The sequence below is a fragment of the Streptomyces albipurpureus genome (assembly GCF_023701525.1).
GTDB lineage: Bacteria > Actinomycetota > Actinomycetes > Streptomycetales > Streptomycetaceae > Streptomyces > Streptomyces albipurpureus.
On record NZ_JAMQAW010000070.1, the window covers coordinates 1 to 115,343 of the forward strand.

At 68.7% G+C, this 115,343-nt stretch carries 80 protein-coding genes and 2 pseudogenes (1 of these 82 running past the window's edge); 37 read left to right on the forward strand and 45 right to left on the reverse strand.

What is annotated here, in order from left to right:
- Window positions 1–1,621 precede the first annotated feature (1,621 nt).
- Entirely contained in the window at window positions 1,622–2,221 is a 600-nt protein-coding gene (locus tag NBG84_RS34330; RefSeq protein WP_425608753.1) for a GTP-binding protein, read from the reverse strand.
- A 233-nt stretch (window positions 2,222–2,454) separates the two neighbouring features.
- On the opposite strand from NBG84_RS34330, the gene NBG84_RS34335 reads away from it, so the two are divergent.
- On the forward strand, window positions 2,455–5,271 hold the full coding sequence (locus tag NBG84_RS34335) for an FAD-binding and (Fe-S)-binding domain-containing protein (protein ID WP_250923600.1): 2,817 nt from the start codon (window positions 2,455–2,457) through the stop codon (window positions 5,269–5,271).
- A gap of 16 nt (window positions 5,272–5,287) precedes the next feature.
- Here the strand turns inward: NBG84_RS34335 and NBG84_RS34340 are convergent, their stop codons facing one another.
- From NBG84_RS34340 to NBG84_RS34350, 3 genes are all read right to left on the reverse strand, one after another.
- Window positions 5,288–5,485 carry a hypothetical protein gene (locus NBG84_RS34340; RefSeq protein WP_250923601.1) on the reverse strand — a complete coding sequence of 66 codons (198 nt, stop codon included), beginning with the start codon at window positions 5,483–5,485 and terminating at the stop codon, window positions 5,288–5,290.
- Entirely contained in the window at window positions 5,482–5,787 is a 306-nt protein-coding gene (locus NBG84_RS34345; protein ID WP_250923602.1) for a hypothetical protein, read from the reverse strand. The genes NBG84_RS34340 and NBG84_RS34345 overlap by 4 nt, the downstream gene beginning before the upstream one ends.
- A 607-nt stretch (window positions 5,788–6,394) precedes the next feature.
- Complete coding sequence (locus NBG84_RS34350; protein ID WP_250923603.1) at window positions 6,395–7,252, reverse strand: LysR family transcriptional regulator; 858 nt, start codon at window positions 7,250–7,252, stop codon at window positions 6,395–6,397.
- A 129-nt stretch (window positions 7,253–7,381) separates the two neighbouring features.
- Here NBG84_RS34350 and NBG84_RS34355 point away from each other — a divergent pair, with 129 nt between their 5' ends.
- The 4 genes from NBG84_RS34355 (at window position 7,382) to NBG84_RS34370 (ending at window position 13,127) form a co-directional block, all read left to right on the forward strand.
- Window positions 7,382–8,341, forward strand: coding sequence for an EamA family transporter (locus NBG84_RS34355; RefSeq protein ID WP_425608754.1), 960 nt, complete (start codon window positions 7,382–7,384; stop codon window positions 8,339–8,341).
- Window positions 8,342–8,497: 156 nt separating this feature from the next.
- Window positions 8,498–10,072, forward strand: coding sequence for an AMP-binding protein (locus NBG84_RS34360; RefSeq protein ID WP_250923604.1), 1,575 nt, complete (start codon window positions 8,498–8,500; stop codon window positions 10,070–10,072).
- 157 nt (window positions 10,073–10,229) lie between these two features.
- Window positions 10,230–10,889, forward strand: coding sequence for a pyridoxamine 5'-phosphate oxidase (gene pdxH / locus NBG84_RS34365; RefSeq protein ID WP_250923679.1), 660 nt, complete (start codon window positions 10,230–10,232; stop codon window positions 10,887–10,889).
- A 756-nt stretch (window positions 10,890–11,645) separates the two neighbouring features.
- Complete coding sequence (locus NBG84_RS34370; protein ID WP_250923605.1) at window positions 11,646–13,127, forward strand: PAS domain-containing protein; 1,482 nt, start codon at window positions 11,646–11,648, stop codon at window positions 13,125–13,127.
- A gap of 388 nt (window positions 13,128–13,515) precedes the next feature.
- On the opposite strand, the gene NBG84_RS34375 is transcribed toward NBG84_RS34370, so the two are convergent.
- The gene (locus tag NBG84_RS34375; protein WP_250923606.1) at window positions 13,516–14,271 is read right to left on the reverse strand and encodes an SIS domain-containing protein; all 756 of its coding nucleotides are present in this window, start codon (window positions 14,269–14,271) and stop codon (window positions 13,516–13,518) included.
- A gap of 233 nt (window positions 14,272–14,504) precedes the next feature.
- Between NBG84_RS34375 and NBG84_RS34380 the strand changes: the two genes are divergently transcribed.
- The 3 genes from NBG84_RS34380 (at window position 14,505) to NBG84_RS34390 (ending at window position 17,780) form a co-directional block, all read left to right on the forward strand.
- Window positions 14,505–15,197, forward strand: coding sequence for an iron-dependent transcriptional repressor DtxR (locus tag NBG84_RS34380; RefSeq protein ID WP_250923607.1), 693 nt, complete (start codon window positions 14,505–14,507; stop codon window positions 15,195–15,197).
- A 1,051-nt stretch (window positions 15,198–16,248) separates the two neighbouring features.
- Entirely contained in the window at window positions 16,249–17,136 is an 888-nt protein-coding gene (locus NBG84_RS34385) for an alpha/beta fold hydrolase (RefSeq protein WP_250923608.1), read from the forward strand.
- Window positions 17,136–17,780, forward strand: a complete 645-nt coding sequence (locus NBG84_RS34390; protein ID WP_250923609.1) for a hypothetical protein — start codon at window positions 17,136–17,138, stop codon at window positions 17,778–17,780. The genes NBG84_RS34385 and NBG84_RS34390 overlap by 1 nt, the downstream gene beginning before the upstream one ends.
- A gap of 12 nt (window positions 17,781–17,792) precedes the next feature.
- On the opposite strand, the gene NBG84_RS34395 is transcribed toward NBG84_RS34390, so the two are convergent.
- The 4 genes from NBG84_RS34395 to NBG84_RS34410 form a co-directional block, all read right to left on the reverse strand.
- Window positions 17,793–18,230 carry a subtilase-type protease inhibitor gene (locus NBG84_RS34395; protein ID WP_250923610.1) on the reverse strand — a complete coding sequence of 146 codons (438 nt, stop codon included), beginning with the start codon at window positions 18,228–18,230 and terminating at the stop codon, window positions 17,793–17,795.
- Between the two features lie 386 nt (window positions 18,231–18,616).
- A complete protein-coding gene (locus NBG84_RS34400) occupies window positions 18,617–20,317 on the reverse strand; it encodes a transporter (protein ID WP_425608749.1) in 1,701 nt (566 codons plus the stop codon).
- A complete protein-coding gene (locus NBG84_RS34405) occupies window positions 20,314–21,138 on the reverse strand; it encodes an ABC transporter ATP-binding protein (RefSeq protein WP_250923611.1) in 825 nt (274 codons plus the stop codon). Before NBG84_RS34405 ends, NBG84_RS34400 begins: the two co-directional genes overlap by 4 nt.
- A gap of 84 nt (window positions 21,139–21,222) precedes the next feature.
- Complete coding sequence (locus tag NBG84_RS34410; RefSeq protein WP_250923612.1) at window positions 21,223–21,888, reverse strand: bifunctional DNA primase/polymerase; 666 nt, start codon at window positions 21,886–21,888, stop codon at window positions 21,223–21,225.
- Window positions 21,889–22,209: 321 nt separating this feature from the next.
- On the opposite strand from NBG84_RS34410, the gene NBG84_RS34415 reads away from it, so the two are divergent.
- The 4 genes from NBG84_RS34415 to purU all read left to right on the forward strand — a co-directional run bounded on the left by NBG84_RS34415 (window position 22,210) and on the right by purU (window position 27,475).
- Window positions 22,210–23,592 carry an NsdA family TPR-like regulatory protein gene (locus NBG84_RS34415; RefSeq protein ID WP_250923613.1) on the forward strand — a complete coding sequence of 461 codons (1,383 nt, stop codon included), beginning with the start codon at window positions 22,210–22,212 and terminating at the stop codon, window positions 23,590–23,592.
- Window positions 23,593–24,294: 702 nt separating this feature from the next.
- Window positions 24,295–25,548, forward strand: a complete 1,254-nt coding sequence (locus NBG84_RS34420; RefSeq protein ID WP_308312148.1) for a hypothetical protein — start codon at window positions 24,295–24,297, stop codon at window positions 25,546–25,548.
- A 583-nt stretch (window positions 25,549–26,131) separates the two neighbouring features.
- Window positions 26,132–26,578: an SCO4402 family protein gene (locus tag NBG84_RS34425; RefSeq protein ID WP_425608756.1), complete on the forward strand. Its 447-nt coding sequence runs from the start codon at window positions 26,132–26,134 to the stop codon at window positions 26,576–26,578.
- Between the two features lie 45 nt (window positions 26,579–26,623).
- Window positions 26,624–27,475, forward strand: coding sequence for a formyltetrahydrofolate deformylase (purU, locus tag NBG84_RS34430; protein ID WP_250923616.1), 852 nt, complete (start codon window positions 26,624–26,626; stop codon window positions 27,473–27,475).
- Between the two features lie 173 nt (window positions 27,476–27,648).
- On the opposite strand, the gene NBG84_RS34435 is transcribed toward purU, so the two are convergent.
- Complete coding sequence (locus tag NBG84_RS34435; RefSeq protein WP_250923617.1) at window positions 27,649–29,007, reverse strand: zf-HC2 domain-containing protein; 1,359 nt, start codon at window positions 29,005–29,007, stop codon at window positions 27,649–27,651.
- A 65-nt stretch (window positions 29,008–29,072) separates the two neighbouring features.
- The gene (locus NBG84_RS34440) at window positions 29,073–29,651 is read right to left on the reverse strand and encodes a sigma-70 family RNA polymerase sigma factor (RefSeq protein WP_250923618.1); all 579 of its coding nucleotides are present in this window, start codon (window positions 29,649–29,651) and stop codon (window positions 29,073–29,075) included.
- A 365-nt stretch (window positions 29,652–30,016) separates the two neighbouring features.
- Between NBG84_RS34440 and NBG84_RS34445 the strand changes: the two are divergent.
- The 3 genes and pseudogenes from NBG84_RS34445 to NBG84_RS34455 all read left to right on the forward strand — a co-directional run.
- A pseudogene (locus NBG84_RS34445) lies at window positions 30,017–30,388 on the forward strand (STAS domain-containing protein); the annotation flags it as partial.
- A gap of 183 nt (window positions 30,389–30,571) precedes the next feature.
- Window positions 30,572–31,087 carry an EF-hand domain-containing protein gene (locus NBG84_RS34450; protein WP_250923619.1) on the forward strand — a complete coding sequence of 172 codons (516 nt, stop codon included), beginning with the start codon at window positions 30,572–30,574 and terminating at the stop codon, window positions 31,085–31,087.
- 966 nt (window positions 31,088–32,053) lie between these two features.
- The gene (locus NBG84_RS34455) at window positions 32,054–32,512 is read left to right on the forward strand and encodes an ATP-binding protein (RefSeq protein ID WP_250923620.1); all 459 of its coding nucleotides are present in this window, start codon (window positions 32,054–32,056) and stop codon (window positions 32,510–32,512) included.
- A gap of 185 nt (window positions 32,513–32,697) precedes the next feature.
- Here NBG84_RS34455 and NBG84_RS34460 read toward each other — a convergent pair whose 3' ends face one another.
- Window positions 32,698–33,681 carry a GlxA family transcriptional regulator gene (locus NBG84_RS34460; protein ID WP_250923621.1) on the reverse strand — a complete coding sequence of 328 codons (984 nt, stop codon included), beginning with the start codon at window positions 33,679–33,681 and terminating at the stop codon, window positions 32,698–32,700.
- A gap of 78 nt (window positions 33,682–33,759) precedes the next feature.
- Between NBG84_RS34460 and NBG84_RS34465 the strand changes: the two genes are divergently transcribed.
- A complete protein-coding gene (locus tag NBG84_RS34465; RefSeq protein ID WP_425608750.1) occupies window positions 33,760–35,121 on the forward strand; it encodes an MFS transporter in 1,362 nt (453 codons plus the stop codon).
- Between the two features lie 29 nt (window positions 35,122–35,150).
- Here NBG84_RS34465 and NBG84_RS34470 read toward each other — a convergent pair whose 3' ends face one another.
- The 4 genes from NBG84_RS34470 to NBG84_RS34485 all read right to left on the reverse strand — a co-directional run bounded on the left by NBG84_RS34470 (window position 35,151) and on the right by NBG84_RS34485 (window position 41,267).
- Window positions 35,151–36,491, reverse strand: coding sequence for a cytochrome P450 (locus NBG84_RS34470; RefSeq protein ID WP_308312149.1), 1,341 nt, complete (start codon window positions 36,489–36,491; stop codon window positions 35,151–35,153).
- Between the two features lie 281 nt (window positions 36,492–36,772).
- Window positions 36,773–38,131, reverse strand: a complete 1,359-nt coding sequence (locus NBG84_RS34475; protein WP_250923682.1) for a cytochrome P450 — start codon at window positions 38,129–38,131, stop codon at window positions 36,773–36,775.
- Window positions 38,132–38,723: 592 nt separating this feature from the next.
- Window positions 38,724–39,881 carry a flavin-containing monooxygenase gene (locus tag NBG84_RS34480; protein ID WP_250923623.1) on the reverse strand — a complete coding sequence of 386 codons (1,158 nt, stop codon included), beginning with the start codon at window positions 39,879–39,881 and terminating at the stop codon, window positions 38,724–38,726.
- Between the two features lie 705 nt (window positions 39,882–40,586).
- The gene (locus tag NBG84_RS34485) at window positions 40,587–41,267 is read right to left on the reverse strand and encodes a pyridoxine/pyridoxamine 5'-phosphate oxidase (RefSeq protein WP_250923624.1); all 681 of its coding nucleotides are present in this window, start codon (window positions 41,265–41,267) and stop codon (window positions 40,587–40,589) included.
- A gap of 81 nt (window positions 41,268–41,348) precedes the next feature.
- Here NBG84_RS34485 and NBG84_RS34490 point away from each other — a divergent pair, with 81 nt between their 5' ends.
- A complete protein-coding gene (locus NBG84_RS34490; RefSeq protein WP_250923625.1) occupies window positions 41,349–41,933 on the forward strand; it encodes a TetR/AcrR family transcriptional regulator in 585 nt (194 codons plus the stop codon).
- A 304-nt stretch (window positions 41,934–42,237) separates the two neighbouring features.
- Here the strand turns inward: NBG84_RS34490 and afsK are convergent, their stop codons facing one another.
- The gene (gene afsK, locus NBG84_RS34495; RefSeq protein WP_250923626.1) at window positions 42,238–44,625 is read right to left on the reverse strand and encodes a protein serine/threonine kinase AfsK; all 2,388 of its coding nucleotides are present in this window, start codon (window positions 44,623–44,625) and stop codon (window positions 42,238–42,240) included.
- Window positions 44,626–45,171: 546 nt separating this feature from the next.
- Between afsK and NBG84_RS34500 the strand changes: the two genes are divergently transcribed.
- Window positions 45,172–45,819, forward strand: coding sequence for a TetR family transcriptional regulator (locus NBG84_RS34500; RefSeq protein ID WP_250923627.1), 648 nt, complete (start codon window positions 45,172–45,174; stop codon window positions 45,817–45,819).
- A gap of 268 nt (window positions 45,820–46,087) precedes the next feature.
- On the opposite strand, the pseudogene NBG84_RS34505 reads toward NBG84_RS34500, so the two are convergent.
- From NBG84_RS34505 to NBG84_RS34515, 3 genes and pseudogenes are all read right to left on the reverse strand, one after another.
- A pseudogene (locus tag NBG84_RS34505) lies at window positions 46,088–46,770 on the reverse strand (L,D-transpeptidase).
- Window positions 46,771–47,081: 311 nt separating this feature from the next.
- Window positions 47,082–50,582 (reverse strand): SpaA isopeptide-forming pilin-related protein, encoded by a 3,501-nt coding sequence (locus NBG84_RS34510; RefSeq protein WP_250923628.1) that lies wholly within the window; start codon window positions 50,580–50,582, stop codon window positions 47,082–47,084.
- Window positions 50,583–50,917: 335 nt separating this feature from the next.
- The gene (locus tag NBG84_RS34515; RefSeq protein ID WP_250923629.1) at window positions 50,918–51,877 is read right to left on the reverse strand and encodes an AraC family transcriptional regulator; all 960 of its coding nucleotides are present in this window, start codon (window positions 51,875–51,877) and stop codon (window positions 50,918–50,920) included.
- 155 nt (window positions 51,878–52,032) lie between these two features.
- Between NBG84_RS34515 and NBG84_RS34520 the strand changes: the two genes are divergently transcribed.
- Window positions 52,033–52,875: an NmrA family NAD(P)-binding protein gene (locus NBG84_RS34520; protein WP_250923630.1), complete on the forward strand. Its 843-nt coding sequence runs from the start codon at window positions 52,033–52,035 to the stop codon at window positions 52,873–52,875.
- 475 nt (window positions 52,876–53,350) lie between these two features.
- On the opposite strand, the gene NBG84_RS34525 is transcribed toward NBG84_RS34520, so the two are convergent.
- Window positions 53,351–53,539 (reverse strand): hypothetical protein, encoded by a 189-nt coding sequence (locus NBG84_RS34525; RefSeq protein WP_250923631.1) that lies wholly within the window; start codon window positions 53,537–53,539, stop codon window positions 53,351–53,353.
- A gap of 919 nt (window positions 53,540–54,458) precedes the next feature.
- Here NBG84_RS34525 and NBG84_RS34530 point away from each other — a divergent pair.
- The 3 genes from NBG84_RS34530 (at window position 54,459) to NBG84_RS34540 (ending at window position 57,342) form a co-directional block, all read left to right on the forward strand.
- A complete protein-coding gene (locus NBG84_RS34530) occupies window positions 54,459–54,731 on the forward strand; it encodes an SH3 domain-containing protein (RefSeq protein ID WP_250923632.1) in 273 nt (90 codons plus the stop codon).
- A 257-nt stretch (window positions 54,732–54,988) separates the two neighbouring features.
- Complete coding sequence (locus NBG84_RS34535; protein ID WP_250923633.1) at window positions 54,989–55,690, forward strand: response regulator transcription factor; 702 nt, start codon at window positions 54,989–54,991, stop codon at window positions 55,688–55,690.
- Window positions 55,687–57,342, forward strand: a complete 1,656-nt coding sequence (locus NBG84_RS34540) for a sensor histidine kinase (protein WP_250923634.1) — start codon at window positions 55,687–55,689, stop codon at window positions 57,340–57,342. The genes NBG84_RS34535 and NBG84_RS34540 overlap by 4 nt, the downstream gene beginning before the upstream one ends.
- Window positions 57,343–57,384: 42 nt before the next feature.
- Here the strand turns inward: NBG84_RS34540 and NBG84_RS34545 are convergent, their stop codons facing one another.
- The 4 genes from NBG84_RS34545 to NBG84_RS34560 all read right to left on the reverse strand — a co-directional run bounded on the left by NBG84_RS34545 (window position 57,385) and on the right by NBG84_RS34560 (window position 61,444).
- Window positions 57,385–58,596 (reverse strand): ABC transporter permease, encoded by a 1,212-nt coding sequence (locus NBG84_RS34545; RefSeq protein ID WP_250923635.1) that lies wholly within the window; start codon window positions 58,594–58,596, stop codon window positions 57,385–57,387.
- Entirely contained in the window at window positions 58,593–59,285 is a 693-nt protein-coding gene (locus NBG84_RS34550; RefSeq protein ID WP_250923683.1) for an ABC transporter ATP-binding protein, read from the reverse strand. The genes NBG84_RS34545 and NBG84_RS34550 overlap by 4 nt, the downstream gene beginning before the upstream one ends.
- Window positions 59,286–59,350: 65 nt before the next feature.
- Window positions 59,351–60,829: a peptidoglycan-binding protein gene (locus tag NBG84_RS34555; RefSeq protein WP_250923636.1), complete on the reverse strand. Its 1,479-nt coding sequence runs from the start codon at window positions 60,827–60,829 to the stop codon at window positions 59,351–59,353.
- Between the two features lie 21 nt (window positions 60,830–60,850).
- The gene (locus NBG84_RS34560) at window positions 60,851–61,444 is read right to left on the reverse strand and encodes a hypothetical protein (RefSeq protein ID WP_250923637.1); all 594 of its coding nucleotides are present in this window, start codon (window positions 61,442–61,444) and stop codon (window positions 60,851–60,853) included.
- A gap of 235 nt (window positions 61,445–61,679) precedes the next feature.
- On the opposite strand from NBG84_RS34560, the gene NBG84_RS34565 reads away from it, so the two are divergent.
- Window positions 61,680–62,300 (forward strand): hypothetical protein, encoded by a 621-nt coding sequence (locus NBG84_RS34565; RefSeq protein WP_250923638.1) that lies wholly within the window; start codon window positions 61,680–61,682, stop codon window positions 62,298–62,300.
- 152 nt (window positions 62,301–62,452) lie between these two features.
- On the opposite strand, the gene NBG84_RS34570 is transcribed toward NBG84_RS34565, so the two are convergent.
- The 8 genes from NBG84_RS34570 to NBG84_RS34605 all read right to left on the reverse strand — a co-directional run bounded on the left by NBG84_RS34570 (window position 62,453) and on the right by NBG84_RS34605 (window position 72,167).
- Complete coding sequence (locus NBG84_RS34570) at window positions 62,453–63,688, reverse strand: cytochrome P450 (RefSeq protein WP_250923639.1); 1,236 nt, start codon at window positions 63,686–63,688, stop codon at window positions 62,453–62,455.
- Between the two features lie 2 nt (window positions 63,689–63,690).
- On the reverse strand, window positions 63,691–64,335 hold the full coding sequence (locus NBG84_RS34575) for a GTP-binding protein (RefSeq protein WP_250923640.1): 645 nt from the start codon (window positions 64,333–64,335) through the stop codon (window positions 63,691–63,693).
- Entirely contained in the window at window positions 64,310–64,549 is a 240-nt protein-coding gene (locus NBG84_RS34580; RefSeq protein ID WP_425608751.1) for a DUF742 domain-containing protein, read from the reverse strand. Before NBG84_RS34580 ends, NBG84_RS34575 begins: the two co-directional genes overlap by 26 nt.
- A 455-nt stretch (window positions 64,550–65,004) precedes the next feature.
- A complete protein-coding gene (locus NBG84_RS34585) occupies window positions 65,005–65,436 on the reverse strand; it encodes a roadblock/LC7 domain-containing protein (RefSeq protein ID WP_250923641.1) in 432 nt (143 codons plus the stop codon).
- Window positions 65,433–67,049, reverse strand: a complete 1,617-nt coding sequence (locus NBG84_RS34590) for an ATP-binding protein (RefSeq protein ID WP_250923642.1) — start codon at window positions 67,047–67,049, stop codon at window positions 65,433–65,435. Before NBG84_RS34590 ends, NBG84_RS34585 begins: the two co-directional genes overlap by 4 nt.
- 373 nt (window positions 67,050–67,422) lie before the next feature.
- Window positions 67,423–67,887 carry a hypothetical protein gene (locus NBG84_RS34595; RefSeq protein ID WP_250923643.1) on the reverse strand — a complete coding sequence of 155 codons (465 nt, stop codon included), beginning with the start codon at window positions 67,885–67,887 and terminating at the stop codon, window positions 67,423–67,425.
- Window positions 67,888–68,260: 373 nt separating this feature from the next.
- Window positions 68,261–71,203 carry an SARP-family global regulator AfsR gene (gene afsR / locus NBG84_RS34600; RefSeq protein WP_250923644.1) on the reverse strand — a complete coding sequence of 981 codons (2,943 nt, stop codon included), beginning with the start codon at window positions 71,201–71,203 and terminating at the stop codon, window positions 68,261–68,263.
- Window positions 71,204–71,369: 166 nt separating this feature from the next.
- On the reverse strand, window positions 71,370–72,167 hold the full coding sequence (locus tag NBG84_RS34605; protein ID WP_250923645.1) for a polysaccharide deacetylase family protein: 798 nt from the start codon (window positions 72,165–72,167) through the stop codon (window positions 71,370–71,372).
- Between the two features lie 262 nt (window positions 72,168–72,429).
- Between NBG84_RS34605 and NBG84_RS34610 the strand changes: the two genes are divergently transcribed.
- The gene (locus tag NBG84_RS34610; protein WP_250923646.1) at window positions 72,430–73,272 is read left to right on the forward strand and encodes an SMI1/KNR4 family protein; all 843 of its coding nucleotides are present in this window, start codon (window positions 72,430–72,432) and stop codon (window positions 73,270–73,272) included.
- Between the two features lie 167 nt (window positions 73,273–73,439).
- On the opposite strand, the gene NBG84_RS34615 is transcribed toward NBG84_RS34610, so the two are convergent.
- Both NBG84_RS34615 and NBG84_RS34620 read right to left on the reverse strand, forming a co-directional pair.
- Complete coding sequence (locus tag NBG84_RS34615; protein WP_250923647.1) at window positions 73,440–74,018, reverse strand: ATP-binding protein; 579 nt, start codon at window positions 74,016–74,018, stop codon at window positions 73,440–73,442.
- 119 nt (window positions 74,019–74,137) lie between these two features.
- Complete coding sequence (locus NBG84_RS34620; RefSeq protein ID WP_250923648.1) at window positions 74,138–74,857, reverse strand: GntR family transcriptional regulator; 720 nt, start codon at window positions 74,855–74,857, stop codon at window positions 74,138–74,140.
- A 745-nt stretch (window positions 74,858–75,602) separates the two neighbouring features.
- Between NBG84_RS34620 and NBG84_RS34625 the strand changes: the two genes are divergently transcribed.
- Together NBG84_RS34625 and NBG84_RS34630 are read left to right on the forward strand one after the other, a co-directional pair.
- Complete coding sequence (locus NBG84_RS34625) at window positions 75,603–76,247, forward strand: pentapeptide repeat-containing protein (protein ID WP_250923649.1); 645 nt, start codon at window positions 75,603–75,605, stop codon at window positions 76,245–76,247.
- A 363-nt stretch (window positions 76,248–76,610) separates the two neighbouring features.
- Window positions 76,611–78,179 (forward strand): APC family permease, encoded by a 1,569-nt coding sequence (locus tag NBG84_RS34630; RefSeq protein ID WP_250923650.1) that lies wholly within the window; start codon window positions 76,611–76,613, stop codon window positions 78,177–78,179.
- Between the two features lie 46 nt (window positions 78,180–78,225).
- Here NBG84_RS34630 and NBG84_RS34635 read toward each other — a convergent pair whose 3' ends face one another.
- Entirely contained in the window at window positions 78,226–78,552 is a 327-nt protein-coding gene (locus NBG84_RS34635) for a hypothetical protein (RefSeq protein WP_250923651.1), read from the reverse strand.
- 284 nt (window positions 78,553–78,836) lie between these two features.
- Between NBG84_RS34635 and NBG84_RS34640 the strand changes: the two genes are divergently transcribed.
- The 4 genes from NBG84_RS34640 to NBG84_RS34660 all read left to right on the forward strand — a co-directional run bounded on the left by NBG84_RS34640 (window position 78,837) and on the right by NBG84_RS34660 (window position 89,707).
- Window positions 78,837–81,419: a bifunctional FO biosynthesis protein CofGH gene (locus NBG84_RS34640; protein WP_250923652.1), complete on the forward strand. Its 2,583-nt coding sequence runs from the start codon at window positions 78,837–78,839 to the stop codon at window positions 81,417–81,419.
- A gap of 86 nt (window positions 81,420–81,505) precedes the next feature.
- The gene (locus NBG84_RS34645) at window positions 81,506–84,634 is read left to right on the forward strand and encodes a tetratricopeptide repeat protein (RefSeq protein WP_308312150.1); all 3,129 of its coding nucleotides are present in this window, start codon (window positions 81,506–81,508) and stop codon (window positions 84,632–84,634) included.
- Between the two features lie 1,232 nt (window positions 84,635–85,866).
- Window positions 85,867–86,982: an ADP-ribosylglycohydrolase family protein gene (locus tag NBG84_RS34655; RefSeq protein ID WP_250923653.1), complete on the forward strand. Its 1,116-nt coding sequence runs from the start codon at window positions 85,867–85,869 to the stop codon at window positions 86,980–86,982.
- A 112-nt stretch (window positions 86,983–87,094) separates the two neighbouring features.
- Complete coding sequence (locus NBG84_RS34660) at window positions 87,095–89,707, forward strand: NACHT domain-containing protein (protein WP_250923654.1); 2,613 nt, start codon at window positions 87,095–87,097, stop codon at window positions 89,705–89,707.
- Between the two features lie 316 nt (window positions 89,708–90,023).
- On the opposite strand, the gene NBG84_RS34665 is transcribed toward NBG84_RS34660, so the two are convergent.
- From NBG84_RS34665 to NBG84_RS34675, 3 genes are all read right to left on the reverse strand, one after another.
- Window positions 90,024–90,233, reverse strand: coding sequence for a DUF397 domain-containing protein (locus tag NBG84_RS34665; protein WP_250923655.1), 210 nt, complete (start codon window positions 90,231–90,233; stop codon window positions 90,024–90,026).
- A gap of 289 nt (window positions 90,234–90,522) precedes the next feature.
- Window positions 90,523–91,380 (reverse strand): helix-turn-helix domain-containing protein, encoded by an 858-nt coding sequence (locus NBG84_RS34670; RefSeq protein ID WP_250923656.1) that lies wholly within the window; start codon window positions 91,378–91,380, stop codon window positions 90,523–90,525.
- Window positions 91,381–91,839: 459 nt separating this feature from the next.
- The gene (locus NBG84_RS34675) at window positions 91,840–92,565 is read right to left on the reverse strand and encodes a GOLPH3/VPS74 family protein (protein WP_250923657.1); all 726 of its coding nucleotides are present in this window, start codon (window positions 92,563–92,565) and stop codon (window positions 91,840–91,842) included.
- A 233-nt stretch (window positions 92,566–92,798) separates the two neighbouring features.
- On the opposite strand from NBG84_RS34675, the gene NBG84_RS34680 reads away from it, so the two are divergent.
- A complete protein-coding gene (locus tag NBG84_RS34680; protein ID WP_250923658.1) occupies window positions 92,799–95,609 on the forward strand; it encodes a D-alanyl-D-alanine carboxypeptidase family protein in 2,811 nt (936 codons plus the stop codon).
- A 140-nt stretch (window positions 95,610–95,749) separates the two neighbouring features.
- Entirely contained in the window at window positions 95,750–97,624 is a 1,875-nt protein-coding gene (locus NBG84_RS34685) for an MFS transporter (protein WP_425608752.1), read from the forward strand.
- Window positions 97,625–97,761: 137 nt separating this feature from the next.
- Here the strand turns inward: NBG84_RS34685 and NBG84_RS34690 are convergent, their stop codons facing one another.
- The 4 genes from NBG84_RS34690 to NBG84_RS34705 form a co-directional block, all read right to left on the reverse strand.
- Window positions 97,762–100,119: an FtsX-like permease family protein gene (locus NBG84_RS34690; RefSeq protein ID WP_250923659.1), complete on the reverse strand. Its 2,358-nt coding sequence runs from the start codon at window positions 100,117–100,119 to the stop codon at window positions 97,762–97,764.
- The gene (locus tag NBG84_RS34695; RefSeq protein WP_250923660.1) at window positions 100,116–100,817 is read right to left on the reverse strand and encodes an ABC transporter ATP-binding protein; all 702 of its coding nucleotides are present in this window, start codon (window positions 100,815–100,817) and stop codon (window positions 100,116–100,118) included. Before NBG84_RS34695 ends, NBG84_RS34690 begins: the two co-directional genes overlap by 4 nt.
- Window positions 100,814–101,338 carry a PadR family transcriptional regulator gene (locus NBG84_RS34700; protein ID WP_250923661.1) on the reverse strand — a complete coding sequence of 175 codons (525 nt, stop codon included), beginning with the start codon at window positions 101,336–101,338 and terminating at the stop codon, window positions 100,814–100,816. The genes NBG84_RS34695 and NBG84_RS34700 overlap by 4 nt, the downstream gene beginning before the upstream one ends.
- Before the next feature lie 879 nt (window positions 101,339–102,217).
- Window positions 102,218–102,433: a hypothetical protein gene (locus NBG84_RS34705; protein ID WP_250923662.1), complete on the reverse strand. Its 216-nt coding sequence runs from the start codon at window positions 102,431–102,433 to the stop codon at window positions 102,218–102,220.
- Between the two features lie 632 nt (window positions 102,434–103,065).
- Between NBG84_RS34705 and NBG84_RS34710 the strand changes: the two genes are divergently transcribed.
- A complete protein-coding gene (locus NBG84_RS34710) occupies window positions 103,066–103,452 on the forward strand; it encodes a DUF4234 domain-containing protein (protein WP_250923663.1) in 387 nt (128 codons plus the stop codon).
- Between the two features lie 498 nt (window positions 103,453–103,950).
- Here the strand turns inward: NBG84_RS34710 and NBG84_RS34715 are convergent, their stop codons facing one another.
- Entirely contained in the window at window positions 103,951–104,406 is a 456-nt protein-coding gene (locus NBG84_RS34715; RefSeq protein ID WP_250923686.1) for an NUDIX domain-containing protein, read from the reverse strand.
- Between the two features lie 2,210 nt (window positions 104,407–106,616).
- Between NBG84_RS34715 and NBG84_RS34720 the strand changes: the two genes are divergently transcribed.
- Window positions 106,617–109,274: an ATP-binding protein gene (locus NBG84_RS34720; RefSeq protein WP_250923664.1), complete on the forward strand. Its 2,658-nt coding sequence runs from the start codon at window positions 106,617–106,619 to the stop codon at window positions 109,272–109,274.
- A gap of 33 nt (window positions 109,275–109,307) precedes the next feature.
- On the opposite strand, the gene NBG84_RS34725 is transcribed toward NBG84_RS34720, so the two are convergent.
- Complete coding sequence (locus NBG84_RS34725; protein WP_308312151.1) at window positions 109,308–110,207, reverse strand: serine/threonine protein kinase; 900 nt, start codon at window positions 110,205–110,207, stop codon at window positions 109,308–109,310.
- Window positions 110,208–110,274: 67 nt separating this feature from the next.
- Between NBG84_RS34725 and NBG84_RS34730 the strand changes: the two genes are divergently transcribed.
- The 3 genes in view from NBG84_RS34730 to NBG84_RS34740 are tightly spaced (each overlapping or abutting the next) and all read left to right on the forward strand, a layout consistent with a single transcriptional unit that may run on beyond the window.
- Window positions 110,275–111,864, forward strand: coding sequence for a PD-(D/E)XK nuclease family protein (locus tag NBG84_RS34730; RefSeq protein ID WP_250923666.1), 1,590 nt, complete (start codon window positions 110,275–110,277; stop codon window positions 111,862–111,864).
- A complete protein-coding gene (locus NBG84_RS34735) occupies window positions 111,861–112,919 on the forward strand; it encodes a pPIWI_RE_Y domain-containing protein (protein WP_250923667.1) in 1,059 nt (352 codons plus the stop codon). Before NBG84_RS34730 ends, NBG84_RS34735 begins: the two co-directional genes overlap by 4 nt.
- A protein-coding gene (locus tag NBG84_RS34740) for a pPIWI_RE_Z domain-containing protein (RefSeq protein ID WP_250923668.1) crosses the window boundary here: on the forward strand, window positions 112,912–115,343 show its 5' portion. 1,135 nt of this gene lie beyond the right edge of the window; the window shows 2,432 of its 3,567 coding nt (coding positions 1–2,432); it begins with the start codon at window positions 112,912–112,914; the stop codon falls past the right edge of the window. The genes NBG84_RS34735 and NBG84_RS34740 overlap by 8 nt, the downstream gene beginning before the upstream one ends.

Consider the following 115,343-nt stretch of genomic DNA (forward strand, 5'->3'; position numbering starts at 1 on the left):
CGAAACCCACACCACACCAACCCACCCTGACCAGCTAACCAACCACCCCCACACAACGGGGGAACCTCAGGTTTCTCGGGCCGAGGGGTCTTGTTCTGTGGTGGTTGGGGGGTGCTATCGGGGGTGACTCCTCAGCGTCGACGGCCTGAAGCACCTTTGATCCGGCATGCGGGTCTTGCCGTCGATCGCTTCCGGGGACACCCCCTGCGCGCCCCCAAGCCCAAGCCCGGTTCTCCTTGCCCCGGGGCACTCGTCCCGTGATGGCACCCGAGCCGGGCCACTCCGCCCTCGCGAAGCGCGATTCCAGGGAATCCATCTCGGGACCACCCCCGCGCGTGCGGGGACCACACGCCCCAGACGAGGGCGGGCGTCCCCCAACCAGGGACCACCCCCGCGCGTGCGGGGACCACGCGCCGAGGTTCCATTTCGGGGTGCGAGTCGGCGGACCACCCCCGCGCGTGCGGGGACCACCGGGCGTTCCCCAAGCGGATGGGGTGGGCACTGGGACCACCCCCGCGCGTGCGGGGACCACACTTCCTGACCTGGGGCGATTCTAGCGATCATGGACAGTTTCATTTAGTTGGAATCAAAGGAGACCGACCCCTTTGCCCCGCCCTCCAGTATGGCGAAACCTGCCTCCCCCAGGGCCCTGTCCCCACCCAGAAGCGTGAGAGAAGGGGCGCCCCAGCGGGTAGCGGAGCGATGGGCAGCATGAGGCTCCTGTTCTTCCCAGGACCAGGGGGTGACTGCACTGGGGCGAAACTGAGGCTGGTTCCCTGTCCACCTAGTCGGCGGGCCGATCCGCAGACCGAACGGGTGTGTCAGCTGCCAGACCGCACAGGAGTCCGATACTCACCGGAGTCCGTGCCGCATGGCTGATCTCGATGAGCAGCATGACGGTGGGCGATTCAGCTCACACACTGCCTCTGGCCTTTGCCTCATGGGGATGAAGCACCATGACGCAGAGGGAGGGCCGGGCTCTGCACCGCGAGTTCCTCAGCCGTGATCAGACTCAACCTCCAGTTGGTGACCGCTCCGGAGCGTCACCTACCCACCCAGGTCATAGCCGAGTAGCCGCCTCGGGTCCCTCCGAGGGGCAGGGACCTGGGGGCGAGGGGATGCAGGTGTCGGATGGGGGCGCGCAGGGGGTGTCCCCGGAAGCGATCGACGGCAAGACCCGCATGCCGGATCAAAGAAGCTTCGGGCCGTCGACGCTGAGGAGTCACCCCCGATAGCACCCCCCAACCACCACAGGACAAGACCCCTCAGGCCGGGGAAACCCAAGACCTCGACCACCAGCAGCCCAGGTCAAAACAAGCAGCCCGCCGCCAGGCGCCCTCAGCCTGTCCGGCGTTTGAGGACGGAACCCTCCACCTCCGGTGAGGACACCGAGTGCGGGCGCGTCCAGCCCAAGTGCCCGAGACGCTGGGCTACGCCAACCTCCACCAGGGCGGGCCTCCCGCCAAGGGGCAACCTCAGCCCGTCCGGCGCTTGAGGACGGAACCCTCCACCCCCGGTGGGGACACCGAGTGCGGGCGCGTCCAGCCCAAGCGCCCAAGACCCCGGAGCACAAGCGCACCCACCCCAAGCGCCCAAGCCCCCGGACCCCAGACCCAACCCCTCAGTGCTTCTGGCGGACCGACAGCGCATGCAGATGCTCCACCAGCGCGATCAGGACGAACTTGCTCGATGAGTGGTCTCGGGCATCGAACTCCACCAGGGGTACATCGGGCCCCAGGGCCAGTGCTCCTCGGATGTGTTCGTCGCTGTGGAGGGGGCCGCCGAAGTCGTTGACCGCGACGATGAAGGGCATCCCGTGGTGTTCCAGTCGGTCCAGGGCGTACCAGGCGTCGGTGAGGCGGCGGGTGTCCACCAGGAGGACCGCGCCCATGGTGCCGGACAGCAGTCGTTCCCACAGGAACCAGAACCGCTCCTGTCCGGGGGCTCCGAAGAGGTAGAGCGTGCTGCGGTCGCCGATGGTGATGCGGCCGAAGTCGAAGGCCACGGTGGTGGCGCTCTTCGAGCTGATTCTGGTGGTGTCTTCAAGCTGTCGACCCGCGCGGCTCATCACCTCCTCCGTGTGCAGAGGACGGATCTCGCTCACTGAGCGGACCATCGTCGTCTTGCCCACCCCGAAGCCGCCGACCACGACGACCTTCAGGGCGTGCTCTGCCGCGCCGGGGAGTTCCAGGCCTAGTTCTGCGGGGTGGACCGCTCGCATGGCGCGGGTCATCGCTTCTGGGCGGTGCCGGTCATCGAGTGTTTGCCTTCCGAGGGGTGGCGGGGGCATAACTGGAGCCGCTTGTTCCTGATCAAGTGAAGGTCACTATAGGAGGGTTGACGATCACTTTGGTGTCTTCCCCCGGGCTTTGCCAAGAGCTCTACGGACGCAATGGTCTCAACCGGCATGTTTCCTTACCGTACGGCAGAACTGATCCGGGCATCCTGAGACACATGGCCGAACAGCGATACATGCCCGACCCCACCAGTACCACCGAGCTGGCGCGGGAACTGCGTACGGCTGTCCGGGGTGAGGTGGACTTCACTTCGGCCGCCCGTGCTCTGATGACCATGGACGCCTCCAACTACCGCAGAGTCCCGGTGGGCGTGGTTTCCCCCCGGGACGCGGACGATGTGGCCGCCGCCCTGGAAGTCTGTCGCCGCTTCCGGGTCCCGGTGGTGCCACGCGGCGGAGGTACGTCAATCGCCGGGCAGGCCACCGGTGTTGGGGTCGTGCTCGACTTCAGCCGGCATATGAACGCCCTCCTGGACGTGGACGCCGACGGGCGTACGGCGGTGGTACAGCCAGGACTCGTACTGGACGCCCTGTGCGACGCTGTGCGCCCCCTGGGGCTCACCTTCGGCCCGGACCCCTCCACCCACTCCCGCTGCACGCTGGGCGGCATGATCGGCAACAACTCCTGCGGCGCGCACTCGGTCGCTTGGGGAACGACCGCAGACAATGTCCGAGAAGTATCGGTCCTCACCTATGCCGGTACCGCACATCGCCTCCGTCGGGGTGGAGTGGACGCACCCGCTGGAGTGCGTCAGTTGGTGGACACCCATCTGGCGCTTCTGCGCACCGGCTACCCGACTGGCCTCCCTCGCCGTATTTCGGGATACGCCCTGGATGCCTTGCTGCCCGAGAACGGTAGCGATACCGCACGGGCGTACTGCGGCAGCGAGGGCACTCTCGGGGTGCTCACGGAGGCGACCGTACGGCTGGTGGAGGCGCCCGCTGCCCGGGCCCTGGCCGTCCTGGGCTACCCCGACGAGGGTGCGGCGGCCGACGCGGCGGCCGGTCTGCTCACCTACGGCCCGCTGACCGTCGAAGGCATGGCCGAAGACCTGGTGCCCGACGCCAGGGGACTGCCACGAGGTGCGGCCTGGCTGTTCGTGGAGGTCGGTGGCGATACGGCCGGTGAGGCGGCCGCCCGCGCCCAGGTCGTGGTGCGGGGCGCGGACGCCCTCGACGGGACGGTGGTGATGGACCCCGCGGGGATGCGCGCCCTGTGGCGCGTCCGCGAGGACGCGGCGGGGACGGCGACCCGTACCCCCGACGGTGCCGAGGCCTGGCCCGGCTGGGAGGACTGCGCGGTTCCGCCGGCCCGTCTGGGGGCCTATCTGCGGGAGTTCCGGGCGCTGCTCGCGAGCCATGGTCTACGCGGCACCCCGTACGGCCACTTCGGCGAGGGCTGTGTACACGTCCGGATCGACTTCGATCTGCTGAGCGCTCAGGGGGTGGGGGAGTACCGGCGGTTCTCCGAGGAGTTGGCAGGGCTCGTGGTGGCGCACGGCGGCTCACTCTCCGGCGAACACGGCGACGGCCAGGCGCGCGCCGAGTTGCTGCCCAGGATGTACGGGGACGAACTCGTCTCGCTCTTTGGTCAGTTCAAGGACCTTTGGGACCCGGACGGCGGCATGAACCCGGGAATGCTGGTCCGCCCCGACCCGCTGGACGCCAATCTCCGGTTCGCCGTACTGCCGAAGACCCCGGTCGAGACGGTCTTCGCCTATCCGGCGGACCGGGGCGACTTCGCCGGCGCCGTGCGCCGCTGTGTCGGTGTCGCCAAATGCCGTACGTCGGCGCCCTCCGGGGCCTCGGTGATGTGCCCCTCCTTCCGGGTGACCGGAGAAGAGGCCCACTCCACCCGCGGCCGGGCCCGGCTCCTGCACGAGATGCTGGCGGGCGAGGTCGTGCGGGACGGCTGGCGCTCACCGGAGGTGCGTGACGCACTCGATCTCTGTCTCTCCTGCAAGGGGTGTCGCAGCGACTGCCCGGTGGGGGTGGACATGGCCACCTACAAGGCGGAGTTTCTCCACCACCACTACCAGGGCCGGATGCGCCCCCGGTCCCACTACGCGCTGGGTCGACTGCCCGAGTGGCTGCGGCTGGCCGCGCCCCTGGCCCGCCCGTTGAACGTACTGGCGCGGGTGGGCCCGCTGGCGGCGGTCGCCAAACGATTGGCTGGCATTGCCCCCGAGCGGAGCCTGCCGACCCTCGCGCCCAAGCGATTTCGGCGCGGCGTCCGCGAACAGGAGCCATGGGGAAATCCGGGGACGGTCCTCTGGCCGGACACCTTCACCGAGTATCTGCACCCGTCAGCGGGCCAGGCGGCGCTCAGGGTGCTCTTCGCGGCGGGACTGCCGGCGCTGGTCCCGGCGGGTCGGATCTGCTGCGGTCTGACGTATGTCTCCACGGGGCAACTGGATCGGGCCCGCGAGGTCATGGGCAGCACCCTGGACACGGTCGGACCGCTACTCGACCTCGGTGTCCCCGTGACCGTTCTGGAGCCGAGTTGTGCGGCCACGCTCCGCACCGATCTCCCGGAACTGCTGCCGGACGATCCACGAGCCGGGCGATTGGCGTCAGCGGTTCGCACCTTCGCCCAGACCCTGGAGGAGTACGCCCCCACCTGGGCGCCACCGGTACTCGACCGTGATGTCGTCGGCCAGACCCACTGCCACCAACACGCGGTCCTCGGCGACGCGGCGGAACGCCGGCTGAGGGAGCGGGCGGGGCTGCGCGGCGAACTCAGCGGCGGGTGTTGCGGACTCGCCGGCAACTTCGGCTTCGAGCGGGGCCATTACGACGTATCCGCAGCCTGCGCGGAAGAACAACTGCTCCCCTCGGTCCACACCGCGGGACCTACCGCCGAACTGCTCGCTGACGGCTACTCCTGCCGTACGCAGCTGGCCCAGCTCGCCGGGGTGCGGGCAAGGCATCTGGCGGAGGTCCTTGCGGAGGGCCTGGAATCCGAGGAGAGCTGAGAGAGGACAACAACGGCTATGCGGCGGTCCGATGATGCTCATCCGGGGCGGGTCCGGGGGTGAGGAAAGGCGCACACTGAGGGCAGGCGTACAGCACTATCTCGCCTGCCTGCGCCCAACGGACGGGCACCGCGGCGATGGTGGCGCGTCCACACTCGACACAGTCGGCGCGGAACACGGTCGGGGCGTCAGCGGTGAGGGCGTCGAGCGTCATACGGACGCTCCTCTGGTGGTGATGGGGAGGTCAAGCCCCATCGCGGCGTACAGAAGCCGTCGCCGTGGCCGCACCTGGCGCAGTTCCAGTGTGTCATCGGCGGGGGCGTAGGGCCTGACGAGCCGGGAGTCCTCACCCCGCAACGGGCAGTGGCGCTCGATGACATGGACGGGGGTGGGGGTTGCCCAGGGTTGGGCCCATGGGTCGCTCGGGGGTGGGGTGTAGTCGGCAACGAGCTCGCCCCTACCCCCTCTTAAGAGACGCTCTGCCCACTGCAGAAGGCGGGCGATCAGTTCACACATGTGGGGGTCAGCTCCTCGAAATGCTGTCGTCGCTGTCGTCGGCCTCATCCATGGTGGCGTCGGGAACGCACCGGGGACAGGGCGTCCGCTTCTGCCCGCGCATGCCCCAGTGCGGTCTGGAGCGCATCCGTTCCGGGGTCACGGAGGTCACGGCCGTGTTCGCCTCGGTCAGGGGGAACACCTGTTGTACGTTCCGTCGTCGGGGAGGGTTTCCCGTTCACGACAGGGCAATCCGGCAGTACGAGCGCGGCCTCGGTGGGCGACCGTCCGCCCAGGCGGTTCGGACGTCCCCAATCTTTGGGGGCATCGAGCTGTTGCACCAGGTCATAGTGCAGCCCGGTCGGGTGATCTTCCAGACCGCGTCGGGGAAGGACGCGGGCCGCTCCTCGCCGCGGATCACCGGCGTCGGGAGGTGGAGCACGGTGGGTGCGGTGAGTTGCCTGGATATGGGGGCCTGTGCCCACCGCGCTCGTCGGCGTTCAGCGGACTCGTCGGGGCCGCGGCGAGGTCACTCCGGTCCGTTGGGCGTGCGCGGGAAATCCAGGGTGACCCCTGGCGCGGAGTTGACAGAGCCCCCGACCTCTCAGGCCATGAGGCCCCGCGGTGTCTAGTCCTGGCGGGTGAGTTCCCTCGCCATGTCCCGTAGGGCCGGCAGCGCCGGGTGCTGGGGACCCACCCGGTGAGCCAGCAGAACCGGGACCGGGGGAGCGTCCGGGAGCGGTCGGTAGGTGACCCCCGGATGGGGGTGCATCTCCGCCGTGGAGACCACCGAAACCCCCGCGCCCCGCCCTGCCGCGATGGCCGCCAGCCAGTCATCCGTGTTGGTCACCGTGACCGCCGAAACCGGGCGCTCCTCTTCGGGCCACAGCGCCAGTGTGGTGATCCCCGAAACCGGATTCACCAGCACCGGCCCGGCCGCCAGATCGGACAGCGTCAGCTCGTCCTTGACCGCCAGCGGCCCATCCGATGTGACCGCGGCCACCCTCGGCTCCATGAACAGCAACTCGGTCACCAGGCCGGGAGTCTCCACCTGGCCCCGCAGCACGGCCGCGTCCACCTCACCGCGGGCGAGCCCCGCCGTACGGTCGTCGATGCGCAGCAGTTCCAGCGGGGTCTGCGGCTGCTCGCGCTCCCAGCGGCGTAGCAGCGGGGTCGTGAAGGGGCCCAGGGCGGACCAGGCATGACCGAGGCGCAGGGGCCAGCGGCGCAGCCGGGTGGGGTCCAGGGCCTCATCGAAGGCGGCCACGGCGGCCGCCGCCTTGTCGCGGAAGATCCTGCCCTCCGCGGTGAGCGCCAGATGGTGAGTGGAACGGTCCACCAGTCTCGTACCGAGGTGTTTCTCCACGGCGGCGAGCGTCCGGGAAACCGCGGGTTGGGTCAGATGCAGTCGGGCGGCCGCCCTCGTCACACTGCCTTCCTCGGCGATGGCGAGGAAGGAGCGGAGATGGCGCAGCTCGATGCTCATGCGCCCGGAGCATAACCGCAGCCCAGTCAGCATTTCACGGGACGTGCGCAAGGCCGTAGCGTCAGGGTGGGTCGGCTTTTGGCCAGGCCATGGAATGAGTGAGCGGCCGGGAGGTCATCGGTGGACGAAATCCGAAGCGCGGTCGCCGCCGAGGGACCGGAGGTCGCGGCGGCGTTGAACCCAGCTGCCCCCACTGAGCTGGGAAGCGCTGGTGGTGGCGATCAGGTCGGCCGGTCCGGGCGCGGGTCGCTGGGGCCCGTCGGACTGGTCGTCGCCGGTGCGCTGTCGGTGCAGTTCGGAGCAGCGGTCGCGGTACTGCTGATGCCTCAGGCCGGCGCGTTCGGCGTGGTCACCCTGCGTCTTGTGCTGGCAGCGCTGGTGCTTCTCATCATCTGCCGTCCCAAGTTCCGCGGTCACTCGCGCGCCGACTGGGGCACGGTCGTCGCCTTCGGCGTCGCCATGGCCGCCATGAACATCCTCTTCTACCAGTCCATCGACCGGATTCCGCTGGGCGCCGCGGTCACCCTGGAGGTGCTGGGCCCGCTCACCCTCTCGGTGATCGTGTCCCGCCGGCCGATCAACTTCGTCTGGGCGGGACTCGCGCTCGTCGGCGTCCTCCTCCTCAGCGGGGGCGGCTTCGACCGGCTCGATCCCGTCGGCGCGCTGCTCGCCGTGGCAGCGGGCGGTATGTGGGCCGCGTACATAGTCTTCAGCGCACGCACCGGACGGCGCTTTCCGCAGGCTGATGGGCTGGCCCTGGCCCTGGGAGTCGGCGCGCTGCTGAGTCTGCCACTGGGTCTGATCGAGTCCGGGAGCAAACTGATCGACCCCTCGATCCTGCTGCTCGGGCTCGGGGTCGCCCTGTTGTCGTCGGTACTGCCCTACACCCTGGAACTACTCGCACTCCGCCGACTGCCCGCGCCCACGTTCGCCGTATTGATGAGCCTGGAGCCGGCGGTCGCGGCGACGGCCGGTTTCCTGGTGCTGAACCAGGCGCTCGCCGTCACCGACGCGCTCGCCATCACGCTGGTCATCGTTGCCAGCATCGGAGCGGTACGCAGCCAGGTGCGCCGTCGGCAGCCGAGCTGAGGACTGGCCGGATTGTCAGATCCGGCCAGGTATTCACATCAGCCATCCGCCTCTCGTCTCCATCTCGACCATCCCCAGGTCTCCCCAAGCGTCACCGCAGCCGCGATTCTGGCCCTCCAGCCTGTCTGCACGGCGATGCACAGCGAGGGGGCTCCCATGGTGTTCCGCAGCCAGTACGCCGACGTCCAGCCCGTCAGCCAACCCATCCACGACGCGGTACTCGGCCGGGCCGCCGAGTACGCAACGGCGCCCGCGCTGATCGACGCCGGGAACGGCACCACCATCAGCTACGCCGAACTGGACCATCACCACCGTCGGATCGCCGCGGGGCTGGCCGATGCCGGTGTGCGCAAGGGCGATGTCGTAGCCCTGCACAGCCCCAACACCATCGCCTACCCGGGACTCTTCTTCGGGGCCACCCGCGCGGGCGCGATCGTCACCACCGTCCATCCGCTGGCCACCGCCGAAGAGCTCGCCAAACAGCTGCGCGACGCGTGCGCCCGCTGGATCATCACCATCCCGGCCCTGCTGGAGGTCGCCCGCCGATCGGCGGAACTGGTCCCGGGGATCGACGAGATATTCGTCAGCGAACGCGCCCCGGGCCACCGCAGCACCCGCGATCTGCTGCGGTCGACCGCACCCGAACCCCGGATCGACTTCGATCCGGCCAACGACATCGCAGCCCTGCCGTACTCCTCCGGCACCACCGGCCTGCCCAAGGGCGTGCTGCTCAGCCACCGCTCCATCGCCACCAATCTCGCGCAGCTCCACCCGCTGCTGCCGGTGGGTCCCGGGGACCGCGTTCTGGCGGTGCTGCCCTTCTTCCATGTCTACGGCCTCACCGCCCTGCTGAACGGGCCGCTCCAGCAGGGCGCGACCGTCGTCGTCCTGCCCCGGTTCGAACTCGACGGCTTCCTCGGCGCGATCGAGCGACACCGGGTCACCCGGCTGTATGTGGCGCCGCCGATGGTGCGGGCGCTCGCCAAGCACCCGGCGATAGAGCGGTATGACCTCTCCTCGCTGGAACACATCATCTGCGCCGCAGCCCCCCTCGACGCGGCGCTTGCCCTCGCCTGCTCCGATCGCCTCGGGCTGCCGCCGATCTCTCAGGCGTACGGCATGACCGAGCTCTCGCCCGGCTGCCATGCCGTCCCCATCGGAGCCGAGAACCCACCGCCGGGGACCGTCGGCAAGCTGCTGCCGTCCACGGAGATGCGGATCGTCGCCCTCGACGACCGGACGCGGCCGGCCGGCCCCGGTGCGGAGGGGGAGATCGCGATCCGCGGTCCACAGGTGATGAAGGGGTATCTGGGCCAACCCGAGGCGACCGCGGAGATGATCGACAAGGACGGCTGGCTGTACACCGGCGATGTCGGCCGGGTGGATGAGGACGGCTGGCTGTTCGTCGTCGACCGGGTGAAGGAGTTGATCAAGTACAAGGGCTACCAGGTCGCCCCCGCTGAACTGGAAGCGCTGTTGCTGACCCATGACTCGATCGTGGACGCGGCGGTCATCGGGGTCCGGGAGGAGGACGGCACGGAGATCCCCGCGGCCTATGTCGTCCGCCGCCAGCCCACGGGCGGACTCACGGCGGACGCGGTGATGCGCTACGTCGCCGAGCGGGTGGCCCCGTACAAGAAGATCCGTAGAGTCACTTTCGTCGCCGGGGTCCCCCGGGCGCCCTCGGGAAAGATCCTGCGGCGGGAGCTGAGGGAGCGGGAAGGCGAGTGAGGACGGCCACTCACGGGGAATGCGGCCCGGCACTCGGTGCCGGGGGATCGAGGCGCTGCGGCAGGATGGGTGGGTGACTGATCCCGCCGCTGCCCCGGACCCCGCCTCTGACGCACGCTCGTCGAGCGAACTGGAGCCCGTTCCCGACCCCGCCGTGATGCGCGAGCAGTACCGCTCGACTCCGCTGCTGGAGTCCGACCTCGCGCCCACGCCGATGGACCAGTTCGCGCGCTGGTTCGGCGAGGCGACCGCGGCAGCCCTCCAGGAGCCCAACGCCATGGTCGTCGCCACCGCCACGCCCGATGGCCGCCCCTCGTCGCGCACGGTGCTGCTGAAGCGGTACGACTCCCGAGGCTTTGTCTTCTTCACCAACTACGCCTCCCGAAAAGGCCGTGAGATCACCGCGAACCCCTACGTTTCGCTTCTCTTTCCCTGGCATCCGATCGCCCGCCAGATCGTCATCACCGGCACGGCCTCCCGAATCGGCCGCGATGAGACGGTGGCGTACTTCCGCACCCGGCCGCACGGCTCCCAGCTGGGTGCCTGGGCGAGCGAGCAGTCGTCGGTGATCGGCTCAAGGGATGAGCTGATCGGACGGTACGAGCAACTGGCGAGCCGCTACCCGGAGGGGGAGCAAGTGCCCGCTCCGCCGGAGTGGGGCGGCATTCGAGTGGTGCCTGAGACAGCCGAGTTCTGGCAGGGGCATGAGAACCGGCTGCATGACCGGCTGCGGTACGCGCGGGCGGAGGGCGACGCCGGAGACCTGGGTGGGGATGGCGGGGACAAGGCGTGGCGGGTGGAGCGTCTCTCTCCCTGAAGTGACTCTCCCGCTGGAGCGTGAAGGGCCTGCCTTCCCGAGGCGGCTGTCTCCCCCGGGGCGGGTCGCCAGGGGAGAGGGGTCGGTACGGAATCGGCTCCTCGGTGTCTTTCGCGATCCGTACTCCGATGGTGCCGCTGCCCGTACCCATACCGATGCCGGTGACGTCGAAGACGCCGGATTTCTCGGAGATGTCGAAGGCGGCGGAGGCGTTGGAGGTGGAAAAGCCAGCGCGGACACCGCAGAAAACACCGAAACCGCGGCTGCCTGTCCCAGGGCCCCGTCCGAACCGGAAACCAGCCAGCGAAAAGGCGCCGAAGAAACTCGGCGGAAATGTCGGGGCGTCGGCGACGGCAACGGCAGGTAAGGGAAAACGGGTGTGCGAGAACCGAATGGCGCACCGGCCGGGCCACGCAGAAACCCGCGGGCTCTGGTCCCTCCTTGCGGAGGAGCCGGCCGGACGTTACCGGCGAGCCCGCGGGTCGGTGACTGCGTTGGATTGCGGCAGGAGGCCTGCCGACTGCACAGAGTGCGACGGCGGGCCTTAGCCCGCAGTCACCTCACGCGTCCGGTATGCGTACATCTTCCGAACCACCTCCTTATCTTGTGTGCTCCACAGCCTAGGAACCCCGGGCGGTCGGTTCAACCGAATAAATGCGCGCTGCTTTCTCGGAACCCCGTGTGTCCTGGGTCACGTTCGAGTTGAATGGTCTGACGTGCATCAACTCGCGCGGACGCGTCCTTCAGGGGGCCGGTATGAGTGCATCGAAGAGTGAGACGAGTGAGGCAGCCGAACCGCTCGGCCCCCGGGCCCGGAGCGGGACGGCACAGGACGACGCCGTCAGCGAGCCGTGTTCGGAGTTGCTTGCCGCCCTTCTCGACGGCATGGACGCCGCGCTCTGTGCCTTTGCCGCGGACGGCACGATCACCCACTGGAACCGCGAGGCCGAGCGCATCCTCGGCTGGTCGCCCGATGAGGCGGTTGGCCGGCGGGGGTTCAACGGATGGGCCGTACGCAGGGCCGATGCCGACGAGGTGGAGCGGCGGCTGATGGCCGCGATGGAGTCACCGGGCCGCCAGGTCGATGAGTTCGCGCTGCTGCGCAAGGACGGCGGGCGGGTTCTGGTGCGCACCCAACTGGCCCGGGTGCTCGGCGCGGACGGCCGGCCCGCGGGGGTGTACTGCGCCTTCAGCGAGGTTCATGCGCAGATCGATTTGGAGCGTTCCATCGCTCTGAGCGAGGCGCTGTTCGCCGACGCCTCCTGGGGCGTCGTTCTGGTCGATGTCGACCTGCGGCCCACCACCGTCAACCGCTATGCGGAACGGGCGTTGGCGGCCGGGGGCGGTTCACCGCTGGGTCGACCGCTCGGCGAGATGATCGTCGAGGGTGTCGAGCAGTTGGAGTCCTCGCTCCACCATGTGCTCGCGGAGGGCGCCCAGCGTGGTCTGAGCGAGCTATGGGTGACGCTGGCGGAAGGCGCTGAGCACCCCAGGGAATCCGCTGGTTCCGGCGTGGTCCCCGGCTCGGGCGGATCCCCCGGTCCCGGTGTTCCCCCCGGTTTCGACGGCAGGCGTCGGCGGTGTTGGCGCAGTGGCTTCCTCCGGCTGGGCTCGCCGCTCGCGGAGGAGCCGGTACCGCTGGGCGTGGCCTGGCTGTTCCACGATGTGACGGAGGCTCGACTGGCCGACCAGGAAGCCGACCGGTTGCGCTTTCGCGCGGGTCAGCTCCATCGGGCGGGCCGGGCGGCGGCGGAATCCGAGGATCCGACGGCTGCCGCCATGACCTATCTGGACTTCGCGCTGGCGGGTTTCGCCGATCACGCGGTGGTCGATCTGCTGGAGCCCGGGGACGGCGGGCGGCTGATCCGGTCGGCGTCGACGCCGACCGGTGCCCCGGGACCCTGTCTGCCGGTGACGGGTGGGGGAGTTCCGGTGCACTACCCACCTGGCCATCCGGCGCTGCAGGCGGCGGACCGCAACGGTTCGGTACGGGCGAGCGTGCCGGGCGCGGCCTCCGCGGCGGAGCGGGCGAAATGGCCCCGGGACCGGCGCTGGCCGCGGGACATGGCGCATGCGCTCTGCACGGTGCTCCGGAGCAGGGGCCGGACGCTGGGCGTGATCACCTTTCTGCGCGGTCCCTCCCGGCCCGCGTTCGAACGGCCGGACGCCGTATACGCCGAGAGCATGTCGTCCCTGACCGCGACGGCACTGGACCTGGCGGCCGTGACGGCCCGCTAGCACTCCCCCAGCGGCCGATGGCGCCCCTGCCCCTCCTTGCTACGGGGAAGCGGGCCATCAGCCCCGTACGGGGCGGTGAGTGGGCGCTCTGGCGGCTGCACGGCTACGGCAGGGCCGCGTACACGGCCCGGAGGCGTTCCGGGCCGGGCGGCGACCCCGCCCGGGCCCACCGAGTCCGAGCCCCCAGCGGTACGGGCGCCGGAACCGCCGACGGGTGGATCGGGCCGGCGAGACACCCATGGGGGCGCCAGGGCACCTACCGAAGGGGCCGTGGACAGGGGGTGTCCACGGCGAACCCCACCGCGGACACGCCGCTGGCCCCGTCGGATCGCGGGGCCAGCTTGGCTCCTCGCGGCCGGAGCGAGGACACCGCGGGTGGAGCGAGGAGCTAGCGGCGGTAGAAGATCCGGTCGGCGTACTCCGTCATCACCCGGGTGTTCCACTCATGGCCGCCGTCCACATTCCCCGACCGCAGCAGCGGCGGCTCGATCCCGCGCTCCACCAGTTGCTCGGCCGCGGCCGCCATCATCGCCTGCATCAGCGCACTGGTCACCACGGTCGAGGCCGGGGCGAAAGGCGCCTCGATCCCGTCGTGGGTCAGTTCGGCGTCCCCGACAGCGATCTTCGAATCGAGGACGATGTCGCAGTGGTCCTTGAGGAAGGTGCCCGACGCGTTCCTGGCACTGGTGGCCTCGGCGTACGCCACCGACGTCACGCCGATGACCTTGATCCCCAGCGCCTGGGCCTTCAGCGCCATCTCGACGGGCAGGGTGTTCCGTCCCGAGAGGGAGATGACCACCAGCAGGTCGCCGCTCTTCAGCGGGCCGGTGTCAAGCACCGAACCGGCGAGCCCCTCCACCCGTTCCAGAGCCGAACCGAGGGTCGCGGGCATGACGTCCACCCCCACCACACCGGGAACGGCGAGCAGATTCATCAGGGCGAAGCCGCCCGCGCGATAGACGACATCCTGGGCGGCGAGCGAAGAGTGGCCCGCGCCGAAGGCGAACAACCGCCCTCCGGAGGTTACGGTGTCTGCTATCGCCGCCCCCGCGGCGGCGATGTTCTCCGCCTCCTCGTCCCGTACGCGTTGCAGCAGACCGATCGAAGCGTCGAAGAACCGACCGGCCAGCTTGCTCTCGCTCATCGCCGAGCCCTTTCGGGGTGTGTGGGAACGCTATGCGAAACACGCGTACCCGGGTACGTATGGAACATGGAGCGGGCCGGGAATATCCCGTGCCGCGGATCACGTTGAGGTCTGAACCATTGCCCTGTCAATACGGCCTGAGGTAGCGGCTTTCTCCGGCGCGGCACGGTTGTCGGTGTGATGCGTAAGAATTGAGTCGGGGCCGCAGCGCACGATTTCATCGAGGGGCACGTATGTCCGGACTGATCGACACCACGGAGATGTATCTCCGCACCATCCTCGAGCTGGAAGAGGAAGGTGTGGTTCCTATGCGCGCGCGTATCGCGGAGCGGCTTGACCAGAGCGGTCCCACAGTGAGCCAGACCGTTGCCCGTATGGAGCGGGACGGCTTGGTGACGGTGGCGGGAGACCGTCATCTGGAGCTGACCGAGGAGGGCAGGCGACTGGCGACGCGCGTGATGCGCAAGCACCGGTTGGCCGAATGCCTGCTCGTGGACGTCATCGGGCTGGAGTGGGAGCAGGTGCACGCCGAGGCCTGCCGCTGGGAGCACGTCATGAGCGAGGCGGTGGAGCGGCGGGTGCTGGAGCTGCTGCGCCACCCCACCGAATCCCCCTACGGCAATCCGATTCCCGGCCTTGAAGAGCTGGGCGAGAAGGCGGAGGCCCATCCCTTCCTGGACGACAACATGGTCTCGCTGGCCGAGCTCGACCCCGGGGTCGAGGGGAAGACCGTGGTCGTCCGCAGGATCGGTGAGCCGATCCAGACCGACGCCCAGCTGATGTACACACTCCGGCGGGCCGGCGTACAGCCCGGTTCGGTGGTCAGCGTGACGGAATCGGCCGGCGGGGTCCTGGTCGGCAGCAGCGGTGAGGCGGCGGAGCTGGAGGCCGATGTGGCCTCGCACGTCTTTGTGGCCAAGCAGTAGGACGCGGGGAACGGGACCCTGCTGAGGGTCCCGCCCCGCGTATCCGGTGCGCCGGGGGGCGTGCGTCCCAACGTGCCCATCGGCATCACTGAAAACGTTTTCCGCCCGGAATGGCAACGCCCGGGCGAATCGCGTGCCAGGCTGAGCTTGAGGCATATGACCCCAGGCCGGGGAGGGATCAGGGTGATGCGCCCGTCGTACGCCCCGCGTACCGAACAGCGCAGTCGGCAAGTCCTCACCCCCCGGAGCCGGTCTACGCGTGTCCCGCGCCTGCGGAACCGCGCTCGCGAGCGCCATGAGCGCTCCGAAGTCTCCGCACCCATCACCCCGTGGTCCGAAGTCTCTGAGCGCCTCCTCCTACTCGGAGAGCGCTCTACTTTCCGTTGCCCCCGCGGTCGTATCGATGGTCGAGGACGTTCTGTACGCCAGCTCGGGCACTGTCCTGAGCGGCCTCGGCGGTCCGGACGACTCGATCGGTCCGAGTTGCCCGAGCGAGTGATGGGCAGGGGCGGCCTGCCGGACGGCGTCCGACGGTTGCCGATGGGCGGCGGAATCGACTGGCGGGTGCATATCAGCCCATGGGCCGGACATTTTCTTGACGAACGCCCGGCATGTCGGGCCGGTGCCAGGACGCGGGGGGAGTGGGCGGGCACCCAGGAAACGGAGCGGCGGATAGGTGCTGAGGGGTCGAGATGGCGCTCTGGGGTGGGGTCGCTGAGACGGTCGGAGGCCCGGGTGTGGTCGAAGTGGCGGGTCGGGCAGGGGAATTCCTGTACAAGGGAGAGCCCCGGCGCCCAAGGGCGCCGGGGCCTGTCCTCCCCTGTGTTGACCCGGAGCCCCGAGCTCCCAGGGTCAATCCCCTCGGACCGTCTTCCCCGAGCGGCCCGCCTCCCGCAGAAGATCTCCCCTCGGCGGCGGCAGTCAATCCTGGAGGGTGGTCACTCGAACGAGGGGTGTTACACGTCAGAACCGTGTTTTCGAATGTGAGTTCGATAAGCTGCGGGTGGGCAGCCGAGCAGGACACCAGGGGACAGAAGGGGGTGCCGGGCACATGGTGCGGCGCATCGACGTGACCGGAGCCGACGGAGTACGGCTGGCTGCATGGGAGTACGCGGACCCGCCGAAGGGGGGTGGCGATGCTCAGGGTGGCGATGAGCCCGAGCCCGCGCCAGGCGTTCTCCTGCTGCACGGACTGATGGGACGGGCCTCCCACTGGGCCTCCACCGCACGCTGGCTCACCGAGCGCCATCGGGCGATCGCGCTCGACCAGCGGGGCCACGGGCGGAGCGACAAGCCGGCGGAAGGGCCCTACACCCGCGAGGCGTACGCGGCTGACGCCGAGGCCGCGATCGAGCAACTGGGCCTCGCCCCGGTGGTGCTGATCGGCCATGCGATGGGCGCGCTCACCGCGTGGCAGGTGGCGACAAGGCGTCCTGACCTGGTCAGAGCCCTGATCATCTGCGATATGCGGGCATCGGCCCTGGGCGCCGCCTCACAGCGGGAATGGGATGAGTGGTTCCGTGCCTGGCCCGTGCCCTTCGCGACACTCGCTGATGTGCGCAAGTGGTTCGGTGAGGACGATCCGACCATGGAGCAGCCGAGTGCCTCCCGGGGCGAGTTCTACGCGGAGGTGATGGCCGAACGGGCGGACGGTTGGCGTCCGGTGTTCTCCCGACGGCAGATGCTCAAGTCGCGCGAGGCATGGGTCCATGACGCGCACTGGGAGGATCTCGCCCTGGTGGAGTGCCCCACGCTGGTGGTCCGGGGCGTGGACGGCAAGCTGGGCAGGGCGGAGGCGCAGGAAATGGTCCGGGTGCTCCCGCGGGGGAAGTACGCGGAGGTCCCGGATGCCGGCCATCTGATCCACTACGACCAGCCGGAGGGGTGGCGGGAGGCGATCGAGCCCTTCCTCGACGGTGTCCGTGCACAGGAGGGCTGATGGCGCGTTACCGGTACGTGGGCCCGGCCGGCATCCTGGCCGCTGTCCACCCCCGGAGCGCGGGCGAGGCGATCCGTACCGCGGCCGACTGTGAGCGGTGGATCAATCACCGGTCGGAGGCGGAGCTCAGCGAGCCGTTCACCTGTGTCGTCGATCCAGCCGGCTGGCCGCGGCTCGCACCACGCCGCAGCGAGCATGTCGCCTGTGCCGGGGGCGGCCCGGTCCTGGGCGCGGGCGAGATCGCCTTCACCCGCCGCGACAGTCGCCGGACGTTCCCGCCGCCCCGGCCGCGTCACATCGAGCGGGCCGATCGCGTTCACCACCGGGTCCCGGTCCCAGCGGCCCCGGCCGAGGCGGGCTCAGCCGGGGCGGGCTCGGCCGGGGCGGTCGGGGCTGGTGTGGTCTGGGCTGGTGTGGTCAGGGAGATCAGCAATCAGTCAACCGGCTGCTGCCCCGATCCCCGGTCCTGGGCCGCGATCGCCGAGGCGCTGGACCGGATCGGGATCGGCCGCCCGGAGGGCTTCACCCACGAGATCACCTTCCGGCGCTGCGCTGGGTGCCGGGAGACCAACATCGTGCGGGAGGGCGACTTCGTCTGTGTGTTCTGTGGGGAGGCGCTGCCCGCTTCCCGGAACATCGGCTGAGCCGGGGTTCGATCAGAACGCGAAGATCGACCCTCCACCGAGGCTCGCCACCATCTCGCAGCCGTTGTTGTACGTCGCCGACCAGGCGATCCGCTGGCCTCGCCACACCCCGTGGGCGGCGGCCGTGACCGGGTCCCACTGGCGGGTACAGGTGGTGTACGCAAGGGCCGACGGCAGCTCCGTGAACTCCCCGTCCACCGAATCCAGCTCACCGCAGGCGGCGACGGAGGCCGGATGGGTGCCGCCGGCCGTAGGCGCGCAGCTCAGGGTGACGGCGCGTTCGACTGTGGCGGTCGCGGTCGATGTGCCCTTGGCGATGGTGAGCACCAGCGCGGAGGGGGCGTAGAGGCCGCTGGCGCTCGTGGGCTGCGTGGCCGAGGCCGTGCTGGTGGCCGCCCCGCTCAGCAGCACAGCGGCGGTCACGGCGATCATGCCGCGCGTTCGACGCATGGATGAAGCTCCTTCACTTCCGAGGGTGATTGCGCTGGGGAGTCTCTCGTATGCGAAGGGTGATGGCATGTTCATCGGCGGAAGATCACCCGTTTCCAGCCGCGCCCGGCTGGCAGAGGCTGGTCTCAGGGGTCGGTGAGGCATTCCATCGCCGGGTCGGTCGCTCCGGGGGTCGACCAGTAGGTGCCCGGCGTCGGGATGGCCCCGGGGGATGGTCCTGGGGTGGGGGAGGGCCGGAGCCTCGGCGTGGGATACGGCCCCGCCTCGGGGACTCCTCCGGTCGGCCTGAGGCCCGTCCCCGAGCGCGGGTTCCGCGGCGGAAAGGGCCCGTGGTCGAGCGGTTCGCTCGACCACGGGCCCTGGACTGGTCCTCGTACGCGAGGGGGTCAGCCCTTGCTGACCGCTGTCAGGATCTCCGGCAGCCGACTGGCCATCCCCGGCGCAGCCAGCCGGACCCCTGCCCAGCCGATCAACAGCCCGTAGGTGGCACCGGCTGGCAGCAGCAGCCAGAGGTCCCCGTGCCGGTCCGTCGTGTGGAGCCAGATCGTCGCGACGATCATCGGAGCGCAGAGCACCGCCGCGACCAGCATTCCGCCGAAGATCGAGATCCAGGCGATGCCCCCCTGCCCGGGCGCGGCGTTCTTGTACGCGCTGTCCTGCGGGATCGAGTAGGGGAAGCGAACCGAGGCCACCGCGCCCGTGGCCAGCAAGGCGCCCAGGATGGCGATGGAGAGCCCCAGCGCCGAGGGCAGCGTCTCCCAGTCGTCCAGGACCGCCGCCACGACCACGGTGACCAGGACGGTGTACGGAAGGGTGACCACCAGCAGGGCCAGCGCCCGCGCCCAGAGCTCCGCGTAGGCGTCCTTGGCGGTGGAGATGGTCTGCGCCACCATCCAGAAGGCCGAGGTGTCCTGCCCGAACTGGTTGTACATCTGGACGCCCAGCATCCCCGCCGCGAAACAGGCGAGATAGACCGACCCGGTGCCTTGCAGCGCATTGAGCAGCGGCACGATCAGACCGATCGCAAGCGCCGACACCCAGGCCATCTTGGTCTTGGGGTCCCGCCACACATAGCGCAGGCTGCGCTGCATCACCGCGCCCGTACGGCTCTCGGGCAGCAGTCGGTGCATTCCGGCCGACGCGCCCTCGCGTGACGAGGTCGAGGCCGCCGCCAGGGTGGAACCGTCGGGTGTGGTCATCAGGGCGTTCAGGCTGCGCGCCCAGGACCAGAGCAGGGCGTGGAGCGCCGCGACGCTCAGGGCGAGCTGGGCGAGGGCGACACCGTAGGAACCATCGCTGGCGGAGTCGATCGCGCCGATCGCCGAAGCGGGCGGGACCCACCGTACGACGTCGGCCACCGGCTCCAGCGCCGACAGTCCGCCCGCGTTGCTCAGGCTCTGGGCGCCGAAGTTCACCAGTTGGAGGCCGATGGCGATCACCAGTCCGCTGAGCACGGCGAGATCGCGGCCCCTGCGTGAGGTCAGCAGCCGGATGTTGCCGGCCGCGACGGCTCGGGCCAGGGCCACACACACCAGCAGGGCCAGCGGTAGCGCGATCACCGAGAGCGCGAGGGCGAAGCCGCCGTGTGCGAGCGCGAGAACCGCGCCGAGCACCAGACAGAGCGAGAACAGTGGACCGATGCCCACCATCGACGCGGTGAGCAGGGCGAAGACCAGGGGGCGCGGGCGCAGCGGCAGCATCACCAGCCGGGTCGGGTCCAGGGTCTCGTCACCGCTGGGGAAGAACAGCGGCATCACCGCCCAGCCGAGCGCCAGCACCGCCGTCAGCAGCACGGCCACCGTCATGGCGTGCTCGTTGCCCCGGAGCAGCACCAGTCCCAGGAGCTGGCCGGTCGCGATCAGTAGGGCGAAGACCAGCGAGATGACGAAGACGGTGGTGCGCGCCGAGGACTGACGCAGTCCATTGCGCAGCAGCGACAGCTTGAGCCGTACGAAGATGCCGGCCAGCCGTCGAGCACTCACCTCGGCCGTAGGCCGTCCACCGCCGGTGGACTCGGAGGGGGCGGTCAGCGCCGACTGCGGGGGGATGGCCGCTTCTGGCGACGGTGGGTTCTGTGCCCCGCTCACCGCGCACCGCCCCCGCCGAGCCAGTCCAGGGACTCCCCGGTGTCCCGGTTGTTCGCTCCGACCAGTTCCAAGAACGCGTGCTGAAGGCTCGGCGCGCCGCCGCGTACGTCGGCGAGCGGGCCCTGGGCCCGGATCTGGCCCGCGGCCATCACCGCGACCCAGTCGCAGAGCGACTCCACGAGTTCCATCACATGGCTGGAGAAGACGACGGTCGCCCCGGAGGCCGTGTACCGCTCAAGGACCGCGCGGATGGTCTGGGCGGAGACGGGGTCGACGCCCTCGAACGGCTCGTCGAGGAAGAGCACTTCGGGGTTGTGCAGCAGGGCCGCGGCCAGACCGATCTTCTTACGCATGCCGGTGGAGTAGTCGACGACCAGTTTGTGCTGGGCGCCGGCCAGATCGAGTACGTCCAGGAGCTGGGTGGCCCGCTTGTCCACCTCTGCCCCGGGGAGACCGCGTAGCCGCCCGCTGTAGGCCAACAGCTCCCGCCCGGACAGTCGTTCGAAGAGCCGTAGCCCCTCCGGCAGCACGCCGATCCTCGCCTTGACGGCGATGGGGTCGCGCCAGACATCGTGTCCCGCGACCTCGATGCGCCCCTGGTCGGGGCGGAGCAGCCCGGTGATCATCGAGAGTGTGGTGGTCTTTCCGGCGCCGTTGGGCCCGACCAGTCCGATGAACTTCCCTGCGGGCAGCGTGAGATCGATGCCGGATACGGCGATCTGCTGCCCGAACCGCTTCCACAGGCCCTCGACGCGAACAGCGGACGGTGCTGTGTGTGCTCCGTCCGCCTCCACGGCTCCCATCGCCCGGTCGTCCGGCATGGTGCCCGCCTTTCGGTGTCCCGTTTCTTCTACGCGTCGTATTTATGTTCGCGTCCGTACGGGTCCACCTTATGTAAGCGTCAGCTAAGCCCCACGGGTGCGGGCGGCAACGGCCTCCCGTCCGCAGGCATAGGCCAGCGGACTGATCAGCTCTTCCGCATCCGGCAGCCAGCGGTTCGCGGGCGTGGGGCGACGGGCCCACTGCACCGCGCCCTGTGCGCCGACCCGAGTCGGCGGTGCCGCCACGTAGTGGCCCTCGCCCCGGCCGATCAGGTCGATGGACGTCGGTGCCCAGCCGAGACCGCGTACCAGGTCGGGCACCTTCTGCGCGCCGCCCGGCAGGACGAAGAAGAGCATCCGGCGGTCGGGGGTGCACGTCACCGGGCCGAGCGGCAGGTCCATCCGCTCCAGCCTGGCCAGCGCCAAGAAGCCGGCCGACTCGGGAAGGTCGAGGGCGTCGAAGGTGCGGCCGGTGGGGAGCAGGATCGAAGCCTTGGGGTTCATGCCCCACATCCGGCGCGCGGCGGTCGCGCTTCCCGTGGCCTGGCTCGCCCAGTCCGGGCGAGCCGCGTGCGCCCCGGGCGCCGCGCAATCGGACTGTTCGCAGGAGCAGCGCACTCTGCCGTCGTCCGACTCCAGCCAGGTACCGGGAAACACGTCCCAGTGCCGCTCTTCCGCGTATCGCACGGCATGGTCCAGCAGCTGTTCACCTCTCTGCTGGGGGATCTGTACGGCCTCTGCAACTCCCATGGTCTCTTCCACGCACCACTCAACTTCCGCTGTCACCTAGGGTTACGGGCGTCCTACGGGACGCCCAAGATCATGATCCCGCATACGGGGCGCATGGATGCACGGACGGGGGCGCGCGTGCGGACCGGCCACCGGGGCGGGTACCCACTGATACATAGGGGGGCGACACGCCGTCTCTGGCCGCGCCAGAAGCATAGTCGGCGTCTTCCGGAAATCCGCCGGGACTTCTGGAAAAAACAGACCAAGCCGCGGAAGTCTGCATTCTCCGTAAATCAGCCGGGCAGTGATCCCTCTGTGGATCGTGGCCTCAGGGGGTTACTCATGGCAGCCAGGCCTCTCGTCGCCCGACAGCCGAACGAACGGCTGCAGGCGCTCATTCAGGAAGCCGGGTGTTCCAACGCCGGGCTCGCTCGCCGCGTCAACATGGTCGGCGCGGAGCGCGGACTCGACCTTCGCTACGACAAGACATCAGTCGCCCGCTGGCTGCGGGGACAGCAGCCGCGCGGACGTGCACCCGGCGTCATCGCCGAGGCACTTGGGCGCAAACTGGGACGTACGGTCACGATCGATGAGATCGGTATGGCCAATGGGAAGAACCTCGCATCCGGAGTCGGCTTACAGTTCTCGCCGACCGTCCTCGGTGCTATCGAGCAGGTATGCGAACTGTGGCGCAGCGATGTGGGCCGCCGTGACTTCCTCTCCGGGGCCACGGTGGCGGCTTCCGCACTCGTGGAGCCGAGCCGCGACTGGCTGATCACCGGGGCGGACAGCCAAGTGGCGCGTACCGCGGGCGCTCGCGTCGGCCCATCGGACGTCGAAGCGGTACGCGCGATGACGCTCGCCCTCACCGAACTCGACCACCGCTTCGGCAGCGGACATGTCCGCCCGGTCGTCGTTCACTACCTCAACTCCGTTGTCTCCGGCTTACTTTCGGGCTCCTACCGGGACGCGGTCGGCCGGGAGTTGTTCGGCGCGGTCGCCCGACTGACCGAACTCGCCGGCTATATGGCAGTGGACACCGGCCAACCCGGGCTGGCCCAGCGGTACTACATCCAGGCACTACGTCTGGCGCAGGCCGCTGGGGACCGTGGATACGGCGGCTATGTCCTGGCCGCTTCCATGAGCCATCTCGCGGCCCAGTTGGGCAATCCGCGCGAGATCGCCCAACTGGCGCGCGCCGCCCAGGAAGGCGCTCGCGGGCGGGTGACTCCACGGGCCGAGGCGATGTTCCTCGCCGCCGAGGCGCGCGGGCACGCGCTGCTGGGTGACGCGCACACCTGCCATACGGTGGCGGGCAGGGCCCTCGCCGCTCTGGAGCGAGCCGAACCGGAGGATGGGGACGACCCTGGTTGGATCTCCCATTTCGACCGCGCCTATCTGGCAGACGAACTCGCCCACTGCTACCGGGATTTGGGTCAAGCGGAGGCTGCCGAGCACCATGCCGCGCAGTCCCTTGAGGGCCATCCGGAGTCTCGGGCGCGGCGCCGGGCCATCGGTCTTGTCCTCCTGGCGACGGCCCAGGTGCAGCAGCGTGAGGTGGAGCAGGCCTGCCATACGGGCACCCAGGCGGTGGAACTGCTGGGGCAGTTGCGCTCCACTCGGGGCGCGGAGTATCTGGAAGATCTCCAGTTGCGGTTGCAGCCGTACGAGGACGAGCCGGCGGTCCGGGAGTTCGGGGCGCGATTGGAGTTGCAGGCGGCCTAGCGAAGGCTTCGTCTCGGCTGGGGCCGACAGGGCTGGTGGGGTCAATGAGACAGGTGGGGTAGGCGCTGCGGGCTGTGGGCGACGCCGCACCCAGGCGCGATGGGCCTGGGTGGGGCGGGTCCGGTTGTGACTGCGGTCACAGCCCGCTGGTCCTCAGGTGGCTTATGCAGGGTCGTTGCCCCGCTGCCGCACATGTGTGCGCAGGGCACCTGAGGGCACCCGGTAGCGTGACCCGACGGTTCCGTAGGCCCACAGGTAGGAGTCCTGGTGACACACAGCGGACAGGGTGAAGAGCGACATCCTGATACCCAGCCCGCGAGGGAAGGTGTCGTCCTGCCCGCCGACGGCTCCGGCCCTTGGACACCTGGGGAGACGGACGGCCGGACGGCCCCAGCGAGCGGGCAGCCCTGGGGAGAGCCCTGGGGTCCGCAGTATCAGCAGCCCCCCGCGCCGCAGTACCAAGCACCGGCCCGATCAGCCGAGTTGCCCCCGACACCGCGGTCGGGTGCCGAAGCGGAACATGGGCCGGGCGTCGGCGCGACCTCCTACGGGGGGCCAAGCGGCGGGGCTCCGTATGGAACGCGGTCCCAGCCGCTGCCGGACGAAGTGCCGCCCGGCGCCCTGCCCTATGGGGCGCCACCCGCCCAGCCGGCCTACCCGCACACTCCGAACGCCTTCGACGCGACGCAGTACATTCCGCCGGTGCAGCCCGCGGCCGGTGCGCCCGGTAGCGCGGACGCGACCGCGTATCTCCCGCCGGTGCAGCCGGCCCCGCAGGGCGCCGTAGCGCACTCCGGAGCGGGCGCCGGGGCTCCCGGTAGCTCGGATGCGACGCAGTACATTCCGCCGGTGCCCGCTGGGTCTTCGGGCGGTATGGACGCGACGCGGATGATCCCGCCGGTGCAGCCCGCGGCCGGTGCGCCCGGTAGCTCGGACGCGACCGCGTATCTCCCGCCGGTGCAGTCGGCCCCGCAGGGCGCCGACGCGACCGCCTACCTTCCGCCCGTCGCACCCGGCGCCCTTCCGCCGGAGGGTTTCGCGGCCCCGCAGGGTCCGGCGAACTCCGTGGGGCCCCAGGAGCCGGCCACCCAGTACCCGCCGCCCATCCCGGACGCTCCCACCAGCGCGCCCTACGGCATCCGGCCCGGTGCGCCAGGTGACCGCCCGCCGCCCGCCGAGTTCGACAACCTCTTCCGTACCAGCGCGGCCGTGGGTGCTGCCCAGCAACCGCCCCGGGCCCAAGGAGTGCCGCCCCAGACACCACCGCCGCCGAGCCGTCGTCGTCAGGGCGGCTCGGGGCCCCGCAGGGGCTCATCGTTCCCGGTGCCCGTGGTGGCCATCGCCGTGATCGTCGGCTGCGCGGTGCTGGGGCTCGGAGCGAGTGCGCTGATATTCGGCGGTGAAGACGACGGCAAGCCCGATCCCGGACCCGGTACGAACGCGGCTGCCACCTCGCCCACTCCGAGCACGGCCAACTCCCCGAAGGCCGCCGCCGCCGACCCCGCGGAACGTCAGGCCAAGGCGCTCGACACCCTGCTCGCCGACAGCAATGACAGTCGTGCCGTGGTGATCCAGTCGGTGGCCAACATCCGGGAGTGCAAGAACCTGGACCAGGCGGCCACCGATCTGCGCGGCGCGGCCGACCAGCGGCGCGGTCTGGTGGATCGGCTGCAGAAGCTCACGGTTGACCGGCTGCCGAAGCACGGCGAGTTGACCCAGTCGCTCACCAGCGCCTGGAAGGCGTCCGCCGCCGCGGACGATCACTACGCGGCCTGGGCGCAGCAGGTCAAGGGCAAGAACGGGTGCCGAGACGGTCAGGCGCGCGGCAGCAAGAGGGCGGGCCAGGGCAATCGGGCCAGCGGTGAGGCGACCAAGGCCAAGAAGGAGGCGGCCGGGCTCTGGAACCCGATCGCGGCTCGCCACGGCCTGACCGAACGCCGTAGCGAACAACTCTGATCACGGGCTGCTCTGGCTGCTCTGAGGATCCGGCCGCTCTGGTCATGGACAAGGCCGTGACCGGTCTCTGGCGCTGGACGGCCGCGTAGCTGCTGCTGGCCGCCCGCGGGGTGCGGCCCACCTCTACGGAGTCGGCTCACCGCCCCACCAGCAGTCGCCTCAGCGCCGTCTGAAGGCCGTTCTCCGGTTCGGCGGTCCGGGGAAGCCACGGCCGTCGACGGCGTCCTCCCGCATCCCTCAGGCATCCGCTCGTGCATCCGGTGCGGCGGGGGTGCGGGCCCGCCCGTGGCCACCCGTACCCGTACACCGCGATCGAGCGCGTGAGTGCGAGCTCCGGGGCGGCCGATGGGGGCCGTGCGGGAGGCGGAGAGGCGAGGGCATCGCCTACCGGTCATCAGCCGTCGGGTTTCCGCCATTCGGAGAACGACGGGACCGGGGCGCAAGAGGGCCGATGACGGTCAGGTGAGGGGCTGGGGAGGGGCTGGGGAGGGCGTGTGCGGCTCGAATGCCGGGGGACCGTACGATCGAGGGTGTGCAGCAAGGTTCGGTCCCCCCTTCCCGTCGCGGCCGTCGCTCCTCCACCATGGGCGGTATGCCGCTCAATGACATGCCCTGGTGGCGCTGGCGTACCAATGTGCGCTCGGCGCTGCATATGCTCTCGGACCCCGTCTTCCACCGGGAGGCCTGGCTGATAGGCCAGGAGGGGTACGGCGATGTGACCGATGCCGTCTACCGGCTCGTCGAAGACACCTGGCTCGACAACTGGTCCGCCGACAAATACATCGGCACGATCTTCCGTGATGCGAATGAAGCCGCGCTGGTCGATGCCGCCGTGTTGCGGGTGCTTCGGGTGATGCACCAGGTTGGTGCGGATGCCCATGTGTCCGCGTATATGGAGCACCACGGCTGGCCGGAAGCCGTGCACGCCTGCCGTGAGGCTCATGTGCAGCTGGCGACCAACGACGGTGATGAGCCGGATGTGCCGCCGCGGTCACTGGATGTGCTGCGGATCATGACTCGTTCCGCTTAACGGACGGAATCCGGTGTCGGGCCGTCGGTATGGCACCCTACGAGGATGACCGACCAGTACGTCCTGACGCTCTCCTGCCCGGACAAAAAGGGCATTGTGCATGCCGTGTCGAGCTATCTCTTCATCACTGGCTGCAATATCGAGGACAGCCAGCAGTTCGGGGACCAGGACACGGGTCTGTTCTTCATGCGGGTCCACTTCTCCGCCGAGGCCCCGGTGACCGTGGAGAAACTGCGCGCCAGCTTTGCCGCCGTCGGCGACTCCTTCCAGATGGACTGGCAGATCCATCTCGCCGATGAGCCGATGCGGATCATCCTCATGGTGAGCAAATTCGGCCACTGCCTCAATGATCTCCTCTTCCGGGCCCGGATCGGCGCCCTACCGGTCGAGATCGCGGCCGTGGTCTCCAACCACGATGAGTTCGCCGAGCTGGTCGGCTCGTACGGCATCCCCTTCCAGCACATTCCGGTCACCAAGGAGAACAAGGCGGAGGCCGAGGCCCAGCTGCTGGAGCTGGTGCGGACGGAGAACGTCGAACTGGTGGTGCTCGCCCGCTATATGCAGGTGCTCTCGGATGATCTCTGCAAGCAGCTCAACGGCCGGATCATCAACATTCACCACTCCTTCCTGCCGAGCTTCAAGGGCGCCAAGCCCTACCACCAGGCGCATGCGCGGGGAGTGAAGCTGATCGGTGCGACGGCCCACTATGTGACCGCCGACCTCGATGAGGGCCCGATCATCGAGCAGGAGGTCGAGCGGGTGGGCCATGGGGTGACCCCGGAGCAGCTGGTGGCGGTGGGCCGGGACGTGGAGTGCCAGGCGCTGGCCCGGGCCGTGAAGTGGCACGCCGAGCACCGGATTCTGTTGAACGGCCGTCGTACGGTCGTCTTCGCCTGAGCCGTACGATCATCACCGGCTCGGCCGCGGGGGACCGCGACTCAGGGCGGTGGTCAAGGGCCGGCTTCGGACGGGGCGCCATACGCCCGGCCCGGCTCAGTGGTCCGCGCGGCTCCCGGGTGTGGCTGCAGGGCGGGCCTGGCGGCCGGGGAGGGATCGCCTGACGTCCACCGTCAGAGCCTGCCCAGCGACGCGGCGGCGAACAGGACCTCGTTGATCGCCTCGCGGTCGCCGTCCTGACCGGCCGCTGCCTCCTTCGGCGACACATGGCCGGCGACCAGTTTGCAGAATTCCACTCCATCCAGAGCCACTTGCGCCACCGAGTGATCGGGTGAACCCACGGCGGCGGGCGAGTCGAGCGCGATGTACCAGTCGCCACCGCCCGCACCCTCCACCTCCAGGTGCAGCGAACGGCCCGGAGATCCCGCCGCAACCAGATGCTTCGCCGGCGAGGCCAGACCGTGTCGGCGCCGGTTCGCCAGCACCGCGGGTAGCTGTCGAGCCGCGAGGTCGATCATCTGGCGGAGATGGGACCCGCGCGGTGGCGCGTAGGGATAGGCCACCGCGCCCGCGATGTCATCGGCGTGCAACCAGCACTCGAAGGCGCGGTCCAGGAGGGAGTCGCGGAGCGGGAGCGAGAACTCCCCGTAGGAGACCGAGAGCTCAGAGACCCCGCGGCCCGCGAAGGAAACGGTACGGACCAGGGCGTGGCTCTGGTCCCGCCAGGGGCCGTGCACCTCGTCCGTGGCCAGTTGGGACTCGGCCCGCCAGAATCTCTCGGTGCGCTCGGTGGGAGAGATCGGCGCGTTCGGCCCGAGTGGATCATCGAGGCCCAAGGCCATGGCCACCAACCCGTCGACCGTCAGCAGATGGCCGATCACTCCGGCCACCGTCGTCTTGCGCTGAGCGGGGTCGATGCCGTCGAACCACCTGAGTCGTACCGGTGCGTTCCACTCGGACTCGCCGAAATCCCTGAGCAGGGCGTCGAGTCGCGCGGCCTCCGCGTCGTAGGGGGTGGCCCAATCCGGTACCGGAATGCGAGCGGGTCTACGGCCGAGGCAGTTCTCCAGCACCCGAAATCGCAGCAGTGGATCGAGATCGAGGTCACGGCCGGGGTGCAGCAGACCGACGGCGTCCCGCAACCGCAGCGCTTCCTCCGCACAGGGAGCGCACTCGCCGAGGTGGTCCTCGACGGCCGCGGTCTCATCCGGGGAACAGGCCGCCAGCGCCCAGGCACCGAGAAGGGATTTCAGGACGCTGTGGGACGGGGTCCCGGCGCCGCTGCCAGGTACTGGGGACATATCGGCCTCGGGCGGGATGGTGGCTCGGTCGGTGTGCTCGGGTGGCTCGGGACGCTCCGGCCGCGCGTGGGGGTCGGGAGGTTCTAATGCTTCGGGATGGCCCATGGGGCCAGCGGGCTCGGGCTGCCCGGGGTCCGGCCCAGGAGCCTGGGGTGGAGGTGTTCGACGCGGGTGCCGAGGCAGCGGATCGAGGTCGTCCGCGGCCCGCCGAGGGGCCGGGATGCGCGGCATGCCCTGTATTCCCTCCCGGTCCTGGGAACCCCCGGGCTCTCCCGGCCCCTCGCCGTGCGGGCCGTTCACAGCGAACGCCCGTAACCGGGCGGGGACGAGCCCTCCAACGGCCGGGTGTGCGCGGAGGACAGGAGTTGCAGCCCCAGCCGCAGCCGGCGCCGCGCTTCGTCCTCGGTCACTCCGAGGTCGGCCGCGGTCTGGCGGTAGTCGCGCCGCTGGAAGTACGCCAGTTCCAGCGCGGCGCGCAGCGGCGCGGGCATGGAACTGACGATGTAGTCGGCGCGGGCGGCGGCGGCCGCTCGGCGCACCTTCTGCTCCAGCTCATCGGCCGAGCTCTCGCCCGTGGCTATGGCCGCCGCCTCGGCCAGCCGCAGGCGGTGCAGGGCCTGGCTGTTGGTGAGTTTGGCCACCCAGGAGCGCAGGGAGCCCTGCTTGGGATCGTAGGCATCCGGATTCTCCCAGATGTAGCCGAAGACTTCACGGGTCACCAGATCAGCGGCGCCCTCGTCGTTGAGCACACGATGGGCCAACATATGCACGAGCGAGGCGAACTTGTCGTACAGCTCGCCCAGTGCCGCGGCCTCCCCACGGGCCAGCCGCTGCTGCATCTTGCGGTCCCAGCGCAGTGGTGTGTCCTTTGCCATACGGCCCCCAAAGCCTTCCCCTGTGCTCTGCTCCTGTGCCGGCCAGCGTCGGTGGAAACGCACGGTCGCCGCTCGACGGCCGGTGTCGTCCCCTTTCGAATGTAATGCGGGTGTCCCTGGAGCACGCCGCTTTGCCCCAAGTGCGCCCCTAAGAGAGGGGCGAGGTGGTAAAGAGCCTCCGGTCCTGCGAGAAACCTGCCACCCGTGAAGGGTTTTATGCCTGGCTGACGGGGAAGGCGGGCCAGAAGCGCGGATTCTGTATCGGGTTCCGTATCGGCTCCGCGCCGCGTTTCGTATCGAGGCCCGTTGCAAGTCCCCATAGCGGGTCCGACCGGGCACCAGGGCGCAGGCGGAGGTTGCTGGCAGTGACGCTGAAGGTGGACGAGGCCCGTCGAGGTGGATGGTCCGTGCTGCGCATCAGCGGCGAGTTGGATCTGGGCTCCTCGCACATGGTCCGTCAGCAGGTGCATGAGGCGGTGGCCGCGGGCCGTCGGCATGTGGTGCTGGACCTCTCGGAAGTGCGGTTCTGCGACTCCAGCGGCGTCGGGGTGCTGATCGCCGCTCGTCGGCTGCTGCACTCGTGCGGGGGCAGACTGCGGCTGGTGCTGCCGGTGCGCGGCCCGGTGGGCTCCGTTGAGCCCTCGCATGTGCATCGGGTGCTCGGCGCGCTGGGTGTGCGTCGGCTCTTCGATGTCCATGAGTCGACGCTGTCGGCGACGTCCCCGCCCGTGAAGCCGGCGGCCAAGACGCTGCCGGCCGGCGCTACGGGGGCCACGACGCCTTCCGCATCCAGTGGCGAAGCGGAGCCCCTCTCCGCCTGAGCTGGGAACTGAGCGGGGAGCGGCGCGCTCGAATATGAGCTCCGGTTAATTTGACGGGTACTTGCACCCTTCCGCCTTTCGGGGCCGTACTCTCCCCGCATGGACAGCGCAGAGTACGAGCGCAAGATCGCGTCTCGTTTCGCCGCCTTCGATCAGGACGGCAACGGCTTTATCGACCGCGAGGACTTCAGCGGGGCAGCCGCCAGGCTCCTCGCCGAGTTCTCCACGACCCCACGCTCCGACAAGGGCCAGGCCCTCTACAACGGCGCGGAGGCCTTCTGGCAGGGCATGGCGGGCATCGCTGACGTCGATGGCGACCAGCGGGTGAGCCGCCAGGAGTTCATCACCGGCGCGGTGAAGCGGCTGCGGGACAACCCGCAGCGCTTCGCGGAGATCGCCCGCCCGTTCCTCCGGGCGGTGATCACGGTCGCCGACGAGGATGGGGACGGAGTGACGCGCTCGGCGGCCGAGCGGGTGCTGAAGGTGCTGGGCGTGGACGCTTCCCTGGCGGAGGAGGTGGTGCGGGGGCTGGACTCCGACGGCGACGGCCGGATCACCGAGGAGGAGATCCTCTCCGCCTTCGCGGGCTACTACGTGACCCCAGAGCACCCCTGACCTCGGGGTAGGGCCTGAGGGTCAGCCGTACCGGCTCAGTGTCGCCTGGGCCGGTGCGGATCATCGACGCACATCGAAGGCGAACGCCTTCGCCGCCGGGTACGCGCCCGAACCGCTGCCGCGGCCAGGACTTGAGGGCCTTCCAGGCACCTCGTCCCGGGACCGCGCGGCCACGCGGCCACGCCTGAGCGGTTCTGGGAACCCGGTAGGGGGCGGCCCCTGCGTGCAGAGGCCCGAGTTTTCCCCCTCTCTCCCATCACGCCACGCCCGGCGGACCCTCCCCGCCGTCAAGCGTAGGGATGCCCGGCAGCTCATACGGACGGAGTTGGCGTCCTTCGGCGGTCCTGCCGCGGCGGGTTCCGCAGAGATGGCGACAACTGGCCGGGGCCGGGCCGCTGACGGTTCACGCCGCTCTCCGCGATGTCCGCGACCGCCTCCAACCGAACCGAAACCGGGGTTCACCCGCGGCCCGCGGCCCCGGCTGCTGCTGGAACGTGCCTGGGTAGGGGCTTGGACGCCACAGAAGTACAGGATTCAGGAGACGCGTGAGGCGGATCAACGGGGTGGCATGTACGCGATGAAGTGGTGACCGGTTGCGTACGAGGAGGATGACGGTCAGTGGTGCCATCGTGGCTTGGGTGACACTGCGTTGATATCGGGTTGTGTCCTTAGGCCTCCCGACACGGCCCATGAGGAGGGCTTGCCTCCGGTACGCTCCGTGAGATGCGAGTCGGATCGATTCTCCTGGACCACCAGGCCGCGAGCGTCTGTTCGACTCCCCGCAACGTGCGTCGCACAGTGTCCAGTACGGGTACTCCTTCCCGCTGGAATATGCCCGAAGCGCTTGTTGCGGTGACTGTACGTCAACCATGCTGTCTCGCAAGGGAGTCACTTTCAGTGACCTGGTCGAGGTCGATGACCCAGTCGAGGCGCGAGGCGTGTCCGCCGGTTCGGATGGTGTGAGCGGTGCAGGTGCTCCAGGTTCAGTTGGAGGTCGGACCAGATCCCGCGGAGGTGGGACGAGCGCGGAGATGGGCCAGGTCGCGGCTCGTGGGCTCCGGGATAGGGGCCGATGAGCCGCTGGCCGACACCTTGATCCTGTTGATTTCCGAGCTGGTCACCAATGCGGTGGTCCATACGGGCTGTCCCGCCGTGCTGCGGATGCTCTTTGGCGCCGGAGTGGCCGAGGCCGGGACCGTAAGGGTCGAAGTGGCCGACAACTGCGCCAGACCGCCCCGACCACGTCATGCCGAAGGTGATGACACCAACGGGCGTGGACTGGAACTGGTGGACGGGCTCGCGGATCGATGGGGCTGGAAGCCGGAGGGCTCCGGCAAATCCATCTGGTGCGAGGTCGACCGAGGGGTGCCGGAAGTCGCCTACGGGCGCGTGGTCGCCCGTAGGCTCGCCACGGCTCGGAGATAGCGCCTGGTTGTGCTGGCAGGTTGCCCCCGTCGGTACTGCTCGACGGGGGCGGCCCAGCACGTCATGGTGGGACTTCGGCGCACTGGATGTCCCGCAGGCGCTGGGGTGCGGCACCGGGTGGCCAAGGGCCGATGCCCAAGTCCTGGCTCGGCGGCCATCCGCGACCTACCGCGGTGCGCCGGGCTTCAGCAGGGTGAGCCGTGTGTGCGAAACGTACGGCGATAGACGGTCGGCGCCACACCCAGCGCCGACTGGAAGTGCTGCCGCAGCGATTGGGCCGTACCGAAGCCGCAGTCCCGTGCGACCAGGTCCACCGAGCGGTCGGTTGACTCCAGCAGCTGACGGGCGCGCTCCACTCGCTGCTGGGTGAGCCACTGGCCGGGGCTGACCCCCATCTCGGCCCGGAAGCGGCGGGTGAAGGTGCGTACGCTCATCAACTCCCGCTCCGCCAGGTCCCGCAGCTGAACCGGCTCGTGCAACCGCTCCAGTGCCCAGTCGCGGGCGGCTGAGGTGGTGGCCGTCTGGATCTCGGGTACGGGTCGAAGCACATACTGCGCCTGCCCGCCGTACCGATGCGGTGGTACCACGCTGCGGCGGGCCGTGTCATTGGCCACGGCTGAGCCATGGTCCCGCCGGACGAGATGGACGCAGAGATCGATACCGGCGGCCACCCCCGCCGAGGTCAGCACATCGCCGTCGTCCACGTACAGCACATCGGGGTCCACCTTCACGGCGGGAAAGAGCTGCTGGAACCGGTCCGTCCAGGCCCAGTGGGTGGTGGCGGGTCTGCCGTCGAGGAGGCCGGCGGCAGCGAGGAAGAAGCTGCCGGTGCAGATCGACGCGATACGGGCGCCGGGGCGAATGCGGGCGAAGAGCGCCGCGAGGTCGTCCGGGAGCCGGCCCTCACCGAAGAGGGTCGAGGGCTCATAGGCGGCGGGGACGATCACGGTGTCGGCGGTTTCCAACGCTTCCGGGCCCGTGGCCACATGGAGGTCGAAATCGGCCTGGGTGGGGACCCTGCCGGGGACGGGGGTGCAGGTGGTGACCTCGTAGAGCGTTTCACCGGTGGTGGAGAAGGCACGGCCGAATATTCGGTGCGGGATGCTCAGTTCGAACGGTATGGCCAACGGAAGCGCGAGGACGACCACGCGATGCGGTTTGAGTGCCATCCACCGTTCCGCCTCCCGCCCTGTCAGGGCCTCGTTCCATCGAATCCGTCCAACTCCCCACTGGCCCGATCCTAGCGAATGCTGTCCTTCGGGCCACTCGCTGTGGTTGATCTCCGTACGGATGCTGAGGGGGTGACCGCACCCCTGCCCCCATCGCCCCGAATCCACCGCGCCTGGTTCGTCGCCGCTGTCGCCTTTGTGACGATCATCGGCGCAGCCGGTTTCGCCTCGCTGCCCGGTCTGCTGATCGACCCTTTGCACGATGAGTTCGGCTGGTCGCGCGGGACCATCGGCTTCGCCGTCTCGGTCAACCTCGCGCTCTACGGGCTGACCGCTCCCTTCGCCGCGGCGCTGATGGACCGCTTCGGGATACGCCGGGTGGTCGCCGTCGCCCTCACCGTCATCGCCACCGGGGCCGCGCTGACGGTGGTGATGACGGCGGCCTGGCAACTGGTCCTCTACTGGGGCGTTCTCGTCGGTCTGGGCAGCGGCTCGATGGCATTGGCCTTCGCCGCGACCGTCACCAACCGCTGGTTCGTCAAACGGCGTGGTCTGGTCACCGGAATCCTCACCGCCGCCGGCGCCTCGGGGCAGTTGGTGTTCCTCCCGCTGCTGGCCTGGCTGGTGGAAGAGCACGGCTGGCGACCGGCGGCCATCACCGTCGCCCTCTCGGCGCTCGCCGTGGTCCCCTTCGTCTGGCTGCTGCTGCGCGACCACCCCGCGGACATCGGGACCACACCGTACGGGGCCGAGAGCTTCACGCCCAAGCCCGATCCGGTGCCCGGCGCCGCCCGGCGCGCGGTCATGGTGTTGTTCCGGGCGGCCCGTACCGGCCCCTTCTGGCTGCTGGCCGGCACCTTCGCGATCTGTGGCGCGTCCACCAACGGCCTGGTGAAGACCCACTTCGTACCGGCCGCCCACGACCATGGCATGGCGATCACGGCCGCGGCCTCGCTGCTGGCGGTGATCGGTGTCTTCGACGTGGTGGGCACCATCGCGTCGGGCTGGTTCACCGACCGCTACGACGCCCGGCGGCTCCTGGCCCTCTACTACGCGCTGCGGGGCATCAGCCTGCTCTTCCTCCCGATGCTGCTGGCCCCGACCGTGCAGCCGCCGATGATCTTCTTCATCGTCTTCTACGGGCTGGACTGGGTGGCCACCGTGCCGCCGACGATCGCGCTCTGCCGGGAGCACTACGGCGACGACAGCGCCATCGTCTTCGGTTGGGTGCTCGCCTCACACCAGGTGGGCGCGGGCATCGTGGCGTTCGCCGGCGGTGTGGCGCGGGATGCGTTCGGCTCGTACGACGTGGTCTGGTACGCCGCCGGAGCCCTGTGCGCGGTAGCCGCCCTGATGGCCCTGGTGATTCGCCGTCCCCGAACCAACGCGCCATCGCCCGGTCAGGAGGTGCCGCGCGACAAGGCGGTACGGGCCGGGTGACCGGCCCGTACCGTCCGTCTGGATGGAGGTCACGGACCGACCCGGGGGTGGACGGTCATGGGAACCCGGTCGGGGTTGGCCATGGCGGCCAGCACCTCGCGTGGGGTGTGGTCGCCCGTCGCGTGCAGCCGCCAGCGCCGCAGGATCGTCGCGAGCGCCACCGTGGCCTGGGTCCAGGCGAACGCGTCTCCGATGCACTTGCGGTTGCCGGAGCCGAAGGGGACGACGGCGTCCCGAGGGAGTTCCGCCCGTCGTTCCGGAAGCCAGCGATCAGGATCGAAGACATCCGGTTGGGGATAGATCTCCGGGTCCCGGTGCAGGGCGTAGAGGCTGAAGGCCACCTCGGTGCCGGCCGGTATCCGAAAGCCACCGATCTCCACGGGCTCCAGGGCCCGGCGCATCAACAGGACGACACCGTGCAGTCGCAGTGATTCATCGAGTACCCGTTTGACCAGCGAGAGTTGCGGAATGTCGGCGAAGGCGACGCTCTTCCCCTCGGTGACCTCCTCGATTTCGGCCACTGCCGCCTTCGCTATCTCGGGGTGCTGCGAAAGGTGGTGGAGTGCCCAACTGAGCACCGAGGCGGTGGTCTCGCTGCCGGCGAAGAGGATGGTGACCAGTTCATCGCGCACCTCTTCGTCGGTGAGGGCCTCGCCGGTGTCCGCGTCCCGGGCCGCCAGCAGTACCGACAGCAGATCGGGCTGGTCGCTCTGCCCCGATCTTCGGGTCTCGACCACCAGCCGGTCGATGACCGAGCGCATATTGGTGGTGGCCCGATCGAAGGAACGCCAGAGCGGAAGCCCGTCGAGGAGCTTGGGGGAGGCGGTGCGCATCAGCATGTTCCGCATGACGACCGGTAGTTCTCGGCTGACCGTCGATACGGCCTGCTGGCCGATCTGGGTGGAGAACAAGGTCTCCGCGAGCGTCCGGATGGTCAGCGAGGTGACCTCCCGATGAACCTCGATGCGCTGCCCGGCGGTCCAGGAGTTCGCCAGCGCGTCCGCGTTCCTCCCCATGACCTCCACATAGCCGGCGATCTGCTGCCGGTGGAACATGGGCTGCATCAGCCGACGGTGTCGGCGATGGGTCTCACCGTCCGCCGTCGCGAGTCCATTGCCCACCAGGGGGCGTACGCGCTGGAACAGCCGACCCTTCTCAAAGCTGCGGGCCTTGCCCACCGTGACCTCGTTGACCAGGGCGGGGCTGGTGGCGAAGCACACGGGCAGCGTGCCGATGTCGACCCGGACGAATTCGCCGGTCTCACGCAGGGACCTCATAAAGGCGAGGGGCCCCCGCATGAGCTTGAGGGTGTGTCCCAAGAGGGGGAGTGCCCCGGGGGCGCGGGGAATGGCCGTCAACTCAGCTGACACCGACATGTCCTTTCAGACAGGCATGTGCAAGTCCGGGCCGCCAGGGTCTCAGCGGTCCGGTGCGGGCGACGTAGTCGGGAAGGGGTAGCTGTAGCGATCAACTATGTCGCATAGTACAGACGGTTCCCGGCCATTCCAATGGGGCCTCTGCCTGCGCTGCCGATGCGGGTGTCGATGGCCGACGTCCTCGCTCCCTTGGCCCCCGCCTGGGCCTGCTGGGGCCCTTCCTCGGGGGAGCGAGGACGCGCGGCGACTCCTCGGGCGCCTGAGGAGCCGCGCCCCTACCGCCAGAAGACCAACGACTTCCACCACGGTCGGCGGGCCGGCTCCGCGGTGGAGCCAGCGGGCCCAGCGGAGAGCGGAGCGGTGGCGGGCAGCGGCTGGGACACCGCAGGAGTCGTGGTCACAGCGCCGTCCTCATCGGTGCGCCAAGGAGTGAACTGCACCGGCAGATTGGCCACGCGCCGAGTCAGCCAGGCCCCATCGGTGGTGAGCTCGTCCTCGGGCACGGCGAGCTGGACCCCCTTGAGCAGGGTCAGCAGCCGGTCGATCCCGGTGTCGGCGATGGCACGGCCGATGTCCTTGCCGGGGCATTCGTGCGGGCCGCTGCTGAAGGCGAGGTGCGAGCGGTTGCCGTGGACCGGCGCGGAGAGATCGGGACGGATGGCCGGATCGGTATTGCCCGGGGCGAGCCCCAGCACCAGCAGATCGCCCTCCTTGATCTGCTGCCCACCGATGACGGTGTCCCCGGTGGCCCAGCGGCCCGGAACCATGGCGATCGGCGGGGTGTCCCACATGACCTGCTCCAGGGCGTCTGGGAGCGTCATCTGGCCACCGGAGAGGCTGGCCCGGAACCGAGGGTCGGTCAGCACCAACCGGAGCGTGTTGGCGATCAGATTCACCGTGCCCTCGTGGGCCGCGACCAGTACCAGGCGCAGATGCTCCACGATCTCGTCATCGGTGAGCTGCGACTCATGGGCGATCAGCCGGGACGCCAGATCGCGCCCGGGCTTGGCCTTCTTCCGCTGGACCAGGTCCCGCAGGGTCTTGGTGACCACGTCATTGCTGGCGAGCGCCGTCTCGGAGCCACGCATCAGATCCAGGGTCGGCTCCACCAGATCGGGGCCGTCCCCGGCGGACGGCATCCCCAGCAGCTGGGTCATCACCAGCATCGGAAGCTGCTCCGCGTAGTCATGGACCAGATCCGCGCGGCCCGTCGCCGCGAACGCGTCGACCAACTGATCCGTGTAGCGGGTGACATAGCGTCGGACACCGTGCCGATCGAACTGGTCGAGACCGTCGATAACGGCCTGCCGCAGCCGGGTGTGCTCATCGCCGTCGGCGAAGACGCACAGCGGCTGCCAGCCCACCATGGGCATCAGCGGTGAGTCGGGGCCGATCTTCCCCTCACGGAACGCGGACCAGCGGCGGGAGTCCCGGGAGAACAACGAAGGCGTACGCATCACCTCAAGGTTCTCGCGGTGACCGAGCACCACCCAGGCGGGTATGTCGCCATGCAGCAGGATCGGCGCCACCGGCCCGTGCTCCCTGCGCAGCTCCTCGTACATCTGCGTGGGGTCAGCCTCGATCTCGGGCCCGTACAGCCGCCGCAGTCTGCTGACGTCCTGGCCAGACCCCATGCCATGGGCCGGGCAACCGGGCGGCGGCATGGGGTCCGAACCGTCGCTGAGTTGGTGGATGGTGGTCACGGGGCCTCCGAAGCGAGGGTGAGTAGGGCAGCTAGCGATTGGAACGAAGGACCGCGGACGAGCGGGCCAGGGGATGCGCGTCAGCGCTGTCATCAGCGGCCCCTGACTGCCTGCCCGTCCAGGGGCGGCTCAGGGGGCGAACTGATGGCGATCAGACGGGGTCCGAAATCGCGACGGCAGCATATCCGCGTCCCAAACCTCAGGAACAGGAATTCCTCAGGAGTTTTCGCCACACAAGCCCCGGATGGTATACACGAGTTGATGTGGGGCTGATCCGGGGCTGGATCAGCTCAGCCCCGGTGTCTCGCTCCTGACCACCCGTCGCATGGATCACCGCGCCCCAGAACGGGGGTGCGGCGGGGGCGCCGATGACATCAAGGACACCCGCGGGTACGGCGATCGAGGCGCGACGGCCGGGTTTCGAGCGGGCAGGCGAAGTACCCGAGCCGCTGAGGGGAAGGTGCTCGGAGCCCACGTGTGGCGGACTGCTCCGGCTGGCCCCGTCAGGAGCGGACGAGCAGCGCTACGACAGGGCCCGCGCTATCTTGCGGGCGTCGATCGCCATTTCGCGGAGCATCCCACTGATCGGGTTGGTGAAGCCGGTGAAGTACAGCCCCGGCGCGTGCTTGGGGGCACGGCCGCCGCGTGTCACCGGTGTACCGCGGGAGTCCAGCACTTCGAGATGGCCGATCAGCCCTTCCAGCGACCGCCGGTAGCCGGTGGCCGCGATCACCGTGTCGGGGGAGATCCGGCTGCCGTCGGCCAGCACGACCTGGTCGCCTTCGAAGGAGGCGAGCGCCGCTACCGGTTCGACCGCGCCCTTGCGCACCGCCGCGACCAACCCGACGTCCTGCACCGGGATCGCACCTTCCTTCGCCCGCCTGTAGAGGCCCTTGTCCGGCCGCCGCAGTCCATGAGCGGTCAGGTCGGGAACGGAGATACGGGACAGGACGCGCGCGGCGGGGTCCACCACGAAGGCGGGGAACCTCCGTGCCAGCACCCCGGTCCGCTGGGTCGGCCACCCCAGTGTCGAGCGGCGGACGATGTGCGGGGGAGTGCGGATCGCGAGCCGGACCCGGGAGGCGCCGCCCGCCGCCAGATCGACCGCGATCTCCGCACCGGTGTTGCCCGCCCCGACCACCAGCACGTCCTTGCCCTGGTAGGGGTCGGGAGCGCGGTACTGGCCCGCGTGGAGCAACTCGCCGGTGTACGCGTCCTGGCCGGGCCATTCGGGCAACTCGGGGGTGTGGTTGTAGCCGGTGGCGACCACCACGGCCCGCCCGGTCAACCGGCGCCCACCCGTGGCGTGCAACAGCCAATCGGAGCCCGCCGCCTCGATATGGGTGACCTCGACGCCGGTCACTATCTCCAGCTCATGGAACTCGGCGTACTTCTCCAGATACCGCACCACATTGTCCCGGGACACCCATCGGCCGAAGGACCGTGGCATCGAAAGCCCTGGTAGGCCCGACAGTCGACGTGTGGTGTGCAGATGCAGCCGGTCGTAGTGACCCCGCCAGGACGCACCAACGGCATCGGACTTCTCCAGCACCACGGCCCGCACACCGCGTGCCCGCAAAGCAGCCGCGGCGGCCAGCCCGCCCGGGCCACCACCGACGATATAGACGGGGCGTTCGTCCGTGAGGTCGATGACCTTGCGCTTGCCCTTTTCACCGGCCATGAGTCGTGAGCGTAATCGCCACCTCACCCGCTGGGTCTCAGTCAAGATGGAAATCGGTTGCGAATTGATCACGCAGGTAAGGTTCTTGTGCGTTCTGTACCCAACTCTCCTAGATCTTCTGCCCTTCTCTTCGCGCCTTTTGCGCGGGTTGCCCTCGGGCAACCGAACTGACTGCCTGTCAAGGCACGCGAAACGACGCAGGGGAGCACCTCGATGGAGCCGGCTGACCCATGAGGCTCCTACAGGACAGCTACCCGGGGGCAAGGAGAACCGTGCTGGGGAGGGGAGGCACCCAGGGTCCCCCTTGTTCCTCAGCAGGGCGGGGGCCTGGGGGGATGCAGGTGTCGGATGGGGGCGCGCAGGGGGTGTCCCCGGAAGCGATCGACGGCAAGACCCGCATGCCGGATCAAAGGTGCTTCGGGCCGTCGACGCTGAGGAGTCACCCCCGATAGCACCCCCCAACCACCACAGGACAAGACCCCTCAGGCTGGGAAGCCCAAGACCTCGACCACCAGCAGCCCCACGCAGACAAAGCACCCCGCCAAGGGGCAACCTCAGCCCGTCCGGCGCTTGAGGACGGAACCCTCCACCCCAGGTGAGGACACCCAAGACAGGGACGTACAGCCCATGTACTCAGGGCCCCAGGGACCCCAGGCACCCCGGGACACAAGCCTCCTGGGCGGCACCCGTCAAGGGTGAGGACTCTCAGGGCCAGAGCAACTCCCTCACCCACCCCCCTTCAGCCCCCACCCGATACCGCAGCCGTACATGCCGCCTCTCCGCGTCCCCCTGAAAGAACTCCACCTCCCGGGGCCTCAGCGCGTAGCGGGTCCAGGTCGGCACCGGGGTGTTGGGGCTGGTGCGGGCCTGGGCCCAGGCGGATTCGGAGGCTCGGGTGAGCTCTGGCAGTGAGGGGAGCACCTCGCTCTGGTGGCCGGTGAGCGCGGCCGCCAGGGCTCCTGTGGAGCGGGCGTGCAGGTCGGCCTGGCTCTCCGAGGCGCTGGCAGGGCTGACCGGGCCCCGGACGCGGACCTGGCGCCCCTGTGTTGCCCAGTAGAACCCCAGGGCGGCCTCCGGACGGGCCGCGAGTTGGCGACCCTTGGCGCTGGTGGTGTGGGAGGCGAAGTACCACCCCCGCGCGTCCGCGTCATGCAGCGTCACCGTGCGTACGTCCGGTCGGCCCTGCTCGTCGACCGTGGCCAGGCTCACGGTGTGGGGCTCTGGTTGCCCGGCTGCGACGGCCTGGGCGAACCACTGGCGAAACAGCGGGAGCGGAGCGTTGGGAGCCTCGGTGGTGTCGAAGGTGGGGAGGGCCGTGTCCCAGACCCGCTGGGTGTGGAGGAGGGCGCGGAAGTCGTCGCCCCCATCGCGCTTGTCCTTGTCCATCCTCTCAGTGAACACCACTCCGCCTATAGTGGTTAACCGGTCGTACCGGGTGCCCGATCCGGCGGCGGAAGGGATCGACGCATGCGGCAGAACCTGGCTCGGCGTGCCGCTCTGGTCGATGGCGCGATCGAGGTGCTGGCTCGTGAAGGGGCCCGTGGGCTGACGTTCCGCGCGGTCGACATCGAGGCGGCCGTACCCAAGGGGACGGCCTCCAACTACTTCGCCAACCGTGACGACCTGCTCAACCAGGCAGGGGGGCGGATCTATGAGCGGCTGACCCCCGACGAGGAGGCGATGGCCGATCTGGTCCGCGGCCCGGCCACTCGGGAGCGTACGGCCGAACTGGTACGGGAGGTGGTGGACCGGGTTGCGGCCTTCCGCACCGGCTATCTCGCACTGCTGGAGCTTCGGCTGGAGGCGACCCGGCGTCCGAAGTTGCGGGCGCTGCTGACGGAACGGGTCAGCAACGATGTGGAAGCGAACATCGCGGTGCATGTGGCGTCGGGACTGCCCGGTGACCCCGACGCGATCAGGATGATCTACTTGGCGACCAACTGGTTGGTACTGGAGCGGCTGACCCTGCCGGACGTGTTTCCACCGGAGCAGGCGGCGGACCTGATCACTTCTCTGGTGGAGAGGCTCATCCCACCCGACGATCACGGGTGACCCGTGACCCGTGACCCGTGACCGGTGACCGGTGATGGGGCCGGGAGCAGGCCCTGCCCTCTGCCCTGGTGTTCTGGCCGTCGTGTGCCGCCTACCGGAGTGGGAGTCCGCCGCGAGGTCGGGGCCCGATCGAGGCGGGGGCTGCCAGGAGGGCGGGACGGCCGTCGTACCGGCCGCGGAAGGGGCTTCCGGACGGCGGCCGCCGCGTTCGACGCTACGCCGGCCGCTGTTTCATCGCCATCGGGAGCCCCGCCCCTGGCAGTCGTACCCCACCGGCCCCCTGGTACCGGCCTCCCCCGCTATGTCAACGTCCCCGCCCTGTTGCCGTCCCCTTCACCGCATCCAGTGCGTACACACAGCGGTCCTTGCTACAGGCGTACACCACGCCACCGCGTACGGCGGGGGAGCCGGTGATCTCGCCGCCGGTCGCCAGCTTCCAGCGCAGTTGACCACCGCTGGCGTCCAGCGTGTAGAGCACATGGTCCGCCGAGCCGAAGTGGACCCGTCCGTCCGCCACCACCGGAGCGCCGATGACCTCACCGCCCGCGGCGAAGCGCCACATCGGCGTGCCGGTCACCGCGTCGAGCGTGTAGAGCGCGCTCCCGCTGCCCACATGCACGTTCCCCCCGGTGACCAGCACCGGTTCGATCGACTGCCGAGGCTCCGTTGCGATGCGCCAGCGGTCCTTGCCGGTCGCCGCGTCCAGTGCGTACACCGTGCCGAGGTAGTCCGCGAGATAGACCCCGCCGCCCGTCACCGCTGCCCCCGGCGCGAAGGCCGGCGGGCAGAGGAAGACCGCGGGGGCCTCGAAGTGCCAGCGCACCCGGCCGTCCGCGATGCCGATGGCCAACACCCGCGTACCGGCTGAGATGTACACCTGGCCGTCCGGCGCCGGCTGAACCCGCACCGGGACGTTCCCGCAGGAGGCCGCGTCCCCGATGGGGTAGGACCAGCGCTCGATCCCCGTACGCGCCTCCAGGGCCCTCAGCCGGGCGCCCTTCCAGACGTAGACCGTGTCATCGAATATGACGGGGCCCGCTTCGGCGGTCTCGAAATCCGTCTGTGCTCCGGTCAGTTCCCACAACTTCTCGCCGTTCGACGCTTCCCTCGCCTGAACCCCGCCGCCTCGCGTTCCCGTGAGCACCGTGCCCCGGTCCGCCCTGAGCGAGTACACCCAGGCGTCGGTCTGGAGCCGCCAGCGCTCCTGGCCGTTGGTGGCGTCCAACGCGTAGAGCGTGGGCCCGTCCGACGCGTGGATACGGCCGTCGTTGACCGCCATCGACCACGCCACGTCCCGGGTCTTGAACTGACGGCGGCCGGTGCCCACATCCAGCGCGTGCACCTCGAAGGAGGTGACGTACAGCAGGTCCCCCTGGACCACCGGGGTGCCCCAGACGTCATTCGACATCCGAAAGCGCCAGGGCCGCCAGTGGGAGGGACCGTCCTGCGGCGGGTTGGGCGGTGGGAGCGGTGACTGCCCGGGCAGCGGGCCGGTGGCGGGCATGGGGACGACCGCCGAGCCGTTCACCCCTGCCGGAGGCCGAATCCAACCGGTCGCAGGACCGGCGTCCGGAGTCAGGGCCCGAGTGGTGTCGGCGACCCTCAGACCGGGGCCGATCGGCACCTTCACCCCGGGCAGCCGGACCGGACCGGCCGTGTCGGGCGACGGTCCGCCGGAACGCGGATCGCCGACGCGAGAGCGAGGAGCGGCCCAGTCGTCATGCGCCGGATGCTGCGGCGGAGGTCCCGGCGGCATGGGCGGCGGCTGGGGCGGGCGCTGCGCGGGTGCGGCGGTACGCCCACCACCACGGCGTCGCTCGATCATGGCCGTGGCGCGCTCCGGCAGCCAGGCCGACGCCGTTCCGCTGTCATCGCTGCCGCTGGCGAACAGATGGGGGGAGAGCTGGGCCTGAAGGTCTTCGGGCGAGGGCCGCCGAGTGGCCTCGCGCTGCATACACGAATCGATCAGCGGCCGTAGTTCGTCGGGCAGCCCGGCCAGATCCGGTCCCTCGCGCAACAGCATGAACACGGTCTCGACGGGGTTGGCGCCGTGGAAGGGTGCGTGCCCGGTGGCCGCGAAGACCAGGGTGGAGCCGAGCGAGAACACATCGCTGGCACCCGTCACACTGCGGGAGTCCCGGGCTTGCTCGGGGGACATGTACGCGGGTGTGCCCACGGCCACATTGGTCATGGTCAGCCGGGTGTTGGAGACACCGGACGCGATGCCGAAGTCAATGACCCGCGGACCGTCCTCGACGACGAGGACATTGGACGGCTTGAGGTCCCGATGCACCAGACCGGCGCCGTGGATGGACTGCAACGCCTCAGCGATGCCCGCCGCCAGCCACCGCACGGCCTGCGCGGGCATGGGGCCGCACTCATTCACTATCTCCTCAAGGGAGGGCGCCGGGACGTATGCCGTCGCCAGCCAGGGCACGGCGGCCCGGGGGTCGGCGTCCACCACGGCAGCGGTGTAGAAGCCGCTGACCGCTCTGGCCGCCTCCACCTCGCGGGTGAAGCGAACTCGGAACAGCTGGTCCTCGGCGAGTTCGGTACGCACGGTCTTGATCGCCACTCGACGGCCGGACGCCGATCGGGCCAGATAGACCAGCCCCATGCCGCCGGCCCCGAGCCGGCCCAGCACCTCGAACGGACCGATCCGTCTAGGATCGTGCTGCGTCAGCTGCTCCATACCTGCCTGCCACCTCCCCGTACGGGCCCCAGAACGAACCGGGCTCGTCAATTACAGCGCCGTCCCGCGTCTTCGTTACTGAGACTCTCACCACTGAGACGCTCAGTGGCGGTGCCCAGCCTGATTCTTCCTGCCGAAAGCGTTGGTTGCGAACCCGGGGGCGGATCGGGGTGTCTCATCCGGATTCGGGCACGGACCCCCGGTTCGGGCCGGTACCGTCCGCTCCCACGCCGACATCCGAGGCCGCGAAACGGTACGCACCAGACCGACTTGGGCATCGTCGAGACGCCGTACGGCAAGCGATCTAGCGGTGTGGGAGGTGGCGGTCCCCATCCGTTGCGCCATGCACCTACAGGGAGCGCCCAGGCTGCCGCCAAACCGGGGGCGTGGCACTCATCACACTCAACGTTATGGGGCATCCCGGGCATGCCCCGTCGGATAAATCGAACATTTGCTCACTCGTCCTCCGCCCGGTGCTCACCGGGGTCGCACCCCATTTGCAGTCGGCCGAATCGCGCCTCGATCACCCCTCGGTAAGCTGACGGCATGACAGGACAAGTACGCACAGTCGACGGCCGAGTGGCCGGACGACGCGGCCAGGCGACGCGGCAGAAGCTGCTCGACTGCCTCAGCGAGATGCTCAGCTCGTCACCGTACCGGGACGTCAAAGTCATCGACGTGGCTCGGAAAGCGGGCACTTCCCCCGCGACCTTCTACCAGTACTTCCCCGATGTCGAGGGTGCGGTTCTGGAACTCGCCGAGGAGACGGCCAAGGAGGGTGCCGGGCTGACGGCGTTGGTCTCCGGCCGCGCCTGGGTCGGCAAAGCCGCCTGGGGGACCTCCGAGGAACTGGTCGAGGGTTTCCTGGACTTCTGGCGCCGTCACGACGCGATCCTGCGGGTCATCGACCTGGGGGCCGCCGAGGGTGACAAGCGGTTCTACAAGATCCGTATGAAGATCCTGAACTCCGTCACCAGTTCCCTCACGGACTCCGTGAAGGAGCTCCAGGCCAAGGGGCGGGTGGACAAGGACGTCAGCCCGGCGGCCATGGCGGGCTCTCTGGTGGCGATGCTGGCCGCGGTCGCCTCGCACCAGAAGGGCTTCACCACCTGGGGCGTCAAGCAGGCCGAGCTCAAGCCGAACCTCGCACTGCTGGTACACCTCGGCATCACGGGTCGCAAGCCCACCAGGTAGGGGCCCGCCCCCGCGGGCCCCACCGATCACATCGAGCTTTGTCTTCAGCCTTCGAGGCGCTTCCCGAGTCGGTCTGACCGGGGCGTTCTCCCCGAGCCGCCCAATTCTGAGGCGCTCTCTTCTGACTTCCGCTCAGGCTTTCTGCTGCTGGCTTCTTCCGGGCCTCTTCCCCGGCTTCTTCGTAGCGTTTCCTGCTGGGCCGTTCGTCTTCGCCGTTCATCTCGCCGCGCACTTTCCTGAGTTCCTGAGTGGGCCGGACTCTGGCCGCTCAGCCGTCCGTACCCGGCTTGGCTCCCCAGATGTAGAGCTGGTCGTCGACGTCCAGCAGGTTCCACAACCGCTCCGCGTCGCCCAGACGCAGATTGACGCATCCGGCTGAGCCGCCACCGTCGTACAGATCATCCAGACGGCCGTGCAGGGCCTGCCCACCGTCGAAGAACTGGGCGTACGGCATCGGCGCACTGTCGTAGATCGTCGACACATGGTCCTTGCTGGCCAGTAGACGGTGTGCCAACCGAGCCGGGTCTCCTCGCTGTCGCGGCCCGTACGGATCGGGACCGGAGGGAGGACCACATCCGCGTTGCGCTGCACCCAGAGCAACCGCCGGTCGAGGTCCACGCAGGTCACCCGGTAGCTACGGACCGGGCAGTCCCCCTCGGCGTCCGGGAACTGTTGGGCTTCGACGGCGACCATCGTGCGGTAGGTGGCGAGCCCCGCGTACCCTTCGGCCGGCTCGATCGCGTTGGCCGTCTGGAACGTACGGATGGCCTCGCAGCCGGCCGCCGACTGCACTCCGTCCACCGGTCGCTGGAGATGCTCCTCCATCTGCCGCTGATACGGTCCCGTCCGGGCTGTGCAGGGGGTCGTCCCGGCGCCTGCGGCCAGAGCGGCCGGCCCGGGTACGGCAAGGGTGATGGCGAGTGCCGCCACTGCCGTCAGGGGGGTCACCACGGCGGTCTTTCCACGCGTATTCGCTGGTGCCGCTGGTGTCGCTGGTCTCTGTCCCGCGTGACCGTGCTCCGTCCCCGTACACGTCTGAGTTCGACGTTCTGGCCCCCGGTTCGCCCCCCTCGGTGAGGTCACCCGCTGGATGCGGTTCTCGTTGCCCTCGCGAGTTGTTCTGGTCCTGCTGGTGATGGCCCTGAGCCCAGAGTTCCAGCGGTTGGTCGTGGGCGCCCGAGGCGGCGGGCCAAACCGGTGAGGGCGCGGGCAGGACCGTCAGGTCCCACCCGCGCCCTCAAGGGAGGTCGCGGAAGTCAGTACTAGCCCTTGGGCTTGTCCTTTCCTCCCTTGCCCTTGCCGGGCTCATCGCGCTTGTTGGCGATGTCGACCTCCACCCCGTCGGCGATGTTCTCCGCCGTGATGACATACGGGCCGAAGACCGGGTTCCCCGGCAGGACGTAACCCTCGGGCACGTCCGTCTCCAGCAGGTAGTACGTCCCGATCGCCAGATCGTCGAAGACGCAGTAACCCGAGTCGTCCGTGGAGCAACCGGCGCCGGTCAGTGTGTCGGCCGGGACGCCCAGGGTGGCGGTGGTCTGAAGACCGGGCACATTGTTGGTCTCACGCCATAGTTCGAAGACCGCACCGGGCAGGTTGCGGCCGTTCTTGGCGTCGGTCTTGTGCAGCGTGATCGTTCCCGTCTCGGCCCCGGTGGCGGTGTTCTCCGCGGTGACGGTGACGCCGTCGGCCGCGTTGTCGTTGGTGAGGATGAGGGGTCCGAAGACGGGGTTGGCGGGGAGGTCGTAGCCGTCGGGGGCTGCGGTTTCCTGCCAGTAGTAGGTGCCGGTTTCCACCGTGCGGGTGCACTCGCCATCAGTTCCGGTGGTGCAGGGAGCACCGAGCGAGGTGTCCGGGTTGCCTCCGGTTGTCTGGAGGCCGGGGACGCCGTTGGTCTCCTGCCACAGCTGGAAGATGGCGCCCGAGAGCAGGTCGCCGGTCTCGGAGTCTTCCTTGATGACGGTCACATCGCCGGTGGTGGGTGTGGTGGCGGTGTTTTCGGCGGTGACGGTGACGCCGTCTGCCGCGTTGTCGTTGGTGAGGATGAGGGGTCCGAAGACGGGGTTGGCGGGGAGGTCGTAGCCGTCGGGGGCTGAGGTTTCCTGCCAGTAGTAGGTGCCGGTTTCGACGGTGCGGGTGCACTGGCCGTTGGCGCCGGTGGTGCAGGGGGTGCCGAGTGAGGTGTCGGGGTTGGGGCCGCTGGTCTGGAGTCCGGGGACGCCGTTGGTCTCCTCCCAGAGTTGGAAGATGGCGCCTGCGAGGGGGTCGCCCGTGCCTGAGTCTTCCTTGATGACGGTCACATCGCCGGTGACAGGTGCGGTGGGTGTGTTTTCGGCGGTGACGGTGACTCCGTCGGCCGCGTTGTCGTTGGTGAGGATGAGGGGTCCGAAGACGGGGTTGGCGGGGAGGTCGTAGCCGTCGGGGGCTGCGGTTTCCTGCCAGTAGTAGGTGCCGGTTTCGACGGTGCGGGTGCAGTCACCGTCAGCGCCGGTGGTGCAGGGGGTGCCGAGTGAGGTGTCGGGGTTGGGGCCGCTGGTCTGGAGTCCGGGGACGCCGTTGGTCTCCTCCCAGAGTTGGAAGACGGCGCCCGCGAGGGGGTCGCCCGTGCCGGAGTCTTCCTTGATGACCGTCACATCACCCGTGACGGGCGCGGTGGGTGTGTTCTCCGCGAAGACGCTGACGCCGACGGGCGCGTTCGTCGTCGTGAGGACGAGGGGTCCGAAGACGGGGTTGGCGGGGAGGTCGTAGCCGGGCGGTGCCGCGGTTTCCTGCCAGTAGTAGGTGCCGGTTTCCACCGTGCGGGTGCAGTCACCGTCAGCGCCGGTGGTGCAGGGGGTGCCAACGGTGGTGTCCGGGGTGACTCCGCTGGTCTGGAGGCCGGGAATCCCGTTGGTCTCCTCCCACAGCTGGAAGACGGCGCCCGCGAGCGGGTCACCCGTGCCCGAGTCGCTCTTGATGACCGTCACATCACCGGTGACAGGTGCGGTGGCGGTGTTCTCGGCCGCAACACTCACACCGGTCGCCGCGTTCTCCACGGTCAGTACCAGCGGTCCGAAGACGGGGTTGGCGGGCAGGTCAAACCCGGGCGGTGCCGCGGTCTCCTGCCAGTAGTACGTACCGACCTCAACCGTCGCGGCGCACTCGCCGACCAGGTTTGTCGTGCAGGGGTCACCGATCGCGGTGTCGGGGTCGGCTCCGCTGGTCTGGAGGCCGGGAATCCCGTTGGTCTCCTCCCAGAGCTGGAAGACCGCGCCCGAGAGTTCGACGCCGGTCCCCGTCTCCGTCTTCTCGACCGAGACCTCCCCCGTCACCGGGGTCAGGGCGTTGTCAGCGTTGACGCTGACCCCGGCGGGCAGATCGTCCGCCTCCAGCAGCAGTGGACCGAAGACGGGGTTGGCCGGTAGGTCGTACCCCGGCGGTGGGGCCGTCTCCTGCCAGTAGTACATGCCCAGGTTGACGGTGCGGGAGCAGACTCCGTCAGCGCCGGTGGTGCAGGGGGCGCCTACCGTGGTGTCGGGGTCGGGGCCGGTGGTCTGGAGCCCCTCGGCGCCGTTGGTCTCCTCCCAGAGCTGGAAGGTCGCACCGGCGAGCGGTGCCTGAGTCTCGTTGTCCCTCTTCACCACCTGGACGGGGGCCATCGGGACCACCGTGCAGTCCGGTAGGTCACCGTTGAAGGGGTAGGCGTGGAACTCCTGGCCGCCGCCCGCACCCACCACACTGGTGTGGGTGACCGAGCCGGTGGTGAAGAAGCGTCCGTTCACACCGGGCAGCGTGACCGTGGTCATCGAGGCCTGGTTGCCGATCAGCACACTGCCCTGGAACTGTCCGGTGCCCCGCAGACCGACGCTGGTGGCGTCGGGGAAGTTCCACAGCAGCCGGTCCCGGAGCTGGTTGAGCGGGTCCGTGTCGAAGGGGCTACCGCTGTAGGTGTTGATGATGCGGTTGGCGCCGATGATGTTGACCAGGATGGTGGCGTTCGCCGGGATGTTGACGAAGCGAATGCCCTGCTGGCCGCCGCCCGCCGTACTCATGTTGAAGTCGACGTTGAAGACCTGGAGCGCCGAGGTCCCATTGCCCGTGAACACGGTCTCAAGACCACTGTTGATGGCGGTGCCGGTGGCCGGGCGCGGCCCGGTCTCATTGCGCGCGTAGCACTGGCTCGCGGTGGTCAGCTGATCGCGCAGTGGGGTGTAGGGGGCTGCCGCGTTGGGGTCCTGGACGACGGTGCCGGTGATGGTCCCGGTGGCCGTGCCGGCGTGGCGTACGACTCCGCCGTCGGCGAGCAGCGATTCCCCGGCCGCCACGGTGACATTGCCACCGGTGGTCAGGAAGTCCGAACCCGCCGGTGGTGGCACCCGCGATCCGACGCCGACGATGCCGATGTTGTACACGCCTCCGGCGGACTTGTCCTGGTTGAAGTTCCCCAGGACAACGACCTTGCCTTCGGCTTCGGCAGCGCGCTCGCGGACCAGGAAGTCCCCGCCGGCGAAAATGTTGATGTTGGCGTCTCGGCCCGCGATGGGGCCGTTGCTGATCGGGGGGAAGGGGTTGGGGCAGTCGCCCGGGATACAGGGCCCGAGTCCGCCCGGCAGCGGTGCGGCGGCCTTGACCACGGTGGTCTTGGCTCTCTCGCTACCGCCTGGTGCGGCCCCGGCCAGCATGGCCGGGCCCAGAGCCAGCGCGGGCGCGGTGACGGCGAGGATCGCACAGGCCAGGCCTGCGGTCCACGACCGTTGTCGCAGTCGCGCGAGGGTTGCTCTCATACGTCGACTTCTCCTGTGGGTCGCCTTGTCCGGCAATTCCCTGACAGGCTGAACAGCAGGCATAACGGGACGCAGTCGACACTCCCGTAGGAGGGGAATAAGGATCGGATAATCACCCGGCCGCCTGATCTCTCCACTCCTTCGCCACTCTCCGCGGCCGCAGCCCGCCGAGTGAGCCCGTGCATATGGGATGCGTTCGCCCGCGGCGACCCCATGACCGCAAGGTGACCTGGAGTCCCGCGGCGGCTGATCAGATGGCTTTTCGCACGCTGACGGGCGGGCTACCGCCCGGAGGAGTCCGGGGGCCACGGCCCCCGGGGCGAGCGGGCGCGGCGCTATCCGGCGGCTGACGCGAGCACGGGCAGCTCACCCGCCCGCGCGATGGCACGGTGCTCCGACGGCCGTATCCCCATGGTCCGCTTGAACGCCACACTCAGCGCGTACGCATTCGAGTAGCCGACCTGACGGGACACGGCTTCCACCGTGTCGTCGGTGCGCGCCAGCAGATCGGCGGCCAGGCAGATGCGCCACTCGGTGAGGTAGGTCATGGGTGGTTGCCCGACCAGTTCGCTGAATCGTTGGGCGAAACGGGCCCGGGACGCCCCGGCCTCGGAGGCCAGCGCGGCAACGGTCCACGGACGTGCCGGATCGCCGTGGATCAGTCGTAGCGCGCGGCCGACCGTGGGATCTCCGTGCGCCCGGTACCAGGCGGGCGCCTGTGCCTCCGGCCGTTCGAACCAGTCCCGCAGGGTGGTGACGAGGAGCAGATCGAGCAGCCGGTCCAAGACCACCTGCCGTCCCGGCACATCCCGCGCTATCTCCAGGGAGATCATCCCCAGCGGCGGGCAACCCTCAGCGGCGGCGGGCACCCGGGCGATAGGCGGAAGGGCGTCCAGTACCCGTTGCGAGACACTGCCCCGAACCTGGTAGGTGCCCTTCAGCAGCACGATCTCCTGGCGTTCCGGAGAACACATCGGCATGTCACCCAGGATGAGCCGCCCGTCCGGGGTCGTACAGCGGTCACCTTCATGGACGAGTGCCAGGGGTGCGGTACCGGGATCGTCGGAGACCGTGTACGGCTCCGGTCCACGGACCAGGACGATATCCCCGGGCCGCAGTGGAACCGGCTCGCTGCCGTCCGGGGTCACCCAGGCCGTTCCGCTGACCATGGTGAGCAGGGCGAGGGGCGTCCGCTCCAGAAACCGCAACGACCAGGGCGGGTTCAGGGCCGACTGGTCGAACAGCGCACCCTGGGGCCGCACCTCGTGCAGGAGGCCTGACAGTGCATCGTCCATGAGGGGAAGTGTAGGAGCGGGCGTTGAGAACCGGAGACGCTCAGACATCCAAGACGCTCAGCCATCCGGGGGGATCTGGTATTCGAGACGATCAGACATCGAAACGGGAGTTTCAGCCATCCTCCGTACCGCTCTACTCGGATTGACTGTTCTGCATGACAACTTCTTCTCCTCCTTCTGTTCTGGTGACCGGCGGTACGGGCAAGACGGGCAGCCGGGTCGCCGATGTTCTGCAACGGCGCGGGATCGCCGTGCGGGTGGCCTCGCGATCGAGTCGGACGCGTTTCGACTGGTCGGATCGCACCACCTGGAGTGCGGCACTCTCCGGGGTGCGCGCGGTCTATGTGGTGGGCTCGGAAGACCCGAGCGAGGCGGACGATCTGGGCGCCTTCGTGAAGACGGCCGCCGAGCATGGTGTCCAGCGTCTGGTGCTGCTCTCCGCCCGGGTGTGGGCGGACATCGACGATGGCAGCGGCCATCTACTCGCGACGGAGAACGTCGTACGCTCCTCCGGCCTGGAGTGGACGATTCTGCGGCCGACCTGGTTCGCGCAGAACTTCACCGAACTCCCCTTGTTCACCGCGGCCTTGGCCAAGGGCGAGCTGCGGCTCCCGGTGGGGGAGGGGCGAGAGCCCTTCGTCGACCTCGACGATCTGGCGGAGGTGGCGGCGGCCACGCTGACCGAGGAAGGCCATGCGGGCCGCACCTACGCACTCTCCGGCCCACGCGCCCTGACCTTCGGTGAGGCGATCGCGGCGATCGCCGAGGCCTCGGGGCTTGACCTGCGCTATGTCCCGGTGACGGAGGAGGAGTACCTCCGTGAGGCTGTCTCAGAAGGCCTTCCCGCTGACTTCGCCGCAGTCTTCGCCGAACTGCTGGGCCATATCCGCTCGGGTGAGAGCGAACGGCTGTCGGTCGGGGTACGGGAAGCACTGAACCGGGAGCCGTCGGACTACGCGGCCTATGTCGCCCGTACGGACTTCTCCTCACTGGGGTGACCAGGCGGATCCTCTCCACGGAGGGGCGCCAGACGCTCCACCACATGCGGTGGAGCGGGAGTTCCCCAGTCGAATGACCACGGTTGGTGACGGATCTGTCCGTGCCGGGTGGGTCCCGATGGCCGCACCTGCCGGTGGCGTCCACGGGACGGGAAGACAGCCGCAGCACCCAGGTCAGGGCGAGGCGGATGCCGGAGCAGACGGGCCGGATGACCGCGCACATGGGTCGGATCGCCTCCTTCCAAGCAGGTTCGGCCAAGCCTGGGCGGTGTGCCGGTAGCGGGTCCCGCCAGGGCGCGGCTCTCCATACGGGGGTTGGAATGGCACGGGGGTTGGAATGGCACGGGGGTTGGAATGGCACGGGGGTTGGAATGGCACGGGGGTTGGAATGGCCCCGGCAATCCGTGCGGGGGCCCGGATGGGACCGGGGCCGGTAACCCGTCCACGGGAGTGCGGTCGCCGTGGGCGGGAGACCTCAGCTGTGCGGTTCGGGCCGTTGGGGGGCGGGCGGAAGCCGGGCTCCGCGTTCCGGATGCGCATACTGATCGGGTCGCGCACCGCTCATCGAAAAGGCGTCGCCGACGCGCAGCGCGGCACCGACGATGAGCCGGTCGCGGAAGAGGCAGTACTCGGCCTCTTCCGCTCGCGCACGGGAATTCCCCATGTCCGCAAGGGAAAGCGGACGTTGGTGGCAGCAGCACAAGGTTCATGGGAGTGTGCTCCGGCTGCGGGCACTGGCTTATGAATCCAGAGCCGGCAACCCTGACCGGATGGTCGTGCTCTGTCTCCTGCGAACGATGCGCTGTGTCGTCGGCTGGGCAGCCCTGTCGCCGGACCCGCAGGGTCGGATTGAACGGGCCGCGTATGGCGGGCGATGGTGCCTGATCGCTTCCGCCTGGCACCGAAGCCTTGCCGAGCTGAGAAGGCCCCAGCCTGAAACCGCAGGCTATCCCGTGATGCCTGCCTGGCCCCAACTAAAAGGTTCGACAACGCATTTGAGAGGCTGGTAGCATCGACGCCCTTTCGGCGGCGATAGGCTTTTCTCGGGTGATATTTCAACGTGATGCAGGTAAGTGACCAGCGGCTTTGAGTATCGCGTCAAGTGAATCCGCCTATCACGGAATTTCAGGGTTTGGGTAACGGGCTTTGATTCCCTTGTATGGCTACCAGTCCTTCCTGGTGGTGCGGCGGTGAGGGCTATCACGTGTTAGGGATGGTGAAGTACTCAAAGGGGCCTGAAAGGCTCCCTGGCCTTGTTTTCGCAGGTCAGGAGTTGCCTGGATAGGGCGATCCCGGGTGGAGTGCAGATGGTCGGCAGGTTATTTTCTGGCCGCTTGAGCGGCGCTATCGAGTCATCGAAAACGGAATGCTTTCCTCGGTATGGCCTCGGCGGCATGGTTTTTGACGTCGCCACATCGCACCGGATGTAGCGGCCACTGTTCGCGCGGCGGATCCATTAGTGCGCGTGACCAGTGCCGTCAAGTCCCACCCTAGGAGAATCCGTGAAGCGTCGATTTGCGGCAGCTTTGCCGGCACTTGCCGCAGTGGCCATTTCCCTCCCGCTCACTCTTGCCACACCGGCGATGGCATCTGCGCCGTGCGGCTCGGGCGCCTCTGACAAGGACAGCACCTCCTGGCAGAGCACCGCGGGCAACGGGACCAATCAGAGAAGCGGTTCGTCCACCAGCTGTATCGTCACCGGGGTGGCCTACGCGAACCACAATCTGGACTACCACTGCTACACCAGAGTCAGTTCCACCGAGACCTGGACCTACCTCAGGAACGACGCCACCAACGTCTACGGGTGGATTCGCGACGACAAGCTGAGTGACGGTGGCAGCTTCAACGCGTGCTGACCACCCCTCGATGAGCGGGGTTGTTCCGTTGTGAACGATCGTTCCAGCTGATCTCAGTGCGCACCGGGGGGACAGTTCCCGGTGCGCACTGAATTGCTTCCGGGGGGAATGAGAGCGGCTGTCGCCCGCTCACGACGGCGAAAGCCGGCCGTGGTCACTTGCCGCTGACTCTCAACGGCGCTGACCAGTCCGGTGATTGCCCGTCAACGCATAGGCTCTCCAGGTACCTCGGGTACTCGCCTCAAAGGAGCCTCGCTGTGAGCCCTCGTATCCTCGTCGCCGAGGACGATGTCAAGCAGGCACGGTTGATACGCATCTATCTGGAGCGCGAGGGCAACGAGGTACAGATCGTCGCCGACGGTCGCTCGGCGATCGATCGCGCACGCTCCACCCGACCCGATCTCATCGTGCTCGATGTGATGATGCCGCACGTCGACGGCCTCGATGTCTGTCGCATCCTGCGCACGGAGTCCCAGGTCCCCATCCTGCTGCTCACCGCGAGAACCACCGAAGAGGACATGCTGCTCGGCCTGGACCTGGGAGCCGATGACTACATGACCAAGCCCTACAGCCCGAGGGAGCTGACCGCGAGGGTCAGGGCTCTGCTACGGCGGGCGAAGGCCGCCGGGCGCTCCGGTCCCACCGTGTTCAGGGTCGGCGAGCTGGAGGTGGACCCCGCGCGTTTCGAAGTGCGGGTCGCGGGCGATCCCGTGGTGCTGACCGGCAAGGAGTTCGCCATCCTGGGCGTGCTGGCGGAGGAGCCGGGACGGGTCTTCACCAGGGCCCAGATCATCGACAGGGTCTTCGGCTTCGACCAGAACGTCATGGAGCGCACGGTTGACGCCCATGTGATGAATCTGCGGCGGAAACTGGAGAAGGGGCCGGGCCGTCACCAGTATGTGGAGACGGTCTACGGGCGCGGCTACCGTCTGACCGTCCCCTCGGGTGCGGCGCGGTGAGCTTCCGGCTGCGGGCGGTCAGCCTGCTGATGCTCGTCGCCCTGGTGGCCACGGCGGCGACCGCCTGGCTGACCTGGCGCCAGGCCACCGGGCAGGTGGAGAAGTCCGTCACCGCAGGACAGCAGGAGGTCGCCCGTATCACCGGCGCTCTGCGGGAGTACGGGTACGTCCACGGCACCTGGGACGGTCTCTCGCCCACGGTGAGCGGGCTCGCGAAGGACACCGGGCAGCGCATCCGGGTCGCCACGGAGTCCGATGTGCTCCTTGCCGACTCCGATGCGCTGGCCGGCCGTGAGCCGCGCAAGGTGAGTCGGCAGCCTCCGGTCCTGGTCGATTCCCGTCCGGACATCCGCCTCCCTGAAGGGCTCGAACCGCGCACTGCGTTGAAGCGCACCGTCGGTCTGATAGGCGAGTACCGGTCCACCGTGCACTACGCGGCCTGTCTGACCCGAGCGGGCGCCAGGGTGAGCGTCCACCCCGATGGTTCCGGCCTTCCCCAGATCAACTCCGACCACAGCTCGTCACCTTGTGTGAAGTCACGGGAGATGACCGATCCGGAGTCCGACCGGGTCCATGAAGCGGTCTCGGAGTGCGAGTTCGAAACGCCGTTGAACGCCTGCCTCCAACGCGTCTTCAAGAAACAGATCGTGTCCGCCGCGCCACCGCGGCTCGAAGTGCGGCTGGGCGTTCTGGACGAGTCCCCGCCGACCCTCGCCGCCGCGCCGGCCGTTGGCGTGGCCGCGGGGGTGGCGCTCGCTGTCATCCTCGGTGCGCTGCTGCTGAGCCGGGCCGTACTCCGTCCCATCCATGCCCTGACCCTGGCCGCCCGCAGGCTGGGAGAGGGCGAACTGAGCCGCCGCGTACCCGCCTCCGGGAAGGACGAGATCGCCGAACTGGGGCGGGCCTTCAACCGCATGGCCATCTCCATCCAGGACGGGGAGCAGCGACAGCGCCGACTCACCGGCGACATCGCCCATGAGCTGCGTACCCCGCTGGCCAATCTCCGAGGCTATCTGGAGGCGCTCCAGGACGGGTTCGTCGAGCCGACCTCGGAACTCTTCGACTCGCTGCATGAAGAGGTGATGCTGCAGCAGCGGATCGTGGACGACCTCCAGGATCTGGCCCTCGCCGAAGCCGGGGCGCTCACCTATCACCGTGCGGACATCGACCTGCGGGAGCTCCTGGAGACGTGCAGGGTCGCCCTGCGGACCCAGGCCGAGAGCGCGGGGGTCGTGCTGGTCGTGGAGGCGACGCACCCCGTGCATGTCCACGCCGATGCCGATCGGTTGCGGCAGGTCGTGGGCAATCTGGTGGGCAACGCGCTGAGGGCCACGGCGCCCGGTGGCACCGTGACCCTGGCTCTCGTTCCGCAGGGGGAGTTGGTGATCGTCGAGGTGAGGGATACGGGCAAGGGGATTCCCGCCGACGACCTCCCCCATCTCTTCGACCGCTTCTGGCGGGCCGACGCCTCCCGTGGGCGGGCCACCGGGGGCAGCGGCCTCGGACTCTCCATCGCCCGCCAGATCGTGACCGACCACCGGGGGTCCATCGATGTGCGGAGCACGGTGGGCGCGGGGACCTCGTTCACCATTGTGCTCGCCGTGGCAGGAACGGCGAACGGTCTCCAAACCGCCCCCGCGGCGGCCAGTTGAACGGTTCGGACCCCCACCCCGGGGTCCGAACCGTTCAGGGAGTCACGTGCCCGCCAGTGCCTGCGTCGGTGCGAGCCGCCCCGCCCGCACCGCTGGATAGAGCCCGGCGAGCGCGCCGATGAGCAGCGTCACCCCCATGCCGGCGCCCGCGGCCCACATCGGCACCTCGGTCGGCCAGTCGCGCAGATACGCGTATCCCGCGGTGATGGCCGTACCCAGCACCGTCCCACCGAGCCCGCCCAGAGCCGACAGCAGCAGCGCCTCGGCCACGAACTGGCCCCGGATCTGGCCGCTGGTGGCGCCCAGCGATCTGCGCAGCCCGATCTCCGGGCGGCGCTCCAGTACCGAGATGACCATGGTGTTGCCCACTCCGACGCCACCCACCAGCAGGGCGACCCCGCCGAGGCCGAGGAGCAGACCCGTCAGCGCGGACTCGGTCGCCTCCCGTGCGGCGAGGGCGTCCGACGGCCGGGAGACCAGGACCTCACCAGGGTTCGCCGGGTTGGCCGTCGACGCGAGAACGTCCCGTACCGTCTTCACCCTGTCGTCCCTGGCTCGGACATACACCGTGGAAGGGTGGCCGTCAAAGCCCAGATACGTCTGAGCGGCCCGCCAGCCGACGAGGGCCGACTGGTCGATCTCCGGCGCGAGCGGCACCGGTTTCAACACACCGACCAGCGAGAACCACTTCCCGCCCAGCCACAGCCGGGTGCCCGGGGTGTGCACATCCAGCCTGCGGGCGGCCTGCGCTCCCAGGACGACGGCGGGGTACTGCTCGGTCGCGGACCGGAGCCATCGGCCGTTGTGTATCCGGCCGCCGACCGTCGCCAGCAGATCCGGCCCGGCCGCTGCCACCTCCACACTGCTCGTCCGGCCCGGCGGGACGTGCTCATTGCGGTACACGGAGGCATCCTTGACCGCCCCCGTGGCCGCCACCTGCTCTACGGGACCGATGCGCTGGACCATGGGGACCGTGTCCCGCGGTAGGGGCTTCTTCTGGCCGTCGGTGCCCTGACCGGGGGCGACGCGGAGCATGTTGGTGCCCAGGCTGTCGAGTTCGCGATCGACCTCGGCCCGGCTGGAGCTGGAGATGCCCACCACCGCGACCATCGCGGCGACACCGATGGCGATGCCCAGCGCGGAAAGAAAGACCCGGAGCGGTCGGGTGCGCAGCCCGGTGCCGCCCAGCCGGATGATGTCGGGCGGCCCCAACCGCGCGGGACGCAGCACGGGCGCCCCACGGCGTCGGCTCATCGCTGGGTCTCCGGGCGGGCCATCACGGGTCCGCTGTCCGCGACGATCCGACCGTCCCGCATTTCGACCCTACGGTCCAACTGCGCGGCCATCTCCCGGTCATGGGTGATGACCACCACCGTGGTCCCTGCCGTGTGCAACTCCCGCAGCAGTTCGAGTACCGCTGCCCCTGATGCCGAGTCGAGGTTGCCGGTGGGCTCGTCCGCGAGGAGCAGCGCCGGTTCTCCGATCACTGCTCGCGCGACCGCGGCCCGTTGGCGTTCGCCGCCGGAGAGCTGATGGGGGAGATGCCCGATCCGGTGGTCCAGGCCCACCCGCGACAGCGCCTTGGCCGCCCTGCGCCGCCGCTCCCTCAGGGGGACACCCGCGTAGAGCAGACCGTCGGCGACCGTGTCGAGCACCGGCACGCCCACCGCCAGATGGAACTGCTGGAACACGAAACCGATGCGCTGCGCCCGGAGGGCGGAGACCTCGCGGTCGGTCAGCTCGTCGATCCGGTGGCCGTCGACGGTGACCCGGCCCGAGGACGGCAGGTCGAGCGTGCCCATCAGATGCAGCATGGTCGACTTGCCCGATCCGGAGTGGCCCACGACGGCGACCAGTTCCCCGTATCCGATTGCCAGATCGACCTCGCTGACGGCCGTGACCTGGCCCGCGTAGGTCTTGGAGACCCGGAGGAACTCGACCACGGGCGCGACTGTCGACGGCTCCCGGGTCTGCGGGGCGGCTGAGGGGCTCGTCGGGCTCGCTGATGTCACTGCGGAATCCTCACCTTCGCGCCCTCGGAGAGCGCCGGGCTGGTCACCTCGACCTTGCCGCCGGCGAACAGACCTGTCCTGACGGGGATGAAACGGTCGCTGCCGGTTCCGTCGGCGGCCAGTTCCAGGGCGTGGCCCCCTTCGGCGAGGGCCACGAGCGCGGCAACCGGAACGGTCAGCACCCCCTTGCGCTCCTTCACCACATACCGAACCGTGACCGGCCCGCTCTCCAGCCTGCCCAGGGCCTTCTGGTCGGAGAAGGTGATCACCACGGACACGGTTGCCGGCCCGCTGCCCGCCGCTCCGGTGCCGCCGTCGCTTCCCTCACCACTTCCCGAACCCTCGGTCGGCGCGGACGCGTCGTTGCCCACACTGGCCACCTTCGCCTTGACCGACCGTCCATCGGGAAGCTCGACCGTCACCGAACTGCCTCGCTGGGCCCATTCGGTATCGGCGGCGGGCGCGTTCACGCTCACCATGCGGGAGGTGCTGGTGTAGCTCACCGGATCGCCCGCGGCCGATCCGCCGACGCGCACACTGGTGGCCGCGATGCGGATCGGGCCAGGACCGTAGACGATGTCCCCGGCGCTGACCCGGCCGGTCTGGGGGATGCCGAGGTCCTTCTGCCACCGCTTGACAGCCTGCGCGGTCAGCTCGGAGTACGACTCGTCGACGGTGAAGCCCGAGTACCCCAAGGCGCTCAGATTGGTCTCGAACTGTTTGACGTCCATGCCGCGCAGGGGAGTTGTCCGCTCCCGCGGAGCGGTGGCCGGGCGTCCGGCGCCGGTGGCCGTGACGCTCTCGGCGCTCGCACCGCCCGCCTGACCACCACTGCCTGTGGTGTCGCTGGTCCCGCCGCCCCCACTCCCGCTGTTTCCACCACTGCCTGTGCCGGCGCTCGCCGATGCCCCTTCGGTTCCGCTGCTGGCGCTCCCGCTGCCACCGGTGCTCCCACTGCCCGCCGCCGCGGACGTACCACCGGCGCTGGCGCCGGTAGCGCCACGGCTGTCGTCGCCCCCTCGGCCGTCGTCAGCGGGGGCAGCAGCCGACGGCACCGCCAGATCGCGGTACATGGGCATGCTGCCGTAGAGCAGCGTCACCGGGCGGTCGTTGACCCGCAGCACCGGCTGTCCGCGGCCCACCTTCGTGCCACGCTCGGGCAACCAGGTCACCGTGCCTTGCGCCTTGATCGGGAAGGGCACCTCGGGCCCGTGCCCGAGTCGCCCGTCGATCTCGGTCTGGTCGATCAGGGTGGAACGCGTCACCTGCACCGTCTTGCTGCCGCGGCCCGGAGACCCTTCCGACACCTCGTCGTCCCCACCCAGACCCAGAGCCCCCACCGCGCTCACCGCGGCGACCACCACGATCGCCACCCCCACCAGGAGCGGGCCACGGCCTCGCCGAACACCCCTTCGCCCTCGCGGGTGCTGCTCCACCACGGTCGCGCCCGATCTGTGCTGTTCCTCGTCCGTCATGGCATCCACGGTCCTCGCCCATCAGCCCTGGGGCGTGTAGGTGCCGTCCGCCGGAACCCCGATGATCGAGCCGCATTCACGCGCGGCGCGCTTGGCTCCCGCGGACGATTGGTCCCAGGTGACCTCTTCGGTGTGACCGTCGTCATTGGTGTCGGGGAAGTCGGGAGCGCCCTTGTCCTGCATGCACTTCGAGTACTTCTTGCGGGTCTCGATCTCCTTCTTGCTCAACTTGCCCTGCTGGGCCTTCTCAACGCCCGCCGGCACGGCAAGGCTCAGATCGCTGCACTTCTCCATGGCCGCCAGGAACTTCGGGTCCTTCTTCAACTTGCTCGCGTCTCCGAGCTTCACCGAGCCCTTGGCGTCCGGGTCAGGGGCATCGAGGCCCTTGTCCCGCAGGCACTGGACCCACTTGCGCTGACCCTCGACATAGGTGGCGAGTTCACTTGTCGCCCCCTTGTCGTTCTGGGCACCGGCCTTGTCACCCTGCACGGACGCGACCTCGTCCTTCTCGCTGTCCTTGCCGTCGCCGTCACCGCAGCCGGTGAGTGTCAACGCCACCGCTGAGGCCATCCCCACCACCACGAGCCGGCCACCGAACCATCGACGCGCACTCATCCCCGGGACTCCCTCACCGTTCGTCGGCGTCCGTCCACGGAGGTGTCCGGACGACCACGACCGTAGGTCCGGCATGTTGAAGAACCGATGAAGAAGCCATCAAGAACTCTTCCAGGCGAACGGCTTCTCCCTGTCCGAAGCGAGAGGAGAGCCCCCCCGATCGCTCACCCCGCGATCCGCACATGGGTACGACTACTCAGGCGCCTGCCCCCGCCTTACCCGTACCGTCTTCGCCATGCGCAGCAGCAGCCAGAGGCTCTGGTACATCGTGGCGGGCGGGCTCGTCGTCGCCATCATCGCGACCGTGGCGGTCATCGCCCCCCGGGCCAGTGAGCTGTGGAACGGCAAGCCCTACTCCCCAGCCGACCCGGACGCGGTGGCGGAGCGGGTCCAGGACCGCTCCCGTGATCTGTTTCTGGAGATGCGGTTGCGCGACCCCATCACCCCGGGCTTCAACACCCTCCGCTCCACCCGCTGCAAGCGGACCTCACTGATCAACTCGGGCCGTACGGATCGCAGGGCGATCGGTGTGCGACACAACTGGGGTGTGCGGAACATCGATGAGCGTGCCGCCCGAGGCGCCATGGACACCTTGGCCGACCGGCTCTTCGGCGATGGCTGGAAGGCCGGATACGCCTATGACAACAACGGCCCCGACTGGTTGGAGGTCGGCTCCCGCTTCGAGGACCCCGTCACCGGGGACATCGTCGCCGTGCAGTGGGGCAGCTCCCGCCAGATGCTGGTGATCGATGTGGAGTCGCCCTGCGCCCGCATCCCAGGTGACCACCCGAAGGCCGCCGGTGGCCGGTTTGACTGGACGCCCAAGACCCCCTTCGCCGCGCCCGGAGTCAGCTGAGGCCCACCGGCGTCCAGAGCTGTGCCGGGGCGGGCCCGGGCAGCGGCGGAAGACCGGTTCAGCTGGATACCGGCCCAGCGAGGGCTACCGCGCGAGCGCCGCCCGCTTCGTCACCACAGCGTGGGCGCTCCCGCACAGCCCGAGCGAGGGTGTCAACGGTTGAGTGCTCGGGGGGAGAACCGCACCGGCAGCGCGGTCAACGCGCGATGGAACGGGCCCGGTCGCCAGGTCAGCTGCCCCCGTGGGGTGACCAGATCGAGGTCGGGCAGCCACTGGGTCAGCCGTTCGATGGCCTCGGTGGCGATCAGCAGCGTGTGGTGCTTCACCGGGCAGGCGTGCGGGCCGGCCGACCAGGAGAGGTGCGAGGCGTCATGGGGATGGTGGCCCCCCGCGTGCCGCTGGTCCTGCTCGGCGAAGTAGGCGAGCGCACCGTAGGACACCACCACCGGAACGGCCTCGCGTACCCATACACCGTGGAAGCTCACCGGCTTACTGGTGTAGTGAATACCGTAGTTGGACATCGGGGTCTCATAGCGGAGCACCTCCACCACCGCGTCCATCACCGGACGCGAGCCGCTGGTGAGGGTGGTGTAGTAGGCCGGGTTGCCCAGGATGCGGGAGAGCGCGTTGGTCACCAGGTTCGCGGTGGGCTCATGGCCCGCGGCGAGGGTGAGGAAGACCTGCCAGGTCACTTCCTCCGCGGTGAGCTCCAGCGGATGGTTGAGCAGCCAGCTGGTGAGGTCGTTGCCCCGCTTGGCGGTCTTCCTGGCGACGAGCTCAACGACGTACCGCCCGTACTCCTGCTCACCGATGGCCGCTCGCTCACCGCCCTCCATCATCTCGCCGATCGAGTTGTGGAGCCGGTCGCTCTCACTGTCCGGAAGGCCGAAGAGGCTGTTGAAGACCCGGGCCATCAGCGGCCGGGCGTAGTCGCCGAGCAGATCGGCGCGACCGTCCGGGCTGAACCGGGAGACAAGGGTGTCCGCCGCCTGGTGCACCCGTTCGCGCAGGTCGTGCGGTTCGATGAGGGCGAAGGCGTCGACCAGCGTGCGGCGGTAGCGAAGGTGCTCCTGACCGTCGGCGAAGAGGGTGTTCGGCCGCCAGCGCATCATCCCCAGGACCGGGGAGTCCTCGGCGACCGTCACCTCCCAGGGGCGTGGATCGTGCGACCACGTATCGGGGTCGTGGAGCAGTTCCAGCGCGGCCCGGCGATCGACCACGATGTAGGCCGGCACACCGGGCGCGAGCTCGGCCCAACCGATCGGGCCCTGGGCCTTCAACCGCTCGTAGTAGCCGGCCGGATCGGCGGCGAAACCGTCCTCCCACAGCCGGACCGGGGCCGCGAGGGAGAAGGCGTCAGCGGAAGGGGCGGGGTAGGCGGCACACATCGTCAGTTGGACTCCGGGCTCTGGCCATCGCGGGCTATCAGGTGCTGGACAAGGGCGAGCAGGGCATCGACGGAGGCATGGGGGTCCCGCGCGTCGCAGGTCACCATCGGGGTGTCGGGCTCCAGATCGAGCGAGGTGCGCAGTTGCTCATCGGTGTACTGCTGGGAGTCCGGGAAGGTGTTCAGCGCGACGGCGTACGGCAGCCCCGACTCCTCCACCAGACCCAGCACTTCGAAGGAGTCGTCGATGCGTCGGGTGTCCACCAGGACCAGAGCGCCGAGCGCGCCGTAGGAGATATCGCCCCACAGTGCGCGGAAACGTTCCTGTCCAGGGGTGCCGAAGAGATAGAGCACGATTCCCCCGTTCAGGGAGATGCGGCCGAAGTCGATGGCGACCGTGGTGGTGGTCTTGTCCCGCACACCGGCGAGGTTGTCCACGGATACGGACGCCTCGGTCAACTGCTCCTCGGTGTGCAGCGGGCGGATCTCGGACACGGAGTCGATCAGGGTGGTCTTGCCCACCCCGAAGGGCCCGGTCACCAGGATCTTCACCAGTTCACGGGCGCTGTCCGGCAGATGCAGGCCGTGGGAGCCCTGCGAACCACTCGCGCTTGCCGGCGCGCTAGAGCTTGAGGGCGCGGAGACCATCGGCGACTCTCTCCAACAGATCAGGACGAGGCTTGGCTGCGTAGGGGATCGGTCCTCGGGCGCTGACCAGCCCCCGGTCGATGAGCTGAGCTGCGAGTACCCGCACCGCTGAGACGGGAAGTTCCAGGAGCGCCGCCGTCTCCACCACCGTCAGGGACCCGCCGTCCAGGATCTCCAGGAGGCTGCGTTGGGCGGCGGCGAGATCGGTCGGCAAGGGCTGCTGCCGCCTCTGGTACGGCGGTGGAGCCGCTGCCGGCGTGGGGGATGGCGCGGGTGCGGCGGGCCGGGCTTCGGCATGTCCGGGGGGCAGCGGTACGCAATCGTCGGGCGAAAGCGGACTCCGCCCGAGGTAGCCGCCGCTGAGAGGGCCGGCGGGAGGACCGCCTGTCCTTGTCTCTCCATACCCAGGACACCCCTCTCTTACGTCGCTGACCTGCGAGTTCGGCCGCTCCCCCGGCTGCGGTGCGCGGTCCCGGGAGCCCGCTTCCCGGCCGGTGCTGTCGTCCGCCGAGCCGCTGGGCGAAGAACCCCCGGTTGAGGGAACGCTCCCCGAGCCGCCGACCAGACCGGTCAGCACCGAAAGACGCTCCAGACTCCTTCGGCTCGGCCGTGCCTCCCCACCCGTCGACAGATACGCGGGGACCAGCGGCCGGCCGCCCCGGCGTCCGGTCATGCGGGACCGGTGCCGTCGGCTCCGCGGGGCGCGGCGGTCATCGCCTTCTCGCCGAGCCGGGCCACCTGGGAGTGCACCCGGTGGGCGAGCAGGTCCAGCCGCACTTCGGGGTCGCCGAAGGCAGCCACACAGGTGCCGTGGCGCGTGGGCGCGACGAGGATGTAACCGAGGTCGGACTCGATGACCACCTGCCGAACCTCAGCGGTCTCCTCGTCGGCGAAGGCCGCGGCGGCGGTACGGCAGGCGCCCTGCACGGTGCTGGTGATCGCGGCCACCCGCTCGGCCGACGGCTGGGACAGACGATCCGAGTAGCCGGAGACCAAACCGTCCCTCGTGAGCAGAACGGCGGCCCGCACATGCGGTATCTCCAGGATGGGATCGAGTACCCATGCCGTGTCGCCTGTTTCGCGGGAGGTGCGGCTGGTCATCGGGGGTCGTTCCCTTCCAATTCGGCGACGGTGCGCCGTGGCTCGGCTGCTTCTTGTACGGGCTCGGCGTTGCGGGCGGCCATGGTCCCGGCCTGGAGCGCCCCAAGGGCCGCCGCCGACTCCTCCGGGGTACGGACGGGCGCATAGGGACGAGCCCTGACGGGTGTGTCGGCGCTGGGTGCGGGCCTGGTCCGTCGCCGGCGGCGGGGCAGCACCTGGTCGTCGCGATCACCGTCATGGGCGGCGGACGAGCGCACCGGCTCATGGGTGCCGGGCTCGGCGAAGGCGCTGTGGGAGGGTGCTTCCTCGCCGTCGCCCGCGGGGCGCGCCGGTGCTCCCAGGGCCGGGGCCCGCTCGGTCGCGGGTGCTGGGGCCTGGGCCGAATCCCGGTCCGGTTGCGTCGCGGGCGGGTGGGCGGCCGACCTGGTCTCCGAGTTCCGCTGCGCCGGCATGGCGTCCAGGGTCGGACGTGCGGGGTCGGGGCCGACCTCTGCCGACTCGGTCGTGGCCGAACCCCGACGGGTGGAGTGCGCCGCGGCGGCGGCCGGTGGTCGCACGGTGGAGTCGATATGGCTCAGCAGATGGTTGTTGATCAGCAGCACCGCCCGCACCCCGCCATAGGGCGAGGGCGAGGAGAGATCCACGGTGAGATCGAACTGCCGGGTCAGCTGGCCGATCGCGGCCAATCCCATCCGCGGTGGATCGCCCAGCTCGGAGAGCAGGATCGGGTCGCTACCGGCCACCATGCGCTGGGCGTAGCCGCGTTCGTCCTGGGCCATCCCGACACCGGCGTCGTCCACGGTGACGGTGACCCCGTGGTGGGCGCGCTCCAGATTGACCGTGACCACGGTGTCCGGGGAGGAGTGGCGCAGTGCGTTGTCGAGGAGCTCGGCGACGATGATGGCGACGGGCTCAACGGCGTGCGACACCAGCGCCGTACCGTCTTCCAGATGGTTGCCGATCTGGATCCGGTGGTATCCGGCGAGCCGTGACTGGCCGCCGGTCACCGCGTCGACGAGATGGGACTCCTCGCGCGCGAGTCCGACCCATGCCCCGCAGACCACGGCGGCGACCTGTGCGCGGCGCAGGGACTGCTCGTTCTCGTGGTCGAGAGCGAAGAGCGTTTCGGCCAGTTCCGGTTCGTCGTAACGCTGTTGGAGGCCGCGCAGTACGTCCTGGAGCCGATAGAGGCCCGCCTGGATTTCGCGGGTGGTGCCCCGCATCCCCGCTCGGGCGGCGGCATCCACCCGCTTGCGCTCCTGGGTCACCGCGGAGAGCAAGCCTTCCAGCACCTGGTTGAGGCCGGCGCCTAGGGCGCTGCCGGACAGCAGGTCGGGGCGGAGCGGTCCGGGCACCTGGATATGCGAGTGGACGGAGCTGGTTGCCGCGGCCGGTAGGCGTCGCTGAGCCAGATGTACCACTTCGGCGGTGATGGCGCGGGAGGTGCGGCCGACTTCCTCGCGCGCGGAGTCCAGATCGGAGCGGAGGGTGGTGATCTCCGCTTGCTGTCGCACGTGTTGACGGCGGGATCGTAGGAGCCCGCCCCCCAAGACGAACGCTGACAGGGTCCCGGCGGCCAGGCCGATGACGGCCAGGTCCGGTATCTCGATCATCGAATAGACCTCGGGGAGGGTGCTGGTCAGGGCTGTTGGGGCAGTGAGCTGCCCCAGTAGACACCGTTCCCGAGCGATCTCGGTAGGTCTAACCGCAAGAAATTGTGAAGTTGTGTTGCGGAAAGGGAACTTGTGATCGGATCGACTGATCGGTTGTCAGGTAAAGCGCATGGTGAGCGGGTGTTTTCGGCCGCCTATGGCTCATAGGCGCTGGAGAATTCTTTATGTGGAATCTGTCGGCGTGTACTGCCCCGGGTGTTGCTCGGGCTTCGCTCCGGGCGCCGGCGAGACCGCCGGGACACACCACGGCTGCGGCGGCCGTTCCCCCGCGCCGCCGCGGCCGTACTTCGTCATGCGCTCCTACGGTCTCCGGTCAGAGCCTTGGAGGGGCGGGCGTGTGGTGGTCGCCCTGTGCCTTGGGTCCACCGTCCTTGGGCGGTGCGGGGGTGTGGTGGTCCAGAGTGCTGATGACGTCCCGCTGCGGTGCGGGCGCCTGGTGGTCGCCGAGCGTGGCCACCGCGTCCCTCGGCGGGGTCGGTGTGTGGTGGTCGCCGAGCCTTGCCACGGCGTCCCGAGGGGGAGCCGGTGTGTGGTGGTCGCCGAGCGTGGCCACCGCGTCCCGCGGAGGTGTGGGTGTGTGGTGGTCGCCCAGCGTGCTCACCACGTCCCTCGGCGGGGTCGGCGTGTGACGGTCCGCCTGGACCTGGGGCTCACCCTCGACGGGCGGTGCGGGTGTGTGGTGGTCCAGGGTGGCGATGCCATCCCGCGGTGGTGCGGGCGTGTGGTGGTCGCCCGTGGTGGTGATGTCTTCTGGGGCCTTGTCGTTCATGTCGCTCATCTCGTCCCCCACTGGGTTTGCCTTTCTGTGAACCAGAAAGGCCTTCCGCCCGGAGACTCCCCCGAGGGTCGCCGGACGGAAGGCCGAGGACCCTCACTCTCCCCCCGGAGAGGTGATGGGCCCTGCGCGATCCGTCTGCCCCCCGACGCGACGGATCGACTGCACTGGAGCATGTCTGACGGGCATAAACAATCGATGAACGGCCTGGCAGGAGCGGTCAGGGCGCTCGCCGCCGACGGGTGCGGCCACGATCGCGCCACGACAGGGGCCCGGTTCAACACCGGTCGAACCCCGCCCGGCCCCCCGTCCCGCGTTCGGACGGTGCTCGCCGAGTCCCCTTCGACCGGCGGGTCAAACGTACGTCCCTACAGTCCTACGCCGCACTCAACGGCTCCAGCAACTCCCGCACTTCCTGCGCCTCCACCGCGCCCGACGCCTCATGCAGTGCCAGCGCCTCCAGCCAGCAGGCCCTGGCGCGGTCGGCCTGCCCCAGCGACGACAGCGCCCTACCCAAGGTGATCAGCACATTCGCCCGGGTGCGATCCCCACCGATGCAGCCGATCGCCAGCGCCTGCTCGGCATGTTGGGCGGCCCGGGCCGTACGCCGTGCCGAGTAGTGCGCCTGGGCGATACGGAAGTGGGTGGTCCCCTCCCACAGCCGCTGCCGGCTGGTCTCAAACCGGTCCAGGGCCTCCGTCAGCTGCTCCAGGGCCTCCGAGTGACGCCCCGCCTGGGTCAGTGCGACGCCCAGGGCATAGCGGGCGTTCGCCAGCCGCAGGGTGTGCCCGATGCGGTCGTAGATGGCCACGCCCTGCTCGGCCAGTGCGATGGCCTGGGCCACCCGGCCCGTGGAGAGATGGATACGGGACAGATTGCACAGGGCGCTCGCCTCTCCGGGCAGATTGCCATCGGCGCGCGATCCCTCCGTGGCTCGCCGCAGGTGCTCCTCGGCCTCCGCGTACCGGCCCTGGTTGAAGGCGATGATGCCCCGGTCGTTGTCGGACCAGTAGACGGGCGCCGGGTCGTCGGCGACCTGCGCCAGTGCGGCGGCCTCCTTGGCCTCCTCGTCCGCGTGCTCATAGCGACCGGCCACCAGATGGACATTGGTCATCGACGTCCGGGCGCGCCCCTCGGTCCTGGGGTCGCCCGATGTGCGGGCCGCATCCCCGACGGACGCCGCGGCGATCTCGTACAGCTTGGAGTTGGCACCCGACTCGGCGAGGTCCTGAGCCGCCCACAGCAGATCCACCGCGAGCCGCAGCCGCTGCCCGTCCGTCGCCTGGCGGGCGCTGGCCAGCAGGCAGTTGGCCTCCGAGTACAGCCAGTCCTGCGCCTCGCGCTGATCATCGAAGGTCAGCCCACCGTGGACGGTCGGTCCGACATGGTCGACGAGGCGGTCGCCCGGGCGCTCCATCCCGTACACCCGGGCAGCCGTGGCGAGATAGAAGTCCAGCAGCCGTGACAGCGCGGCCTCGGTCTCCTCCGGTCGCTCGTCGCGCTCGGCGCAGGAGCGGGCGTAGAGGCGTACGAGATCGTGGTAGCGGTAGCGGCCGGGTGCGGCGGACTCCAGCAGCGAGGTGTCGACCAGCGCCTCAAGGAGGTCCTCGGTCTCATGGAGCGGCAGCCCGAGTACCGCGGCGGCGGCCGTCAGTGACATGTCCGGTCCGTCGGCGAGGCCGAGCAGTCGAAACGCACGTGCCTGGTTGGGTTCCAACTGCCCGTACCCCAGCTCGAAGGTGGCCTTCACGGCCAGGTCCCCGGCCTGGAGTTCATCGAGACGACGGCGTCCGTCGGCGAGCTTGTCGGCGAGTACGGAGACCGTCCAGGTGCGCCGGGCGGCCAGTCGGGAGGCGGCGATGCGGATGGCCAGCGGAAGGAACCCGCAGGCCGCCACGACATCGAGGGCCGACTCGCGCTCCGCGCCGACCCGTTCGGCACCCACTATCCGGGTGAACAGCTGCAAAGCCTCCTCGGGGGACATCACATCGAGGTCCACCAGATGAGCGCCGGCCAGGTCGACCATGCGGACCCGGCTGGTGACCAGGGCCGCACAGCCCGCGGTCCCCGGCAGCAGCGGCCGGATCTGCGCGGCGTCGCGGGCGTTGTCGAGCAGCACCAGAACCCGGCGGCCGGCGAGCGTGGAGCGGTAGAGCCCGGAGCGCTCGGCCAGCGAGTCGGGGATGGAGGCGTCGGGCACACCGAGGGCGCGCAGAAACGCTCCGAGCACCGCGACCGGTTCCGCCGCACGGCTGCCCGCGCCTTGCAGATCGATATAGAGCTGGCCGTCCGGGAAGTGCGGACGGGCCTCGTGGGCGACATGGACGGCCAGGGTGGTCTTTCCCACGCCTCCGATGCCGGCGAGCGCCGAGACCGCCATGATCGAGCCCTCGGCGGTGGCGAGTTTGCCGCCCAACTCCCTGACGAAGGCGACCCGGCCGGTGAAGTCGGGCACGGTGGCGGGAAGCTGCGCGGGCTGGGCGATGTGGAGTACCTGGGCCTGCTCGTTGCTCGGCTGGGCAAGCTCGGCGTCGGCCCGCAGAATGCGCTGCTGGAGCTGGGACAACTCGGCCCGCGGATCGACGCCCAACTCCTCGGCGAGAAGCCGTCGGGTGTCCGCGTAGACGGCGAGTGCCTCCGCCTGTCGACCACTGCGGTAGAGCGCCAGCATCAGCAGTTCACGCAGTCGCTCCCGCAACGGGTGAGCCGCGGTGAGCGCGGTCAGCTCCGATACGGCCTGTGCATGGCACCCGGCCTCCAGATCGAGATCCAGCCGGGTCTCCAGCAGCTGGAGCCGCCACTCGTCGAGCCGCACTCGCTGACTCTCGGCGTAGGGCCCCGGCACATTCGCCAGCGCCTCGCCGTCCCACAGCCCGAGCGACTTGTCGAGTAGCGCCCTGGCCTGGTTTCGCTCCCCGGCCGCACGTGCCTTCTCCGCGTCGACCGCCAACTCATGGGCGACGGCGAGGTCCAGGCACTCGCGCCTTATCCGGATGGCATAACCACCGGACTCGCTGACCAGCGCGTTCGCGGAGAGGACCTTACGCAACCTGGAGGCGTAGGTACGGATCGCGGCGAGCGCCTGCAGCGGCGGATCGTCGCCCCAGATGGCATCGATCAGTTCCGCGGCGGTTGCCGTACGCCCGTCACGCAGCAGCAGCGCGGCCAGCAGGGCCCGCTGTTGAGGTGATCCGGACGGCAAAGGATCGCCGCCGCGCCAGGCCCGTACCGGACCCAGCACACTGAAACGGAGGTCGATGACGTCACTGGGCGTCGGAACGCGCTGCTCCGGTACGCGTGGCCCGTGGTCACGGTCCATAGCTGCCCCCTGCCGAACTGCCGATTCGCACCCGCCAGTCTGCCCTGAACCGGGTGGCCCCGTCAGCAACGAAGCGCTTCCTCCTCACGCTTTCGCGCATGCCGGACCGGGTACGGCCGTCCGCCGGGGTCCCGCGGACCCCGCCAAGAGCGGGCGGGTGCAGGCGTTACGGGCGGTAAACCTCACCCGGGTTGGCCTGGGCGGGGGCCAGGAGTTGGGACACGGTGACGAAGGTGTAACCGCGGTCCTTCAGTTGCTCGATGATGCCGGGGACGGCGGGAACGGTGCCGTCGTAGATGTCGTGCAGCAGGATGATTCCATCTCGTCCCGCCTGCTTCAGTATGCGCTTCTCGATCAGGGCGGAGTCATTGGTGGAGTAGTCCTTGGCGGTGGCGCTCCACAGGATCTGGGCGAGCCCGAGCTCCTTGCTGACCTCGGTGACCTCATCGTCGATCCGCCCCTGCGGCGGGCGCATCAGAGTGGGCTCGCGGCCGGTGATCCTCGCTATCGCCTCCTGGGTGCGGGAGAGCTCCTCGTGTATCTCCGCACGGTTCAGCTGGTCGAGGCGGCGATGGGTCCAGGTGTGGTTGGCGACCTCGTGCCCTTCGGCGGAGATACGTTTCACCACCCCCGGGTACCTGACCACGTGGTTCTTCCCGAGCAGGAAGAAGGTCGCGGGAACCCGCTCCTTCAGCAGGGTGTCGAGCAGTCGCGGGGTGTCCTTGCCCGGGCCCGCGTCAAAGGTCAGGGCGATGCACTTGGCCTTCTCGCAGTCGACCGGGGTGTCGGGGGTGACGGTGCTGGCCTGGACCGTACCCGTCGGGTTCTTCAGCGACCTGCCATCGGACCGGGCGTCCGAGCGCGCGTCCGCGGGGGCCGTGGTGTCCATGGAGCAGCCGACGAGTGTCAGCGTCAGAGCAGCGACGGCCGCCGCTGCGGTGGCCCTCTTGCCGGTGATGGGCATGGCGAGACTTCCCCTGGATGGTCGGCGACAGAAGTACGAGATATGCGCTGCGCAGCAGGTCGGGCCGCAGGCGCCATCGAACTATACACACTGCGTATACGCGTCATGCATAGTCCCCAAGCAAGACGTGCCGACGGGGATTCGGGTTGCCTGGGAGCAGCCTTCGGTCAAGTCCGGCCGAGGGGGTTCCCGGGGGCGGGCGGGCGTGTTCCCGACGCCCTGGCCCCCGACCGACGGCGAGGCGTTTCCTACAATCCGGCCCATGACGAACCTCGACGCCCTCACCCGTCTGGTACCGCCGCCGCCGTCCCCCGTGGCCGCGGACGGCGACTGGGCGCCGATCGAGGCCGATCTCGGGCTACGACTACCCACCGACTTCAAGGCGCTCACCGGTCGCTACGGACTGGGCCAGTTCGTCGACTTCGTCAGCCCGCTGAACCCGTTCTCGGGCCAGGGGCAACTGCAAGGCGCCCGCCGTCTGCTGGAGGGGGAGAGACGATCCCGGGAGAAGTACCCCGAGGAGCACCCCTATCCCTACTATCCCGAGCCCGGTGGGCTCCTGGTGTGGGCTGGTACGGACAACGGAGATCGGCTCTGCTGGCTGACCGAAGGGGAGCCGGACACCTGGACGACGGTGCTGTGGAACCCCCGGGGCTGGAGCTATGAACCGCACCCGATGGGCGCGGTCGCCTTTCTGTACGACTGGTTGTCCGGGAACCTCGGCACGGAGCTGATCGCCCCGCCGCCGGCGAAGCCGTGGTTCGACCCCTTCGTCACCCGACGGTATGTGACCGTCTGCCTCGCCGACCCGGCGGCAACCGGGCCCGACTATCCCGAGCGGCTACGCATACTGCGAGGGGCGCTCGCCCCGACCGCCGACCGAGGCGCGGTCGACGATGGCGAGGACGCCCGGCAGGACCATTTCGCCGCGTTGGCCCTCGACTGGAAGCTCACCTATGAAACGGCCTACGGACACCAGATCCGCATCGCCTACCCGCCCGCCGACGAGGAGCGGGCGCGGCTGACCCTGCTCGCAGCGGTTGCCGACATGGGCTGCACCGTGGAACGGGTCACGACCCATGCGGGTGCCCCCGCCTGGGAGTGATCCGTACGCCTTGCCCGGAGGCGACGGCCCTTCGGGCCTGGCGCTGACGGTCGAGGGCTGACACGCCAGGGTGAGCGCGGTGTCAGCGGCACGCGGCGCATCCGTCCCGGTGGGTGGCGGTCCAGCAGGCGGCCGGCTTCCAACGGGCGGCCAGGGGTACGGGGGTACTACGGGATGCCCGACTCCCCGAAGCGGGCGAGCGCATGGCGTTCGCCCGCGTCGCCATGACCCCGCACTACGGCTCGGCCGAGGCCCCGGCTGGTACGGTCCACGCCCTGTTGGGCCGATCCACTGGCTGGATGGTTCGTCCGGGCCGGAGCGGGGATGGACGCGCGCACGGTCTTGCCCAGCTGAGGCCTCGCGTACCAACTGAGGTGAGCGCCGAGGGCCCGCACCAGGAACAGGCCCCGCCCGGACTCGGCCTCACCGTCCTCGGTCAAGACCCTGTCGAAGTCCGGAAAGGCCGCCACCGGATCGGACACCTCGATGAGTAAGTCCCTGGGGGTGGGCAGGACCAACCTCAGCCGGAGGTCATGACCGGGCCGACTGCCATGGCGAACCGCGTTCGACACCAACTCCGAGACGATCAGCACCCCGTCGTCGGAGCTGCCGCCCCACTCCCATGTCGCGAGCTGCCGTCTCGCGTGAGCCCGGGCGCAAGGGACCGATGCCAGGTTCATGGCATACCCCATGGACCAGGTGGGCATCGCGGGGGAGGGGACGATGGGTATTTCTGAGGGCGACACGGAGCCTCCTGATCGCCGACGAACGAGGGTGCCGAAGCTCTGCTGACCGCGCCGCCGTGGCCCCGACACTCGATAGATTGAACCGGTGGACCGGTCCAGTCAAGTAATCGCCAAATTCCTTACCCCATCGGGTAGTTGTCGGTGCGTTCCCAGTGCTGTGCCGGAGTCACACCTTCCTCTACCACCAGCGGTCGATCGGCATCGTCGTACGCGGTGTGGATGTCTATCGCCACCGCCAACGGCACCTCCTCCGCGAAGAGTTGTGCCTCAGCGGTGGTCGCCAGCCGGACCGACATCACATCGAGCGCTCGCACCGGGGTACGTCCGGTCAGCCGGGCAACATAACGGGTGGTCCCCTCGGCGATCGGCCCGTTCTGTGCCAGTCGAGGGCAGGCGGTGGCCACTTCCGCGGGGAACCAGGCCGACACCAGCGTCATCGGAGTGCCGTCGTTCAGGAGCACGAGCCGGTCCCGACGCAAGGCCTCGACATGCGAGGCAAGGTGGAGCCGGCGCGCGACATGATCAGGTGGTTGCTCCATGGTCGGCGTACCGAGCCTCCGAAACGGGCGGCCTCCGGCCAGCCGTGAACTACCCGACCGGCGGTTACCGGCAGGGCGGGCGAGCGGAGTCTCGGTGACCCGGAAGCCCTGCCCCTGCTTGGCGACGAGCAGCCCGTCGTTCCGCAGCGTCTCGTAGGCCTTGATGGCGGTGGCTCGTGAGACTCCCCATTGCTCGCAGAGGTCACGGCCCGACGGCAGGACCGCACCCGGCGGGAACTCCCCGTCCGCTATGCGCTGCCGCAGTGAGTCCGCGATCTGCTCGTACTTCAAGGTGGTCATCGGCGTGCACTCCTGTTCACTGGACAGGTGGACCGGTCAGGGGAGCATCCCCCACAGGGGAGTTACCCCTCAAGTCACCTTCGAGGTCAATGACTTCGCTACGGACACTTTCGATCAGGCGGGCCAGTCGACTGCCACGGCCGACGGCTTCCCCGAATATCTCCGTACACAAGAGATTCTCCGCCGCTTTCCGCCCCAGGCACCCATGTCTGCGCTCGATGACCTCCCTGCTCGATGCGGACGGGCGGACCTGGCGTCCGCGTCGGGGGGCCGCAAGGGCGGATAACGGGTCGCGGCGATCGACCCCGTCCCGCGCCCTCTTGAGGAGGCGGGTGCCATCGGTGTGGCGGCGACAGGCGGAGGCGCTCGCGGCCTGGTCGGCGCGGACGGGTTCCGCCGGTGGTGCGGGTGCGGATCGAGCGTCGGTCAGCGGCGTCTCGACGGGGTCCTGTCGCGGGGTCCCGCTGCCATCCGATGGATCACGCCGACCGGGGTGAGGCGCTCGCGGAGGCCACCGGGTTCTTGCGGCCCGGCGCTCGCGGAGGCCACCGGGTTCTTGCGGCCCGGCGCTCGCGGAGGCCACCCGGGTCTTGCGGCCCGGCGCTCGCCGTTGTCGCGCGGCCGCTCGGCTCGCCGAGTTCTATGGCAACCGCGGGCGGCCAGCCCTCTCCGGATGCCTGGCCGTCTCACCGGGCGAAACCGCCGCTCAGGGGCTTTGTCAGTGGTGGCGTGTTCAATCGGACCCGTGGCCATCCGACGTGAGAGCGAAAAGAACACCGACCCCGCCTCCCCCACGGCTCCTGCCCCCGATCAGCCGTCGATCATCAGGGGCGAGGACTGGTACGGGAGGGATCTCTCGGGCCAGCGGTTCAGCCGTCACACCTTCTACGACACGGACTGGACAGAGGTGGTGAACGAGGGCGGGATCTTTGACGAGTGCACCTTCTCCGGGGTGCGTTTCAATGTCTCGCGGCATGCCAGTGCCGCCTTCACCAACTGCGTCTTCAGACGCTGCACCTTCTTCGACACCCGCTTCGAGCAGTGCAAAGTCGTCGGCAGCCGCTTTGAGCTGTGCACCTTCAACATCTTGCGGGTGACCGGAGGGGACTGGTCCTTCGCGGCCCTGCCCAAGGCGGATCTGCGGGGGGCCGTTTTCGACGGGGTGCGGATGCGGGAGTGCGACCTGACGGCGGCGCGGCTGGAGGGGGCCACCCTCGTGGGGGCGGATCTCTCCGGCGCCACGCTGCGTGGCGTCAAGCTCCAGGGCGCGGATCTCCGCGGCAGCGATCTGTCCGCACTGGACCCGCTGACCACTGAGCTCGCGGGCGCGAAGATCGATCTGGAACAGGCCGCAGTGATCGCCACCGCGCTGGGTTTCGAGGTGAGCTGACCCGAGGAGATGCGGGTGCGCACGGTCCCCTGCGGTCGCCCTCCGGGCGACCGCAGGGGCGCTGACCGGAGCAGCCGCCGACGAGGAGTGCGCGCACCCGATGTGGACAGCGCCATGGGTAGCGCCATGGACCGCGCCCAGGGTTTCCCGCTCAGTATGGGAAAACTTCAAAAGCCATAAACCGGACAGTGCTGCGGTTCTCGTACTCGCAAGTAGGGTCGAAAATCCTTCCATCCCATGCCTTCGTTTGCTATTGATCTTCTTTATCGAGGGCGTGTGGCGATAGTGGTGGCGAAAACGAAGGTTCGATATCCGGACGGTTGGCCTCCGGGTGTGGAAACCGCAGCAATTAACGTCCTGTTCATGAGTGAGCTGGATGCGCGGCCCCTGGCCGGAGGCACGGTAGGGGGCGCCCCCGGTGGGGGCGCGTCCAGCGGGGGAGTACGCACCAAGGGGCTCGGCGGCAATTCCGTCGGTCTCACGGGCAGCGCGGTCATCGGCATCTCCACCGTCGCCCCGGTCTACTGCCTCACCTCCACCCTCGGCTCCACGGCCGGTGAGGTCGGGCTCCAGATGCCCGCCGTCTTCCTCGCGGGTTTCCTTCCGATGCTGCTGGTGGCGTTCGCCTACCGCGAGCTCAACCGCGTGATGCCGGACTGCGGCACCTCCTTCACCTGGACCGTGAAGGCGTTCGGCCCCCGCCTCGGCTGGATGTGCGGCTGGGGACTGGTGATCGCCACGATCATCGTGCTCTCCAATCTGGCAGGCGTGGCCACCTCCTTCTTCTGGCTGCTCGCCGGCGAAATCACCGGCAGTGACTCCATCGCCGCGCTCGACGACAACAAGGCCGTCCATATCGTCACCGTCCTGATCCTGATAGCCGTCGCCACGGCGATCAGCTATCGGGGAATGACGGCCACGAAGGGCGTTCAGTACGCCCTGGTCGGCTTGCAGTTGCTGGTGCTCGGCCTCTTCGTCGCGATGGCACTGAGCAAGGCGGATTCCTTTGACACCTCGCTCTCCTTCTCCCTGGAGTGGATGAACCCCTTCGCCGTCCAGTCCTTCGCCGCCTTCACCGCCGGACTCTCGCTGTCGATCTTCATGTACTGGGGCTGGGACGCCTGTCTCACCGCCAACGAGGAGACCACCGGCAGCGACAAGACCCCCGGCCGCGCGGCACTGATCGCGATGGTCATCCTGGTCGGCTCCTATCTGGCCACCGCGGTCGCCGCTCAGATGGCCGTCGGCTCCGGGGACAAGGGCCTTGGCCTCGCCAACCCCGAGACCTCCGACAACGTCTTCGCCGCCCTCGCCGGCCCGATCATGGGACCCGGGCTGGGCATCCTGCTCTTCATCGCCGTCCTCGCCTCGGCCGCGGCCAGCCTGCAGACGACCTTCATCCCGGTCGCCCGTACCGTCCTGGCCATGTCCACCTACGAGGCGCTGCCCCCCTCGTACTCCCGGGTGAACCCCCGCTTCAAGACCCCGGGCCGCGCCACGGTGGTCGCGGGCATCGCCACCGGTGCCTTCTACACGGTGATGACCCTGGTCAGCGAGAACGTCCTGATCGACACGATCTACGCCCTCGGCCTGATGATCTGCTTCTACTACTCGCTGACGGCGTTCGCCTGCGCCTGGTACTTCCGCAGGGAACTGCTGCGCTCCGGCCGCGACCTGGTGTTCAAGGGCCTCTTCCCCGTCGTCGGCGGGGCGCTTCTCGCCGGGGTCTTCGCCAAGACGCTGTACGACATGTGGGACCCGGCGTACGGCAGCGGCTCGGCTGTCTTCGGCGTCGGCTCGGTCTTCGTCATCGGGGTGGGACTACTGCTGGTCGGCGTCGTCATCATGCTGGTGATGCAGCGCAAGAGCCCGGCGTTCTTCCGTGGCGAGGTACTCACCCGGGACACCCCGTCCCTGGTGGTTCCCGACTGAGCGTCGCGAGCCGAAGGAGGTCCCCGGAGGCCAGCCGGGGATGTCCTCAGAGCCTGATGGCCAGCACCGCCCCCACCGAGGTGAGCTGGGCCGCCCAGTGCACCAGCGTCACCGGCGGCCTCGCCCGCTGGCTCCAGTAGAAGCGCTGGGGCGAGAAAGAGGCGAACAAACCCGCCCCCGTACTGACCCCGAACGCCCACCAGGCGAGGTACGAAAGCGCCCTCGGGCGATCGAGGCAGCCGTCCGGGACGCAGTGATCGAGCATCAGGAGCACCGCGCCGACGAACGCGGGTGTGAGAGTCGCCAGCCCGATCCGGGCTGCCAGCCGCCACTGCTGATCGGCCGTACGGCGAGCGGGAGAAGTCGCAACCATGGGGTCATTGCGCCATGGCCACCCGGGCGAGGGAATCCGTACGGCTACTCAGCCCGGCTGTCCGGCCCGTCTGCCGGCCCGCCTTCGCGGCAGCGGGGGCCGGGCGGGCAGCGGGGTCGGGCGGGCGCTCCAACTCCACCGGCGCCGGCGCCGTTCACGCCGGTGGCCGCCGCGCCCGCGATCAGCGGTGGACCTGCCGGTATCCCCCACCCTTCGGCGGACGTACTCGGCCAGCGCGCCCATCGGCCCCTTTACCGCCCCCGATCAGCTCGTATGCTCGATTCATGACGGATCACGAGCCCGCACGCCCCACCGAGAACGCCATGCGCCGTGCCCTCAAACGAGCCAGGGACGGGGTCGCCCTCGACGTCGCCGAAACCACCGTTCTTCTCCAGGCCCGTGGCAGTGATCTGGACGATCTCTGTACCTCCGCAGCACGTGTGCGCGACGCCGGACTCGAAGCCGCGGGACGGCCCGGAGTCATCACCTACTCCAAGAGCGTCTTCATCCCCCTCACCCGCCTCTGCCGTGACAAGTGCCACTACTGCACCTTCGTCACTGTTCCCGGCAAGCTGCGCCGCGCAGGACACGGGATGTTCATGTCCCCCGACGAAGTCCTCGCGATCGCCCGGCGCGGAGCCGAGATGGGCTGCAAGGAAGCCCTCATCACCCTGGGAGACAAGCCAGAGGACCGCTGGCCCGAGGCCCGCGCCTGGCTGGAGGCCGAGGGGTACGACGACACCATCGCCTACGTACGGGCCATCGCGATCCGCGTCCTGGAGGAGACCGGGCTGCTGCCCCACCTCAATCCCGGCGTGCTGACCTGGACCGACTTCCAGCGGCTCAAGCCCGTCGCACCCTCCATGGGCATGATGCTGGAGACCACCGCGACCCGGCTGTGGAGCGAGCCAGGCGGGCCGCACCACGGCTCGCCCGACAAGGAACCCGCCGTACGACTGAGGGTCCTCGAAGACGCCGGACGCAGTTCGGTGCCCTTCACCAGCGGACTGCTCATCGGTATCGGGGAGACCTATGAGGAGCGCGCCGACTCGCTGTTCGCGCTCCGCCGCGTCTCCCGCTCGTACCACAGCATCCAGGAGCTCATCCTGCAGAACTTCCGCGCCAAGCCGGACACGGCCATGCGAGGAATGCCCGATGCCGAACTGGACGAACTGGTCGCCACCATCGCCGTCGCGCGACTCCTCCTGGGCCCCTCCGCCTGCCTCCAGGCCCCGCCGAACCTGGTGGACGCCGAGTACGCACGGCTGATCCGAGCGGGGATCGACGACTGGGGCGGGGTGTCCCCGCTCACCCCCGACCATGTGAACCCCGAACGCCCCTGGCCCCAGATCGATGAACTCGCCGAGCACTCCGCCGACGCCGGCTTCCGACTCGCGGAACGGCTCTGCGTCTACCCCGAATTCGTCCAACGCGGGGAGCCCTGGCTCGACCCCCGGCTGGTACCGCACGTACGGGCGCTCGCCGATCCCGAGACCGGACTGGCCCGATCGGAGGCCATCCCCACCGGACTGCCCTGGCAGGAGCCTGACGAGAGCTTCACCGCCACCGGACGCACCGATCTGCACCGCACCATCGACACCGAGGGGCGCACCCACGACCGCCGGGCCGACTTCGACGCCGTGTACGGCGACTGGGAGGCCCTACGGGAGGCAGCCGTTCCGGGAATGGTGCCCTCGCGGATCGACACCGACGTACGACAGGCGCTGCGCACCGCGGCGGACGACCCCACCCGGCTCACCGATGACGAGGCCCTGGCGCTGCTCCACGCCGACGGACCGGCCCTCGACGCCCTCACCGCGATCGCGGACGACCTCCGCAAGTCGGTGGTCGGTGACGAGGTGACCTATGTCGTCACCCGGAACATCAACTTCACCAATGTCTGCTACACCGGCTGCCGATTCTGCGCCTTCGCCCAGCGCCGCACCGACGCCGACGCCTACACCCTCTCCCTCTCGCAGGTCGCCGACCGGGCGGCCCAGGCCTGGGACGTCGGTGCGGTCGAGGTGTGCATGCAGGGCGGAATCCATCCCGATCTGCCCGGCACCGCCTACTTCGACATCGCCCGGGCGGTCAAGGAACGCGTCCCCGGGATGCATGTGCACGCGTTCTCGCCGATGGAGATCGTCAATGGGGCCTCCCGCACCGGAATGTCGGTACGGGAGTGGCTGACCGCGGCCAAGGAGGCAGGCCTTGACTCCATCCCCGGCACCGCCGCCGAGATCCTCGACGATGAGGTCCGCTGGATCCTGACCAAGGGGAAGCTGCCCGCGGCGACCTGGATCGAGGTCGTCAGCACCGCACATGAACTGGGCATCCGATCGTCGTCGACGATGATGTACGGCCATGTGGACCAGCCCCGGCACTGGCTCGGCCACTTCCGTACGCTCGCCGGAATCCAGCAGGAGACCGGTGGGTTCACGGAGTTCGTGACCCTGCCGTTCATCCACACCAACGCGCCGGTGTATCTCGCGGGGATCGCCCGCCCGGGCCCCACGGTTCGCGACAACAGGGCGGTGACGGCGATGGCCCGACTCCTCCTCCACCCGCACATCACCAACATCCAGACGAGTTGGGTGAAGCTCGGAGCCGAAGGAGCGGCGGAGATGCTGCGTTCGGGCGCCAACGACCTGGGGGGAACACTGATGGAGGAGACCATCTCCCGGATGGCCGGCTCCCGCTACGGCTCCTACCGGTCGATCAAGGACCTCGTGGACATCGCGGAGCTGGCGGGACGCCCGGCGAAGGCGCGGACGACGCTCTACGGGGAGGTCCCCGAGGAGCGGCAACGCACGGCCGCGGAATCGGACGGCCAGCTACCGGAGTTGCTGCCGCTGGTCTCCGACTAGCGGGCGCCCCCAGCGGTCTCGGAGGTTATCCACAGGGGCTGACGGCCGGCGGGGAGAACGGTCAGACTGATCACATGGTTCGTTCGATGCAGGACTTATTGAAGGAGCGAAGGCTCGCCGGTTTCGTTGGCCGGCGGGCCGAGCTGGCGCTGTTCCAGGGAAATCTGGAGACCTCGATAGATGACGCGGAGCACCGCATCATCTTCCACATCCACGGTAACGCGGGTGTGGGCAAGTCCTTCCTGGTCCGCCGTCTCGCCCACACCGCCCGCGAGAGCAGAGCACTGACCGCGACCCTCGATGAGTCGGTGACCAGCGTCCCCGAGGCCCTGGAGGCGATCTGCGCCCAGTTCGCGGGCCAGGGATTCCCGCTGAAGGCGCTGGAGAAGATGCTGTCCACCTACCGCCAGCGCCGCTATGAGGTGGAGTCCGCCGTCTCCGCCGCCCCCGCCGTGGACCCCGCCACCGGCGTACCGGCCCCCACCACGGGATCGCTTGTGGCGGCCCAGGCCGGACTGGTCGCCATCGGGCTGCTGCCCGGTGCGGGAGCACTCGTCGGAGCCGTCGACCCCGCCCAGGTCGCCGCCGCGGCCGACAGCGTACGAGCCACCCTCAGCCGACACTTCAGCAAACAGGAAGACGTAGCCCTCGTCCTCGACCCGGCCAAGTCCCTCACCCCGGTCCTGGCCGCCGAGCTCCAGCGCATCGCGGACCAAGTCCCCTGGTTCGCCTTCTTCTTCGACACCTATGAGCGCACCAGCCCCTTCCTCGACCCCTGGCTGTGCGACTTCATGGTGACGGGACGACATGGCTCCCCACCGGCGAACTGCCTGCTCACCACCTCAGGACAGCGTCCCGCCAACCCCCATGTCTGGTCCGACTACGCGGAGCTGGTCACCGATATCCCGCTCTCACCCTTCACCGAGACCGAGGCTCGTCAGCTCCTCGCCGCCAAGCACGTCGTGGACGAAGAAGTCATCCGAGACGTCCTCAGACTCTCCGGCCGGCTCCCCGTCCTTGTCTCCACCCTCGCGGAGAACGCGGGCAGCACGGGCGACGTCAACGACCCCAGCGCCACCGCCGTGGAGCGATTCCTCAAATGGGAGAGCGACCCGGTGCGCCGCTCCGCCGCCCAGGACGGGGCGCTGCCGCGACAGCTCAACGAGGACGTCTTCCGCGCGGCCACCGACAGCCAGGACGCCACCGAGCTCTTCGCCTGGCTACGCTCCCTACCGTTCGTCAGCGACCGCGGCGGACGCGCCCGCTACCACGACGTCGTACGCGAACCGATGCTCCGGCTCCGCCGCAACAGCTCCCCCGAGCGTTGGAGCGGCGGCCACCGCCGGCTGGCACAGGCCTTCGCCGCCTGGAGCGAGGCAGCAGGAGAAGGACTTACGCCCGCCGAGCGCTGGGCCCAGGACAACTGGCGCGAACTGCGCCTGGAGGAGATGTACCACCGGCTCTGCGCCCAGCCGCGCGCCGCGCTCCCCACCGTGTTCCTGGACGGCGTCGACGCCTGCGACGCGGGTTCGCCCCGAGCCCGTCAGTGGGCGCTCTCCTTCGTCGACGCGGGAACGGACGCCGATAGCGACAACCTGCGCTCGCTCGGGCGGGAATGCCTGGCGGCTCTCGCGGACGAGGGGCGCAGATGCGTCGAACTACTGGGCCTGATCCTCAGCCGAGGCGAACTCCCCCCGGCAGCAGGAGTGAAGGCGCTTGTCGTTCGAGGGCGGGATCGCCGCAATCTCGGGGAGTACGCCGACGCCCTGCGCGACTACCGCCGAGCCATCTCCCTCGACGAGAGCTGCCAGCGCGCGCACTACGGCCTGGGGGAGACCCACCGGTTGCTGGGTGAGTACGAGCAGTCCCTTGAGTGCTTTGGACGAGCCCTGGACCTTGATCCGATGGACAGCTGGGCCCTCTCCAGCCGCGCCCAGAGCAAACACGCCCTCGGGCGGAGCGAAGACGCCCTGGAGGATCTGAACCAGGCCCTGGACGCCAGCCCCGGGCACGGCTGGGCGCTGGTGCGTCGAGCCCAGGTCCGACGGGCCCTCGGCGACGGGGAAGGCTCGCTCGTCGACATCCGACGCGCCCGCGAACTCGACCCGGACAACCCCTGGATCGTGGGCGAGTACGGCGAGATCCTGCGCCACCTCGGCCGCTTCGAGGAAGCGATCACCCTCTATGACCGCGCCCTCACGCTCGACCCGCGCTATGCCTGGGCGCTCGGTAGCCGCGCCATGGCGAAGAAGTCGCTCTCCCGCACCCAAGAGGCTCTGGCCGACCTCGCCACCTCCCTGGAGATCGAACCCGGCTACCTCTGGGCCATGCTGCGGCGGGCGGAGATCCACCGCGAGGTAGGCGACACCGATGCGGAGTTCGCCGATCTCGACCGGGTGGTGGCGACGGCCAAGTCGAAGGAGTGGGCCTTCGCCCAGCGCGGCTACGCCCATCTACTCGCCGGGCGCCATGAACGGGCCATAGCCGACTTTGACAAGGCGCTGGAACACGACCCGTCCTACGGGTACGCCCTGGTGGCTCGGGGCCGCTCCCTTGGCCACCTCCAGCGATACGAGGAAGCCCTCACCGTTCTCGACAGGGCCCTGGAGCTGGCCCCCGACTCATCGGTGGCCCTGGTCGCGCGGGCCAAGGTACGTCGACAACTGGGCGACCTCACCGGTGAACTCGCCGACCTGGACGCGGTGGTGGGGGCCAGCCCGGATGAGGCCGGCTATCTCACCCTGCGCGGTGAGGCGCACCGCAGGGCTGGCCGCCATGAACAGGCGATCGCGGACTACGGTCGAGCGATCGAGCTGTCCCCGGATGACGGCTGGGCGCTCGGTCGCCGTGGCCAGTCACTCCATGCGCTGGGCCGACTGGACGACGCCCTAAGTGACTTGACGCGGGCGGCGCGACTCAAGCCCGCCAAGGCCTGGATCGCCGTACAGCGGGGCGTCACCCTGCACGAACTGGGACATCTCCCGGAGGCCCTGGAAGAACTCGACCGAGCGATCACCCTCGACCCCCAGAGCACCTGGGCCTACCGCAGCCGCGGCCGACTCCATCTGACCCTGGACAACCCCGACCTGGCCCTGGCAGACGTACGAACCCTGCTCTCCCTGGAGGACCGCCCGGGCGCCCGAGAACTGCTGAGAGCCCCCGGACTCCAAGACGCCGACGACGCCCCCCAACTCCGCACCCGCTGCAACCCCTGACCCACCCCGGGCCTTCTCCTAGAACCCCACCTACCGCGCCCGCCCCCCACGCTCAAACACCCCCACAAACCACCCCCAAGCCCCCGAAGCACCACGACCGACTTGAGCACCCCCACCAGGACAGGCACCTCGGGGCATGGGAACACCAAGCCTGTGCGCGGGGGTGGAAGCCCTCAACTCCTCCTAGGGGCGGGTGTCCTGGGGCGGGTGACTGGATTTGCCTGCGGGCGGCCGGGGGCGTCCCTCGCCTCTCCGTAGAGCTTGGGGGGTGAGTTTTGGATGGGTGGAGGGGCGGGTGTCCTGGGGCGGGTGATTGGGTTTGGGGGTGGGGGCGCGCGGAGTGTGTCCCCTGGTTCCTCGACGAAACAGGGACCTGGGGGCAGAGGATGCAGGTTTCGGCTGGGCGCGGGCAGGAGGTGTCCTCTGGTTCCTCGATGGGGCAGGGACCTGGGGGCAGGGGTTGCAAGTCTGGGCGTGGGGGCGCGCAGGGGGTGTCCCCGGAAGCGATCGACGGCAAGACCCGCATGCCGGATCAAAGGAGCTTCGGGCCGTCGACGCTGAGGAGTCACCCCCGATAGCCCCCCCCAACCCACGCGAACAGCAGGCTCACCAGCCCCAAGAACCAAGGCCTCACCCCGGGCAACCCCCACCAACACAGGCCCCCGCCAGGGGCAACTTCAGCCCGTCCGGCGTTTGAGGACGGAACCCTTCACCCCGGGTGGGGACACCCGAGACGGGGGCGTCGACCCCGGGCGCCCGCGTCCTCGCCCCAGGCACAGGCACCCCCTGCCAAGTCAGGCCCCGCCAGGGGCAATCTCAGCCCGTCCGGCGTTTGAGGACGGAACCTTCCACCCCGGGTGGGGACACCCGAGACGGCGGCGCCGACCCCAAGAACCAAGGCCTCGCCCCAGGCACAGGCACCCCCAAGTCAGGCCCCGCCAGGGGCAACTTCAGCCCGTCCGGCGTTTGAGGACGGAACCCTTCACCCCGGTGGGGACACCCGAGACGGCGGCGCCGACCCCAAGAACCAAGGCCTCGCCCCAGGCACAGGCACCCCCAAGTCAGGCCCCGCCAGCGGCCCCCCACCCCCTCCGGCGCCAGAAGAGAGCCCCCCCACAACCTCCGACACCCCCAACCCCTCCCCCTCGTTCGATTACAGTGCTGCCGCGGCTTACGTTCCCACTACGTTCGCTGTACTTCGCACTACGTTCCACGTCCAGGGAGGGCGCGCGGTGAGCTCAGCAGCCACAGCCGTCTGGGGGCGTGCCGAGCAGCAGGATTTCCGGGCCCGTGTGCGCGGTGCTCTGCTCGGTGCGGCGATCGGCGATGCCCTTGGTGCGGGAGTTGCCCCGTTGACGTGGGAGGCGATCGTTTCCGCGTATGGCGCGGAGGGCGTTAATGATCTTGTGCCCGCGTACGGTCGACGCGGTGCCATCACCGCTTCCACCCAGCTCGGTCTGTTCACTGTCGACGGGCTGATCCGAGCCCAGGTTCGACGCGATACGGGAGCTTGGCACCCGCCGACCGATGTACACCGGGCCTATCTGCGGTGGGCGGCGACCCAGCGTGACTGGGGCCCGGATGAGCGTCGTAAGGACAATGGGTGGCTCGCCTGCGAGGAGTGGCTCTACACCCGGCGCGACCCCCCGAAGACCAGCCTGCTGGGGCTCGGCGACGACACGATGGGCACACTGGACACCCCGAAGAATCCGACCGCGCGTGATCCCGGTGCTCTGGCGCGCTCCGCTCCCTTTGGGCTGCTCGTCGGCTGGGAGCCGCAGCTGGTGTGCCAATTGGCCCTGGAGTGTGCGGCGCATACGCATGGCCATCCGGCTGCGTATCTCTCGGCGGGAGCGTTTGCCGTGATCATGCACGCCCTGGCGCGGGCTGAGACCCTGGACGGGGCGGTGCAGCAGGCCCTCAGTCTGGTGGGTACCCGCCCTGGACACCAGCCGGTTACCGACGCGCTGAAGCGAGCGCTGGGAGCAGTACGCCAGGGCGCTCCGAACGCGGAGCGGATCGCTTCCCTCGGCAAGCAGCACCACGCTGAGGACGCGCTCGCGGTCTCCGTGTACTGCGCCCTCGTCAGTGAGGACATTCGGCATGGATTGCGACTCGCCGTCAATCACGACGGCCCCTCGGAGGTCACCGGTTCTGTGACGGGGGCGCTGCTTGGTGCGCTCCATGGCGAGACCGCGCTACCACCCGCGTGGCTCTCGGAGTTGGAAGGGCGGCCCACGATCATCGAGTTGGCGGATGACTTCGCCATGGAGATGACACAGGGGCCGGCTCTGCACGGTCCGGCAGCCGCTGCCCCCGGCTGGCTCGCCCGCTACCCCCGGGCCTGACCCGGGACGCTGTTCCAGCGCAGGGAGTCCTCGCGGCCCCTCGTTCGGGAACCGCCTCCGCATGAGCGTACTGCGGCGACCCCGGATGCCCACCCCGGCTAGCATCCCGCTCATGGATCCCTCCGCCATCGCCGTGCGTCTCGCCTCCAGTGCCGTGGGCCCCCTGGTGAAGAGGCTCTTTGTGCAAGGCACGCACGGCGCCGGCCTGGTGGACAAGCCGGTACGCATATCGGCCCTGGTCTCCTTCAAGGGCGAGAAGGGTTCCCTGGGCAGGAACGAGTTCGACAAGCTCTCTGCCGAGTTGGTGGACCGGGCCGCTCAGTCCTATGGGCCTCATGAGGCTCCGTCCGCGGAAGTCCGCGGCGAACTCGCCCATGCGCTTGCGCTAGCCCTCCACAGCCTGGGCGACCTGGAGATGGACGACGTCCAGGCCGTCCGTCTCGGACCGGAGGCACTTGCGGCCCGGCTCGCCCGCTCCGGGCATCTCTCGGCCGCCGCGGAGTCGTACTACGACCCTCTGCTGCACGCCGCCTGCCTCCACATCCTGAACTTCTTCACCCAGCGGTCCACATTCGTCGCCCGCACCCTCGTAGAACAGGCCCGCTCCCTTGAGCTGTTGATCGCCACCACCGATCTGCTGATCGAGCGCATCCCGCCCAGGTCCGTCGAGGACGCCCGTTTTGAGCAGCTGTACACCCGGCATATCGCCCGCAAGTACAGTGAACTGACCATTTACGGACTTGACCTCAATCATGAGCGTGAGTGGCGGCTCGACACGGCGTATGTCTCGCTGGAGTTGGCTCATGAAACGGCCGCCTCCATCCCCGCTGAGCAGGTGCTCTCCGGGCGGAGCAAGGTCCTGCTGCGCGGCGCGGCAGGGTCGGGCAAGACCACACTGGTGCAGTGGCTTGCCGTGACCGCTGCCCAATGGGCGCACGGCCGCCCCGCCCGTACCGCCGAAATCCCCAACTCCCTGGACCATCTGGTGGGCCGTATCCCCATCGTGTTGCCGCTGCGCCGTGTCATCCGCGACGGCAGGTTGCCCACGCCGGATGAGTTCCTGAACGCCGTGCGTAGCTCGGTCGCCGGATCGCAGCCACCTGGCTGGACGGACCGGGTACTCGGCGCGGGGCGGGCGCTTCTCCTGGTGGACGGCATCGATGAGATCCCCCAACGCGAGCGGGAGGAGACCCGTCGCTGGCTACGTGAGCTGATGGGAGACTTCCCCGGCAACCTCTGGCTGGTGACCGCCCGACCCTCCGCGGTCGGCGAGGACTGGCTGGCCCGTGAGGGCTTCGCCCAGCTCTCCCTCTCGCCCATGTCCCGCACGGACGTGACCCACTTCGTTCGGCACTGGCACAGGGCCGTCGGTACGGAACCACAGCTGGGCGAGGCGCTTCTCGACGGCATCCGCACCGGGGAGGATCTCGGTCGGCTGGCGGTGAACCCACTGATGTGCGGGTTGCTGTGCGCTCTGCACCGTGAGCGCCGCGGGTTTCTGCCCCACGGTCGACGGGATCTGTATGACGCCGCCCTGCGGATGCTCCTCGAACGCCGTGATGTGGAACGCGGGGTGCGGCCCGACGACGGGCTACGGCTCTCCTCGGAGACTCAGATCCTGCTGCTCCAGAAGCTTGCCCACTGGCTCATCCGCAACAGCCGGGTGGAGATGGAGCATGCCGACGCCGTGACCCAACTGGAGCGTTCGCTGGGGTACATGGCCCATGTCCAGGCATCTCCGGAACGGGTGCTGCGCCATCTGCTGGAGCGCTCGGGCTTGCTGCGGGAGCCGGCCACCGGACGGATCGACTTCGTTCACCGGACCTTTCAGGACTATCTGGGCGCGAAAGCCATGGTTGAGGAGGGCGACTTCCCCCTGCTGCTGGACAACGCCCACAAGGACCAGTGGGAGGACGTCGTGCGGATGTCGGTGGCCCTGGGCCGCCCCGCCGAGCGGGACCGGATTCTGACCGGCCTCGTGACCGGCATCGAGGGCACCCATCTGGGCCGGGACCTCTACGACAGACCGTACGGGAGGAGCTTGTCCGGGCAGGATCTGCGTCGAGTACTGATGGCCGCGACCTGTCTGGAGCACGCCACCGAGGTCTCGCCCGAGGTGCGGCGCCATGTCATCGACCTGACGGGGCAGTTCATTCCGCCCAACACCCGGCGCCGAGCCCGGAACCTCGCCGAATTCGGCGGCCCCATAGTGCTGGGACTGCTTCCGGGCCCTGACGAGCTGACCGATGGGCAGGCCGAGAATGTGATCATCACCGCCACGCGGATCGGCACCGACGCGGCCCTGCCTGTACTGGCCCGCTTCAGCGGCCATCCCGCACTGTCCGTACGCCGCCAGTTGGCCTGGTCCTGGATGCGTTTCGACACCCAGAAGTACGCGGAGGACGTCCTCGCCCATCTCGATGGGACGGATCTCTACTTCACCGCCCACAACATCGACCATCTGCACGCCCTACGGGATCTAGGGGGCCGCGCCCGCATCCAACTGGTGGGCATCTACCGATCCGCCGATCTGGTGGAGAACCTGGATCCGGAATCCCTTACCCATCTCTGGCTGCGCGACGGCTTCTCCGCGGTGATGGGTGACGAGTGGCTCGCTGCCTTTCCCCGGTTGCACACCATCGCCGTACCCGAGCGGTCGCGCGGCGCGGCAGTGGTTCCGCCGCATATCACCGTCACCCGTGTCCCCGCCGGACAGGTGATCTGACCCCCTCCGGCTCAACCGAGCCCGGCATGGGTGCGGACGACGAGCCGTCGGGCGGGCACCCGAAGCCCGCGGTCCGGCGTCGCGCTACGACATCTCCAGGACGACTGGCCGGGGCCTGGCCGTGGTGGCCGCGACTGCTCTCCGCGTCGAAGGCTCGTCGGCGCCGGTGTGGTGGACGGCGGTGCGCCCGCATGGCCGAGCCCCCTCGGCCGGGACGGCGGACCAGTCGAGAGGGCTCTGTCAGGTGGTACATCCCCCGTCGTACACGGCGGATGCGACGTGCACGAAAGGTTGTTCCTACGGCTCGGCAGGGGGCTTAGCCGAGCTGGAACGCTCCCTGGCCAACTTCGCTCACAAAGGCGTTCCATGAGCTGGGTACGAAGTTGATCGTGGGTCCCGCGGGTTCCTTGGAGTCCCGCACGGAAATGGCCAGCGCAACAGGCGACTTGACTTCGACGCAGGCCCCGTTCCCCCCGGAGTATGAGGACTTCGTCCATGTCTCCGTGGCTCCCTGAATGATTGCCATGTTTACTCCGCTTCGGCAAGTGGTGTGATGATGCCAGCGTTCCGCTGGTGTGATCGACGCTACTCGCCGCCGCGGATCTGCGAGGCAGGCATTCACTCGGTCGGATGGCATTGCTACCGGACCCTTCCGAATTCACCGGTGGAGGTGTACCTTTCCGCCCCTTCGGTACCCCACCCGTCAGATGAGCTGATTGATCTTCCTATCCGGCTTCATCGCCAGAGTCACCCGCTCTTTGCCCACTCCTGAGCGGGGGCTCCGAGCCGGGCCTACTCCCGGGCGCGCTCACCTCTTAGCGGGCGTACTCCTTGGCGATGCTCTCGATGAACGAGGTCGTCTGCTCCACATTCAGTGCCTGGGCGCGCAGATGTTCGTACATCACGCTGTACTTGTGGACGTCGTTGCCCTTCTCCAGATAGAGATCACTGGTGACGCCCTCGATATAGACAACGCTTGAATCAGTTGCGTCTGGAAATTCCAGGATTGCGTACTGCCCGTTGATGCCCGGGTGAGCGCCCATATCGAAAGGCAATACCTGGATCGTGACATGCGGTAGCTGGGACATCTCGATCAGATACTCCAACTGCTCCCGCATCAGATTCTTTCCACCGACGGTTCGGCGCAGGGCCGCCTCGTCGATCACCGCCCACATGCGCAGGGGCTGCTCGGAATCCTTGATCCGGTCCTGCCGGCGCACCCGCACACTGACGCGCTTGTCGATGTCCGTGACCGCGGTCTCCGGCAGCGCACCGGTGATGAGCGCTTCGGCATAGGGCCTGGTCTGGAGCAGGCCAGGCACCACCTGCGGCTCGTACACCCGAAGGCTGGCCGCATCGGTCTCCAGGCCGATGTAGACGCTGTACGGGATGTCGCCGAAAGCGTGCCACCAGCCCTGCTGGCGGGAGTCCTTGGCCATTTGCATCAGCGAGTCGACAACTCGGTGGTCGTCGACCTCGTACACACTGCAAAGGTCTCGTACGTCCCGCTGGCTGATGGAACGGCGGCCGTTCTCCAGCCTGCTGATCTTCGATTGGGACACCAGCAGGCGTTCGGCCACCTCTTCGGCGGTCATGCCCCGCAGCTCCCGGAGCCTGCGCAGCTCCAGGCCCAAACGACGTCGCCTGACGGTGGGGTTGACACTGGACGCCACAGAAACTGCACCTCCGGCTGTAGCTGAGCGTATCTACTGCTCAGCAGACTGCCACCAAACGCCCGTGCTGCGCTGAGGAATGGCCACACGGGCCCCTGGGAGCGCCTCGCACCGGTGCGGGCCACGGCACGGCCACCTGGTGCGGGACATACCGCTGGTCGGTGTGGTGCCGGGGACCCGCCGCGGCTGAGGCCCGGCACGGGCCGTGATGTTGTCAGGAGACGGGAACGCGCGGGGCAGCACAGAATGCTGCCCCGCGCGTCAGGTGCGGCTCCCGAACCAGGTCAGGAACACACCGCTGCGCAGGTGCTGCTGCCCTCCGTCCGCGTGGTGCGACGCTCCAGGGCGTTGCAGCGCTGCTTGGTGCGGTGCTGCGGCAAACCGCGTTGGTGCCCGGCGCCGCCCCGTGCGTCCTGCTCTGCTCGGTGCGGCGCCCAGCGCCTGCGGTGCATGTGGTGCTCAGTGCGCGGCGACGCGGGCCATGCTCCCGCGGCGCGGTTGCATCGACACGGCCGCCTGGCGGCTGCCGTTCGGTGCTGAGGGATTGCGACGCGGCTGCGCGGCCGCACCGTTTTGGACGTCCATCACGGCGTGCGCCACAAGTCCGCCCATGGGGTCATGCCTAATGAGATCCCGCAGTCGAGATCGTGAGGAACGCCCCTCATTTCCTGGGTAGAGGTGCTTGCCGAGTCCGACCGCATGGGCCAGCGCAGCGAGCGCCGCGGTCCGCGGATCCGGTGGAACACCGGTGCGGATCGCACTGTCCAGCCGGGTTCTGATGTCCCTGCTGATCGCCGTGTCCGTCGCTTGGTAGCGAGTCGTCGGCAGCACCCCGCACATCTGGCCCGCCACGGCATGAACCATGCCGCACCGCTCCAGGTGTGCCAGGTAGATCTGACGCAACCCCAGTCGGGGCCCGCCGATCCAATGGACCGCGCGAACCGGACTGCCACGTCTGCGCAGCAGTTCCAGCGCGGAGTCCAGTGTCGGATCTCCGGTCGGCCGTGGCATCACCACGGCTATACGATCCCCATCTGGGGCTATCCGTCCCGCCAGAGCCAGCTCCACTAGCTGTGCTCCGGCCAGACCCAGGTCGAGCGACTGCGGCTGCGCTGTGGTACCCGTGGCCGGGTCCAGAGCGAGCAACAGAAGCTCCTCCGGAAGTGTTCTGCGGCTCCTGCCCATCCATGCCTCCCCGCGTGGATGAATGACAGGGTGACCCCTCTCACATTGGTCTGTCGAGAGTGCCTGGGTGCTTTGTATGGGAACCGTTAGGTATGTCGTTCTCGTCTAGGCACAGGGGCCGTGCTCTCACACAGGACACTGATAGATGGTTCGGACAACACGGGCTTGCCGGATTCCGGTGATTCCGTAGTGCGTACGTAACGCAGCGACGCACGACTTATGGAGGAGGCACGGTGGCGGGCGAGTCCCCCGACAAGTCGGAGCAGCGGAAGTCGTCGGGGGAGACGGCTCACGGTGAACGCGATCCGCGTCTCGCCATGCTCGGGCAGGTGTCATCGTCGGGCGTGGATCAACCGACCGCGGTCTTTCGGCTCCCGGAGGAGCCAGAGCGGCGCAGCGGCGCCGAGCGGAGGACCGCGGGGGGATCTGGGGTAGGTCCCGAGCCGGGTACGGAGACCGGCTCGATGGAGAACGACGTCAAACTGCGCTCGGCCGTGGCGGCGTGGGTCGCGTCGGCCGACGATGAACAGCCGGACGCGGACGCCGAAGACGGTGACGGCACCCGGGAGGCCGTGGCCGGGGCCGAGGAGACAGCCCTGATCCCGGAGACCACCGTGGAGAAGACCGCGCTGATTCCCGAAGTGAGTCGGGGTGACGCGGGGATAGCCTCCGCGGACGCCGGTGCCGACTCAGCCGCAACGGACGCACCAGACGCACCGGATGCAGCCCCGGAGGCGGGTAAGGGCCGGCAGGATCGCGTCCCATCGCGGCAGGACCGTGTGCAGTCGGCGAGCACGGCCAAGTCCATAAGGCCTGAATCCGTGCGGGCAAAGTCAGCCGACACCGCGGCGGCAGCCGACACCGGGCCCTCGGGCCAGGGCGCGCACCAGGACCCCGAGGGCCCCGAAGAGGCCGACCGCGGCGGGAGTGGCGCAGCCGACGGGAAGGGTCCGGGCCGATCGGGCACCTCGGGTGATGGCGAGCGTGCAGTCGGCGCCGCCTCTCAGGCGCCCGTACGGGCAGTCCCAGCCCGGGATGCGGTCAAGAGCGCAAAGGAGCCGTCGGAGGGCGTCACAGCCCCGCCCACGGACCGGCCAGCGGCCAAAGCCACGGAGCGGCCGGCGCTCAGCCCCCCGGACGCCGCTGCGGCCACCGGCGGTTCCACCACCGCCGACCCGGCCACCGACTCCGACAGGGCGGTAGCCGCCCCCGCCGTCACCGGCAAGGGTCGGACCGACGGCGGCGGGACCGCGTCCGGCACCGGCGAAGGCACATCCGCTGCCGTCGCGAAGAAACCGGCCGGAGAAACACCCGCGGACGCGTCGAAGGAGACCGGCAAGGGCGCGCCCTCCGCCGAGTCCCCCTCCGCCGAGTCCCCGAAGAAGCCCTCAGCCTCACCCACCTCTGACTCCTCCGCCTCAGCAGCATCTACAGACGCAAAGCCCCCGATCGACCAACCCACCGCCGTCTTCCTGGCGCCTCGCAAGCCCACGCCCGCCGGTGACAACGCCACCACCACCCTGAAAGCACCGCCGGCGCCCCGCCCCGAGACCAATCCCGCGCCGCCCGGAACCGGCTCGGGGCGTCCCAGTACCTTCGTTCCCCTGCGCAGCGATGACGGGCCGCGAACCCCCACCGCCACCAGGAATGAAACAGCAGCTGAACCGGCGGGCAAGCAAGCCGCGGGCGGTCCGTCGGCAGGTGCCCCCGCGGCGGTGAGCGAACCCGAGCGGACCACCCAGCAGCCCGTACCTCCGCTGCCCCCGCTCGATCTGCTCGCCGAGCTCACCAACACCCCGCCACCGCCCAAAACCGCGGTGCGCACGGTGTTCCGCAGGGTCAAGATCTGGACACCGTTCCTTGCGCTCCTCCTGATCGTCTTTGCAGTCGTACAGGTGCTGCGCCCGCTTCCGCAGACCACGCTCGGGCTGTCGACCGACCCCACCTTCACCTTCCAGGGCGGTCAGCTGAGCTTGCCGTTCCCGGCCGAGGGCCAGGGCGCGGTGGCGGTTGACGGGGTGGGCATCGTGGGCACCTACGGCGCACAGAAGCCCGCACCGATCGCGAGTGTCGCCAAGACGATGACCGCGTATGTGATCCTCCGGGACCACCCCATCTCGGGCCAGCAGGTGGGCCCGAAGATCGCCGTCGACCAGCAGACCGAGGACGAGGGGAAGAACAAGGACGAGTCCAGGGTCGAGGTGTCGAAGGACCAGCAGTTCACCCAGCGCCAAATGCTGGAGATGCTGATGATCAACTCTGCGAACAACGTGGCCCGGCTGCTCGCCCGCTGGGACGCGGGGACCGAGCAGGCGTTCGTCAAGAAGATGAATGACGCGGCCAAGCAACTCGGGATGACCGACACCGTCTACACCGATCCCAGCGGTCTCCAGGCCACCACCATCTCCACCCCGAAGGATCAGCTGAAGCTGGCCCAGGCGGTCATGAAGAACGACATCCTCCGTGACATCGTCAACCAACCCAGTCTGAAGATCGAGGGTGTCGCGGCCCCGCTGCGCAACGGCAATGAGCGGGCGCTGCTCAAGGACGGCGTCGGTGGAATCAAGACCGGCACCTCGACCCCGGCCGGTGGCAATCTGCTCTGGGCGGCCAACACCCTGGTGGACGGCAAGATCCACCAGGTCTTCGGTATGACCATGGGCGTGCAGGCCCCCAAGATCCTGCGGGAGAAGGGGGAGCTGGCGGTGACCCACAGCATCAATGTGATCGCATCGACCCAGGACGCCGTCACCTCAGCGATCGCGGTCAAGAAGGGGCAGGTCGTCGGCTATGTCGACGACGGTCTCGGCGGCCGTACCGCTGTCGTCGCCGCCAAGGACCTCAAGGCGATCGGCTGGGCTGGCCATCGGATCGACATCACGATCAACGACGGCGGCAAGAAGCTGCCCGGCTCGGCGAAGGCGGGTCAGGTCGTCGGCCAGATATCGGTCGGCACCGGCCCGGGCAAGCTGACCGCCCCGATCGAGCTCCAGAAGGACCTGGTGGAGCCGGGCTTCGGGGCCAAGCTGACCAGGCTCGGCTGAACCCTGGCTGAGGCCAGAAGGGCGTCCCGGGAAACCGGGACGCCCTCGTGTTAGCGTCCGGTCAACTCAAGAGCGCCGGGACAGCGTCTCTGTGGGGAGAGCGACGACCGCACACGGACGGGGAGACGGGGAGAGCCGCAGTGACTACTGCTGAGCCGGTCCGCACGGACGGCCGCAGCATCCGTACGGGGCCGCGAATACGCCAGTCCCGGTCCGACACCACCATCGACACCGGGTCAGGACCTGATCTTGGTGCGGGGCCGGGCTCCGGTTCCACGGGGGACCGAAGCGTCCTCGCCGACCTCCGGGATCGTTTGACCCGCCGTCCCGTTCTCGTCACCACCGTGCTCGCGGCGGTGGCGCATCTGCTCTGGTTCTTCCTCTTCGCCAACAGCGGCGGCGATCTGGCCGCCCAGGACGCCTGGGCCGAGTTCGTCGGCCGCCATCCGGACTCCGCGTACAACCTCGCCTGGTACGGCGGGATGCACCCCGTCTCCTACAGCGTGGTCTCGCCCTATCTGATGTCCCTGATCGGCGTGCGCTCCACCATGATGGTCGCCGGTACGGTCTCGGCCGCGCTGCTCGCGCTGATCCTGGTCCGGGTCCGAGCCGTACGCAATCCGCTGGCCTGCTCGCTCGCCGGAGTCTTCGCCTTCCTCTGCAACGCCCTGTCCGGTCGGGTCACCTTCGGCCTCGGCATGATGGTCGCGCTCGGCGCGGTCGCGGCCGTGTTCTGCTGGCCGTACCGCTGGCGCACCAAGCGCTGGGCGAAGGGCGCCGTGGCAGCCCCGCTCGCGGCGCTGGCGACCGCCGCCAGTCCCGTCGCCGGGCTCTTCCTCGGAGTCATCGCCGCCGCGCTCTTCCTCAACGGACGGCGGCCGGGCGCCTATGTGCTGGGTCTGCCGCCGGTCGTGGTGGTCGCGCTCTCCTCGTGGCTGTTCCCGTTCTCCGGCACCCAGCCGATGTCCCTGGCGTCGACCTCACTGCCCTTCCTCTATGGCGTGCTGGTGTTCGTCTTCGTACCGAAGCAGTGGCGCACCATTCGCACCGCCGCCGCCGTCTACGCGATCGGCACCCTGCTGACCTGGGCGATCGACTCCCAGATCGGCTCGAACGTCTCCCGGCTCCCCATGCTCTTCGCGGGTGTGGCGCTGCTGGCGGTCCTGCCGTACACCGTCCCGCGCTCCCGCAAGTGGTACGCGCTGCTGCTCGCCTTCGCCGGACTCAACTTCTGGATCGGTTTCAAGGGCGTGGACGACATGGTCCGCACCGCTCCGACCGCGGCCTGGACGCGTGAGCTGGCGCCGATAGTCAGCAAGCTCCAGCAGTACAAGGCCGAGCGGGGCAGGGTCGAGGTGGTCCCGGCCAAGAGCCACCGCGAGGCATCCGCGCTGGCGCCGTACGTCAATCTCGCCCGCGGCTGGAACCGCCAGGCCGACATGAAGCGCAACCCGCTCTTCTACGACAAGGACCGCACCCTCACCGCCGCCGACTACCGCTCCTGGCTGGATCGCTGGGCCGTGCACTACGTCGTACTGCCCAGCGGCACCCCCGACACCGGCGCCGAGCAGGAGGCCGAGTTGGTGCAGGAGGGCCAGCCGTACCTCAAGCGGCTGTGGGGCGACGACAACTGGCAGCTCTTCGCGGTGAAGGAGCCGACGCCGCTCGCCGACGCCCCGGCGGTCGTCCAGCAGGCGGGTGAGGAGGAGATAGTGCTTCGGGTGACGGAACCCGGCCGGGTGACGATCCGCGTGCCGTACTCGCCCTGGTTGAGCATCGTCGACGACCAGCGCGAGAAGGTCGAAGGCCCCCAGGAGTCGGAGGTCTCCAAGGAGCGCCCCGACGACGAGCCCAAGTCCTTCGACAACCCGAACGGCTGCCTGATCAAGGCGGAAGAGGACGCCGAGGGCGATGAATGGACGGAGCTGCTGGCCCCCAGGGCCGGGGTCTACCGGCTCGCTGCTCCCTACGATCTCCCGCGGGGCACCCCCTGCCCCAAGGAACTGCGCGAGTAGTCACCGGACCCCTGACGCCCGGTGCCTGCCTAGGGCGCTCGGTTGATCGCACGGCACCCGACGTGGTTTATCGCACGGTGATGGCCCGCACCTTTGTTCGGGTGCGGGCCATCACCGTGCGATAGGACCTTCTACGGCTACTCGGACCGCAGCCCATCCGGGCGCATCAGCCGCCAGAGCGGTGGCATGCTGATCAGCGTCACCAGCAGGATCAGCGCGGCACCCACACCGGTGATCGGCAGAAACACCCACCAGTCGGCCACTGCGGTTCCCGTCATCATCAGCAGCGTCAATCCCAGCCCGACGCCGCCGACGACGGCGAGGGCCAACCCCAACGCGATGGGAATGGCCGTCTGCCAGAGCACCGACCAGCTCAGGGTGGAACGTCGGGTTCCAAAGGCGACCAGAATCGACAGCAGTCGCTTGCGCTCGTGCAGCTGCTCCAGTGTGGAGACCAGCAGGGAGGCCGCGATCAGTGCCATCGTCGCCGCGGCCCCGGCGAACAGTCCGCTGCGGATGCTGGCGAACTGCTTGTCGGTCTCGGTGCTCTCCAGCGAGGTGACGCTGGTCAGCGGATCGAGCCGGGCCGCCGTGTTCCGCACATGCTCAGCCGCGTCCTTCACCCCGGGGTCGAGCTTGACCATGATCCTGGCCATGGGCCTGGGGAGCTGTGCCGCGTCGATGGCGGACGGTGTGACCAGCACCCCCGCTGTCATCTCGCCCACCGGGCTGACGATGGACTTCACCTCTCTGGCGGTCGCGGGCAGCCGCCACACCGCGGCGTTGGCCCCGGGCTTGCCGGTTTCGTCGGTCCTGACCAACTTGACCTGCTCACCGGGGCGCGGGACGTAGGCGAAGGTCCGCAGGTGCGCGGGTTCATCCACGATGAAGGCGTCGCCGTCCTTGCACGAGGACAGTTTCACCAGCATGCGCAGGGAGGGGCAGTCGGCGACGGTGATCCGGCTGAAGGGGTGGCCCTTCTCCTCACCGCGTTTGGGGCCCGGCCGTTCGATGAGCCCCTCGGTCAGGCCGATCGCCCTGTCGACGCCCGTGGTCCGCTGATAGGAAGTGACCAGTTCGCTTGCCGCGCTACCGTCCCGGGTGTCCGTCTTCATCTGGAGTTGGGCACGGGAGGTGTCCACGCCGGTGGTGAAGGTGTAGTCGCCCTGTACGGAGCCGAACAGCATCTGGAGCGCGATCGCGCCGGCCGCCGCGACCACGATTCCGCTGACCGCGCGAGATGCCGTACCACTGGTGAGCTGCAGCCGCCGCACCGCCAGCTGCCAGGCCACCGGACCGCCGTCCAGTCGGGCGACGACCGTCTCCACCAGCCAGGGCAGCAACGCGGTGACACCGACCAGCATCAGGGTCGCACCGAGGGCGATCTGGATGGTTTCACTACCAACCAGGGTGGTCGCGGTGGCGGCGGTCAACAGCAGAACGAAACCCACCAGCGGGAGCAGCAGCCGCCACCAGAGCTTTCGGGGGTGCGGTGCGCTGTTCCTGACCAGCCCGAGCGGCTCGACCGAGACTCCGCGCATGGCGAAGAGGCTGACGGCGATGGCAGCCACCGGTACGGCGATGAGGATCAGCAGCGAGAGCATCGGGCTGGGGACGAGATCGAAGGGGTAGACGGTGACGTCCCACAGGATCACCTCGCCGGCGAACCTCCGCGCCAACACAAAGAGACCAGCCCCCACGACCAACCCCAGCAGTGCCCCGCAGAGCGCTTCGCCCGCCGCGATCCTGCTGGTCATCGCCCGGTCGGTGCCGACGAGCCGAAGGGCTGCCAGTCGGCGGTCGCGCTGGTCGCCGCCGAAGCGCACGGCGGTGCCGATGAAGACGGCAACCGGCAGCAGCAGGGCCACGAACGCGATGACGACGATGAGCAGCAGCACTCCGGCAATGGGGTTGCCGGCCGCGTACTGCCCAAAGCCATCGGCCTCACCATCGGCACTGGCTCGGGTGAGTGTGCCGCTGCCCGCGTAGTACAGCAGCTCACCCGGGCCGGCGAGACCGTGCTCCCCGATGCCGGCGGTGACGCGGTACGGCAGCCGTTCCTTCAGCAGCGCTCCGTCCGAGGAGGCGAGGAGATCGGCAAGAGCGGGGGAGACGGCCATCTCGCCAGGCCCAGGCAGTGCGGCAAGACCCGGTGGGAGGTCTGTTCGGCCGTTCCCGGTGGGGCGGAAGACCGTGCCGGTGATCATGTCGCCGCGGAACGAGGTGTTGGCCTGGGCGAAGAGGAACGATCCGGCCGAGAGCTTCTCGGAGTTCGCTGTGTTGACCGTGCGATCCCCTTTGCGTCCCTCGCGGTTCTCGACCGCGTGCGGAATGGCCGCGGCCACCAGCAACAGGGCGACGCCGAGGCCGACCCCGAAGGAGGTGAGGGCGGTACGGGTCCAGCCGCGACGGCCTCCGGTCACGGCGAATCGGACGCCTAGCACCAGATCCCGTGCCCAACCGCGGATTCCGGCGCGGCCTGGGGCGTCGCTCATACCGCGACCGCCGCATCGCGCACCTGGCCGTCGCGTACGACGATCTCCCGGTCGGAGTACGCGGCCACCCGGGCTTCATGGGTCACCAGGACCACAGCGGCCTGGCTCTCCCGGGCCGCGTCGGTCAGCAGTTGCATCACCCGCTCGCCGTTGTATGAGTCCAGGGCCCCGGTCGGCTCATCGGCGAACACCACCCGTGGTGAACCAACCAGTGCCCGGGCCACGGCGACCCGCTGCCCCTGGCCGCCGGAGACCTCTCCAGGGCGCTTGTGGCCGACATCGGATACCTCCAGCCGCTCCAGCCACTTCTGGGCAGCCCGGTGGGCATCCTTGCGTTTGATCCCGGCGAGCCGCAGCGGCAGCGCGACGTTCTCGACGCAGCTCAGCTCCGGCACCAACTGTCCGAACTGGAACACAAAACCGAAGTCATTGCGGCGCAGGGCGCTGCGCTCCGCGTCCGACAGGGCGGTGAGATGCCGCCCGGAGTAGGTGATCGTCCCCGAGTCCGGAGGGACGATCCCGGCGAGGCAGTGCAGCAGGGTCGACTTGCCGGAACCGGAAGGCCCCATGATGGCGACGACCTCCCCGGGACGGATGGAGAAGGAGGCACCGTCGAGTGCCGGGGTCGGCCCGAAGGACTTACGGAGTTCGTGGGCGGAGAGCAGCGAACCGGTGAGGGTCGTGTCCTGAGTACTCATGCGCTGACCTCCTGCGCGAGTCGGTCCAGCCGTGCGGCGGTCAGTTCCAGCCAGCGCAGATCGGCTTCGAGATGGAAGAGGGCGTGGTCGCAGATGAGCTGATCGGCGATATCGCCCTGACGCTTACGGTCGGTGAGGATGCGCATCATCCGCAGATGCTCGCTCCGCTGGGTGTCCAGCAGCTCAACGGCACTACGGCCGGTGAGCAGCGCGAGGACCACCTTGGTGTAGAGGGTCGATTGGAGATAGGGGTCGGGCTTCTCGGGCTGCGCCAACCACTGGCCGACATCGGTGATGCCCGCCTTGGTGATCGCATACCGCTTGCGCTCGGGTCCGCTGCCGGACTCCACGCCGTCGACCTCGACCAGACCGTTCTTCAGCAGTCGGGACATGGTCGAGTAGATCTGCCCGTAGTGGACAGGCCGATCATGGCCGAACTTCTCGTCGAAGGCGCGCTTGAGGTCATAGCCGTGGCGCGGGCCGGACTCCAGGAGTCCGAGCAGAGTGTGACCGATGGACATGCGACCGACTATACATGGTAGGTATACATGCCATGTATACCGATGGTTTATAGCGTGCTGACCAGTGCTTATAGTGGGCAGGGGTCAATTCGACCGCGGACGACAAGAGCAGCCGGCCTCCCGCTGCCCCCGGCGTACGGTCGCTACTTCCGGGCGTGTGAACGAAGCTCTCGGGCGCGTGGACGGAGCTTTCGGGTGTACGGACGGACGACTGACCGTCGTCGGACAGCTCGATCAGCCGCCTTCGACCGCACACCAAGGACTGGCAGAGGGACTCGGCACCCACCCAGGCGCCCGACCTCGGCTCTCAGAACTCCCTGCTCCGGGTTGCGGTTGACCGAGGGCACCCAGGGAGGCGGACTGAACGGGACAGCGGCGCGACAGCTACGCCATGAGCGGTAAGCCACGCTCAACACGACGCCGGGAGTTGAGCGGGCCCAGGTCTGCGGGCCATGGGACCGCTACGCATGGTCGTCCCCGTACCGGCGCATATCGAGCGGGCCGGGCCCTTGAACCAGCTTGCCCCTGGGCTCGCTCAATCACTCTCAGTGCTGGTTCCGGAAGTACGCCGAGCGGCACCAGCCAGCGGACCCGTCCGACTGCTCCGAGGTGATCTTCCGCCCTCATCGGTCACGTTGCACAGCCATATCTCGCACCGCCATCGAGCGCCGCCCCCATACCGACCGCGATGACGGCCATCTGCGTGACCGCGGGCAGCGGCCAGGGATACATCACCTGGGGACGGCACACGAAAGCGCCAAGCCCCCGGTGCCCAGCGTTGTCGATCCGCTGCGTACAACGACCTGCACTGTGGTCAGTGCGGCTACAGCGGAGGTACGGATAGCCACCCATGACCGTATCTACGGGCATCCTGCCCGGTCACCAGCCCCACTCCCGATGCAGTGCATCGGCCTTCTCCTGCTCCACCCAGCTCAACCTCAAGCGCCGCCCCCTCAACTCGAAGTGCCCCGCGGACCAGTCCCGCAACTCCTGATCCAGCCCTTCCCGGGAAATGACCCCGTCCTCACATCCAGCCACCACCCCCGACGTGCCGACCGCGAACAGCCCCCACTCGGGAAGTTCCCTCGGATCCACCCGCCGCCTCCACCAGAACCCCCCTTCCTCCCACCACCAGGTAACGACCCTGACCACCAGGACACCAACGACCTCCTCCGCCTCCCATACCTGAGCCGCGGCACGGCGATAGGGGTCAAGCCGAGCATCTCTCGGCGGGATCGGCCACTGTCGTTTGAACACGGGAAGATGATGCCGTGGCCGACTCCGCGCGGACCAACCGCGTTATCGGCGCGTTCCCATGTCCGGGTGCCGATGAGCAACGGCGTTTGCTCGACGACGTGAAGCCCGCACGGCGCCCGTGTCTGCGGCGGGTTGGCCCGGGCGGGCGAAGGGTTGAACCCCTGTCGGCTGCACCTGGCATTGCCGTGTTGTCCTGTCCGGGTAGGAGGCCGCTTCACGGCCGGCGGCATCGAGAGTCAAACTTGATCACGATGACGTGACAGGCGGTAACGAACCGGCAACTGCATTCCCGCTCCCACTACTTCCCTGTCACGCTGCTCCAGCTGATCAGCACCACAAATGGAGCCCGCTACATGGTTGACATCCAGCCCAACGCCGATTCCGGCCGAACCGCCTCGATCCCGGCCGAAGGAGCCGTCGCACCCCACCCAGCAGACGCCCCCATGGCAAGTCGTTCAATCGGCCTGACCATGAAACGTCGCGGACCCGTCGCGGTGTGGCTCGGTCTGCCGCTGATCACCCTCGGCATCTATCAGTTGGTCTGGTACTACAAGATCCTCAGCGAGCTCCAGGAATTCGACCGGCGCCGGATCCTCAGCCCGACGGGCAGCCTCCTGGTCCTGCTTCTCCTGGGCTGGACCGTGATCGCCCCCTTGATCTCCTTCCACAACGCGGGCAAGACCATCGCGAACGCCCAACGCGCCGCTGGCCTCCCGGTGACGTGTAGCCCCGCTGCGAGCTCGTTTATGGCGTTCCTCTTCGGCCTGAACATCTGGTACATGCAGCGCCAACTCAACCTGGTGATCGACGCCTACCCAGGCGCCACCCCGGGCACCGAAGTCGCCCTGGTGGCCTGAACCTCCACCGCACATGAGCCCTGGCCACCGATTACGGGTGGCCAGGGCTCAGGTGCGTTCTGCTTACCGCTGCGTTGGCCGACACCTCGCCCGGCAGGATGTCGATGTCGTGGATGCACATGGCAAGGAGCTCGCGATGCTTCTCCGACCAGCCGAGAGCAAGGGCTCTCATCTACACCGCCAGCCGGTGTCGTCCCTTCACCGCCGGCCCCGGGTAGCAGCGCAGGATGGGAACGTGGAGTGGTCGCGCCGCTGCTCCACGTTGAGCAAGGCCGCGCATGGTCGACCCCGAGGCGGCTGCGCGATGTCCAGCAACGGGTCGGGCACTCCTCAAGACCCACCTTCACGCGCTATCCAGGTGTTCGTACGGGGTCCGGTGATGGCCGGAGGCAATCCCGACCTGCGGAGGAGCGACCCGGCGGCGGACTTCTGAACGGCCCCGGACGTGGGTGAACGAGTCCTGGGATGTGGGGATTCCACCTTGCGGCGGGACCCTGCTCAGGACTCTGCTTGCGGCGGCTCACCATGTTCCAGATAGACGGTCAGACCGTTCGCGCGGGCCTGGATCCCAGCGCTGATTCGGCGTACGAGGCGGGGGACGGTGAGCTCCGGCAATCGGTCGGCGTGATGGAAGTCGTAGCCGCGCAGCTCGTCGGATCGCACGATGACCTGCCGGCGGTGGTCTGCGCTGAGACGGCCGCCGTCGAAGAGGTAGAGGACCTTGTCCCCCTCTCCTGGGTTCGGTGCCCAGTCCACGACGAGCAGCCGGCCGATGCTGGCCTTGATGCCCAGCTCCTCGTGGATCTCTCGCGTGCAGGCTCGCAGCGGTGACTCGCCTCGTTCGACGTATCCACCCGGGATGTCGCGATAGTCCTTGTAGGACGGTTCGACGAGCAGGACGCGACCAGCGTCGCCGAAGAAGAGGGCGCCCGCAGCCATGCGGGGGTGGGCCATCCTCGCCTCGTGCTCGTTCACAGGACGGACCCTAATCGGCCGAAGGCTGTCCACAGGTGGTGGGCGTCGGCGCCTGGCCGATGTGCGGTTCCAGAGGAAGCTCTGTGCTGTCGCTCGATCTTCCGTTCTTGCGTCCGCCATGGCTCCGGCGAGGAAGAGTGCGCCGTGCACCGATATGTCTGCCGTCCGCGCCGCTGAATCACGTCTGCTGCGTCGTTCACCAACTGGATTGCCGCGGTGAAGCGGCCAGTGGCCACAAAGCGGTGGGTGACCGAGCGGATGGGCGAGCGCGTTACCGCGCTCTGGCTTCTACATGGGGGACAGCACGGACAGTGTCCGCTCCCAGATCGCTGCCCTCGCTTATGCCGACACCCATCTCGGACGGCTGATCGACACGCTGACCAGCACCCCTGCCCGCGACGCGTTCATGGTCGCAGCCATGGTCCGAGAAGGGACAGGCGGCGATCCTGTCCGCCCACTTCCCGGACCGTGGCGGTGAGTATCCGTTCCTACCAGGCGGACGGAGGGAGGACGGCGAGCCCTCGGAGCCCCTTCCCGGGAGCAGGACTGTGACCTGCGGCGATACAGGGGCCGCCGGGACGACACAAGGCGGATCGGGACTTGGTTCCATGGACCCTGCGGGTGGTCGTGAGGTCGGCGCAGATCCGGGAGCTCAACTCCCGTCCGCTCACGCAAACGGCCCCGGACGACGAGTCCGAGGCCGAGTAGAGCGCTTCCCTGGGGTAGAAACCCCAGGTCGGCTGCTTGGTGCGTTGTGCCCCCGGCAGGATTCGAACCTGCGACACCCGCTCTAGGAGTGGGATTGGATCTTTGCCGGGGGGCTGCTCGCTACTGCTGAGCAGTGCTGTTTCCCCTGGTCAGCGCGGTGCGGCGAGTCACTTGATCCGGGTCTTGCCACCCTGTAGCGGGCAGTCCGCTCACGCGCGAAGCATGTGTCCTGGAGGGTGGAGGCGCGGGCGACGGCTGGCTCAGCTGGTGGGTAAGCCAGCGCACTCCTTCTCGGCAAAGGCCAACCACCAACATGCTTTCCAAATCTTCATGTGGGGGTTCACGTAGGCCGGTCAGCGTCCAGACCAGCACTGTAACGCCCAGGTGGAAGCAGGCCGAACGTACGTGAACAGGAGTGAATGCCCCCAAGCTGCAACCCGCGGGTGGGCTCAGCGAGACGTCTGCCGTGCTGTGCTGCAACGTTCGGGCCCTCTTCGTCCCGAATTCTCGGCAGGGCGGTTGGTGAGGACTGCCGCGCTGGTCAACAGTGCTGTGGGAGTCACCCTGGTGGAGTGCTGGTGGTCATGGTGGTTGCGGTACCCCGCTGTTGTACAGCAGGAATGAGTCCGTGCCACCACGGGCCAGTCACTTCGGGTGGGCAACACTCGGAGGCGCGTCGTCCGGCTGGCGACATCCGTCGTGGTGGGTATCCGCCTCATAGCTGAGCCCCTCGTAATCACATGCAGGATGGGCCGCCGTCAGTTCTCTAGATGTCCCTCCCCCTTACCCGTGCAAATGGATCAGGAGGTGGCTACTAGTCGACCTCCGGAACGCTGGGAGACGGGCCCATACTTCCGCCCGCCTCCCAGAGCGCTCCGTGTCGGCCGCGTAGCTCGGCTCGGCCGCGTGCCGCCTCAGCCCCTAATCGAGGTCGGAGAACAGCTCGCCCTCGTAGATCCGTTGGGCCGTCGGACGGACCGGCCGGCGATGAGCGCGGTGTGCATCTGAGGTCGGCTGCGGGGCCGGCGGGCGGGGCCTACGCCGACGCCTGGGGGGCACTGTCGCCTTCGGGCGCCGGTTCCGTGCCGGTCGGCTTGTGTCGTGCTGAGGGAACTTACGCTGTATGGGTTTCATGGATCTCTCCCTGTTCAAGTGGTCTGTTTCCCACCGCCCGAATTCGTGCCTTCGGACTGCGTGGCATGGTGTGCCCCTTCGTCGACGGCGTGTCCGTATGCACGTCTCCGATGATCCGCTGGAGCGGTCGGGGTGGAATGTTCGAAGGGTTGCAGATCGGCATGTGTAGTTCCAAACCGCGATCGTTAGGTGAGCGTTAATGCGTGCCCCGCTCGCCATGTCATGCTTCTCCAGTGCCAGCCGATAAGGCCAGCGCGGCGTGTGGCCGCATGCGACTGGAGTTGATGATCATGGAATTTCGCGTATTGGGCCCAGTGCTTGCTAGGGGAAATGAACGGTCGGCCCCAATGAAGCCGACAAAGACCCTCGAACTTCTCGCTGTTCTCCTAATGGCGCCTGGGCACCGCGCCTCGCACGCCACTGTCACCAGCTTCTTGTGGCCGGGCGAGAAGTCGAACGCAAATCGAATTCGCCAATATTCTCATCAGTTACGGATGGAAATACCTGGCATCGTCCAGCCGAACGACCGGGGATTCTGCCGGATCCAGGTGGACCCACAAAGCGTCGACTACGTGCGCTTCCGAGCCTTCCAGCGTCTCGCGAACGTCGCCGATGATCCCCGGGATCGGCTCAGTGCGCTCCGGTCCGCACTCGGCGAGTGGCGGGGAACGGCCCTGGAGGGTTTGTCTGGCCCGGGATTCTCCCGGAAGAGAATCGAACTCACCGCCGAATTGCGGAACGTGACAATCGCCTGTGCGCGGACCGAGCTGGAGTGCGGGGAAGCGCACGCCGCATTGCAGCGGGCCGAGTCGGCGGTGGCCCACTGGCCGGACGACGAGACGTTGCTGGAAACGCAGGTGCGCGCCCTGCGCGCTCTCGGCAGGTCGGAGCGAATCGAGCCGTTGCTTGCTCGCTGGGGGCGTCAGTTCGCTCGGCCCACCATGCACCTGTTGCTGGCAGGAGAAACGGACACTTCTGCCCTCTTCGCTGACAGCGTCGAACCTGTCCGAATCCGCCAGATCCCCAGGCAACTGCCCTCGCCCCCCATCGGCTTGGTCGGCAGGCAAGCCCAGCTCGGCCGGATAGCGGAGACCCTTGCCGGCCGGACACCGGGCAGGAGCCGAGTCGCGGTGCTCACGGGCATGCCTGGTGTAGGAAAGACCTTCATCGCCATGGAGGCGGCCACCCTGGCCGAACGGAGCTTCCCGGACGGAATTCTCTACGTCAACCTTGGCGGGTTCTCACCAGGTGAACCGGAACGGCACGGTGCTGTCCTGGCCAGGTTCCTGAACGATCTCGGAGTACGCCCAGCGACTCCAACGATGGACGGTATGGTCTCCGCTTACCGAACCGCTCTCGCGGACCGCTCGCTGCTGCTGGTCCTGGACAATGCGCGCGACGAGGACCACGTCCGCCCGTTGCTTCCTGGCCCGGGGGCAAGCGCGGCGATCGTTACAAGCCGGCGTCAGTTGCACGGGCTGGCGATTCGGGAGGGTGCCGAGCTTGTCGACCTCGCTCCCCTGAACCCGCATGACGCCATTGCATTGCTGCGGATCCGGCTGGGCGAGGATCGGATTGGTGCGGCCGTCCCCTTCATCGATGACTTGGTCGAACACTGCGGCGGCTTGCCTTTGGCACTGGGGATCATGGCCGCGCGGATCAAGGAACGCCCGTCCCAGGCGCTGGCAGGCATGGTTCACCAACTGCGGCAGGAGAGGACCCGACTGCGTTCTCTTGACCTGGGCTCGGAGAGCCTGAGCGTCCGCCTGCAGTTGGAAACCTCCTACAAGTTGCTGCCGGCACCGGCTGCGGACCTCCTCTGGCAGTTGACGGTCCACCCGGGGCCGACAGTCAGCTGGGCAGCGCTACGCGCACTCGAAACTCATGGTATCGACAGCGTCAGTGACGCAGTCGACGAGCTGATGCGGATGAGCCTGGTGACTGAGCCGGCATTCGAGCGCTACTCCCTGCACGATCTCGTCCGCGTCTACACCGCTGAACTGTCCGACCGGCAGGACGAAGACGAGCGAGAGCGGATCGTGGAGCGGGTGCTCCGCTTCCTATTGCACAACGCCTGGGCGTGCGACCGGAAGCTGGACCCAGCCCGGCGGCTGCCGGTCGGCGAAGCCCCTGATGTCGAGGTGGTTACCCCGAACCATGCGGGGGACGCGATGTCCTGGTTCGAGGCCGAGTACTCGACCCTCACGGCTGCCGTCGGTCTGGCCGAGAAGCGTGGGCTCGACCGCTACACCTGGCTGCTCCCGATGGTCCTGGTGACATTTCAATGGAGATCGGGGCGCCACCTAGACGCGCTCAAGTATCTGCACAGCGCTCTTGAGGCCGCGGGGCGGGAGGCTGGTCCGGCCGATGTGGCCATGGTGCACCGAATGCTTGCCGGCACCTACCGGAGCCTCACGGACCTTCCGCGTGCCACGGGTGAACTAAGACGAGCAGTACGAGTGAGCGAGGACGACGGGGATGTCCTGGGTGCTGCCCTCGGGAGGCACATCCTGGGCGTCCTGCTGCGCGAGAGCGGAGCCCCAAGTGAGGCGCTGGAGCATTTCATCGCTGCTCTGTCCGCCTTCGAGCAGCTCGGTGACCTCTTGGGCCAAGGGGCCACGCTGAACGGCATCGGAAGCGCCCGCTACGACCTCGGTCACTACGACGCGGCTCTGGGGTACTGCCAGCGTTCGCTGACGCTGTTGGAAGGCACGGATGATCTCAACGGCCTGGCGCACCTGCTGCTCAGCATGGGCCGAATTCGGTTCGCGTTAAGAGATCACGAGGCCGCCATTGCCGACTTTGAGCGCGCTCGTGGTCTGTACCGCTCCTTGACTTACGGCAGTAGAGAGGCCCGGACGTTGGTCTGGTTTGCGGACACGCTCCGCGGAGCTGGTCGGCCCCTGGAAGCCGAGGAGACGATTCAGCAAGCACAGGCACTGTTACGCGAACTGGGTGAGAGCGACCCCGACGCGGCTGTCGAGCGTATGAGGTGCCTCCCGTGACGGCCGCTCGACGGCGTGCCGGCTCCGACGCGGTTACGGCAGCGACAAGCCCAGGCGGTAAGGGGCGGTCGGGTCCGGCCGGGTGGCCTTCGGGCAGGCGGGGGAGCCGGGGGCGGGCAGCATCGGCCGCAGGTAGCTCCGCAGCTCAGCCAGATCAGGCCGTTCACTCGGGTCGGTGGAGACCATGGCGAGCGCGAGGCTCTGAAGCATATCGGGCATATAGGCATGAAACCCATTAGGGAAAGCTGGGGTGGTGGCATCTGGTGGGCCTTCCAGGTTGCTGTACGGCAACTCGGCACTGACCATGGCGAACAGCATGGTGCCCAGGGAGAAGACATCGACCTGCGGAGTCAGTAGTGCTTTGCTGTTGTACTGCTCCGGAGGCGCATAACCTGGAGTGCCGCGAGGATCACTATTAATTTCCCCGATCAGTCCGGAAATACCCACGTCTAGCAGTCGGACCTTCCCATTGGGCTGCATCATGGCGTTCTTCGCGGAGACATCCCGATGTACGTAGCCCTTCTTGTGTACGCCGCGCAAAATATCGCAGAGCTGTGCGACGACTGAGGCCGCCGCAGCCGCTGGAACTGGATGGTGGTCGCTGATCCAGGACGCGATCGTATTGCCTTGGACCAGTTCCATCACAATGTACCGACCCTGGTTTCGTCCGTAATAACCGTCTCCTAGTACCTTGGGAATTCCTGGTAAATGCCGCATGAATGTGAGCCGTTCGAGCTCGTCTTCCAAAGCGAAGGCGGCAGAGGCGTAGGTCTTCGTTGATTCGAAGGTGCGGGGGAATTGGGATTTGATCGCCACTTCGCAACGGTCCAACTCGTCCCGGGCGACGAAGATCTCACCCTCTCCACCGTGGCCGAGCTTCCGCAGTACCCGGTAACGCCCGCCGAGCAGAGTCCGGGGAAGCACTTCATTCACTCCGTACGCAAAGAGGATTCCCCCAGGTTCGACGACCTGTTCCGGGGTTTAGAGAAACGAGAGGATTATGACAGAGACCTGGCCACCCAACGGCCTGATCGGGAAATCTACCACCGTCACCCTGCGGCTCAGTATGTTCGGCCCGGAGCGGTACCGGTGCCCGGCGTCCGACGTGCTGAAGGCGCGCGGGCTGCGGCCTCGCGTACGGCCCGCCTGGAAACCAGAGGTGCTGGATCCGTTCCCCAACGGCCCGTTCATGGCCGCGGCCGACGAGCTCGATCGGCCAGCGGATGAAGCGCCGTCGAACCCGCCGAGCGGAGGTCGACAGCGTCCGCTGCACGACGGGGTGCGCCAGTGGACCGAGCATGCGCTACTGATGTACCGGAAGGCTTTTCCCACCGAGTCGGAACCGAATTCGGCCCTGCGCCTCGCTCCCAGCCCCTGGGTCTACAAGCATCAGCGAGCGGCTGGCGACGGTCAGACCGCCGCAGAGTACCGGATCACGGCCTGGGGTCGCTGCTTGGAATCCCCCGACGGTCGTCGGCGAGAGCTGCGTCTGCCGGTGGTCAAGCGCCTCCGTACTCGTAGCGAAACAGAGCGCGCGATAGCAGCCCTTGTCGCGGCCGAAGGGAACCCTGATCCACGACTGGAAGAAGTCAGGGTCGTTCAGTTCTCCCTGTCCGACGGTCACACGGCTCCGGTCTTCGAAGGCAGCCGGGACGAGGCACTGACCTTGTACCGGAAGGACGGGGCGCCCGCTGTCCGCGCTCTGCTCGGCAGCCAGGAATACCGCCCCGGTACCGCCTGCGTCTCGTGTGCTATCGCGCCAGTGTGCCCGACGCTTCCGAAGACCGCGGGACTACTGGGGACAGCCGACCGAAGTCGGCCGCGGCGCAGCTGGTCCTCGACCACCGGGCGCGGCCACCAGAGTTGCCCGGCCCGCGGCTACTTGCGCGGTCTGCGGCTCCCGGCTGATGACGCCGTGGAGCGGGGCGCCGCCGCCGAGCGTGGGCGGGCGTTGCATGCCTTCATCGCCGAGCGGCACGACCGGCAGACGCGCACGCCCTGCGCACCTGAGATCCCGGCGGACTGGGTACCCGAGGGGTACCGGCTCCCCGATGAGGAGCGGCAGCTCGGCGCTGATCTGCTGCGGCACCATGCCGAGGTCTGCCCGCTGCACACGGCCGAACCGAAGTCGGAGATCCGGATCGAGCCCCGGCTGGCCTTCGACGACACCGCAGCCGACTTGCTCATCCTGGCGGAACCCGACCTGCTCTACAGAAGAGAGGGTTCATGGGTCTGGCGGGAGACTAAGACGTCTGCCAGCGACCGCCCCCGTCGCGACCTCATGGCTGCCTACCCTCAGCTGGCCCTGGCCGTAAAGATCATTGGCAGCGGCGTACTTTCTGGCCCGCAGGCCCAGGGGCGGGTCGAGCTGGAGCTGCTGCGCCCTGCCGGAGCCGATCTGCGCACCATCGATCCCTTCGCACCCGCGACCTTTGCCGCCGCCGAAACGGTGCTGCGCGAACAGGTTGCAGGCTGGCATACGGAGACGCTGTTCGAGGCAGTGCCCGGCCCGGAGTGTGCCCACTGCGAGGTGGCGAAGTGGTGCTCGGTGCGGCAGTCGCAGCAAGTGGGCCCAGAGGAGGACCAGTGACCGAGGACAGACAGGCTATCGATCTGCTGACCGCAGTGGCCCGTGGCGTGCTCGAACTGACCTCGATCAACCGGTCTGCGGCACTTCGGCTCCCCTACCCACCAGGAGTTCAACTCGTCTTGGACCAAATGGTGTTGTCGGGAATGACCCACGGCCATCCGATTCCAGCCGGAGTACCGGACCTGATGCGTTGGTGTCGGGAACGGGGGCCGGAAGAATGGGTGCCAGGGTTATCGGACGAACTCCTGACCGTTGACACCCGTCTGATCCACCCCGCGGCGGGTGAGCCTACGCGGACCTGCGCCGAGCTGGCCTCCCTCGGCCCGTACGGTGTGCTGGAGCGGGAAGCCGAAACACTGCTGGCGGAACTCGCCGCTGCCTGCGGCACCGTGGAGCGATTCGCGGTATGCCGAGACTTCCTCATCAATCGGCCGGTCGTGCTCCGTCCTGATCCGATGCAGCTGATGCAGCCGGCTGTGGCTCAGGTCTGGAGCCTAGTCAAGGGGCTCTACGGTCCTGTGCCCGACCGCTTCCCGGTCGCCGGGCTGGTGTACTGCTGCCGCGATTGTGGGCTTCTCGCCAAGTACGCCACGGCCGGGCACCCTTGGTGCGAGGGCGGCTGCTCATCGAGAGACCGCGAACTCGAAACGTCCCAGGAGTTCCAGTCGGCCCTTGCTCTTCCTTTCGCGCTCCGGCTCTTCCTGGCACTTCCCGGTCGCACCGAGCAGATAGTCCGCTCCCGGCTCACAGATCAGGTCCAGCTGCTCCCACTGGGCCTGGGTGTCCATCGCGTCACCGGCCCGGACGGAACCCTTCAGGTCTTCCAGGTCTATGACCGAGAACAGCCGGGCCCGGCCGCTCTGCGGGCGGCGGAGGTCGCCGCCTTGCTCGGCGGGCCCCTGGACATCGTCATGCCGGACGTCGTGGCAGGGCGCCCCGGATATCGCCGGCGGTTCAGCCTGGCCCTACCGGTGGGAGCTCAGGTGCGCCTCGTGGCCGCGAGCGACTTCACAACACCGGGACCAGCCCATCGATCGAGGGGGAACCATGCGTAGTACTTCCCAGTCTCTGCGCGAGGTGGTCATCCCACTGTCGGATGCCGCCCCGAAGATGAAGCATGCCCGGCTCGTTTCCTTATGCGAGATCGAGGTGGGACTCCTTCTCCAGGAGACATTTGCGGCAGAAGCGCCGGCGGAGGACGCCTGGACTCTGTTCAGCGGGTACCCGTTCGCACGGGCTTGGCGAGCCGTCGATGCGGTCGGGGAGCAGACTCTCCGCACAGCACGGCACACGGTGTGGACCTGGGGTCGGCGTAGGGCGTGGACCGAGGCACTCCGGGATTACCAACTGCTCGACCGCCAGCTCCGAGGCTATGAGGTCGCCGACCCGAGTCTTCCAGCCGCCCGCCGGCGTTCGCTATCGGTTGCACCGGACCGCTGGGACGCCTACGAACGGCTGCTGCGCGAGGCACCTGCTTTCACCGGACGACCCATGGTGATCGCTGCGGCCGGCCGGCACGCCTTTCCGATCGGTCGGCACCAGGCCACCGTTCAGCTGCCCGAGTCAGCCCTTCCCTCACCTGTCGAACACGATTTGGCGACACTGCCGGCGAACGGCGGCGAGCCACTGTCCTTCCTGTGGGGCGGCCTGCTGGAGACGGCGGCGTTCATGGATTCTGTGAAGTTCGAGAACTGGGCAGGGCGACTTGGGGCGGTACACCTCTTCACCCGCCAGGCGGACGAGTTCCGGCGCGCGGATCGCTTTGAAATACGACGGATCCAGCACCTGCTGGGCATCGTCGGCGCCGGTAAGAGCACCCTGCGAGACGTGCTGGCGGTGCACATGGCCCAACAGGGCATGCGGGCGACCATCGTCGTCGGGGACGTCGCGGAACAGCTCAAGATCGTGGAGCGGTACAACACATATGTGCCCCGCTCTGCTGCACCGGTTCTCGGTGCTTCGGGTCGCCAGCAGCACGCCGAGCGACTGCACAGGCGGTTGGCCGGCCGTGGCAGACGCAACTTGCTCGCGCACGACGACCCGGCGTTCGCATACCTAAGCACGTCCTGCGCTCTGAATGCACTCCGATACGCAGAGGGGCAGCTCGCCGACGATCTGCTGGGATTCGGCGAGGCGCCTTGCGCCCGACTGCGAAAGCCCAGCCGTCGTCGCGACCCCGCCGGTGACCCCTGGGAACGACAGCAGTTGGCCTGCCCTTTCTGGTCCGCCTGTCCCCGTCATCATGGCGCCCGCGAGCTGGTCGGCGCGGCCCTATGGATTGCCACGCCTCCCAGCCTGGTCGATTCCAAGGTGCCGCACCCGCAGAACCCGGAACGCGTCCGGTACCTCGAACTCGCCTGTCGGCGCAGTGACCTGGTGATCATCGATGAGGCGGACCGGGTACAGATGCAGTTGGACCGGATGTTCGCGCCGGCTATCCCGCTGATCGGAGGTGGCTCCGACACGCGGTCCTTCCTACACGATGTCAACCAGCACCGTATCCGTGAGTTGGCCGGTGCCGGCGGGATCCAGTTGTCCGACCGCGACGTGGAGAACTGGTCGGCGGCCGTCAACACCACGCAGACCGCCGCCGACCGCCTGATGGCCATGCTCGTCCGCGATGTCGAGCTGCGGAACTGGGTCAGAATCGGGTACTTCAGCGCGTGGACACTCCAACTCCGCCTGATGGAGGAGCGGTATCCGCTCCCGGAAGATCGCGAGGGGATGCCGGTCGAGGCGTTGGATTCCGCGATCGGACATCGGCACCGAGCTCCACGGCTTCGACTCACCGAGATCCTCGACGCCTTCCGGGAGAATCCGTTCGGCGACCGGCAGCGACTCACTGAGGACGGCGTGGAACTCACCGCCTTGCTGGGCGAACTCCTGCACACCAACCGGCGCGAAACCACCCGCGAGCGACTGGAGGAGACGGTCTGCCGCCTTTTCTCCCTCGATCCGCTGCTGGAACCTTCGGCCGAATCCTCCGTGCGATACGAGGAGCTGCGCCACCTCGCGGCTACCGAGCAACCCAGGCCGCCGCAGTCTCCTGGAAAGAGTGGGGAGAAGGCCAGACGGCTGAAGAAGGGGCCCCTTCCGGAGAAGCCTGGCGACTGGCTCAAGCTGCTCATGACCCGCTTCGAGTTCACCATGCTCCTCAGCGCCCTGGAGCCCAGACTCGCCCTGATCAACGCCATGTGGCCGCGTGTCGCGTCAGCGCTCAACCTGGGCTTCAACGAGATGTACCGCAGGCCCCTCGACTACGCACCCATGGTGCCCGAGGCACCGATGGGCAATGTGATCGGCTTCCAATTCCTGATGGACAGCCCGGATAAGGGTGGAGTGCGCACCGGGGAACTGAGGTTCTTCCGATGCAGCGGGGTCGGCCGGGAGCTGCTTCGGGAGATGCCCGACCTGCCGACGGTGGACGGTCGCCCCGGTACTAACGTCCTGTTGATGTCGGGTAGCAGTTGGGCAGGTAA

Coding starts and splice junctions, on each gene's coding strand:
- NBG84_RS34700 (WP_250923661.1), bottom strand. CDS start 101,338: ATGTCCATCGGTCACACTCTGCTCGGACTCCTGGAGTCCGGCCCGCGC.
- NBG84_RS34675 (WP_250923657.1), bottom strand. CDS start 92,565: ATGGGCAGGAGCCGCAGAACACTTCCGGAGGAGCTTCTGTTGCTCGCT.
- NBG84_RS34660 (WP_250923654.1), top strand. CDS start 87,095: ATGGATCCCTCCGCCATCGCCGTGCGTCTCGCCTCCAGTGCCGTGGGC.
- NBG84_RS34395 (WP_250923610.1), bottom strand. CDS start 18,230: ATGCGTCGAACGCGCGGCATGATCGCCGTGACCGCCGCTGTGCTGCTG.
- NBG84_RS34605 (WP_250923645.1), bottom strand. CDS start 72,167: ATGCCCATCACCGGCAAGAGGGCCACCGCAGCGGCGGCCGTCGCTGCT.
- NBG84_RS34590 (WP_250923642.1), bottom strand. CDS start 67,049: ATGATCGAGATACCGGACCTGGCCGTCATCGGCCTGGCCGCCGGGACC.
- NBG84_RS34370 (WP_250923605.1), top strand. CDS start 11,646: ATGAGTGCATCGAAGAGTGAGACGAGTGAGGCAGCCGAACCGCTCGGC.
- NBG84_RS34620 (WP_250923648.1), bottom strand. CDS start 74,857: ATGACCACCTTGAAGTACGAGCAGATCGCGGACTCACTGCGGCAGCGC.
- NBG84_RS34425 (WP_425608756.1), top strand. CDS start 26,132: ATGGGCGGTATGCCGCTCAATGACATGCCCTGGTGGCGCTGGCGTACC.
- NBG84_RS34485 (WP_250923624.1), bottom strand. CDS start 41,267: ATGGACAAGGACAAGCGCGATGGGGGCGACGACTTCCGCGCCCTCCTC.
- NBG84_RS34350 (WP_250923603.1), bottom strand. CDS start 7,252: ATGAGCATCGAGCTGCGCCATCTCCGCTCCTTCCTCGCCATCGCCGAG.
- NBG84_RS34730 (WP_250923666.1), top strand. CDS start 110,275: ATGACAGAGACCTGGCCACCCAACGGCCTGATCGGGAAATCTACCACC.
- purU (WP_250923616.1), top strand. CDS start 26,624: ATGACCGACCAGTACGTCCTGACGCTCTCCTGCCCGGACAAAAAGGGC.
- NBG84_RS34610 (WP_250923646.1), top strand. CDS start 72,430: ATGACGAACCTCGACGCCCTCACCCGTCTGGTACCGCCGCCGCCGTCC.
- NBG84_RS34510 (WP_250923628.1), bottom strand. CDS start 50,582: ATGAGAGCAACCCTCGCGCGACTGCGACAACGGTCGTGGACCGCAGGC.
- NBG84_RS34460 (WP_250923621.1), bottom strand. CDS start 33,681: ATGGCACTCAAACCGCATCGCGTGGTCGTCCTCGCGCTTCCGTTGGCC.
- NBG84_RS34555 (WP_250923636.1), bottom strand. CDS start 60,829: ATGACGGACGAGGAACAGCACAGATCGGGCGCGACCGTGGTGGAGCAG.
- NBG84_RS34695 (WP_250923660.1), bottom strand. CDS start 100,817: ATGAGTACTCAGGACACGACCCTCACCGGTTCGCTGCTCTCCGCCCAC.
- NBG84_RS34635 (WP_250923651.1), bottom strand. CDS start 78,552: ATGGTTGCGACTTCTCCCGCTCGCCGTACGGCCGATCAGCAGTGGCGG.
- NBG84_RS34710 (WP_250923663.1), top strand. CDS start 103,066: ATGAAACGTCGCGGACCCGTCGCGGTGTGGCTCGGTCTGCCGCTGATC.
- NBG84_RS34715 (WP_250923686.1), bottom strand. CDS start 104,406: ATGGCCCACCCCCGCATGGCTGCGGGCGCCCTCTTCTTCGGCGACGCT.
- NBG84_RS34565 (WP_250923638.1), top strand. CDS start 61,680: ATGCGCAGCAGCAGCCAGAGGCTCTGGTACATCGTGGCGGGCGGGCTC.
- NBG84_RS34440 (WP_250923618.1), bottom strand. CDS start 29,651: ATGGCAAAGGACACACCACTGCGCTGGGACCGCAAGATGCAGCAGCGG.
- NBG84_RS34520 (WP_250923630.1), top strand. CDS start 52,033: ATGACAACTTCTTCTCCTCCTTCTGTTCTGGTGACCGGCGGTACGGGC.
- NBG84_RS34645 (WP_308312150.1), top strand. CDS start 81,506: ATGCAGGACTTATTGAAGGAGCGAAGGCTCGCCGGTTTCGTTGGCCGG.
- NBG84_RS34570 (WP_250923639.1), bottom strand. CDS start 63,688: ATGTGTGCCGCCTACCCCGCCCCTTCCGCTGACGCCTTCTCCCTCGCG.
- NBG84_RS34530 (WP_250923632.1), top strand. CDS start 54,459: ATGGCATCTGCGCCGTGCGGCTCGGGCGCCTCTGACAAGGACAGCACC.
- NBG84_RS34665 (WP_250923655.1), bottom strand. CDS start 90,233: ATGGCAATCATTCAGGGAGCCACGGAGACATGGACGAAGTCCTCATAC.
- NBG84_RS34410 (WP_250923612.1), bottom strand. CDS start 21,888: ATGGGAGTTGCAGAGGCCGTACAGATCCCCCAGCAGAGAGGTGAACAG.
- NBG84_RS34500 (WP_250923627.1), top strand. CDS start 45,172: ATGACAGGACAAGTACGCACAGTCGACGGCCGAGTGGCCGGACGACGC.
- NBG84_RS34595 (WP_250923643.1), bottom strand. CDS start 67,887: ATGAGCGACATGAACGACAAGGCCCCAGAAGACATCACCACCACGGGC.
- NBG84_RS34385 (WP_250923608.1), top strand. CDS start 16,249: ATGGTGCGGCGCATCGACGTGACCGGAGCCGACGGAGTACGGCTGGCT.
- NBG84_RS34560 (WP_250923637.1), bottom strand. CDS start 61,444: ATGAGTGCGCGTCGATGGTTCGGTGGCCGGCTCGTGGTGGTGGGGATG.
- NBG84_RS34405 (WP_250923611.1), bottom strand. CDS start 21,138: ATGCCGGACGACCGGGCGATGGGAGCCGTGGAGGCGGACGGAGCACAC.
- NBG84_RS34545 (WP_250923635.1), bottom strand. CDS start 58,596: ATGAGCCGACGCCGTGGGGCGCCCGTGCTGCGTCCCGCGCGGTTGGGG.
- NBG84_RS34380 (WP_250923607.1), top strand. CDS start 14,505: ATGTCCGGACTGATCGACACCACGGAGATGTATCTCCGCACCATCCTC.
- NBG84_RS34630 (WP_250923650.1), top strand. CDS start 76,611: ATGAGTGAGCTGGATGCGCGGCCCCTGGCCGGAGGCACGGTAGGGGGC.
- afsR (WP_250923644.1), bottom strand. CDS start 71,203: ATGGACCGTGACCACGGGCCACGCGTACCGGAGCAGCGCGTTCCGACG.
- NBG84_RS34525 (WP_250923631.1), bottom strand. CDS start 53,539: ATGGGGAATTCCCGTGCGCGAGCGGAAGAGGCCGAGTACTGCCTCTTC.
- NBG84_RS34340 (WP_250923601.1), bottom strand. CDS start 5,485: ATGACGCTCGACGCCCTCACCGCTGACGCCCCGACCGTGTTCCGCGCC.
- NBG84_RS34435 (WP_250923617.1), bottom strand. CDS start 29,007: ATGCCGCGCATCCCGGCCCCTCGGCGGGCCGCGGACGACCTCGATCCG.
- NBG84_RS34335 (WP_250923600.1), top strand. CDS start 2,455: ATGGCCGAACAGCGATACATGCCCGACCCCACCAGTACCACCGAGCTG.
- NBG84_RS34720 (WP_250923664.1), top strand. CDS start 106,617: ATGAAGCCGACAAAGACCCTCGAACTTCTCGCTGTTCTCCTAATGGCG.
- NBG84_RS34480 (WP_250923623.1), bottom strand. CDS start 39,881: ATGGCCGGTGAAAAGGGCAAGCGCAAGGTCATCGACCTCACGGACGAA.
- NBG84_RS34465 (WP_425608750.1), top strand. CDS start 33,760: ATGCTGTCCTTCGGGCCACTCGCTGTGGTTGATCTCCGTACGGATGCT.
- afsK (WP_250923626.1), bottom strand. CDS start 44,625: ATGGAGCAGCTGACGCAGCACGATCCTAGACGGATCGGTCCGTTCGAG.
- NBG84_RS34690 (WP_250923659.1), bottom strand. CDS start 100,119: ATGAGCGACGCCCCAGGCCGCGCCGGAATCCGCGGTTGGGCACGGGAT.
- pdxH (WP_250923679.1), top strand. CDS start 10,230: ATGCGCGAGCAGTACCGCTCGACTCCGCTGCTGGAGTCCGACCTCGCG.
- NBG84_RS34360 (WP_250923604.1), top strand. CDS start 8,498: ATGGTGTTCCGCAGCCAGTACGCCGACGTCCAGCCCGTCAGCCAACCC.
- NBG84_RS34415 (WP_250923613.1), top strand. CDS start 22,210: ATGGCAGCCAGGCCTCTCGTCGCCCGACAGCCGAACGAACGGCTGCAG.
- NBG84_RS34450 (WP_250923619.1), top strand. CDS start 30,572: ATGGACAGCGCAGAGTACGAGCGCAAGATCGCGTCTCGTTTCGCCGCC.
- NBG84_RS34390 (WP_250923609.1), top strand. CDS start 17,136: ATGGCGCGTTACCGGTACGTGGGCCCGGCCGGCATCCTGGCCGCTGTC.
- NBG84_RS34640 (WP_250923652.1), top strand. CDS start 78,837: ATGACGGATCACGAGCCCGCACGCCCCACCGAGAACGCCATGCGCCGT.
- NBG84_RS34330 (WP_425608753.1), bottom strand. CDS start 2,221: ATGCGAGCGGTCCACCCCGCAGAACTAGGCCTGGAACTCCCCGGCGCG.
- NBG84_RS34375 (WP_250923606.1), bottom strand. CDS start 14,271: ATGAGCGAGAGCAAGCTGGCCGGTCGGTTCTTCGACGCTTCGATCGGT.
- NBG84_RS34515 (WP_250923629.1), bottom strand. CDS start 51,877: ATGGACGATGCACTGTCAGGCCTCCTGCACGAGGTGCGGCCCCAGGGT.
- NBG84_RS34475 (WP_250923682.1), bottom strand. CDS start 38,131: ATGGGGTCTGGCCAGGACGTCAGCAGACTGCGGCGGCTGTACGGGCCC.
- NBG84_RS34575 (WP_250923640.1), bottom strand. CDS start 64,335: ATGGTCTCCGCGCCCTCAAGCTCTAGCGCGCCGGCAAGCGCGAGTGGT.
- NBG84_RS34490 (WP_250923625.1), top strand. CDS start 41,349: ATGCGGCAGAACCTGGCTCGGCGTGCCGCTCTGGTCGATGGCGCGATC.
- NBG84_RS34585 (WP_250923641.1), bottom strand. CDS start 65,436: ATGACCAGCCGCACCTCCCGCGAAACAGGCGACACGGCATGGGTACTC.
- NBG84_RS34345 (WP_250923602.1), bottom strand. CDS start 5,787: ATGTGTGAACTGATCGCCCGCCTTCTGCAGTGGGCAGAGCGTCTCTTA.